The sequence below is a fragment of the Aurantiacibacter luteus genome (assembly GCF_001010945.1).
In the GTDB taxonomy this organism is placed as follows: Bacteria; Pseudomonadota; Alphaproteobacteria; order Sphingomonadales; family Sphingomonadaceae; genus Alteraurantiacibacter; species Alteraurantiacibacter luteus.
Map to the genome: position 1 here is coordinate 1 of NZ_LBHB01000004.1, position 111034 is coordinate 111034.

The following is a 111034-nucleotide window of genomic DNA, read 5'->3' on the forward strand; positions in this document are numbered from 1 at the left end:
TTCGCCTGGAACTCGTCGGTGTCGTAGCCACCCGGATTGGCGTTAACCATGCCGCGGATGTCATTCTTGGCGACTTCGACGGCATTGTTGGTGTTGCAGCCCGCGGTCAGCGTCTGGACGGTGGCATTGGCCGGACCGGCCATCTCGAACGCGGCGTTCACGTTTTCGTTGTTGCCGGTGCGAACGCCGATGGTGCCGAAGTCGATCGTGCGCGCGGCAGCCGTGTTGCCGGCGTAGAACGAGCAGTCGCGGCTCACGGTGCCGGTCAGCGTGAAGCTATTGGTCACGGTCGGCGTGGCAGCTTCCGTGTTGTCGGCCGCCGAACCGGAGATCGTGAACGAGGTCTGCACGACGTCCGTCGTAGTGGTCGTTTCCACGTTCACAGTGCGGAAAGAGCAACCTTGACCGCTGTTGGGCGCGCAGGGCGTCAGGGAACCCGAATTCGAATTGGCACTTCCGCGATACCATCCCTGGACCTGCGTGGTGGTGGTCGTGGTGACCGGAATGGTGACGCTTTCGTTCACCGGATTGACGATGCTGTGCGTTTGCGCGTGGGCGATACCCCCCGTCGAAACGATTGCCGTGGTGGCCAAAGCGACCCTCAAGACTAACTTCATAAATTCCGTCCTTGCCTATGTCGCCGGCGCCGCCGAGGGCGCTCGCGATCGGTTAATGGTGCACCGCGTGAACATTTGCGCCTGGCAACGGTGCCAACCGGGCGGGCGGGACGGCTAGCGCGATGCTGACAGCATCCACGGCCTTCGGCGCCAGAACGAGTAAACGTGCGCTACATCGGCGAAACCGTGATGGTTATCGTCTCTGCATAGTGACCGGCGAGCAGTCCCGCCTCTCCCGATGGCGTGCCAAGTTCGATGGACAGGGTCATGCCATCGGTTGCGATACCGCCGTTGCTGGAAAACGAGCCTCCGCCTCGCAGCGAGCGACTATCGAAGACTCGGTTGACCGTTTCGAGAGAAGGATGGCGAACTGCCATGGCGATCCCCAAAGCGTAAGGCAGCGCACCGGAATAAGGGCCTTGCCCCAATGGCATGGACGTATGCGTCAGCGCCCCGGTCGACCCGGAAATCTTCATCGTGAACGGCACGTTGCAATCCAGCGCAACCCGCGCACGCATTGTCTGGCCGCCCCGGTTGAGTTCGCCGAAATCGATATTGGGAACATTGCCCATAGCGCAGCGCTGGCTAATCGTGCCGTCCACAGCAATCTGTACGGTGCGCGCGTTCTCGATCTCGTCCGCAGCGGCAGGTGACGCAATAAACGCGCCGATCATCAATCCGAAAAGCAGACGCATCTGTTCCCCCCAAAGCCGGCCATCTTACGACCGAACCAACGCGACAGGTGCGAATCGCTAACCGTCTGCGGATTGGTTAACGCATCAGTAACTATGGAAAGTTTTGCTGTCGAGAGAACACTTTAAATCGTTCCATATCGACACGGCGCGCACGATCCTGCAGTGCAAAGCCAGCCCCACAGTCGTGCCGGTCTTCTTCACGTAGGAAATTCATCCGAGAGCTTGTCTGTGCGCGATCCCCACATCGCCGCGAAGACGTTGTTCTACCGATCCGACATGGTCGTCAAAGCACTGCGCCAGCAGCTTCAGCGTGAACCCGACACGTTGTTCAAACGAAGGGTTGGAAGTTTCGCAAAATCGATTGCGATCTCGATTTTGCCGGTGACCAGCACACACCGCTCGGCATGCCTCCGCATATTCGTCTCCGAAGTGCCGGTGAGCGATCAGGGCATGTAGATTTGCGTTGCGTAATCAGTGCTGGAGCGCAGGTTGGCAAACAAGCTCCCCAGATTGGAGAGGAGTGTTCCCATCTTCGGTCAGAAGTGGTGCCCCATAGACGATAAAGATGGGCACTCAGATCATTGGACAATCTCTCGCGATCACCCATGAGAAAGGCGCTTTGGCGTTCGTAATGAAAATCTGGCAGGCGTCAAACGTATGGTCGATGGACCTTTGCATTCGAAGGCATATCAATTGCACGCTCCGCCATTGGAATTTTTATCGGCTGCTATTGGCTCCGATCGCGGTTGCGTTGCCTTCCGTCATTTCGATCACGCCTGCGATCCCGGTCCCGTTCTCCACGCTCGGGCCGGTTGCCCCGCTGGAACTGCGCGGCCACCGCGTCGATCTCGGTCATCCAAGCCTCGATGCGCGCGCATGGCGCTGGCACGTTGGAGCTCCCGTTCGGCGAGATTGGTCGTCTCGTAAGGATCGGCGGCCAGGTTGAACAGTTCGTCGGCCTCTTGCGGGTCAAAGCGGCGGATGAACTTCCAGTGCCGTCGCGCAGGGCAAGCCCGGCGGTGTCGCCCGTCTGGCTTGGGCGCGGGTGCGAGCTGTACTAGTAGATCGGCCGCTGCGGGGCAAAGGCCTCGCCGCGCATGGCCGGAACATAGCTGAGCGAATCCACGGCCCCGGCGTATTGGCCCGCCCCGGCCAACTCGAGCAGCGTGGCGAAGTGATCCGTACCGTTGACCAGTGCATTGACCTGGCTGCCGGGAGCGGTGTGGCCGGGCCAGTAGGCTATCATCGGCACGCGGATGCCGCCTTCGTAGAGGTGACCTTTGCCCGCGCGAAGCGGCAGGTTGGAGGTCGCCAGCTCGCGCCCGCGACCCGCGCCACTGTTCGACAGCCCACCATGGTCGGAGGTAAAGATGATGATCGTGTTGTCGGCGATACCCATCCGCTCGAGCGCGGCGCGCAGATTACCGAGACTGCGGTCCATGCTCGCAACCATGCCGGCGTAGGTGGGGTTGTCCTGCACCAGCTTGGTCTGACCGTCGCGCTCCACGGTTTCCGGGCCTTCGGGCAGATTAATGCCGCGCAGGCGCTGACGGAAATGACGCAGGTCGTCCTCCTCCGCTTCGAGCGGCGTGTGGACAGCATAATGCGCGAGGACGGCGAGGAACGGCTGGTCGGCATCCGTGCGCTCGTGGGGGGTGGGTAGCGGGACCGCCGCTGACGGCGATCCTAGTTGGCGCAAATGAGCGCGGTCTATGGTCGGGGGGGTTGAGGGGAGGAGCCTAGACCGCCCCTCCCACTCTCGCCGCCGGGGGGGGGGAGGCAGGAGTCTGAAAACCTGACCCGGGTTCTAGTCGTCGACGTCCTCGATTTCATCGGGCTTGTTGTGAAGGAAAATGACCTTTGCGCCCCTTTCCTTCACCTCAAAGTGCCACTGATGGACCTTCGGATCGCGACCCGTATAACGGTCGAATACTTCGATGACGGTTTGGCGACTGGCGCCCACCTTCTCGCTGACATGTTTGACGAGTGTCATCTTCTTTGCAGTACCCCGCCGAACAGTAGATCTGATTGCCTCGATGATCGGACCATCTTGCCGATACTGCTCGTAGGTCACCTGGTCTCGCAATTCGGCGGCGTGGAGTAACCTTACGGAAGACAGTCGGTCCTCGTATGAAAGGTCCGGCTGATCGTCGAAGGCAAAGGTTTGCTCGTTGTTAGCACCCCGCCGCTTGAGGAATTGGAATCGCACCAATTTTTCGCCGTTCGCTCCTCGTTCTGCCAGCGGAACCAACATGCAAGCAGCGTCGAAATCCTCGACGATGTCGGTGGTGCCAGTATAGACGAGGTTACCATCGGCGCCCTCGTGCTTGCGGGTATGGGCAAGGGCAAAGAAGGTGCCACCGGCTAGGGCAAATTGGCGAACCAAGTTGCCGAAGCCCGAAGCGTTCCGCTTATCCATGAGATTAGCGAACTTCTTTAAGGTGTCGACAACGATCATAACGTCTCGACATTGATCGAGAGCGATCATCCGCCGCATAATGTTTACGAGCCTGCCGCTATCGAAGTTCATCTTCCCTGGAACGAGCATGTGGACCTTCCGCTCGGCCAACAGCGCTCGCTTAGAATGAACGCCCTCGAGACTGTCGTCGGCGTTGATTACATATGTTCGAGAGTGATTTAGCGTCCCTTCGCTTACAGCTTCACCCACCAGATGGAGCATGAGCAGGGTCTTGCCTCTGTTTGGGGGTGCATAGACCACTGTGGCTTGGCCAGAGAGGACGACGTGTCCAAGAAGCGGCATGCAAAAAACCTCTTAGCCTAAATCGGCATCTCGCAAGCTGAACTGGTCCAAAAGAGTGCTTTCGCCAATTTGCTGGGGCTGATCACCTCAATCGCTTTCTGCTGGTGGTGGCAAAGAGATTGAAAGTTCGTCTTGGCTCTTTGGTAGATCCGTTATCACCAGTTCGTGGCTTGTCGGCAACCGGACCTTGTCGCCTCCTGTCATAATCTCACCTGCTGCCTTGAAGTGGTTAAGAACCTCATCGAGGCTTTGCTCGTCGTCTAATCGGTAGAGCGCAGTCCTCCTTTCAGGCTCCAGCTCAAACGTTATTTCTGGAGGGATGCCAATCTCTTTTAAGAGCTCCCACTGCGCGCCAACCTGTTGTTTACCGGTCGCGCAAAACGCGACAAGACCCACAGGAACAATCCCCACAAGCTTGCCGGTTTCGTCATCGATGTGAGGATTAAATCCGAGCGAGTTCCAATAGCGCTCAGCATCGCCCAAGGGCGGATTACTCGTACTTTTCATGGGAATCCATTTCTAACTTTTCGTCCCTCAGGACGGTTGAACTGTTTTTCGCACGCCGTGCGGTTCAAAAAGTCGAAACGGTAAGTTTTAACATCACGGTATCTTGACCGGGTGACCGAGATGGGACCTCTCTCGTGATATGTCAATCCTGCTGCCCCGTCAGGATTTCAGGTTCCTGCAACGCCGGGATCCGAGGCTATGCTGCTTACGAACCACTTGGGCCCGCTCAGCTTATTTGCCACGATGATGTGTGCGAAACCAGCGTTGGCAACCGCAAAATTCAGTTCGATGCAGTGGTGATCAATTGCCATCCAATCCCAAGCGGGTATGAAGCCGAGATCGCCGATCCGCTTCTCGGTCAACGGATTTTGCAAGGGTGAAAAGCCAAGCTCGGCAACAATCGCTGTCGACCGGTTCGATGACGGCAATCACCGTCAGGTCTTCCAGCCCATTCTTCTTTGCCAAGTCGAGGTGCTTTCGCACCAGCCGCTGCAGCTCCGGGTCCATCAGTTGCCGGGCGTCGAGTTCGTTGTAGATCGTGATTATCTTCGTTTCCTTCAAGTATAAAAAAATGCGCCCGAGGCGGAATGCCTAGACGCTCGTCGGTTTAGTTGTGGTGGTGTGTTAGGCAGTCAGGTGACGGCAGTGCTCCAGGATGGCGGGGTCAGTGTCCGGCCGGGATTCAACAAGGACGACGTAGCCGAAGCCATCGTCGCCTGTGATCAGCACGAGTTCGTACCAGCCGCCCGATCGGTCGACGTACTCCTAGGGCGGTGGGTCGAGTGATCGCCCCAGCTTGGCTTGAAGATCGGCGAAGCGATCGGCAGGTTCTAGGATTACAAACTCGCAAAGCTCCGCGAGCGGCTGGTCGTCGAACTCTTCCAGTCTCGACAGGTGGGCGGACAGGATCGCTCTGACCTCGTGGCAATCGATGGCGGCCCTCAGCTCGGGCCACGTGGTGATGGTGATCATGCGTGTTCTCCATACGAGAAAAGCGCCCGAGGATTTCACCCCGAGCGCTTCGTTAATGTGCTTTGTATTGTCGTCAGTCGAAAGTGGCGACCACCCTAACGTCGGGATGCCCCGCTATGCGCAGGGGTATCTCGAATAGGCTTTGGACACGGTCCCGTGCGCTTGCCTTCGCTTGATCGACCATCAGTCTTTGCTGAGTCTGCGCGGTGATTGCCCGTCTGGCTGTGCGGTATGCCCTCCGGTTGAATGCCTGGACCTTGTTGTCGCTAAAGGTCAGCTCCCCGCCGTTGATGGTCGTCGCCTGTTCGGGATGAAATGCCATGTCCGACAATCTCAGTCTCGGCAATGTGATCGTCACCAGCTTCGCCGCCTCGTTGTACGCGACATCGGCAAGCGTGAGGTTGAGCCGGTAGTCGATGCTGGCGGGGACGATGAGGCGTTGCTCGCTCACGAGAACCCACCAGTCGGTGTCCTGCGCTCGCACTGTGGCGGTGCCCTGATACGACCACACCACCAGCAAACCTTCGGCTTTCAGGCTCTCGACGTTGGCGCGCAGGACCTCGTCTTCCGTGACCCGAAAGAAGGCGTCTCCTGCACTTCAAGTGCCAGCTGTTCCTTCGGCGCCGCCCAGTAGCCGAGACCGAAGGTGGCGAGCGGTATGGTTAGGTAAAACGTATTCATGACCTCACCTTCGCGAGACGAGCTTTTAGCTTGCGCATTTTGCATTTCCTTCCGAGCATAAACAAAGCCCCCGGAGGTGATCCGAGGGCTTGGTTGGTGGAGGGGCGGCAAGTTTGCCTTTCCTCATATAAGATGCTCGGTTTCCCGCGTTCTCACTTGGTGCACTTTCTGCCGCTTTCGCTTACTATTGGATGATGCCTCCGCTGCCCGACCAACCCCGCGCCATGCGAGACCCTGCAGTTGAAACTGGACGCAGGGCCGCACTCGATCAGCCTCACATCGCGCCACTGACCGAATTTGTGCACTCACTCAGAGCGAGAGATTACAACGAGTACCCGTTCTTCGAGCCGGCGGACGGCGGCGCGGAGGCCTCGATACTGTTCGTGCTTGAGAAGCCTGGGCCGATGACAGTTGCGAAGGGCAGGGGGTTCAGGGAGGGATCGGGTTTCATAAGCCGGGACAACGACGACTCCACCGCGGAGGCTTCGTATCGTTTGTATCGCGAGGGCGGAGTGGACCGCCGGCAGTCGGTGTTGTGGAACGTGATCCCGGGCTGGAACGGCACCATCAAGGTCACTGCTTCTAAGCTAAAGGCTGGCGTTGACGACCTTGAGAGGCTGATCGCTCTGCTGCCTAGACTGCAAAGTATCGTGCTGGTCGGAAAACGGGCAGCACGGGCAAAGCCGCGTCTCGAAGGGCTGGGGCGTTTCTCGATTTTTCAATCGGCTCACCCGTCGGGACAGGTTCGCGCCATCAATCCGCACCCTTTGGGGTGAGATACCGCGTATCTGGACCGTCGCCTGGAGCGAAACCCTTCGTCGCCAAGGCAGCGTGACTTATGCGATTTGGTGCCAGAGGTTCCGCTGGGTCCCGCGCTCTTGCAATGGAAACGACCTCGTCAGTTGCTAGCTAGCACCGACGCAGGTGGATGAAGCTACCAAAGATAGCGCGCCCCGCGCACAATCTAACCCGAGGCTTCATTTTTTAAGGCGCAGCGCGCCGAGGGGGATGAGTGCTTGTTCGATCAGCTGACTAATTCTAACGAGACGGACATGCCGATAGAACCCGATAATTTTCAAAATATATTGCCCGCTCTGTCTGACGCACTCATTGGTCACTCGGGCTTCGTTGGCGCGATCCTCTCTGGCCAGCACGTCTTTCCGGCCAAATTTAACTCACGGAACGTCGAGGAGATTCGTCAGAAGAGGTTCGACACTGTAGTTTGCGCTGCGGCTCCAGGTTCGATGGTGGAGGCCAATCTCGCGCCCAAGCGCGACCTCGACGCGATTGAAATTTTGATAGAGCATCTGCGCGACGTCGAAGCTCGGCGTTTTGTGCTAATCTCGTCGATTGCCGTGCTCGCGGATTTTTCTGGCGGTTGCGATGAAAGCACCCAAGCATTTGAGGAGGTGCTGGCCTATGGCCGTCACCGTCGGATGCTAGAGGCGTTTTGCGAGGACCATTTCGAAAGCTGCCTCGTGGTACGGCTGCCCGCGCTATTTGGGCCAGGGTTGCGTAAGAACTTCATCTTCGATCTGTTAAACCCGGTGCCAAGCCTGCTAACCGAGGTCAGGCTCGAACTCTTACTGGAGCGGCTGCAGCCGGAACTGCGTGCCGTGCTCGCCACCCTTTATTCACCGGACGCAGCGACAGGATTGCTGAGGCTCGACCGCACCGCGCTTGACGCCGACCAGCGCAGGCAAAAATTGGACGTAGCGGTTCGTTCGGTCGGGATGGCAGCGACACAGTTCCACAATGCCGACACCACTTATCAATTTTATAGCATGTCGCGGCTCTGGAGCGATATCGAGACTGCTCTTGGGGCAGGTCTGAGTCGTCTGCACTTGGCCGTTGCGCCGCTGCGTGCCGCCGATATCCATGCTCGCTTGCTAGGTGTGCCGATGCCAAAAACCAATGCAAAGCTCCACGGAGAGGACATGCGAACCTGCTATGCCGCCCTTTGGGATCGTGAGGGCCCTTATCTGGAGGATCGCGACACCGTAATGAACAAACTTGACGTATTTTTCGCCAGGCATCGGGCAGCGGCATGATATTGTCGGCCTCCAACATCGCCTGGGCACCGGAAGAGCGACTTGCTGCCTATGACCTGATGGCGGAGGCGGGTCTGCAAGGTCTGGAGATTGCTCCGGGGCTGCTCTTCGACGCGGCGGAGGACCCCTTCCTTCCGGATGCGGCAACCGCCCGCGTCGCGCTTGATGAGATTGCCTCGCGCGGGCTGTCACTGGTATCGATGCAATCACTGTTGTTTGGCGTGCAAGGAGCCGCGCTTTTTGGAGATGCGGTTGCCCGAGCTGCTTTCACACGAGGCATGACGCGGGCCATCACGCTCGCCGGACGCTTCAGCATCCCCAATTTGGTTTTCGGCTCGCCCTATCAGCGGCGCATTCCCGAGGGTATGTCCGAGCGGGAAGCGCGGGCTCAAGCCATCACGATCTTCCACCATATCGGCGATCTTGCGGCCGCTGCAGGGACCGTGATTTCAATTGAAACAATCCCGGTTGTTTACGGGGCCAACTTTCTGACCACGCTGGAGGAAACCGAGGCATTCGTAGCTCAGGTCGATCACCCGGCAGTGACGCTTATCCTCGACCTTGGCGCGATGCATCTGAACGGGGACTTCGATGCGCTACCCGCCCGGGTGGGAGCGCTAACGCCGCAACTTACCCATGTCCATGTTAGCGAGCCTTATTTGGCTCCTGCTCCAGACGACGCTACTGACCTTACCCCGGTGGTTTCGGCTCTGCGACTAGCCGGCTACCGTCGCGCCGTGTCGATCGAAATGAAGCGCCCTGAGGGCGGGCTCGAGGTATTGCGCGGGCGTCTCGCAGCACTAGCCGATGCTGTGGCTGCATGACTGCGCTACAGCCTGAATTTTCGCACCGAGCGTCGGATTATTCCTCGGTCGCCGTCCGTCGCGAGGACGTATTAGTATCGGTTTGCTTCGGCGACCCGCATATCGACGCTGACACCTTCGATTGCATTGCGGCGCTAGCCCAGCAACTTGATGCGCATTTCCGTTTCAGAGAAATCATAGTTGTGGTTGAAGAGTCGCGGAAGAACGCTCTGCTCGCGCTGCTCCCACGGGTCACAAATCTCCGCCTGTTCACGGTGCGCGATGGCACGCCCTTCTACCATCGCCGGGTGATCGCCGCGGATGAGGCCATTGGTGACGTCGTCATGGTGGCGAATGCCCCTGAGCTGGCTTATCTCGACCCGATCGCGATGATCGTGCAGGCTGCGGACGAACAGCGTATGGTCCTTGCGGCACGCGCTGCAAGTTTGGTCGAACGCACACTTTCCGGCCCGCTCGTAGCGATGGGGCGCGTCGCCGGCTTTAAGGTCGGCTTGAGCGACTTGCAGACAATGGCAGTGCCGCGCACACTTTTGAATCAACTGTTGGTTCATCCTGACCCAGACCTCGCCTTGCGTTTCCCGCCGCGGGACATTCGACTTCCGCTGGCTTTCTCTGCAGCCCTCGATATGCCAGCTCCGCGCCAAGTCGGCCAGCAGGGGAGGCGCCTGGCGCTGCTGCAGAAGCTTTTCGTCTATGTCGCGCCCATTGTGTTGATGGCGGTGACGCTGGCGTCGGCGTTGCTAACGGTCATTGGCTTTTTCTATGCGTTCTACGTGGTAGGGGCTTGGATCGTGGTGAAGAACCTCGCCCCTGGTTGGCTGACACTATCCGCGATGTTGAGCCTGACCGCCTTGTTCCTAGGCGTCTCGATCATGGGGATGAGTCTGGGCCTTCAGCAGCTTTTGGCTCGCTCCGGGCGCGACAGCTTCGAAGGCTCTGCCTCTGAGATAAATCGCATCGATCTGTTTGGCCAGGTCGCCGCGGATTTGAATGTCGATCTTGAGCGAGAAAGCGACGTGGCTCCTGAACGGGCGCCGCGATGACCGCGAAGGTCGACTACCTTATCATCGGCGGTGGCTTCTACGGCTGCTGCCTGGCGCTTTACCTAAGCTCGATTTCAGACCATGTGCTGCTTGTGGAGGCTGGCGACACGCTATTAGGTCGCGCCTCGAAGGTGAACCAGGCACGGGTGCATACTGGTTTCCACTACCCGCGTTCGGCGCTAACGGCGGTGAGGTCGACCCTTCTGCATAAACGATTCATGGCCGATTTTTCTGAAGCGGTGGTCGATGATTTTCAAATGGTCTACGCAATCGCACGAAGTCGTTCAAAGGTATCGGCGAAACGGTTTTTCCGGATGTTCCGTGACATGGGTGCGCCGATCCGCCCGGCGACGGCGCCCCAGATCGCGTTGTTCAATCCTAACATGATTGAGGGCGTATTCGCATGTTCCGAGGCGGCCTTCGATTATTCGGTCTTGCGCCAGAATTTGGCTACACGGCTTGATAGCGCTGGCGTAGAGGTTCGCATGCAAACGGCGCTCGTAGCCCTGCAGGATGGCTTGGAGGGCATCCACGCCACTTTTTCTGACGGTTCCGAAATAGCGGCGCGCTATGCCTTTAACATTACCTACGCCCAGATCAACGACGTGCTAAATCGCGCCGGTCTGCCGCAGGCTGGATTGAAGCACGAGTTGGCGGAGATTGCGTTGGTTGAGCCACCTGAGGAGCTAGCTGGGCTCGGCGTAACCGTGATGGACGGACCGTTCTTTTCCTGCATGCCCTACCCAGCCAGCGGTCTTCATTCGCTGACCCATGTTCGCTACACTCCACATGACAGTTGGACTGATGGGAAGGGGGTTGGTTCTGCCTATGGACGGCTAGCGGCCGCGACCCCCGAAAGCATGGTGCAGCATATGATCCGCGACGGGCAGCGTTATCTACCGTGCTTGGCGGAGGCGGTGCCGCGCCGGTCTCTCTACGACGTTAAAACGGTGCTGGCGCGCAACGAACGCGACGACGGGCGGCCAATCCTTTATCGGCAGCAGCCAGCAGGCAGTCGCGTAATCTCAATCCTTGGCGGCAAGATCGACAACATTTACGACCTGTTTGACCTCATTCGACAGACCGGCCCTGAGTTCGTCAGGGCAAATGAGCGGGTGCTTTTAGGTGGGGCCAGATGATTGAAGCGGCACGCTTTTTCGTAGTGGCTTCAATTGGGCTAACGTTGGATCTCGCGGTGGCGTGGTGTGCTGCGCGTCTACTTGGCACGCCGCTGTGGCTGGCGGCGGTTGCCGGCTTCGCGATAGCGGCTACGATGAACTACGCTGCGCATGAACTCTGGACCTTCCGGAAAGGGGCTAGGCGGCTATCACGCGGGCGAGCGCTGCGCTACGCTGCGTCACTGATGGTGACGTTGAGTGCTCGGGTGGTAACGGTCGCGACGCTGGCCGCGCTAGTGAGTAATAAGCATGCCCTGCCCGTACTGCTGGCGGGAGCTGGAGTGTCGTTTTTCGTCAACTATGCAACCAGCAAGCGGTTCGTTTTTCGACTCGACGACAACACCAAGAAAGCCGTTCGATGAGCCGAGAATGTGATGTTTCCGAAGATGCTGATGTTTGGGAGTTGCCTACGTTTGAGGCCGCCGTTTTTGCGCCTCGCAGCGTCGACTACGTATTGGTAATCCCGGTCATCAACGAGGGGGAGCGCATTCGTAGCCAACTTGAGCGGATAAGCGACGCGTGCTTGCCGATCGACGTCGTTGTGGCTGACGGCGGCTCAACCGACGGATCGCTGGACATCGAATTCGTGTCTCGCATAGGCGTCCGAGCAGTGCTTACAAAGACTGGCCCAGGCAAGCTGAGCGCGCAGCTACGCATGGCATACGCTTGGTGCCTCCGAGAGGGCTATGGAGGGATCGTTACCATCGATGGCAACGGCAAGGACGGGATTGAGGCGGTGGCCGACATGGTTGCGAAGCTTCAGGCGGGCTACGACTATGTACAGGGCTCGCGCTACCTACCCGGCGGTGCGGCTGAAAATACCCCGCTCGAGCGTACGATCGCCAATCGCCTTATCCACGCGCCGCTGCTGAGCCTCGCTGGTCGGCACTGGTTCACAGACACAACCAACGGGTTCAGGGCCTATTCTGCGCGCTATCTGCGTGACCCGCGCGTGCAACCCTTCCGGGACGTATTCCAGCGCTACGAACTTTTGTTCTTCCTCACCGTAAGAGCGGGCCAGATCGGTATGAATGTAACCAATATACCGGTGCGAAGAAGTTACCCAAATAATGCCGCAGTTCCGACCAAGATTTCGGGATTTTCCTCAAAAATTTCACTATTTTGGCAGACTTTTGGTGCAGCTATTGGAAGATATGCACCTCAAAACTCGTAGTGTCTTATTAAAAGATTTTCCCGCGTGCGTCGAAATTTAATAATAAATGTTGACAAAGCAAATGGGAATTAAATCGGCTTGACTTGAAAGGTTGTCAAGTTTTAGCATAAAATGCAGGCAAGTAATTCTTTTGATCAGGCGTTGCGATATGATTTTATTTCTGAAAAGTCCAATGCCTTTCAAACGATGGCAGAACTCGTCGATCATCGCTTGGGTAGTGTTGATCGCAATGTGCGCGGTCGCTGCTGCAGGCAACTGGGGCGCAGGCGCGTTCTCACCAGATAGCTGGGCGTATTTTGAACTTTCACAAACGATTGGAAAAGACTTTTACCGGATCGAGCACCTGCGCTCTTTCTGGACTAATGAATACAGCGCCGCCTTTCCTCCACTATGGCCCTTTCTTATTTTTGTGGCGAATACCCTCATTAATTTGGGTCCGGATACTGCAATAGCGCTCAATTTGGTCATTCTGATTTTAATCGCAATCGTGGCAGATTCGATTTCGAAATCAGCATTCAAAGTGCACGGCCCAGGCGTTCTCATGGCCATAATCCTCTTATTTCATTTCGGCTTTTTTTCTGAGATTGTGGCTGGACGGTCTATTCCGCTTTTCGTGCTACTTGGCCTGACATCTTTGAGGCTTATGATCGTGGAGGAAAGCGCCCCCACAATTGGTAGATTTGCTGCACTGGGAGCTACTCTAGCGGCTATGTTCATGACCCGATTCGACGGCGCACTGTGGGTTATCGTTCTTCTTCCTTTCATACTAATGCTCAAGCCCAAAGCGCGCGATTTACTGGCGTTTGGAACCACCTATGCAGCGGGCATTTCGCCTTGGGTCGTATATTCTCTTATTCACTTTGCTGTACCATTTGTGTCCGACAACAGTTGGGTGGCCAGCGCGCTAGATCCGAAGGCAGATGTCACGGATTTTCCGCCCGCGCAGGGTCCGACCATTACGGATAACCCGGCCTTCGCGATCGAGACTACACTCGGACGTATACCTGATCTGCTTGTCGCAGTTGCAAAGTCTCCCGGGCAGATTGGGCTAGCGGTTTTTGCGACTCTATTGGTGATTTTCCTTTTTTCCTCGCCTTGGCGCCGCTTCTACTTCGCAGATCTTTATCGTCGCCGCACCTTACCTTTCATTGGTGTTGGCCTCGCGATAGCTTCTGCAATACCGAGCTATCTACTTACAGGGTATTTCGATTCACGATACTTTTCTTTTGGATTCGCATTTGTCGTATTTCTGATTTTGGTAGGTATCTGGACTAATAATTACTTTCCAAAGTTCGGAAACACGCTTGCACTTATTGCCTCAATTGTAGGCGCCGCAATTGCATTGTTTGCCGCACCCGGAAGAATCTCTAAAGCCCAAATCGATTTGCCACTAGAGAGTCAACTTGCCTCGTGCCTGGGCATCGATCCCGATCATTCGCCATTAGTGGCGGCTGACGCCACCCAAGGTGCCAGACTAACAGCGCTTTATGACGTACGCACAGCTTTTCTTCCCTCAAACTTCGTCCGCGGTGCTTCTGATTCCGCAATGCAAGAAGCCTATCTTAACGCTTATCAGGTCGAGTATGCTATTGACCCATCCGGAGAGGTCGCGAGAATCTTTGGCGATCAACGGCTTTCTCCGGTCCAAGGTTGTGGCCCCGACATATTCCGCATACTCCCCTTGGAGCAGCTGGCAGCGAGGGGGTAGCAATGCGGTCGATCCAGGCCGATTAAATGCGCCCGCTGGCCGACCGATCTGAACAGGCGGACCGCGGCCTGATGTCAGGACCTCGCAAACCAGTCAGCCCGTTCCGCACTTCGACTCGTCATCTGATGTGACCTGCCTGGCGGTGATGATGTATATCCACTTCCCGCTGTCTCTTCGGTACGTAGGAGACCTGCTGTTCGGACGAGGGATCGACATCAGTGACGAGACCGTGCGCCAGTAGTGGAACGCGTGCGAACCGATGTTCGCAGCCGATATTTGACGGTAACGGGTTAATTGGATGAAAGGCTTCCGGAATTGGAAAAGACACCTTGACGAGGTCTACGTGAAGATCAACGGCGACATCCAATACCTGTGGCGAGCGGTGGATGAGCAGGGTGAGGTCGTTGGGAGCTACGTCACAAAAACCCGCGACAAGAAGGCGGCCCTCCGGTTCATTAAGAGGGCTCTGAAGAGCCACGGTTCACCGGCGGAGATCACGACCGATGGCCTGTGCTCGAACAGGGCGGCGATGACCGAGCTAGGCAACGCTGAGAAGCAGGAGGTGAGACGCTGGGCCAACAACCGAGTCGAGAACAGCCCCCTGCCGTTCCGATGACGAGAGCGGGCGATGTTGAGGTTTCGACGGATGAATAGCTTACAGAAGTTCGCTTCGATGCACGCCAACGTTCACAGTCATTTCAACCTCGAGCGCCACCTGATCCACAGACAGACTTGCAAAACCTGCCGCTCGGCCACACTGGCCAGGTAGCAGAACCTCATAGCCTGAGTTGAAAGCGGGGAACGGGAAGCGACGTCAATCGGAGACGAGTTGCGGATTGACTGGCAGCACCGTGCTGACCGCGCTCGAATCGACTACGGCGATTTGCTATCGGGACGACGGAAGACTTATTTCTGTCAGGAGCTTCAATAATCCGAATGCCGAAAGCAGACTATCTACTAACGGCCCATTTGCGGTCGTTTGACAGGTTATGAGGTTAAGTGGCTGTCTAGAAGCCTCCCAAGCAGGACCCAAAAGCGCAACCCTCCGAACGGCCTTTCCGCTCTAGTCTAATTTAAATCTGCTGGAAGTGGTGGTGCCGCTTACAGGACTCGAACCTGTGACCCCATCATTACGAATGATGTGCTCTACCAACTGAGCTAAAGCGGCATCCCGGTGGAGGCCCGAGCCGGAATCGAACCGGCGTGCAAGGATTTGCAGTCCTCTGCGTAACCACTCCGCCATCGGGCCTCGCGAAGGCGCGCCACCTAGCGTGCCTTGCGCTGGTGCGCAATGCCCTTCGATTGCGGCTGGAATGTCGCCGAGCTGTAGCTGGGCGGTAAGCACATGTTTGCATTTCAACCGCTAGGAAAGCCGGCATGCATACCGCCGAACCACGGGAACTGCGCATCAAGTGCCGCTCGCGCCGCGGATCGTCCGCCGACCTCGAGGTGCTCGATATCTCGATCGGCGGCGCCATGGTTGAATCACGAGGCTGGACCGCCGAGGTGGGCGAGCGGGTTCTTGTCACGCTTCCCGGTCTTTCCGCCCAGCCAGCCGAACTAGTCTGGAAGGAGGACGGGCGCGCGGGCATTGCCTTCGAGCAGCCGCTGCACGAAACCGTGTTCGACCGTTTCGAAGCGCTGATATTCGACCGGTAGACCGGGGAAATATCGACTTCTCAGAGGGTTTGATGGCGCGACGAGAGCTTTGGTTTTCGCCTCGCCAATCGTTTATGCAAGGTGACTCCTGCTGCGGCTACTTAACCGAGATGGATCCGACATCCTTTCCGTAGACCTGAGAAGGCTGTACGAATCTTCCGCGCCAGAAAATGGCTGCTGAAGCGCCGCTTTTCCCGGACTTAAATACTTTGATTGTGTCTGTATTTTAGCGAGCTCGCCCACCGATCCATGCCGCTCCGAACATCACGCCGCCGAGGCGTTGACCCCCATGCTCTGGAGGTAGCGCTTCACGTTGCGCGCGGCCTGTCGCAGGCGCTGCTCGTTTTCGACCAGGCCGATGCGCACATAGCCCTCGCCGTCCTCGCCGTAGCCCACGCCCGGTGCCACCGCGACCTGCGCGTGGGTGAGCAGCTGCTTGGCGAACTCCATGCTGCCCATTTCCTTCAGCGCCGGCGGCAGCGGGGCCCAGGCGAACATGGATGCGGGCGGGGCGGGGATATCCCACCCGGCGCGGCCGAAGGCATCGATCATCACGTCACGGCGGCGGTGATACATCTGCCGCGTCTGCTCGACGCAGTCCTGCGGTCCGTTGAGCGCGGCGCAGGCTGCAGCCTGGATGGGCGTAAAGGCGCCGTAGTCGATGTAGCTCTTCACCCGCGTCAGCGCGGCGATCAGCGTGGTGTTGCCGACCGCGAAACCGATGCGCCAGCCGGCCATGCCGTAGGTCTTGGACAGGCTGGTGAACTCGATCGCCACCTCCTTCGCGCCCGGCACCTGCAGGATCGAGGGGGTCGGCTTGCCGTCGTAGTAGAGCTCTGAATAGGCGAGGTCCGACAGCACCCAGATCTTGTGGAAGCGTGCCCAGTCCACCAGCCGTTCGTAGAAGGCCAGGTCGACCGTCTCCGCGGTCGGATTGCTGGGGAAGTTGACCACCAGCACCGTCGGGCGCGGCACGGTGAAGGCGACGGCATTGTCGAGTGCGCGCCAGTAATTCTCGTCCGGAGTGGTCGGCACGCTGCGGATGCTGGCACCCGCGATGATGAAGCCGAAAGTGTGGATCGGGTAGCTGGGGTTGGGCGCGAGGATGGTGTCGCCGGGCGCGGTGATGGCGCTGGCGAGGCTGGCGAGACCTTCCTTGCTGCCCAGTGTCACCACCACCTCGCGCTCCGGGTCGAGGTCGACGCCGAAGCGGCGGGCGTAGTAGTTCGCCTGCGCCTTCCGCAGGCCCGGGATGCCCTTGGACTGCGAATAGCCGTGCGCGTCGGGCTTGGCCGCCACCTCGCACAACTTGTCGATCACGTGCTGCGGCGGGGGCTGGTCGGGGTTGCCCATGCCGAGGTCGATGATATCGCGCCCTTCCGCCCGCGCGGCCGCTCGCATCGCGTTGACTTCGGCGATGACGTAGGGCGGCAGGCGCTTGATGCGGTAGAAATCGGTGTCCATCGGTTCCTTCTTTGCGCGGACGGGCGGGAGAGGCGTGATAGGGCCAAGGTGGGCCCTCGCGCAATTCTCTTGGCGCTCACCGCGCTTTCGCTTGGCACACGTTGCGCTTAAGAGACGGTGCATGGCCGAAAAAGACACCGACAAGCCCTCCGACGATCCCGCACGCGACGCCGCCGACCTCTTCACCCGTATGCTCCGCATCCAGAGCGAGAGCGCCGAGGCGATGATGGCATCGTTCGCGCCGAACGCGGCGACAAATCCGCTCGCTGCCATGAGCGAGACCATTCAGGCGTTCCAGGCGAACTGGATGAAGCTCGCCGCTCCGCCCGCCGATGCCAGTGCGCCGATGATGGCCGATCCGTCCGCGTGGATGGAGGCGATGCGGACATGGACCGCGTCCATGCCACTGGCCGACCCCGCCGCGCAGGCGCAACTGTGGGCCGAGGGCTTCCAGCTTTGGCAAGACGTGATCGCGCAATATTCGGGCGAGAGCGAGGCCGACCCGCAGCTTCCCCGCCGCGACCGCCGCTTCGCCGATCCGGCATGGCGCGAGCAGCCGGTGTTCGCCCTGATTCACCAGACCTACCTGCTGTTCGCCGAGCGCTTGAACGAAGGCGTCGATGCCGCCGCGGGCCTTACCGAGCGCGAGCGCGCCGACCTGAGATTCGCCACGCAGAACGTGCTCGATGCGATGAGCCCGGCGAACTTTCCGCTGATCAACCCGGTCGTGCTCGAACGCACGATGGAGACGGGCGGCGAGAACCTGGTGAAGGGACTGGAGCGGCTGACCGGCGATCTCGAGCGCGGGCAGCTGACCCATACCGACACCAGCGCCTTTGTGCTGGGCGAGAACGTGGCGGCGACACCGGGCAAGGTGATCTACGAGACCGAGCTGTTCCAGCTGATCCAGTACGCCCCCACCACCAGGGAGGTGTTCGAGATCCCGCTGCTGATCTTCCCGCCGTGGATCAACCGTTTCTACATCCTCGACCTGAACCCGAAGAAGAGCTTCGTGCGCTGGGCCGTGGACCAAGGGCTGACCGTGGTGATGACGAGCTGGAAGAGCGCGGACGAAAGCCTCGCGCATATCGGCTGGGACGATTATTTCCGCGCGCAGATGGAGGCGATCAACGTGGTGCGCGAACGGCTCGCCGTGCCCGCGGTCCACACGATCGGCTACTGCGTGGCGGGCACCACGCTGGCGGGCACGCTGGCGGTGCTCGCCAGGCGAGACGAGGCGGACAAGGTGGCGAGCGCGACCTTTTTCACCGCGCAGGTGGATTTCGAACACGCGGGCGACCTCTCGCGCTTCGTCGACGACCAGAAGCTGGAGATGGTGCGGCAGGCTTCGAAGGGCGGCTACCTCGACGGGCGCTACCTCGCGGCGACATTCAACCTGTTGCGCGGCGGCGACCTCATCTGGAACTACGTGGTCAACCACTACCTGCTGGGCGAGGACTATCCGGCTTTCGACCTGCTGTACTGGAACGGCGATGTGACCAACCTGCCCGCCGAGTGGCACGGCGCATACCTGCGCGATCTCTATCGCGACAACCTGCTGGTCGAGCCCGATGCGCTGAGCGCCGACGGCACGCCGATCGACCTGAAGCTGGTGGAAACGCCGACCTACATTCAGGCGGGGCGCGAGGATCACATCGCCCCGGCCGCGAGCGTGTTCAAACTGCTCGACCACTTCGGCGGGCCCAACCGGTTCGTGCTGGCGGGCAGCGGCCACATCGCGGGCGTGGTCAATCCGCCCGATGCGGGCAAGTACCAGTACTGGACCAACGACGGCGATTTTTCCTCGCTGGACGAATTCATCGATGGCGCGACCGAGCACCCGGGAAGCTGGTGGCCGGACTGGATCGAATGGATCGCCGCGCAGGCGCCAAAGAAGGTCAAGGCGAGCGGCAAGCGCAAGCCCGGAGCAAAGGGCGACAAGGTCTTCGAGAACGCACCGGGGCGCTACGTGGCGATGCGCTAAGACGCTGAAAGATCGTCACTAATTCGATTATTGTGCACTGCACAATAACCCTTGACTTCGCACCTGCACAACTCTATATTGCATTGCAGCAAAAGGTGGCATTGGGTCACCTTCGCGAGTGTGAGGTCCTTATGGCAGACAATGCCGAAACCAAGGCCGAAAAGGCCTACGCCGAAGCGTCCGCCGCCAAGCCTGCCAAGGCGAAGCCGCTGGTCGAATCGCTGAAGGCCGACGCCGCCAAGGCGGATGAGGCCAAGGTCGAGGCGCCGAAGGCAGAGGCTGTAAAGGCCGAAGCCCCGAAGGCTCCCGTCGCCAAGCCGATTGCCCCGAAGGCGAAGACCAAGGCCAAGAAGCCGGTCGCGCGCAAGGCGGCTGCCCGTAAGCCTACTGCCAGGAAGGCCGCCGCAGCCAAGACCGCACCCGTGAAGAGCGCCCCCAAGCCTCGCGTGGCCAAGGCGCCGATCGCCCAGTCCACTCCGTCTCCCACTATTAAGAAGCTCAAGGAAACCATCATGGCCAGCAAGACCCCCGAGTTCACCAACGACTACACCAATGCCTTCGGTGGCGCGATGACCGACACCCTGTCGGGCGCCGTGACCGAAATGCAGACCCGTGCCCAGGCCGCCTACGAGAAGGCGACCGCCGGCATGACCGAGATGACCGACTTTGCCAAGGGCAATGTCGAGGCCATGATCGAGAGCGGCAAGACGATGGCCGAAGGTATGCAGGCGATGGGCAGGACCTACGCCGACGAGGCCAAGAGCGCCTACGAGACCATGACCGCCGACCTCAAGGAAATGGCTGCCGTCAAGAGCCCGACCGAGCTGTTCCAGTTGCAGGGCAAGATCATGCGTCGCAACTTCGATGCCATGGTCGCCGTCGGTACCAAGAACACCGATGCCGCGCTGAAGCTGGCGAACGATGTCGCCGCCCCGATCTCGGGCCGCGTGACGCTCGCCGCCGAGAAGATGTCGAAGGTCGCCTAAGCGCCTTCCGCACGAAAAGGGCCGCTACCTCTCCTCTCCCGGCGGCCTGACGGGCCGGACAGCTCCGCGCTGTCCGGCCTGTTTCGTTTTGCGCCCGCGTTAACCCGCCCGGCGATAACGCCGAATCTGCGCCGCACCCCTTGCAGCGCGCCATCGGGATACGATATTCGCCCTTCGCCATGCTCGATATCCGCCATCCCTCAGCCCGCGACCGGGCCGCCATCGTCGCCGCCGAAGACGACGAGGATGAGGGCGTGGGGGGCGGCGGGCGCGAGCAGCTCGGCGTCGCCACCAAGACCCGAGCGAAATCCAAGAAGCCGAGCCAGTACAAGGTGCTGATGCTGAACGACGACTACACGCCGATGGAATTCGTCGTGCTCGTCCTCAAGCGCTTCTTCCGCATGGATCTGGAGGAGGCGACGCGGGTGATGCTGCACGTCCACCAGCGCGGCGTGGGCGTGTGCGGCATCTTCCCCTACGAGGTTGCCGAGACCAAGGTGAACCAGGTGATGGATTTCGCCCGCGAGAACCAGCACCCGCTCCAGTGCACGCTGGAAAAGGCGTGAGGCCTTCCGCTTAGCGGCCCGGCGGCGGCGGCGGCATCTCTTCGCCCACGTAGTCCCACCCGTTGTATTGCGTGATGCAGGCATCGCGCGCCTCGAACCCCGTGCGCCCGCGCCGTTCCTGCCGCTTGTAACAGGCCATCACCTCGTCCCACGCGGCATCGTAGGTAAGTCCCCGCGAATAGGCGTAGTCGAACACCCATAGCGGATAGGGCAGGGCGAACAGCCGTTCCGAGCCGGGGTAGCGCACGTTCATGATCTCTCCGGGGCCGCAGGCGGCGCGCAGCGCGCGGACCTCGGCATCGTTCTCGTCGAACCCGTTGGGCCCGCCCCAGAAGCCCGCCTCGCCGATGCGATAGCCCGCCGCCTCGTCGGGCTCGCGGGCGTTGGCGCGGCGCACGATGAGGTAACCTTCCTCGTCCTGTGCTAGCTGCGCATCGCGGCCGAACATGACGAGAGTGCGCTCGCTTCCACGCCCGCCGTCCAGCACGAAGCAGCCGTCCTCCAGCACCACGCGGCCGCTAAAGCCGCCTGTCAGCTGGATGCCGGGCTCCATGCTCTCGCGCGCAAAGCTGCGGACGAGCCGGGCGAGCGACGGATCGGCAAAGGCCCGGGCCTGCTCGGCGGCAAAGGTGAAGCGCACCGGCTCGCCTAACGGGTCGGGCCAGCCATTGCGCGCGGCGAGCGCGTTGAATTCGGCGCGGGTGATGCCGGTGTTGATCTCCACCGCGCCGCCGATGGTGTCGAGCGAGCCGCCGCCCGCCGGCCTGCCCGCCGCTTCCAGCCGGTCCCACCAGAGCCGCATGACCGGCTCCAGCTCGGCCTGCGTGCGCCCCCCGGTCCGTGCCACGACCAGCGGGTCGGAGGTGTAACGCGCCAGCGTCGCCTCCGCATCGCGGGTGAAGAACACCTCCAGCACCTTGGCCCCCGGCTCGCCCGCGATGCGCGACTGGACATAGGTCGGCTCGGCCTCGAGGCGGGGCATGACCTCCTCCATCGCCGCGCGCAGGGCCGGCGTGCTGCCGGCGTTTTCCCACGCCCGCGCGCGTTCTTCGGGCGTGCCGAGCGAGGTCTGCCGCGCCATGACATCGAGCTGGGTCGGCATCGGCGGCGGGTCGGCGGGGAAGGGGGAAGGCGGCACCTCGCCGATGGTCGCATGGCCCGCGCGCGAAAGCGTCGCTCCGGTGGGCGCATCGCCCGCCGCCCTCGGCGCGTCGACCTGCGCCGTGGCGCAGCCCCCCAGCAGCAGCACAATCGCCAGTGTTCTTCGCATGATGCGCTCCCTTCGCGCCACCTAACGCACGAGCGGCGGCGATGGGGCATGACCGCGCGGTAATTTGCGGGTAAGGCGCGCGGGAACCCGCGCCCGCTCCTCCGGCTTAACGAACCACGTGTCCCGCTTCATCACCTCCGCCGACCGCTACATCTTCCGCCTGACGGTGGTGCCCATGCTCGGCATCTTCGTGCTGGCGGCGAGCCTGCTGATGCTGGAGAAGATGCTGCGACTGTTCGAATTCGTCAGTACCGAGGGCGGGCCCATCGGTGTCGTGTTCTCCATGCTCGCCAACCTCGTGCCCGAATACGCCGGGCTCGCCATTCCGCTCGGCCTGATGCTCGGCGTGCTGTTCGCCTTCCGCAAGCTCGCCATGTCGAGCGAGCTCGACGTGATGCGCGCGGTCGGCTGGTCCTACACCCGGCTGCTGAGGGTGCCCTATCTCATCACCTTCGTGCTGGTGGCGCTCAACTTCGCCATCGTCGGCTACATCCAGCCCAACGCCCGTTTCGCCTACGAGGAGATGGAGTTCGAACTGCAGTCGGGCGCGCTCGGCGCATCGATCAAGGTGGGCGAATTCAACACCATCGACCGGCGCCTGGCCTTGCGGATCGAGGGAAGCCGCGACGACGGGCGCCAGCTCGACGGCATCTTCGCCCGGCTGGAGGACAGCCGCGGGCAGGTGCTCTCGATCACCGCGCGCGAGGGGCGTTTCCTCGCCAACCGCGAGGATCGCAACACGCTGGTGCTGCGCCTGCTCGACGGCACGATCGTACACGACGTGGTCGGCGGTTCGCCGCGCGTGCTCAGCTTCAGCCAGCACGACCTGCCGATCGACCTGCCCGCGCTGGAGGAATTTCGCGCCCGCGGCGACGACGAACGCGAATACGTGCTGCCTCAGCTGCTCGAGATCGGCTGGAGCCCCGAGAGCACGAGCATGGAGCGGGCGGCGAGCCAGGCCGCCTTCAACTATCGCATGGTGGAGGTCGTCATGATGCTACTGCTGCCGCTGCTGGCAGTGGCGCTGGCGATCCCGCCCAAGCGTTCGACCAGTTCGCTCGGCGTGTTCCTGTCGATCGTGATCGTCGTCGCCTATCACAAGATCAACCAGTACGGATCGGATGTCGCCGCGCTCGGCCAGGTCGATCCCTTCCTGGCGCTGTGGGGACCCTTCGCGCTGATGGCCGCGGCGATCCTGTGGATGTTCTACCAGGTTGCCTTCGTGCCCGGCGGGCAGGCCATCGGCTTCCTCGAGAGTTTCTGGAAGAAGATCCGCCGGCGCCTGCGCAAGATCCTCGGCCGCGACAAGCTGAAGGGCTTCGTGCCCGACGACGAGTTCGACGACGAGGATGATGCGGGCGCGTCCTCCCATCAGCGCGAGGGGCTGGCCGGTGCTGCTTGATTTCTTCCCCTCGCGCGTTCTGACGATTTATCTGGCGAAGATGTTCGTCACCCGCATCGTGGCCGTGCTGGCCATGCTGGTGCTGGTGCTGATGATGCTCGACCTGCTCGGCAAGACGGGCGACATCCTCGCGGTGCCGGGCAACGGGCAGGGCGAGCTGCTGGCCTACGCCAGCCTGCGCGTGCCGCAGCTCGTGTCGCGCTTCCTGCCCTACTCCGTGCTGCTGGCGACGATCATCACACTGGCCGGGCTGAACCAGAATTCCGAGGTCATCGCGATGAAGGCGGCGGGGCTTTCGGCCCACCAGATCCTCGCCCCGCTGTTGCTGGTCGGGGTGCTGGTGGCAGGGCTGTCGTTCGCGTTCAATGAGCGCGTCGTCACCCGCGCCAACGCCACGCTGAAGGCGTGGGAGGCGGTCGACTATGCCGCGATTCCCGCCGATCCGGCGACGCGCAGCAACGTCTATTTCAACGACGGCAACGACATACTGATGGCGGCGACCGCAGCCGGGCGCGGGGCGGACACGGTGCTGACTGACGTCTCGTTCTATGAGCGTGACGACAACGGGATGATCGTGCGTCAGGTGGATGCCGCGCACGCCACCTATGCCGGGGCGGACCGGGGATGGGCACTGACGGACGCTTCGGTATTCGATGTCGGCACCGCGCAGACCCGCAACGAGGCGCAACTGACCGTCGCGCCCGGCCTGACGCTGGACCAGGTGGAGCTGCGCCGGGTGGATGCCGATGCCGAGACGCTGCCCGAACTGTCGCGCTCGATCGCGGCGCTGCAATCGGCGGATCGGCGCACCAGCGAGCTGGAGGCAAAGTGGTGGCACAAGCTCTCCGGCCCGCTGTCGGCCGTGCTGATGCCGCTGCTCGGCGCGGTGGCGGGTTTCGGCCTCGCGCGGTCGGGCAACCTGTTCATCCGCGCGGTGATCGGCATGGCGCTGGGCTTCGCCTACTTCGTGGTCGACAATGCCGCGCTGGCGATGGGCAGCTTCGGCGGCTACCCGCCGCTGATCGCCGCTTGGGCGCCGTTCTTCCTGTTCCTGTTCGTGGGCGAGACCGTGCTCGTCCGTACCGAGGAGTGATGACCATGACGCGATTTGCCTTGCTGGCAGCCCTGCCGCTGATCGCGCTCGCCGGCTGCGGCGAGAGCGGCGGCGACGAAAGCGACGACATAGTCGTTTCCGCCGAGGAGCCTGCCATGGTCGAACAGGCCCCAGTTGTCGATCCGATGCCCGCCGATGCGGTGTCCACCGACGATGCGTCGGCGAACGGCGAGCCGGGCGCGGCATCCGCGCCGAGCGACGAGGAGCCGGTCGATGCCGTTACGGGTGAGCCGGAGCGCCTGCCCCAGCCGGACGGGCTCTGACCGGGCCTAGCCGCGACGCCCCATCGTCGAGCGGGCGATGCGCCCGACCAGCGGCCACATTCCGGCATGGCTGGACTCGTTAAAGGTCGATTCTGGCCCGAGGTGCGCGGAAATGCGGCGATGCGCCTCGTGCAGCGAGTGGTAGGGCATCGACGGGATGAGGTGATGCACGGCGTGATAGCGCAGGCCGACCGGCGCCCAGGCCCCGGCGATGAAGCGCGGTACGTTGACGCTGTCGAGGTACTGCGCGGTCACGGTCATCGCCTCGCCCTCGTTCTCCCACAGGTGAGCCACCAGCGTGCGCAGTTGGTTGAACACGGCGACGGCCGCGGCCACCGCCATGGCGATCAGCAGCGGCCGCCAGCCGAGCCAGAACGGGGTGGAGATGAGGAACAGAGCCCAGAGACTCGCTCCCGTTTCCTGAAACAGGAACCAGCGGCGCATCTTTTCGTCGGCCGGCTTGCGGCGGAACTGCGGATTGATCGACAGCGCGGAGAACCGCTCCCACGCCAGGCGGCGCAGCGGCGGGATGACGAGGCCGAGCGGGGTCAGCACGCCCCAGCGGAAGAGCAGCGCGACGGGCGCCAGCGCGGCGACGAACACGAACAGCGGCAAACTCCACGGCTTCATCAGCGCCAGTGGCATGTATTCGGGATCCTCCAGCGTGCCGTACTTGGTGCGCGCGTGGTGGAGGGTGTGGACGGCCTCGTACATCAGGCTGGGAGTCAGCATGGGAATGCCGACGAGCAGGTTCCACGCGGTGCGGAAGCCGGGCAGGGCATCGCGGTGCAGGTGGCTGATTTCGTGAATGAACAACAGTGCGCGGTAGAGCGCGAGGACGGCCACGACGGCGCAGGCCCAGGCCACCCAAGTGGTTTCGGCCAGGATAGTGCCCGCCAGTGCGCCGTACCCCACCAGCGCGGAGCCCACCATGTCGGGCCAGTAGATCGCGGGCTTCGCCTCGTTGATGTCGCGCGTCAGCTCGACCGCGGCGCGCAGCATGGCCTTGTCGTCCGGAATGTCGGCATGGACGCGGCGGCGCGCAGGCGCTGCGCCCGGCACGGTCTGGTCCCCAAGGGGCGTCGCATTGTTCACTCTGGCGGATTCCCGAACTGTCTCGCTTGACACGCTGCCCATGGCGCAACCAGTGCTGCGCCAGGCTGAACGAAAGGCGCGCGGCGTGGCTGACGAGATAAGGATCGACCCGGTTTCGGGCAAGGGTGACCTCGATGCGTTCATCGAACTCACCTACAGGCTGAATGCGGATGACCCCAACTGGGTGCCGCCGCTGCGCGCCGACGTCAGGGAACTGCTGACGCCGGGCAAGAACCCCTTTCACGAGCACGCCAAGGTGCAGCTGTTCCTCGCCCGCCGGGGCGGCGAGGTTGTCGGGCGCATTTCCGCGCACTACGACGAGCTGGCACTCGAACAGCCGCCCGAGCAGGGCATGGGTCCGGGCACCGGCAACTGGGGTATGTTCGAGGCCGCCGACGAGGCCGTCGCCGCCGCGCTCATCGCCCGCGCCGAGGAATGGCTGCGCGAACAGGGCATGACCCGCGTGCTCGCGCCCATCAGCCTGTCCGTCTGGGAGGAGCCGGGCCTGCTGGTCCAAGGCTTCGACCACCCGCCGATGCTGCTGATGGGGCACAACAAGGCCGAGTACCAGGGATGGGTCGAGCACCAGGGCTACGCCAAGGCCAAGAGCCTCTATACTTACGAGCTGAATACCCTGCCCGACGGCTTTCCCGACCTCATCGACCGCATCGTCGCCTTGGGCGAGCGGTCGAGCCGGATCGTGGTGCGCGAGGTCGATCTCTCGCGGTTCGACGAGGAGGCGGCGATCTGCATCGACATCCTGAATCAGGCCTGGTCGAAGAACTGGGGCTTCGTACCCTTTACCGAGACCGAAAAGGCCTATGGCGCGAAGAAGCTGAAACCGCTGATCCTCAAGGGCGCGAACATGATAGCCTATGTCGACGGCGAGCCGGCGGCCTTCATGCTGGCTTGGCCGGACATGAACAAGAAGCTGATCAAGTACGGCGGCAAGCTATTCCCGTTCAACTGGGCCAAGCTGCTTTGGTGGCTGCGCAATCCGAAGCAGGCCGACTTCCGCGTGCCGCTGATGGGCGTGCTGCCCAAGTACCAGAACTCGCGGATGGCGAGCCAGCTGGCTTTCATGATGATCGAGTATATCCGCCGCTATGCCGTGGGCAGCCACGGGGCGCAGCGCGGCGAGATGGGCTGGATCCTCGAAGACAACCAGGGGATGGTCGCCATCGCCGAGGCCATCGATGCCACCATCAACCGCGAGTACCGCATTTACGAGAAAGCGCTTTAGACCAGCTTGCACAAAAGCCCGGGGAACTTGCGCGCCGCGCACGGCGTTGGGGTGACTGGATGCGGCAAGCGCATCCGAAAGGCTCGCAAACCATGCCATCGAATGCCCCCGCTCCAGAGAACGCCCCGTCGCCCGCGAAGCGCGGCAAGCCGCTCGGGCGCGTGCTGCTGGTGGAGGACGATCCCGTCCTGGCAATGACGCTGGAAGATGCCTTCCTGCGCGCCGGTACCAAGGAAGTGGTGATCTGCCCGACGATGGCGGCAACCAAGCTGGAACTGGAGAAGGACGAGCGCACCGATGCCATCGTCCTCGATGTGCACTTGGGCGATCGCAACGACGGCTGGGCCATCGCCGAACTCGTCACCATGCTGGGCGCGCGTCCGCCGCGCATCGCGTTTTCCACCGGATCGCCCGAGGCCATTCCGCCCGAAGTTGCCGAACTGGGCCCGGTGTTCGAAAAGCCCTACGATCCCGACCTGCTGGTGAGCGAACTGGCAGCAGGGCAGAAGAAGGGCCTGTTCGCACGCCTGCTGGGCTGAATACCCAGTCCATCATCGACCGAAACGAGTGGCCTGCGCGGCCCCTTTTTCATGCCCTCGGTTATCTTCTCAAGTGCCGGGCAAGAAAAAAAGGCCTCCGTTCGTTTTGAACGGAGGCCTTTCGGGATCGTATCACCAGCCGCTTGGACGGGAGGGGGGTCTCGGCGGTGACATAGACTAAATGACGCGCCCGAATTTGCGTTCCCGGGGTCAACGAAAAAAATGAAAAAAAATTGGTCGACTGGCGGGGCGGCCGATTTTAGGGCGTTTCCCGAGCCCAGCCACCGCGCCGGAACCCTCCGCGCGCGCAGGCGTTCTTGGGCGACGAACTTGTTCGGGAAGGGTATTTATGTCGATCGGCGCCGAAGTCGCAGCTCATCTTCCGTTTCTCCGCCGTTACGCCCGCGCGCTGACCGGCTCCCAGTCCACCGGCGATGCCTTCGTGCAAGCCACCCTCGAAGCGGCACTGGCCGACGAGGAGCTGGCCGAGAGCCTTCGCGGCGGCCGCGTTCCCCTCTACCGCGCCTTCAACAAGCTGTGGTCCAGCGCCTACATGGAAGTGGGCGAGGAGCAAACCGCGGGCTCGGTGCACGAGATGGGCGCGCAGGATCAGCTGCGACGCATTACGCCCACCAACCGCCAGGCCCTGCTGCTGACCACGGTGGAGGATTTCTCTCCCGCCGAGGCCGCCGAGATCATGGGCGTGAGCGAGGCCGACGTCGAATCGCTGGTGCGCGAGGCCGTGGGCGAGATCGAGCGCGAGACCACCACCAGCGTTCTCATCATCGAGGACGAGCCGCTCATTTCGATGCAGCTGGAAGACCTCGTGCGCTCGCTGGGCCACGACATCTGCGGCACCGCGGCCACCCGCACGCAGGCGCAGGAAGTCGTCGCCAAGGCGACCCCGGGCCTGGTGCTGGCGGATATCCAGCTGGCCGACGGCTCCTCGGGCCTCGACGCGGTGGACGATATCCTCGCCATCGACAGCGTGCCGGTGATCTTCATCACCGCCTATCCGGAGCGGCTGCTGACGGGCGACCGGCCCGAGCCGACCTACCTCATCACCAAGCCGTTCCAGGAAGACACCGTGCGTGCCGCGATCAGCCAGGCGCTGTTCTTCGGCAGCTCGCGCCCGCTGGACTGATACCTTTCCGCCGGCCGGGGCCGCCTGTCAGGTGGCGGCCTCGGCCCGGCGCTTCATGCCGAACAACCCCACCGCCATCGCACAGACCAGCAGGCTCGCCGCGGCGCCTGCAAGGTTGCTCGCCAGTTCCGCGGCGTAGATCGCGTCCGCGCCCCAGCTCCCGCGCAACACCCAAGCGAACGGCACCATCACCAGCAGTACCCGCGCGACCGACAGCGCCAGCGCCACGCCCGCGCGGTCGATGGCGTTGAACACGCCGTTCGCCACGATCAGCAGCCCGTAGGCCGCATAGCCCCAGACAGCGATCTGCAAGTAGCGCACCGAGGCTTGGACCGCGGCGGCATCGTCGCTGAAGCGGCTGGAGAACCAGTCGCGCCCCACGAACAGCACGGCGGCGGCGGCAAGGCCGTAGACCACGCAGAACCCGAAGCTGATCATCAGCGCGCGGCGCACGCGCCCCATCTCCTCCGCGCCCCAGTTCTGTCCGACGATCGCGCCGATCGAGCTCGACAGCGCGAGCAGCGGCACCACGGCAAAGGTCTGCAACCGCCCCCCGATGCCGAAGCCCGCCACGGCCGACGCGCCCTCGGCCGCGATCATGGCGGTAAGGACGGACAGGCCGATGGGGTTGATGGCGTTGGAAAAGGAAGCCGGGCCCGCCACCCGTGCCAGCGCGGTCACGCTTGCGCGCCAGTCGCACCGGGCGAGGTGGCGTGGGTGGAACGGCAGCTGGCCCGTCTGCATCAGCCAGAACCCGACCGCGCAGCCCAGCGCCCAGCCCGCCACCGTGGCATAGCTCGCGCCGACGATGCCCAGCCCCTCGAAGCCGAAGGCACCGTTGATGAGGATCGGATCGAGCACCCAGTTGGCTGCCGCAAAGCTGATGAGGATCGCCGTGCTGCGCTTGGCCGCGCCCTGTCCGCGCAGCACGCCGTTGAAGCCCATGACCAGCAGCAGCAACGGGAACGCGAGGGCGAAGGGCACCATGTAGGCGTCGATCAGGCCGAGCTGCGCTTCTTCGGCCTGCATCAGCTCGAACAGCTGCGTGCGGCCGAAGTAGAGCGCAGCGGCGATGGCGACGCCGATCACGAAGGACAGCAGCACGGCGACATTCGCCGCCTCCGCCGCGGCCTCGTCATCCCCCTTGCCCAGCGCGCGGCTGACCACCGAGCTGGTGCCCGCGATCACGCCCACGCCGAGGCTGGAGAGCGCCGTGGTGACGGGGAAGATGAAGCTGATCGCGGCGAGGTTGTCCGGCCCCAGGTTACCGACGAAATAGGCATCGATGATGCCGATCGACATGATCGCCGCTACGCCGAAGACGACCGGGTAGGTCTGCCGGAAGATGTGCCCAGCGATGGAGCCGTGGACGAGTTTCGCGGAATCGCTGTCCGGCTTGGACTGGTCGTGGTGGGTTTCGGCCATGCGGCGCCTTAGGGGAGGGGGCGCTAAAGGCAAATGCTTGCTTGCAGGCAGGTCGGCCCCTGTCGCGCCCCGAAGCCGGCCCGCGCTGCGCTACTCGGGCGAGATGCGCAGCACCGGCTTCACCACCTCGCCGCTCTCGCTAGCCTCGATCCCGGCGTTGATGTCGTCGAAGTCGAAATATTCGATAAGGCGGTCAAAGGGGAACTTGCCGTCCTGGTGATAGGCGATGAGCTCGCAGATGAAGCCGGCGATGTCGCTGTCGCCGCCGAGAATGCCGATCACCCGCTTGCCCCCGCCCATCAGCGATGCCTCGTTGAGCTTGAGCATGTCCTCAGGCGGGCTGGCGCCGACGAGGCCAAGGATGCCTTTTGGGGCGATCTGCTCGAATACGCTCTCGATCACCTTTTTCACGCCAGTCGTGTCAAAAGCATAGGCGAGGCCATCGGGCGCGGCTTCCTTGAGCCTGTCCATCGCATCGTCCCCGGCCTTGACAGTGTGCGTGGCGCCCAGTTCCTTCGCCAGTTCCAGGCGGCTTTCGTGCATGTCGACCGCGATGATCGGGTCCGCCCCGGCGATCTTTGCCGCCATCACCGCGGCAAGGCCCACCGTGCCGGTGCCGAAGACGGCGATGGGCAGGCCCTCGCGCACCTCCATGCTCCTGAGTACCGCGCCCGCGCCCGTCATCAGCCCGCAGCCCAGCGGCGCGAGGCGTTCGAGCGGCAGGTCCGCCGCGCTGTCGGGCACGCGCACCACGTTGCGCTCGTGCGCGATGGCGTGGGTGGCGAAACTCGACTGGCCGAAGAAATTGCCGCCGATCTCCTCCCCGTCGCGGGTGATCGTGGCCGAGCCGTCGGGCCGGCGGCCGGCGAAGTTGTTGGGGCCGAATTCGTAGCAGTAGGTCGGCGCGTCGACCTCGCAGCTCGGGCAGTGGCCGCAGGAGTTGAAGCTCATGATGACGCGGTCGCCGACCCCGGCGGCGGAAACCTTGCTGCCCACCGCCTCGACAATGCCGGCGCCCTCGTGCCCCAGCACGGCGGGAAGCGGGGTGGGCAACTGCTGGTCGCGCACCGCCATGTCGGTGTGGCAGATGTCGGTGGCGACGACGCGGACGAGCAGTTCGTCCTCGCGCAGGTCGTCGAGCGTCACCTCGGCCATGTTGAATTCCTTGCCCTCGCCGGGGCAGATGGCGACGCGTGCTGTCGTGGTCATCGTCTCTCCTTGCAGGACTTCGGCGTCCCCTCGTCCTTCTACGGACGGTCCCCCTCTCGCGTTCCGCAGGGAAGGACGATCGACCGCGGCTCGGCGGGACTTGCGACAAGGCCGGTGGCTCGTGCTAGGAGAGGCGCGCATGAAGGAGAGGACGGTCATGGCCACCCAGCTCAAGTCCCGCATGGAATGCAGCGCGGAGGAATGGGCCGCGCGGCTCGATCTCGCCGCCGCCTACCGCATCTTCGCCCACCTCGGCTGGTGCGAGAGCATCTACAACCACATCACCCTGCGCGTGCCGGGGACGGACGATCATTTCCTGATCAACCCCTTCGGCCTCTTGTGGGACGAGGTGACCGCCAGCAACCTCGTCAAGATCGACGGCGAGGGCAACAAGCTCGGCGACAATCCCTACCCGGTGAACCTTGCCGGCTTCGTGCAGCATTCGGTGTTTCACAAGCGCCTGCCGCACGCCCATGCCATCGTCCACACGCACACGCCCGACACCATGGCCGTCTGCGCCACCGAGGGCGGACTGCAGGCGTCGAACTTCTATTCGTGCTTCTTCGCAGGCGGCATCGGCTATCACGACTTCGAGGGCATCACCGTGCGCGCGGAGGAGGGCGAGCGGCTGATCGCCAACGTAGGCGAGCATAGCGTGCTGATGCTGAAGAACCACGGCCCGGTGGTGATGGGGCGCACCATCCACGAGATGTTCCTCAAGTACTACATGCTCCAGCGCGCCTGCGAGATCCAGGTCAAGACCGCGGCCATGGGCGCGCCCATCCTCGTTTCGGACGAGGTCATCGCCACCCACCAGCGCGACGGGAACAAGACGCTGACGGACGCCTTCGGCAAGCTCGACTTCGAGGCCTGGACGCGCAAGATAGACACGCTCGATCCGAGCTGGCGCAACTGAGCGAGTAAGACCCCTTTCATGACCGCAATGACCGTCAACGAGCGGCCCGTGGACTTCGCCCTCGACCCGGCAACGCCGTTGCTGTGGGCGCTGCGCGACGCGGCCAACCTCACCGGCACCAAGTACGGCTGCGGCGTGGGCGATTGCAGCGCGTGCATGGTGCTGGTGGACGGCGAGGCGCTGCGTTCCTGCCTCATCACGCTGGCCGACGCCGAGGGGCGGACCATCACAACCATCGAGGGCCTGTCGCGCGACCGCAGCCACCCGGTGCAGCAGGCGCTGGTGGCCGAGCAGGCGATCCAGTGCGGGTTCTGCACGCCGGGCATCGCGATTGCCGCCGCCGCTCTGGTGCGCCGCAACCCGGACCCGAGCGAAGAGGACATCCGCGCCGCCATCCCCAACCTGTGCCGATGCGGCGTCTATCCTCGGCTGGTGCGGGCGATCCAGCGCGCGGGCCGCGTCACCCGCCGCGCCGAAACCATCAGCGCCGCGCCCGCACCGGGCATAGACCCGGCGGACGCGGCGCGCGCCGTCCCCGCGATGGGAGGGGGGAGTGCGGGGACGGAAGGGAGTTCGGGCGGAAGCTCAGAACCGTAGGCGCGCCCCGATACTGGCGTTCAGCGGCGTGCCCGGCTGGATGTTATTGTCGCCGTGGGCGCTGGCGTAATAGGTCTCGTCCAGCAGGTTCTCGACGTTGAGCTGGAGCGAGAGCGTGTCCGTCGCCTCGAAATACACCGCCGCGTCGACACGGGTGTAGGCGGGCAGGACCACGGCGTTGGAGTTACTGGCGAACTGGTCCGACTGGTGGATCACGCCGCCGCCGAAGCCCAGCCGGTCGGTCACGTCGTAGCGCGCCCAGGCGGCGATGGAGTGCTCGGGCACCTGCTGCAACGTGCGCCCGGCGGGGCCGGCACTGCTGCTCTCGGTGATCTCGCCGTCGAGGTAGGTGTAGCCAAGGTTGAGCGAGAGGCCGTCCACCGGCTCGCCCGCCAGCCCCAGCTCGAAACCGCGCACCCGGCTCTCGCCGTCGAGCACGGTCAGGCCGGTCGCCGCGTCGATCGAGGTGGTGTTGCTGCGCGTCAGCTGGAACACCGCGCCCGTCAGCAGCAGTTCGCGATGCGGCGCCCACTTCACGCCCAGCTCGAGGTTCTCGAACTGCTCGGGATCGAGCGACTCTCCAATGGAATCGAGCGTCGTGAACTGGTCGCCCGACTGCGGCAGGAAGCTCTCGGCATAGCTGGCGTAGAGCGACAGGTTCTCCTGCGGCTTCACGATCACGCCGAAGCGGGGGCTGACCTCCTCGTCAACCCGCGCGCCGGTGAAGCCGGTGACGAGGTCGGTGCTTTCGAGGTCGAAGCGGTCGAACCGCAGCCCCGCGACCAGTTGCACCACGCCGAGATCGAGCTGCTCCTGCACGTAGGCCGAAAAGGTCGTCAGGTCCGAGGTGCTGGCCCGCTGCGGCACGAGGGTGAAGGCGGGCACGGCGATCTGCTCGGCCAGCGGCACGGTGAAGCTGGTCGCGCCGTTCGCGCCGAAGCGCGCCTGGTTGCGGGTGGCATCGGTGTCGGACGTGGTGAACTCCGCGCCCAGCAGCAAGGTGTGGCCGATGCCGCCGGTCTCGAACTCGCCGACTAGGTTCGCCTGCCCGATCAGGTTCTGCCGGTCGGTCGTGCTCTCGTAGCCCGACAGCGTGACGGTGGTGCCGTTGGTGCTGCTGGGGACCACGTTGCCGTAATACTTGTCGTAGTCGGCGAACTGCACACTGGCATTGGCGCTCCACGCATCGGAGAAGCGGTGCTCGATGCGGGTGCGGGCGATGTGCGCCTGGACCGTGGCGTCATTGAAGTCGGCATCGCCGAAAAAGGTCTCGTCGAAGCCCATCAGCGGCAGGCCGTTCAGCGAGGGCACGCCGCGGTCGGTGACGCGGCGATCGTCGTCGTAGGTGTAGGTGGCGTAGAGCACGGTGTCCGGCCCGAGCCGGGCGCTGAGGGTCGGCGTGAGGCCGAAGAAGCGGCCTTCATAGACATCGCGGTGGTTGTCGAAGGTCTCGTAGGTTCCGTTCAAACGCAGCGCGAGGCCATCGGCGGCGGCCACGTTGACGTCGCCGGTGAAGGCGAGAGCGCCGAAGCTGTCGACCTGCGCGCTCGCGCCGATCATCGGCATGTCGAACTCGGCGACCTTGGACACGCGGTTGATCGCCCCGCCGCCCGCGCCGCGCCCGAAGATCAGCGCGTTGGCGCCCTTCAGCACCTCGACCCGTTCCACGTTGTAAAGGGAGCGGAAGTACTGGGCATCGTCGCGCAGCCCGTCGAGATAGAAGTCGGCCGTGGTCTCCTGCCCGCGAATGAACACCTCGTCGCGCTGGCCTTCGCCCGATTCCATGCTGATGCCGGGCACGAAGCGCAGCGCATCGCCGAGCTGGGTGACGGCCTGGTCCTCGATCTGGTCGGAGGTGATGATGGTGACCGCCTGCGGCACGTCGATCAGCGGGGTGGGCGTGCGCATCGCGGTGGAGCCGTCCGATTCGACGTAGGTCTCGCGCTCGCCGGTGACGACGATGGTTTCGCCGAGGTAATCGCGCTGCGGCACGGGGGCCGGAGTCGCCTCATCGGCGGCGTGGGCGGCGGCGGGCAGGACGATGGCGATACCGGCAAGCAGGACGAAACGGGCACGGGCAGGCGACAAATGAAATTCCCTCACGGCAACTATTGCGATTGATTTGCAAGAGCGCCTCTATTGCGAGTGATTATCAATGACAACACCCAATCTGAGCTTGGCGCGAAATTTCTGCGTGGCTAGGCGGCTGGCAGAGGAGACGAGACGATGAAGGCAACCATCTGGCACAACCCAAACTGCGGCACCTCGCGCAAGACGCTCGCGATCCTGGAGGAGCGCGACGGGGTGGAGGTTGAGGTCGTGGAGTATCTCAAGCATCCGCCCACTGCCGACAGGCTAGCGCAGCTCTATGCCGATGCGGGGATGACGCCTGCCGAGGGTCTGCGCCTGCGCGGCACCGATGCCGAGGAACGCGGCCTGCCGGATGCCGACGACGCCACCGTTCTCGCCGCGATGGCCGCCGAGCCGATCCTGATCGAGCGCCCGCTGGTCGAGACGGACAAGGGCGTGCGGCTGTGCCGTCCGCAGGAAAAGGTCGAGGAAATCCTCTGACACTTCAAGGAGGAGGCACGCCCGGGCAACCCCGCCGCCCGTCGCGATACGCTTGCAAAGCACGTGGCCGGCGGGCAAGGCATTGGCCTTGATGAAGAGGTATTCCACGAAATGAACGGCCACGATGTTGCGGAGAAGCGCCGCGAGGGTTTCTCCAGCCGCGTGATGCGCGCGCTCGGCCCGGCAGGCGTCTTCTTCAAGGGCTTCCTCGAAGAACCGCGCATGGTGGGATCGGTCATCCCCTCCAGCCGCTTCACCATCGATGCCGTGCTGGGGCCTGTCGACTGGCAGCGCTGCAAGCTGTTCGTCGAATACGGCCCGGGCGTCGGCACCTTCTGCCGCCCCGTGCTAGACCGGCTGCCGCGCGGCGGCGAGATGCTGGTGATCGACACCAACCCGCTGTTCATCGACTATCTCAAGCGCACCATTTCCGACAGCCGGTTCCACGCCGTGCTCGGCAGCGCCGAGGACGTGGAGGACATCGTGCGGATGATCGGCCACGACAAGGCCGACTACGTCCTGTCAGGCCTGCCGTTCTCGACCCTGCCAGATGGCGTGGGCCCGCGCATCGTGGAGGCGACGGCACGGGTGATCCGGGCGGGCGGTGCCTTCATGACCTATCAGTTCAAGCCCGCGGCGCGCGACCTGACGGCGCGCTTCTTCCCGCGTGTGACCACCGGGTTCGAATGGCGCAACATCCCGCCCTGCGTGCTCGCCTGGGGCTGGCAGGATGCGGCCGCGCTGGAAGAGGCGGCCGAGTAGCCTAGTCGAAAGTCTCGCGCACTGCCGGGGCCGATCCGCCGGCCAGCTGGCGATGCACCGCGGCAAGCACGCCGATGAAGGCGATCAGCACGCCCATCTGCACCAGCGATCCGCCCACGGCAGACGCGAACAGCCCGGCCTCGTCCCCCGCCAGCGCGAAGATCGAGAAGACCATGCTCGCCACGATGAAGATCACCACGGCGACCAGCACCAGCAGGAAGTAGAAGAAGAACAGTCGCAGCGAGTTGCCCTTGGTCAGCTGCCAGCTGCGCATGATGGCGCGCAGCGGGTTCATCACCTTCTCGATGGCGATGACCGGCGAGACGAGCGAGAACTTGACCCACAGGTAGACCGCCAGCACCAGAGCGACGAGGCCCAGCACCACGGCCAAGGCAACGTTGATCGCCGCGCCGACTGCCACCAGCAGCACGACGACCATCACCATGATCAGCGAGGCGAGCAACTGCGCCACGATATAGGGCACCAGCGCCCTTGCCCCGAAGGCCAGCGCCTGGCCCACGGTGGGGCGCGAGGCGTCGGTCAGCAGGGCGAGCAGGCCGAGCATTCCCACCGCCTGCAGCAGCGCGATCAGCGCGAAGACCCACCAGATGCTCTGGTAGTAGGCCGTCAGCATTTCCATGAAGGCGTCCATGTTCTCGGCAAGGTCGGGGGAAGAGGCCATGGCTTCCAGCTCGGCGGGCTGGGGCATGGCGACGGCGGCGACGACATTGGGCAGGAAGAAGAATACCCCCGCCACGACCAGCACGACCCGCAGGTTCGCGCGCAGCAGGGCGACCGCATCGTTCCATGCCAACCCCAGATCCAGTTTCGTCATGTCGTGCCTCGTGCCCCCAGAATTTCGTCCTGCCTCTTGATAAGCGGCGCGGCCCTCGCCACGCAAGGAGGCACGGTCATGGACACCCCCGATTTCTCCGCATTGCCGCCGGGCATCGAATGGCGTCGCTCCCGCGGGCTCGTCGATTACCGCGCGGCGATGGCCGAGCAGGAGGCGCGCAACCGTGCGATCTCCGCCGGCGAGGCGGAAGAACTGGTGTGGCTGCTCGAGCACCCGCCGGTCTATACCGCGGGCACAAGCGCCGACCCCGCCGAGCTGGTCGATCCGCGCTTCGAGGTGGTCGAGGCCGGGCGCGGCGGGCGCTACACCTACCACGGGCCGGGCCAGCGGGTGACCTACGTGCTGCTCGATCTCGCCAGCCGCAACCGCGACGTGCGCCGCTTCGTCCACGCGATGGAGAACTGGGTCATCGCCACGCTCGCCGACTTCGGGGTGGAGGCCTTTGCCGTGTGCGAGCGCATCGGCATCTGGACCCGCGACGCGACCGGGGCGGAAGCCAAGATCGGCGCCATCGGCGTGCGCGTGCGGCGGTGGGTGACGATGCACGGCTTCTCGGTCAACCTCGCCCCCGACCTTGCGCATTTCGGCGGCATCGTGCCCTGCGGCATCGCCGACTACGGCGTCACCAGCCTCGCCGCGCTGGGATTGGAGGTTGCGCCGGACGATTGGGATAGGGCATTGCTCGCCCGCGCCGGGGATTTCCTCGCCGCGCTCCACGATCCCGAAAGGCCACCCGCATGATTGCCCGCAACCTCGCCCCCCTTTTCGCTTTGCTGCTGCTGGCGGGCTGCGGCGACGATGCGCCCGCCGTCGACGAGGACGGGCGCGAGGCGAGCGGCGAAGTGCTCGAAGGCTCGATCAGCGACGCCATGCTGCCGCTCGGCGAGGTCCGCTCGCAGGCCCCGCAGGCCGATGGCGAGGAGGAGAGCGAGGGTGACGAGGGAGACAAGGACGCGCCCGCCGCTGCCGCCCGTCCCGCTGCGGCAGGGCAGGACGCACCCGCCGAGGAGCCTGACGAGCCCGCGCCCGACGAGCCTGCGCCCGACGAGCCCGCCGCCGAAGAATAGGGCCTAGCTCGCCTGCGCGAGCAGCTTCTGCGCCTGCACGAGGTGCGGCTGGTCCACCATTCGCCCGTCGAGTTGCAGCGCGCCTGCACCCGGGTTCGCGGCGAACAGGTCGACTATGGCGCGCGCCTCCGCCAGCTCTGTCTCACTCGGGGTGAAGGCGGCGTTGATGTGCTCGACCTGCGAGGGGTGGATGGCGAGCATCCCGGCAAACCCGTCCTGATAGGCATCGCGCGCCACGCGCCGCAGACCCGCGACGTCGCGGAAATCGGCGTGCAGCGTGTCGATGGCGGCGACCCCGGCGGCGTGCGCGGTCAGCAGGACCGTGGCGCGCACCATTCGAAAGGCATCGGTCCAGCGCCCGTGGGCATCGCGCTTGCGGCCGGCCCCGATGGCGGCCGAGAGATCTTCCGCGCCCCAGGTCAGCCCGGCGAGGCGCGGCATCTCGACCTCGCCCATGCCGTAGGCGGGGATGGAGATGGCGGCGCGCGGCGTTTCGCTGACCAGCGGCAGCAACCGCGTGGAGCCGGGCGCGATGCCGTTGCGCGGCTCGATCTCGTAGAGCATCTCCACCAGTCGCCGCAGCTGTTCGGGGCCGCCCGCCTTGGGCACCATCAGCCCGGCAGGTTTGCCGGCGATTACCGCCTCCACGTCCTGGTGCCACAGCGGCGTGTCGAGCGGGTTGATGCGGACCCAGTATTGCGGCGCACCCTCCACCGCTTCGGCGGCGCGCACGTCCTCGAGCCAGCGGCGCGTCGTCCCCCGCGCCTCGGCCTTGGCACCGGGCGCGACCGCGTCCTCCAGATCGATGATGACGACATCCGCGCCCAGGCCCGGCGCCTTGGCAAGCTTCCTCTCGCTGTCGCCGGGCACGAACATCCACGACCTGATCGGCAAGGCATTCTCTCCCATCGGATTATTTCGAGCGGCTATAGCCTTCGCGCGCGATGTGGCTAGAGGCTTGCGCCGTGAGCACCCAGCGCCTTGCCTTTCGCGACCGGATCCTGCCGATGGCGGCCCTGCTGGGCGGCAACGTGGCGCTGGCGCTGGGGCCGTGGCTGGTGCGCCTGTCGGATACCGGGCCGGTGGCGGCGGGCTTCTGGCGGGTGGCGCTGGCGCTGCCTTTCCTCGCCTTGCTCGCGTTGGCGAACAGCCAGAGGCTGGCGGGCGTGAGCAGGCGCACCACGCTCGCGGTATTGCTGGGCGGTGCACTGTTCGGCTTCGACATCGCCAGCTGGCACATCGGCATCGGCCAGACGCGGCTCGCCAACTCCGTGCTGTTCGGCAACTCGGGCAGCCTCATCCTGATGGTCTGGGGCTTCGTCGCATTGCGGACCCTGCCGGGGGGACGCGAATGGCCCGCCATCCTCGCCGCGCTCGGCGGCAGCGCGATCCTGCTCGGCCGCTCGCTGGAGATCGACCAGTCCAACTTCGTCGGCGACCTGTTCTGCCTGCTCGCAGGTGTGCTCTATGCCGGATACCTGCTGATCCTGCAGGATGCGCGGCAGGGGCTCGGCAGCTGGAGCCTGCTGGCACTGTCCGGGCTTTCGAGCGCCGCCGTGCTGCTCGTCACCGCGCTGGCGCTGGGCGAGCGCATCGTGCCGGGCGACTGGACGCCGCTCATCCTGCTGGCACTGGGCAGCCAGATCGTGGGGCAGGGGCTGCTGGTCTATGCGCTGCGGCATTTCCCCGCACTGGTCATCGGCATCGCCCTGCTGACCCAGCCCGCAGTGGCGGCGCTGGTCGGCTGGTGGGCCTTTGGCGAAACGCTGGTACCGCTCGACTATCTCGGCATCGCGATGGTCGGCAGCGCGCTGGTGCTGGCCCGTGTGGTTGCCCCGCCGCCTAGGCCACGCGCACGCCCCTGACCGGCATGGCCTCGTCGAAGGCGGAATAGCGCGCTTCGACCGTCTCCAGATCGGGCCCCGAGAGGACGAGGCGCGCCTGCTCGATCAGCTTTTCCGCCTCTTGGCGCAGCATCGTCACGCGGCCCGGATGCTGGATGGGCCGCGCGGCGTTCTCGATTGTTTCCAGCATCACCACGGCGGCATTGGGGCTGGTCGCCACCCCGCTGCGAAGCGAACCGAAACCGCGTTCGATGAAGTGCGAGAAATCGTCGGGACAGGGGATCACCGGGCAATCCTCGGCGCCGTTGCCGCACAGGTCCTTCCTCAGATCGCGGCGTCCGATCTCGGCGGTCGCCGCGCCCAGCCAGTGCAGCGCGGTGATGGCGGTGAAGGGATCGTTGATGCCGGGCGAGAGGGCGCGCAGGCCGATCTCCACCAGCTCGTCGATCAGGAACTGCGGGTCCTGTTCGGGCGTGCGCGTGGGGCCCAGCGTGTAGCAGCGGCGCACCTCGTCCTCGATGTCCTTCGGATCGACACCCGACACCCGCATCAGCGGCAGGTCGCGGTGGACGAAATCGCCGGTTCGCACAGTCAGCGAAAAGGTAGCGTCGTGCTCTCGTGCGAGTTTTTCGAGGTCGTCGAAATCGATCAGCTGGACATAGCCTGTGCCCCAGCTTCCCAGGTCCTTGCCTTCGCAATGCGGCCGCACCGCGTCGCGCAGCGAATCCTCGACCGGATAGGTATCGCGCACCGCTTCCAGCAATCGCTCCCCGATGCCTTCGAGCACCTTGTTGATGCGGATCGAGGAGGGGATGTGGTTGAGGAAGTAGACCAGCACCGCGACGCACAGCGCCATCAGCACGTAGGCGACCAGCAGCGACAGTTGCGGGGTGAAGCCGGGCAGGGTGGTGGCAGCGGCATCGGCCACGCTCGAGGCCGTCTCGTTCTCCGTCCGCACGCTGCGCATGACGACCAGGGCGTAGACGAAGCTGCCGATGAAGGTGGCAAGGCTCAGCTGGTTGCCGCGGTCCTCCATGAAGTTCGTCAGCAGCCGCGGGCCGTAATTGCCGCTGGCATAGGCGACCGCGGCGATGGTGATGGAGAACACGGTGGAGGCGACCCCGATCATGCTCGCGGCCATGACGCCGAGCATGTTCGAAGCGCCGCTCGGTCGGGCGGGCACCAGCCAGCCGATGTCGTTCAGGAACTCGGCAAAACCGTTGCGGTCGAGCCAGATCATCCCGAAGGCAAGCAGCGCGCCCGTGACAGAGAAGAGCGCCGGCCAGAACCAGTAGTTGGCGTTCAGCCGCGCCCAGAAGTACTTGATCTCGGTTGGCATTGCGCTCGCGTCCTCCGCCGCCCCAACGTGCGAAGGGTGGCGCGGTTTCCGAAAGATCGTCAGGCCGGGGGGAAGCCCCGCGTGAAGGCAGCGCGAATGTCCTCGCGATCCCCGGCGAAGGTGGCCTGCAACGCGGCATGATCGGCCAGCGAACCGGCGTGATCGCGCAGGAAGGCGTGCAGTTCGCCGGACAACCCCTCGGCCCGCACTATCCGTGCGGCGCGGGCGTAGTTGTCGATCATGCGGATGGCGACCGAGGGGTACTTGCAGGCCGACTGGCGAAAGGCGCTGAGCGGGTCGTCGAACAGGCCGCGCAGGTCCTGACCGGGCAATTCAAACTCCGGGTCGTCCGCGTTGAGCGGCATTTCGCCGCAATCGATCCATGTCGAACGCTGGCCGACCAGCGCGGCGGTCAGGCGATCGGCGCAGGCGATGGCGGTGTAGAAATCGTTGATCGCAGGCGAGAGCGCCCGGGCGGCAATCTCGACCAGCAGCCGCACGCGAAACACCGCGCCCTGACCGTCGCTGCGGAAGCCGCCGATGGGCACGGCGTTGCACAATTTCCCGTGGTCGCCGACCTTCCCTGTATCGTGCTCGATCAGCAGGATCGGCTCGCCTTTCAGAACGTGCTGGCCCGGCGCGGCGCAGATCCGCACGCGGCCCGCATCGGGGCCGAGGCAGCGGCGCAGCGCAGCAAGATCGTTGCCTTCGATATAACCTTCGCGCGGCGCCGCCACGGTGAGCGCGAAGTCCCGGTCCTCGTCCGGGCCGGCAACGATGTGGTGCGACGGTTCGGACAGGTCTGCGCCGAGCTGCTTGATCGCGCGATCGACGAAGATCGTGCGGCCGAGGTCGTGCAGCGCGACGGTCAGCATGATGACGTTGACCGCCTGCAGGGCGATCACCGCCGCGACGAGCGAAACCGGCAGGTCGGGCTTGTCGGCCTCCGCATCGATGGCGGCCAGCGCGGCCAGCGAGAAGATCAGCGTGAAGCTGAGCCCGGCAAGCGAAACGCGCACCAGCCGCTTGTCCAGCCAGCGGTCGACCAGCCGCACGCCCAGGTTGCTGCTGGCCACCGTCAGCACCAGCAGCGTGAGCGAGAAATAGAGCGTGATGAAGGCGGCGTTCACCCCCACGGCGACCGCGATCAGATCTTTCGCCGTATCGGCCGTGGCGACCGGGTCGAGTTCGTGCGCGAGCATCCATGCGCCCAGGCCCGCGCGGTCGATTGCGAGAAGCCCCACCGCCGCCGGGATCGCCGCCAGCACGCCGAGCAAGGGCAGCGACCAGTAGCTCGCGATTACGCGATGAGAGAGCCAGCCGAGGTGACCCAGGAAAGGCCCGCGCGCTGCGGTGGCGGAACTCACGAGGACAATGTCGAATGGTTGGTCATCACGCCACAACATCGGCGCGGGCGAGGCGGTTCCGGGCCTGCGCTTCGGTCCGTATGCAAGAGCGTTCGCCACTACGGACTTTGTACCGTGCACCGGTTTTGCGGGAACGCATCGAGCGCGAAGCGGATTTACCGACTCGCTCTTCCCTTGCGGTCACGACACGGCGGTGGAGATGCAGTCATGAAAGGAAACAGGGCATGGCTCCCTCCAATACCGTAACCGATGTGGCGGCCTCGATGGTCGGCAACATCGAGAACCTCGTGCCGCTTACCAGCGGCCAGTACACCATGGGATCGCTGATCCTGATGGTCAGCTACGGCGCGTGCTTCGCGTTCATCATCTACTTCGTGCTCTCGAGCTTCCAGCTGGCTCCGCGCTATCGCGTGGTGCCGGTGATGTCGGCCATCGTCATGGCGAGCGCGGGCCTCAACCTGATGCGCGAGTTCAGCCTGTGGGAGGCGAGCTTCGCCTTCGACGGCGCGATGTTCCAGCCGCTTGCCGAAGGCAACGTGTTCACCAACGCCTTCCGCTACGGCAACTGGACGATCACCGTGCCGATCCTGCTGACGCAGTTGCCCATCGCCTTCGCGCTGTCGCGGCCCGACCTGCACAAGCGCGCCTTCCGCATGTCGATCCCCGCCGTGCTTATGATCTGGACCGGCCTTTACGGCCAGTTCGGCGAGACGGGCGACTTCACCCGGCTGAACATCTGGGGCGTGATCTCGACGATCTTCTTCGTCTGGATGCTGATCGAGGTGCGCGGCGTGATCTCCGCCGCGGTCAAGAACTCGCCGCCGCAGCTCGTCGCCTGGCCGAAGAACATCTGGTGGTACTTCCTCGCCACCTGGGGCATCTACCCCATCGCCTACGCCCTGCCGCAGCTGGGCCAGACGGGCGACCTCGTGGTCGTGCGCCAGCTGCTCTATTCGATCGCCGACATCACGACCAAGCTGGTCTACGGCATCATCCTGAGCCGCTACGTCCTGCGTCGCAGCGCGCTGGAAGGCTACGTCCCCGCCGCCGAGGCGCTGGAGACCTCGCCGCTCGGCAGCCAGGTGGCCTCAGCCCGCGGCGACTAGAGCCCATGACGGCTGCATCGCCAGCCATCGCGAGACGGCCCGTCCCCGTGGGGCGGGCCGTCTTGCCGTTTATCCTGCTCGCCGCCGTGGCCGCGCAGCTGGCGGGCGGGGGCGCGGCCATCGCGCTTGGCCTCGCATTCTTCCTTGCCGGAACCGCCCATGGCGCGGGCGACGAGCAGGGCGGTACGATCCGGCCGTGGAACGTCATCGGCGCGGCGGGCTACGTGGTTGCGGGCCTCGCCGTGGCAGCCCTCTTCGTCGCCGCGCCGCTTGCCGGATTGACGCTGTTCCTGTTGCTATCGGCGTGGCACTTCGCCCGCTCCACCGGCGGCACGCGCGCGCGGCAAGTGGCCTTTGCGCTGAGCGCGGTCGGCGGCTCGGCACTGTGGCAGACGGGGCGGACCGAAGCGATCTTCGCCGCCGTTCTCGGCATGCCGATACCCGGCGTCTGGATGACCGGCCTCGCGATACTGGGCGGCGCGGGCCTGCTGCTCGCCGCCTGGGCGCTCGGCAAGCGCTGGCGCGATCCGCTGCTGTGGTCCGTCCTCGCCGCAACGGCGTTGCTGCACCCCGTCCTCGCCGTCGGCTTCGCCTTCCTCGCCGGTCACGCCTTGCCGATGCAACAGGCGCAGGTCCGCCGCCACGGCTGGCGCGCGGTGCTGGCAGCGCAAGGCCCGACCACCGCGCTCGCCGTGCTGGGCGCTGCCGCAATCGCCGCGCTCGTGCTGACCGGCCATCTCGCATTGCCGCTCGCCGCCGCGCTCGCGTTCGGCATGGCTACTCCGCACATGCTGAGCGAGCGGCTGGAACGCTAGCAGCTAGACCCGCCCGAGGTCGCCCTTGCCGATGGTGCCCGCCGCCATTTCCAGCATCCGGTCGAGGCTGGCGCGGGCCTTCAGGCGCAGGCCTTCCTCGATCTCGATGCGCGGTTCCAGGTCGCGCAGACACAGGTATAGCTTCTCCAGGTTGTTGAGCGCCATGTAGGGGCAGATGTTGCAGTTGCAGTTGCCGTCCGCGCCGGGCGCGCCGAGGAAGATCTTTTCCGGCAGGGCCTTTTCCATCTGGTGGATGATGTGCGGCTCGGTCGCGACGATCAGGGTATCACCGGGAAAGGTCTTGGCGAAATTCAGGATACCGCTCGTCGAGCCGACGTAATCGGCGTGGTCGATGATGTGCGGCGGACATTCAGGGTGCGCGGCGATGGGCGCTTCGGGATGTTCGGCCTTGAGCTTGAGCAGTTCGCGCTCGCTGAAGGCTTCATGCACGATGCACACGCCCGGCCACAGCAGCATGTCGCGCCCGAACTTGCGGTTGAGATAGCCGCCGAGGTGCCGGTCCGGCCCGAAGATGATCTTCTGGTCCTCCGGGATCTGCGACAGGATCGTCTCCGCGCTGGAGCTGGTGACGATGACATCGCTCAGCGCCTTCACCTCGGTCGAGCAGTTGATGTACGTCAGCGCGATGTGATCAGGATGGCGCTCGCGAAAGGCGGCGAACTTTTCGGGCGGGCAGGAGTCCTCCAGCGAACAGCCGGCCTCCATGTCCGGCAGCACGACGATTTTCTCCGGCGAGAGGATCTTGGCGGTATCGGCCATGAACTTGACGCCGCAGAAGGCGATGACGTCGGCATCGGTCTCCGCCGCCTTCTTCGACAGCTCCAGCGAGTCGCCGACGAAATCGGCAAGGTCCTGCAACTCAGGCTTCTGGTAGTAGTGCGCCAGGATCACCGCGTTGCGCTCCATGCGCAGGCGGTCGATCTCCTCGCGCAGGTCGAGGCCTGCAAGGCTGGTGGGCTGGTCGGTCATTCGCGAAGTCCTGTCTGCTGATCGGCGAAGCGGGATCGGGTGTAGTCTATGCCAAGGCGCGCCATGTGTCCCCCGAACGAGCGACGAGGCCGCGGCGTTCCAGATCGATGAGGTGGGCGAGCACGCTCATCTGCGCGGCAGGCCACAGGCGCTTGTCGACGCCCGCGTACATCGCCGGGATCAGCGCCTCCAGCGCGCGCGGCTCCTCGCCCAGCAGGCGCTGGACCTGTCCCTCGCGTGCGCGGCGATGGCCGATAGTGCCGCGCACCAGCTGGTGCGGATTGGTGACCGCGGGGCCGTGCGCGGGGTAGTAGATGCGGTCCTGCTCGCGGGCGTAGAGCCTTTGCAGGCTGGCCACGTAGTCGCCCATGTCGCCGTCGGGCGGCACGATGACGCTGGTGGACCAGCCCATCACGTGGTCGCCGGTGAAGACCGCGCCCGTCTCCTCCAGCGCGAAGCACAGGTGGTTGGAGATGTGGCCGGGCGTGGAGATCGCCGTCAGGGTCCAGCCGGTGCCGGTCATGGCCTCGCCGTCGAGCAGCACGCGGTCGGGCTCGTAGTCCTGGTCGAAGGCCGCCTCCACGCCGGAATTATCACCCGGGAAGCGCAGCGGCGCGCAGCCGACCACCGGTGCACCCGTCATGGCGGCGAGCGGCGCGGCGGCGGGCGAGTGGTCGCGGTGGGTATGCGTGCACATGATGGCGGCGACCCTGCGACCGGCGATGGCCGCCTCCAGCGCGGCGAGGTGCGCGGCATCGTCCGGGCCGGGGTCGATCACCGCCAGATCGTCCGTTCCCACGAGATAGGTCTGCGTGCCGGTATAGGTGAAGGGCGAGGCGTTGGGTGCCAGCACGCGCACCACCAGCGGCTCGAGCTGCTCGGCCGTACCGGTGGGCCAGGGTCTTGGTGGAACCGCCATCATCGCGCATATGGCGGTGCGAGAGGGGATTGCCAATGACCGAGGGCCTGTTGCTGGTGCTGGACGAGGGGACGACCTCGACCCGCGCGATGCTGTTCGATGCACGCGGGGCCCTGCACGGCACGGCGCAGGAAGAACTGGCCCAGCACTATTCACACAGCGGCTGGGTCGAGCACGACGCGGGCGAGATCTGGGAGCGCACGCTCGCCTGCGCGCAGGCGATGGTGGCGCAGGCCGGCGGGCCGGAGCGGATCGCCGCCATCGGCATCACCAACCAGCGCGAGACGGTGGTGGCCTGGGACAAGGCGACCGGCGAGCCGCTGTGCCGCGCCATCGTTTGGCAGGACCGGCGCACGGCGGATTTCTGCGCCGAGCTGAAGGAGCAGGGCCACGAGGATGCGGTGCGCGCAAAGACCGGGCTGCTGCTCGACCCCTATTTCTCCGCCACCAAGATGTGCTGGATGCTGGACAACGTCGCCGAAGTGCGCGTGGCGGCGCAGGCGGGCACGCTGGCCTTCGGCACCGTCGAGAGCTGGCTCGCGTGGAAGCTGACCGGCGGCAGGAGCCACGTGAGCGATGCCAGTAACGCCAGCCGCACCTTGCTCATGGCGCTGGAGGGCGGGGACTGGGACGAGGACATGCTCGCCCTGTTCGGCGTTCCGCGCGCCGCGCTGCCGACCATCGTGGATTGCGCCGGTACGCTCGGCTGCGCCGACTTGCTGGGTGCGCCCATTCCCATCTGCGGCATGGCAGGGGACCAGCAGGCGGCGACGATAGGGCAGGGCTGCCTCGCGGCCGGCGACACCAAGGCGACATACGGCACCGGGGCCTTCGTGCTGGCGAACACCGGCACGCGCCCGCCGCGCTCGGAGCACCGGCTGCTCGGCACAGTGCTGTGCCAGGTGGCGGGGACGCGGACCTTTGCACTGGAAGGATCCGTCTTCGTCGCCGGCAGCCTCATCAAGTATTTGCGCGACACTCTGGGCTTGCTCGACGATGCAGCGCAGTCCGAAGTGCTTGCCCGCAGCGTGCCGGACAGCGGCGGGGTGACGATCGTGCCCGCGCTGTCGGGCCTCGGCGCGCCGTGGTGGCAGCCGGAGGCACGCGGGATCATCGCCGGGCTCGGCTTCGACAGCACCCGCGCCCACATCGCCCGCGCCGCGCTCGAGGCGATGGCGCACCAGACCCGCGATCTTGCCACCGCCTTTGCCGACGACGGCACGGCCTGGACCGCGCTGCGGATCGATGGCGGCATGGCGGCCAACGACTGGATGGCGCAGGATGTCGCTGACATTCTCGGCATAGCGGTGACGCGCCCCGACTTCGTGGAAACGACGGCGCTCGGCGCGGCGATGCTGGCGGCGGTGGGCTGCGGGATGCACCCGGCGCTGGCGGATGCGGCGACCGCTATGCTCGGCTCCGGGCGGACGTTCGAACCGGCGATGGACGAGAGCCTTCGCGCCCGAAGGCTGGCGCGGTGGGACGCGGCGCTGGGGATGGTCAGGCAGTAGGCAGTAGGCAGTAGGCAGTAGGCAGGAGGCAGGAGGCAGTGGGGGTGAGTGAGCCCGTGGCCAACTTCCCCTGATGCCTAATGCCTCATCACCCGAACGCCGCCCCCAGCCTCTCTCTCAGCCTGTGCACCGCGGCTGGTTGCATCGCGAAATGCGCGCGCCAGGCGCTGTCGAGGCGGGCGACGCGGGCGTAGAAGCGGCGCGAGCGGTCGACCACGTCGCGGGCCCGTGTATCGAGCAGCAGCAGGTCCGCCGGGTCGCTTTCGGGTTGTGGCGGCGGCAGGCGGCCGAAGCGGCGCAGCTGGAACTCGCTCATCTCGCCCGCGAAATAGGCCCGGTGATTGAGCAACCAGGCGAGCGCGTGCATCATGCGGGTGGTGGTGCGCAGCGCTTCCGTGCCCAGCACCACGCGCCGATCGGCTTCTGCGGGCGTGGCGCGCAGAGCAAGGCGGCTATCGCGTCCATCGCGCTCGTCGTCAAACACGAGGCGCGCTTCCTCGGCAAGGCACAGGGCCTGTTCGTAAAGTGCTTCGACGATCGCGGGAGTGATGGTGGCAGTGGCGGACATGATTGCAGACCGGGCTAGCCCGCTACCGTCCGGTGCGCCAGTGGCGCACTTGCGAAAGTCCGCAACTAAATGCGGCTGTCCCACGCTCGCACGAAAAAGGACCCGATGCGCCGAGCCTGCTCAGGCAATGATGTCTGGCGTCAGGTGATCCTCGAAGAAGGCGATCTGGTCCTTCAGCAGCAGCTTGCGCTTCTTCAGCCGGGCGACCTGCAACTGGTCCGGCCCACCGCTCTCGACCAGCGCGGCGATGGCGGTGTCGAGATCGCGGTGCTCGCTCCTCAGCGCGGCGAGCCGCTTTGCCATGTCCTCTTCGTTCACTCCGGCTCTTTCCCGCCCCGTTTCGTCGTTGTCGCAAGCGGCGCGTCGCATCCCTTGGTGCGCTTCGTCGCATGGCTGTTTGGACAATTAGGATTGTTGTGGTTTGATGACAATCGCGCGGCAACTCGCCGCTCATGCGAGTCGCCGCCGGGTCGCCAGACCGGCCGGACCATCCGGCCAACCGAGAAGGAGACGAGCATATGGTAACCTCGCACGTCAGCGCCCTCCATCAGAAGCATGAAGGGCTCGACAGAAGGCTCAGGGACGAGATGAACCGGCCTTCGCCCGACAGTGCGATCATCCAGCTCCTCAAGAAGCAGAAGCTGCGGATCAAGGAAGAGCTGGCGCATATCTGACGCCGTTTTGAAATCGGGCCTTCGTGCTATAGGCGGTGGTCCATGACCGCCGCCTCCTCCGCCCGCACCATCCTCACCGGCCTGCACGAGATCATGGCCTCGCGCACCAATGCGCAGGCCAAGCTCAACCAGGTGGTGGAAACGATCGGCGAATCGCTTTCGAGCGAGGTGTGCTCGATCTACCTGCTGCGCGACGGGATGCTGGAACTGTTCGCCACGCGCGGGCTGAACCAGGAAGCGGTCCATGTCACCCGCCTTGGCGTGGGCGAGGGGCTGACGGGCACCATCGCCCAGAACATCGAGACGCTGAACCTCGACGAGGCGGCGGCGCACCCAGAATTCCAGTATCGCCCCGAAACGGGCGAGGAGAAGTTCCACTCCTTCGCCGGCGTGCCCATCGTCCGGCGCGAGCGGGCGATCGGCGTGCTCAACGTCCAGCACATCGAGCCGCGCCGCTACGAGGACGTGGAGATCGAGGCGCTGCAGACCGTGGCGATGGTGCTGGCCGAACTGATCCACAACGCCGGGCTGGTGGACGAGGAAAGCGCGGGCCTCGCCGCCGCGCGCACCGAGCAGGACGTGCTCGAGGGCCTCAAGCTGGTCAGCGGTCTCGCCATCGGGGAGGCGGTGTTCCATCAGCCGCGCGTGCAGATCGAGCAGACCGTGGCCGAGGACACCGAGGCCGAGCGCCAACGCGTCTACCTAGCCTTCGACCGGATGCGCGAGCAGATCGACGCGATGATGGGCCAGGCCGAGTTCGGGGTTGGCGGCGAGCACGAGCAGGTGCTCGAGACCTACAAGATGTTCGCCTACGACGAGGGGTGGAGCCGCCGGATCAACGAGGCGATCGATTCCGGCCTGACCGCGGAGGCCGCCATCGAGCGCGTGCAGCAGCGCACGCGGATGCGGATGCGGCAGATTTCGGACCCGCTGCTGGCGGACCGGATGCACGACCTGGAGGACCTCGCCAACCGCCTGATCCGCATCGTTTCCGGTCAGCTGGGCACCGCGGCCCAGAAGGGGCTGACGAAGGACACGGTCCTCATCGCCAAGAACCTCGGCCCCGCGGAACTGCTCGAATACGACAAGCGGCGGCTGAAGGGGGTGGTGCTGGAGGAAGGCGCGCTGACGGCCCACGTGGTGATCGTGGCACGGGCGATGGGTGTGCCGCTGGTCGGCCGCCTGCGCAACCTGCGCGGCCTCGTGCGCGAAGGCGACCAGGTGCTGGTCGACGGCGATGCGGGCAAGGTCACGCTGCGTCCGGGGCAGGGCGTGCTTTCAGCCTTCGAGACCCGGTTCGCCCGCAAGCGCGAACAGCAGGCCGCCTACGCCAAGCTGCGCGACGTGGAGCCCTTCACCCGCGACGGCGAGCGGATCGAGGTTATGATGAACGCCGGCCTGCGCGACGATGTCGCCATGCTGGCCATGACCGGGGCCGACGGCATCGGCCTCTACCGCACGGAATTCCAGTTCCTCGTCTCCGCCGCCCTGCCGCAGCGCGAGCGCCAGACGCGGCTCTACCGCGACGTGATCGACGCCGCGCGGGGCAGGAAGGTCATCTTCCGCACGGTCGACATCGGTGGCGACAAGTCGCTGCCCTACCTTTCCAACGAGACCGCGCGAGAGGACGAGAACCCGGCGATGGGTTGGCGCGCGCTACGCCTGGCGCTGCAGCGCGAGGGGCTGATGAAGGTGCAGGCGCGCGCGCTGCTCGAAGGCGCGGCCGGGCGCGAGCTCAACGTGATGTTTCCGATGGTGTCCGAACCGTGGGAATTCCACGCCGCCAAGGACGTGTTCGACCAGCAGCTCGCCTGGCTGAAGAAGCAGAAGCACCAGATCCCCACGGCCATCAACTACGGCGTCATGCTGGAAGTGCCCTCGCTGGCCGAGACGCTCGACCTGCTGTTGCCGCACGTGCGCTTCATCTCCATCGGCACCAACGACCTGACGCAGTTCCTGTTCGCCGCCGACCGGGCCAATCCGGCGCTGGCGGAGCGGTACGACTGGCTCAGCCCGTCGATCCTGCGCTTCCTCGCCCGCGTGGTCCACGCCTGCGTCGGCCACCCCGTGAGCCTGGGCGTCTGCGGCGAGATGGGCGGGCGGCGGCTGGAGGCGCTGGCGCTGATCGGGCTCGGCATCCGCCGTTTGTCGATCACGCCCACCGCGGTCGGCCAGATCAAGGAACTGGTGCGCCGGGTGGACACGCGCGAGATTGCCGAGGCCATGCGCGATTGGCTGGCCCATCCGCCTGAAAACCTGCGCGAAACCATGCTGGCCTGGGCTGCCGAGCGCGACATCGAGGTGGAATAGCCGCCTTTTTGCCTGCGCAATCGCTTGACTTGGCCCCGGCCTGCTTTTCATTAAGGCGCCAAGAGGGTTGCGCAACCGATCCCAGCTGCCCCCACCGCTGGAGCCACGATGTCCGACGAAACCGAAGTGCCTGCCGAAGACACGGCGCCCGCCGCGCCCGTGGGCGTTGGCCCGCAGCTGCGCGCCGCGCGCGAGGGCAAGGGGCTGACGCTCGACCAGGTCGCCGCCGAAACGCGCATCTCGCGCCGCCATCTCGAACACCTCGAGGCGGGCGAGTTCGAGGCGCTGGCAGGCAAGACCTACGCCATCGGCTTTGCCAAGACCTATGCCCGCACCGTCGGTCTCAACCAGAGCGATGTCGCCGCGATGGTCCGCGCCGAGATGGGGGCGGAGCGCACGTGGGACGGGCAGGCACTGAAGGCGCAGCAGGGCAGCTTCGAGCCCGGCGACCCCGCGCGCACGCCCGGCGGCAAGCTCGTGTGGTTCTCGCTGTTCGCGGTGGTGCTGCTGCTCGTCGGCATCTTCTTCGCCGCGCGCGTGCTGTTCTCGCCCGCCGCCGAGGTGCCCTCGCTGACCGAGCAGCAGGCGCGCGAGGAGCGTGAGCAGCGCGAGGCGGCGGAGGCGGCCCGGCAGCGGGCGCTGGCGCAGGGGCAGCAGGGCGCAGGGCAGGCGGCAGGCGCCGCGAGCGGTCCGGTCGTCTTCACCGCCGAGCAGGAGGCCTGGGTGCGTTTCTACGACGCGCAGGGCCGGGTGCTGAGCGAGACGGTGCTGCAACCGGGCGACACCTACCAGGTGCCTGCCGACGCCGACAACCCGATGGTCATAACCGGCCGCCCGCAGGTGCTGGCGATCACCGTGGGCGGAGAGCCCGTGGCCAAGCTCAGTTACGAGCAGGAAACGGTGACCGACGTGCCGGTCAACGCGGCCGCGCTGCTGGCCCGCCAGCCCACGCGAACCACCCGCGGCTTCAGCGTGGGCAGTCCCGCCAGCGCGCCCGCTCCCGCGCCTGCGACAGCTACGCCCGCCGCCAGCGCGCCGCAGCCCGCCGCGCGCGCGCCGGCAGCCCCGCGCCCTGCGCCCCCGCGCGCCGTTCCCGCCCCGGCTCCCGTGGCGACGGTCCAGCCTGCGCCGGAGCCCGCACCCGAGCCCGCGACCGCGCCGGAGCCGGCGGCGGTCGAGCCCGACGCGCAATAGGCGGGGGATTACCGCTTAGCGCGCGCTTACGGCGCGCCGTTAATGTCCTATCTTGGCACGCCGTGGCACGTGCGGGCCCGCAATGAATTCTGGATCGGAGGACGAGTGGCAATGAAGGCGATGCGCAAGAGGCTGGCGGCGAGCACGGGTGCGGTGCTGGTCATGGTCCTGCCGTTGATGGCGATACCTGCCGCGGCGCAGGCGGACCAGCGGCTGCAACGGCTGGAACAGCAGGTGACGGCCCTCCAGCGCGCGGTCTTCCCCGGCGGGGACGAGCGCTATTTCGAGCCCGAGATTACCCCGCAGCAGCGCCCGCAGAACGTCGACAATTCGCCCAGCACCTCGGCGCTGACCGGCGTGCTCGACCGGCTCGAGGCGATCGAGCAGCAGGTCGCCCGCCTGACCGCCGCCACCGAGGTCAACGAGAACGCGCTCGCGGCGATAGAGGAACGGCTGCTGCGGCTGGAAGGCGGCTCCGGAGCCACGGTGACCACGCCGAGCGGCATCATCGCCAATCCGGGCCCGGCGGGCACTGCTACCACGCTGCCTGCACCGCCGCCGCAGCCGGCCGCCAACCGGCCGACGCCCGCGCCCACTCCGGCTCCCGCCGCCGCGCAGCCGAGCCCGGCGCGCGTCGCCGCGGTCGCCGCCATCGCCAAGCCCGCCACGGGCGACGCGGGCGAGGACGAGTACACCTATGGCTTCCGCCTGTGGGACGCGGGCTTCTACCCCGAAGCGCAGCAGCAGCTGGCGCTCTACCTCGACCGCTACCCCGGCCACCGGATGACGAGCTATGGCCGCAACCTGCTGGGCCGCGCCTTCCTCGACGCGGGCGACGCGCGCGGGGCGGCGACGCATTTCTTCGAGAACTACCAGACCGACCCGCAAGGCGCGCGCGCCGGAGACAGCCTGTTGTACCTCGCCGAAAGCATGATCGCGCTCGGCGATACCCGCCGCGCCTGCATCGCGCTGGCCGAGTTCGGCGACACCTACCAGGCGCTGGCGACGGGCCGCCTGTCGACGCAGTACACGGGCCTCAATGGCCGGGTCGACTGCGATTGATCCTGCCCTGGTCGAGCGCTTCCACACGGCGCTCGGCCGGCTGAACCCCGGCGGCGGACGGATCGGCCTCGCGGTGAGCGGCGGGCCGGATTCGATGGCCATGCTGCTGCTGGCGCACGAGGCGATCCCCGGTCATTTCGAGGTCGCCACAGTCGACCACGGCCTGCGCCCCGAGGCCGGGGGCGAGTGCGCGCTGGTGGCGAAGACCTGCGAGACACGCGGGGTGACGTGCGAGGTGCTGGCCATCGAGGTGCCCGAAGGCAACGTCCAGGCGATGGCGCGCCTTGCCCGGTACGAGGCGCTCAGCGCTTGGGCCGAGCGGCGGCGGCTCGCGGCCGTGGCGACGGCGCACCATGTCGACGACCAGGCGGAAACGCTGGTCATGCGCCTCAATCGCGGCAGCGGCGTGCGTGGTCTCGCCGGGGTGCGCGCGTCGAACTATCCCTTCGAGGCGCGCTTCGAAGCGCCGGTCATCCGCCCGCTGCTGGGCTTCCGGCGGGCCGAGCTGCGCAGCGTCGTCAAGAGCGCCCGGGTCGCCTTTGCGACCGATCCCGGCAACAGCGACGACCGCTTCGAGCGGGTCACGGTCCGCCGCGAACTGGCCGCCGCCGACTGGCTCGACCCCAGGGCGCTGGCGCGCTCGGCAGCGCACTTGGCGGAAGCGGAACGCGCGCTCGAATACCTGACCGACAGGGTCTATCCCGAATTCGTCGAGCATTTTGCCAGCCACGCCGCCATCCAGCCGCCGCCGGACCGTGAACTCGCCCGTCGGCTGGTCGAGCGGGTCATCGCCAGCCTGAACGGATCGGCGAGGGGGAGCGACGTGGCGCGGCTGGTCGACGGCCTCGCGCGGGGCGAGGACGGCAATGTCGGCGGTGTCCTGGCGCGGAACGAGAACGGGGTCTGGGTGCTCCGCCCTGAGCCCGCGCGGCGAAGGAACTGACGCACTCGGCCCCGCCCCCGCTCATGCTGAGCTTGTCGAAGCATCGCTTTTTCTTCTAGCGACGGAGTTCAAGAAAGGACGCCCCTTCGACAAGCTCAGGGTGAGCGGAAGGGGGGCTACCTGGCGTGATCTTACCCCTCGCCGTGCTCCAGCGAACCGCCTACGCCCGTCTGCACGCCGTCGGTGATGATCACCACGTCGCCCACCTTGGCGATCTCGTAGATCTTGCTGACGAAGGCATCGGGCGTGCCGATGCAGCCGTGGCTGGCATAGCCGCGCTCGACGGTGGAGCCGCCGTGGATGGCCACGCCGTCCCAGGTCAGCCGCATCGTCCAGGGCATGGGCGCGTTGTTGTACTGCTCGGAAACGTTGTGCCGTTCCTTGGTCAGGATCGGGAAGACGCCGGTGGGCGTGGGATGGTCGGGAGAGCCGATCAGCACGGCCGCCGCGCCGATTTCGTAGCCGCCGCGAAAGACGCTGAGCACGCGGGCCTGCAGGTCCACCGTCATCACCAGCGGGCCGGGGGGCACGTTCTCGTCGTCCCAGTGCCACTCGCCATAGCGGATGGGCCCGTCGATGGGCAGCACGCGGCGGATGACGAAAGGATCTTCGGGATCGTAGGCGGGCTGCGGCTGGACAACTTCGCGCGAGATCATGTCCGGTTCGCCGGCGGGTTCGGCCAGCACGTCCTGCGCCGCGATGGTGACGGGCGCGCTCTCCTGCGCTTCCAGCGGGTTGCCGACAAACGTGGCCCCGCCGACGAGCGCCGCTATCGCCAGGGTCAGGCCGCCGATCCACTTGATGCCGCTGTTCATCCGCCCGTGATAGGCGAAAACGATGGGTTTTCCCACCATTGTGTCGCCCCAGTCCCGCAGCGGGACGAGGGCCGCGGGGCGATTACGGCGTATTAACCATGCGCGCCGAACACGTTGGCGATGGCCGTGGTGATCCTCAGCGACAGCGCATGGGCGCGCTCGATGGGGTCGATGAAGTCACGGTGGATCGCCTCGTATCCCTCGTCCGAGCCGTCGGGCCAGTCGGCGGGCTCGTCGAGGTCGAAGCGGTCGAGGCGCGGAAAGGCGACCGGGTAGGCGCGGCGCAACTGCGCCAGCGCATCGTCCACGCGCAGGGTGAAGACCATCTCCAGCACGTCGTCGCGGCTGACGTCGTTGGCGCGGCTGAAGGCGGGGACACTGACGGCGCGGATGAACATGGCTTGCAGCAACGTAATGCGCAGCGCCTGGAGCACGCCGATCATGCGCCGCTTCTCCTCGCGATGCGGGGTCGCCTCCTCTTCCGGCACATGGTCGAGCAGGCGGTAGAGCTTCATCGCGTCCACCCGCAGGCGGCTGGCGAGGCGGCGGAACACGCCCACGCGGTCGTCCTTCACGAGATATTCGCTCAGGGCCTCGCAGGCTGCGGTCAACTGGGTCTCCGTGCCGCGATAGGGGCGGCTGGCCCAGTAGGCGGAGTTGAACAGTTCGCCGTAGGCCGCCACGGTCTTCACGCTGGCGAGCGCGTTGGCGGCGCGCACCAAGCGCACCAGCTCGCGCCCGCGCGCGCTCTCCGCCAATAGCGCGCCCAGCTCCTCGTAATTGTTCTGCGCCGCCTGCCCCACGCCCGCGATCACGTTCACCGGATAGCCGAGCTGTTGCAGGATGGCGTTGTGCGGGATCGCGCGGATTTGCCTGAGGCTCATGTCGCGATCGGCGGAGAGGTCGCCCTGCCGGCGGCTGACGCGGCTGCCGGTGGGGTTGAGCAGGCCCAGACCGAACGCAGTGATGGCGCGGCTGTATGTCCTACTGGCGAGGTGATCCTGCTGGTGCTCCTTCACCGCGCGGTAGAAATCGAGCGAAAGGTCGGTGCGGCGGTAGAACGGGTCGGTCGGCGCCTCGGCGTCGGTTTCCGCCGGGCGCAGGCAGGCGATGCGCGTCAGCGTGGCGCGGGCGAGCTCGGGCGTGGCGAACCACAGGTAGCCGTCGCCGCCCTGGAAGCTGACCTCGGGCTCCAGCGCGATGCCGGCGCGGGCGAAGCGGCGCTTGGCCCATGGGCTGAGTGCCCAGTCGAGCCGGTCGGCCATCTTGGTCGGATGCGCGCCGCGGCCCATGCTCTCGCCGTGGGTGTTGAAGATAAGCGCCGCGACATCGGTGAGGCCGTTGGCGGCCATGGCTTCGGACAGGCGACCCTGCAGCCGCTCGATGGCGAGGCTGGCGGGGATCTGCCCGACGAAGCGCCCGGCGTCGGAGAACCCGGTCTGGATCGCCACCCGCCCCCGGGCACGGGCGTAATCGCGGTAGACCTCCTCGGCCAGCAGCTCGTCGAGGAAGCGGCCGCCGTGCTCCAGCGCGGTTTCGGTCTCGAACAGCGGCGAGACGTCGACCTTGTCCTCGATCCCGAACAGCCGGGCGAAGTAGAGCGCGGCGAGGACCGTGGCAGGCTCCTCGCACTCCGCGATCAACATCCGGATCGGCGCGTCGGCGTCCACGTGGTGGAGGATCTGCGCCATGGCGAGGAATTGGCGGATCGCGGTCGAGGCCTCGATGGCGAGCGCGCCGAAGTTGGTGCGGTGGGGGCGGACCTTGGCGATGGCTTCGCGCAGGTGCTTGACCGCGCCCTTGCTGGCGAGATCGAGCGTGCCCTCGGGGTCGATGCGGCGGCGGATCGCGTTGTGCAGCTGGCTGGCGTTCACGCGGAAATGGATCCACCCCATGCCCAGGCCATCGGCGCGCATGGCGGCGGCCAGCGTCAGCAGGCGCACGGCATAGTCGGTGTCCGCCGCCATCTTCGCCTCGCGCTCGATATGCGTGATGATGGGCGTGAGGCTGGTCAGGCGGTGCTCGCTCTGCGCGGTCAGGCGGTTGGCCGCTTCCGACAGGCGCGCAGGATCGGTGAGGTCGCCGGCAAAGGCCTCGGCCATCGCCTGCGCTTCCTCAAGCGCCGGACGCAGCACGCCGAGCAGCATGTGGCCTGCGTCGATGGCCTCCAGCGAGGCGACGTAGCGGGCCAGGCGCTCGGCCTTTTCCGCGAGGCGGAAGGCGATGGAGGTGGCCCAGCCGATATCGGTGCGCCCGTCCATGTCGTAGCCGACCCAGCTGGCAAAGCGGAACGGCACCGGCGCCAGCTCGCGCCATTCCTCCGGCCATTGCTCGCGGGCGTGGTCAAGCAGCTGGGCGACGATGGCATCGCGCGCGTCCTGCGCGTGGGCGATCGCGCGCATGGCCCGCTCGTGCTCGTAGGCGAGGGTGACCTGCGGCCGTTCGCCGCCGACCACGCCTGCGTCGATGGGGCCGTCCTCGGCGGCCGCCTTTGCGACGGCGGCGTATTGCCCGGGGGTGAGCAGGAAGGTCGGATGCGCGGTGAAGACGGCGTGGAGCTGCGGCACCTCCCAGCTCGCCTTGAACGCGGCAAAGCTGGGCGCGGTGAGGGTGTCCGCCAGCGCCTTTTCGTTCGCCGCCTCGCCGATTGGGGCGACCATGCAGCGCGTGCGGCGGGCGCGTTCCTCCAGTGCGGCGACCTCCAGCTCGGCCACCATGGCCTCGATGTCGTCGAAGCTCATGGCCCCGGCCTCGAGATCGCGCGACATCTCGTGCGCGAGCTGGAATACGGGGTTGAAGAGCGGGGTTTCCTCGGTGCGCCGGTGGATGTGCTGCAGGCGCTCGGTCAGTTCGCCGACGCGGCTCACAGCGCGGCGGCCTCGCGCGCAAGCTTGGCGATTTCCTCGGGCGATGCGCCCTTTGGCGCGACCCAGCTGCCGCCCACGCACAGGACGGGGTCCAGCGCCAGCCAGTCGGGCGCGTTCTGCAGGCTGACGCCGCCGGTAGGGCAGAATTTGCATTGGTAGAACGGCGCGGCGAGCGCCTTCAGCGCAGGAATGCCGCCGTTGGCCATGGCGGGGAAGAACTTGAAGTGCGTCAGCCCCATGTCCATCCCGCGCATGATATCGCCGGAGTTGGCAATGCCGGGCAGAAACGGCACGCCCGCCTTGATGGCCGCTTCGCCGAGGCGCTGGGTCAGGCCGGGGGAGACGATGAACTCGCTGCCGGCATCCATCGCCGCCTTCAGCTGGTCGGGATTGGTCACCGTGCCCGCGCCGACGATGGCGCCGGGGACGAGATTCATCCGCTTGATCGCATCGAGCGCCTGCGGCGTGCGCAGCGTCACTTCCAGCACCTTGAGCCCGCCCTCGACCAGCGCTTCGGCCGTCTCGCGTGCGTGGCCGAGATCGTCGATCACCAGCACCGGGATGACGGGGGCCACGCGCATAACGCGGTCGATTTCCTGCGAGTCGTAGTGGGCAGGGTCGCTCACGCGGCGTCTCCGTGTTGCTGGAAGAAGGCGGCCGCGGCGCCGAACAGGCCGGGCTGCGGATGGGTGATGAGCTTGACCGGGATGGCCGACATCAGCCCCTCGAACCGGCCCTTGGCGCGGAAGCGTTCGGCAAAGCCGGAGCGCGGCAGGTGGTCGCGCAGCCGGTAGCCGAGCCCGCCGGCGATCACGACACCCGCAAATCCGCCCTGCGCCAGCGCGGTATCGCCCGCCACCGCGCCCAGCGAAAGGCAGAAGCGGTCGATGGCGGCAGCGGCGAGGCTGTCCGACCCGTCCATGCCCGCGGTCCAGATGGCCACGTCGTCCTGATCCTTCACCGCGCGGCCTTCGAGCGCGGCCAAGGTTTCGTAGATGTCGACGATGGCGGGGCCGGCGACCACGCGCTCCACCGAAACGCGGGTGTGGCGCTTGCGCAGGCGGGCGAGGATGGCGTCTTCGATGGGGTCGAGCGGGGCGAAATCCACGTGCCCGCCCTCGGTGGCGGAGACGCGATAGGTGCCGTCGGGCTCGCGGTAGAGGTGCGCGACGCCGAGCCCGGTGCCGGGGCCGAGTACGCTGAGGCGCCCGGTCCTGCCCAGCGGCTGGTCCGGTCCGGTCAGGTGGATGAACTCGTCCTCGCCCGCGCGCGCGACGGCGTGGGCCACGGCCTCGAAATCGTTGACGATGGTCTGGCGCGAGACGCCGAGCTTTTCCTCCACCAGCGCCGGGCGGATGATCCACGGGTTGTTGGTGAAGCGGATGACCTCGCCGCCCACCGGGCCGGCGATTGCCATGGAGACGGCATCGGGCAGGCTGCCGCCCTTGCGCTCGCGGTAATCCTCCCACGCGGTCTGGAAGCTGGCGTGATCCTCGGTATGCAACGTGATCGGCTCGTCGAGCGTGATCGTGCCGTCGTCGGCGCGGGTGGCCACGGCGAAGCGGGCGTGGGTTCCGCCGATGTCGACGGCAACGATCTGGGTCATGCAATCCTCCCCGGCACGGGGAGGGGGACCATCCGCAGGATGGTGGAGGGGCTCCCGTGCGTTATCTGGTTATAGGTTCGAGCGGAGCGGCGAGCGTGCCCCTCCACCACGCTGCGCGTGGTCCCCCTCCCCGTGCCGGGGAGGACCATCATAGCCCCGCGCTCGCGAGCATGGCGCTGCCGCCCTTTTCCGCCTCGTCGGCCAATGCACGGAACATGGCGAAGAGCTCGCGTCCCGTGCCGTCCTCGGCCTGCGGGTCGGGGGCGGGGGTGCGCTGCGAAAGCTCGGCGCTGGTCGAGAGCGTGCCGGTCTCGGCGCAGACGCGCACGATATCGCCGTCGCGCAGCAGGCTGAGCGGGCCGCCGCCCAGTGCCTCGGGCGAGACGTGAATGGCGGCGGGCACCTTCCCGCTCGCGCCCGACATGCGCCCGTCGGTGACCAGCGCCACGCGGTAGCCGCGGTCCTGCAAGACGCCCAGCGGCGGGGTCAGCTTGTGCAGTTCGGGCATGCCGTTGGCGCGCGGGCCCTGGAAGCGCACGACGACGACGATGTCGCGGTCGAGCTCGCCCGCGGCAAAGGCCTCGGCCACCTCGTGCTGGGTCTGGAACACGCGGCAGGGCGCCTCCACGGTCCAGCGCGCCTTTTCGACGGCGGAGGACTTGAAACAGGCGCGCCCCAAGTTGCCCTCGAGCAGGCGCATCCCGCCATCGGGCTGGAACGGATCACCGGCGGGGCGCAGCATTTCGGCATCGCCGCTCTCGCCGACATCGCGCCATGCGAGGCCGTCGCCGTCCAGCCCCGGCTCGCGCGCGTAGTCGGCCATGCCGCGTTCCTCGGCGACGCCGATGACATCGGCGTGCGCCAGCCCTGCGCCTAGCAGTTCACCGATGACGTAGCCCATGCCGCCCGCCTCGTGGAAATGGTTCACGTCGCCCGAGCCGTTGGGATAGACGCGCGCCACCAACGGCACGGCGGACGAGAGTTCGGAAAGGTCCGTCCAGTCGACCTGGATCCCCGCCGCGCGCGCCATGGCGGGGATGTGGATGGCGTGGTTGGTGCTGCCGCCCGTCGCCAGCAGGCCGACCATGGCGTTGACGATCGCCTTTTCGTCCACGCAGTGGCCGAGAGGGCGGTAGTCGTTGCCGTGATGGCCCAGCGCTGCGACGCGGTGGACCGCGGCACGGTCGAGAGCCTGGCGCAGTTTCGTACCCGGCTGCACGAAGGCCGCGCCTGGCACGTGCAGGCCCATCAGCTCCATCATCATCTGGTTGGAATTGGCGGTGCCGTAGAAGGTGCAGGTGCCGGGCGAGTGATAGCTGCCGAGCTCGCTGTCGAGCAGTTCGGCGCGCGTCGCCTTGCCCTCGGCATAGAGCTGGCGCACGGCCTGCTTCTGCTTGTTGGAGACGCCCGATGGCATGGGGCCGCTCGGCACGAAAATCGCGGGCAGGTGGCCGAACCTGAGCGCGCCGATAAGTAATCCCGGCACGATCTTGTCGCAGATGCCGAGCAGCAGCATCCCGTCGTACATCGCGTGGCTCAAGGCGATGCCGGTCGCCATGGCAATGGCGTCGCGGCTGAAGAGCGAAAGCTCCATGCCCGTCTCGCCCTGCGTCACCCCGTCGCACATGGCCGGCGTGCCGCCCGCCACCTGCACCGTCGCGCCGACTTCGCGCGCGTAGATCTTCAGCCGTTCGGGATAGCGGTAATAGGGCGCGTGGGCGCTCAGCATGTCGTTGTAGCTGGTGACGACACCGATGTTGGGCCCGCGGTGGTTCTTGAGCGCCTCCTGGTCCTCCTCGGCCCCGGCAAAGGCGTGGGCGAGGTTGGAGCAGCTCTGCATCGCGCGGTCGGGCCGGTTCTCGTGCTCGCGGTCGATCAGGTCGAGATAGCGCCGGCGGCTGTCCTTCGACTTCTCGGTTATCCGCTCGGTGACGCGGGCGACGACGGGGTTCAGATCACTCATGCCAGCTTACTCCGTCGCGTTCGGCGAGCGCGATGGCGGCGCTCGGACCCCAGCTTCCCGCGCTGTAGGTCTTGGGCTTCTGCCCTTCCTCGGCCCAAGTCTTGCGGATCGCGTCGATCCAGCGCCACTGCGCCTCCACCTCGTCGCGCCGCACGAACAGCGTCTGCGCGCCGTGGACGAGGTCGAGCAGCAGCCGTTCGTAGGCGATGCGCTTGACCTTGCCGGTAAAAGCGTCGGGCATGGTGATGTCGAGCGGCACCTCGCGCAGGACCATGCCCTCCTGCTCGATGCCGGGCACCTTGGCCATCAGACGCAGGTGGATGTTCTCGGTCGGCTGGATGCCGATGACGAGGCGGTTCTGCTTGAGTTTCGCGCCGGGAAAGATGGAGTGCGGCACGCAGCGGAACTGGACCACGATCTCGGTCACGCGCTCCGGCATCCGCTTGCCGGTGCGAAGGTAGAACGGCACGCCCTGCCAGCGCCAGTTGTCGATGTGGGCTTTCAGCGCAACGAAGGTCTCGGTGTCGCTATCGCGGCCCAGTTCCTCGTCGTAGCCGGGCACGATCTTCCCGTCCGCCGCGCCGCCACGGTACTGCCCGGTCACGCTCTCGTCGGCGGCGATGGGCCTCAGCGCGCGCAGCACCTTGACCTTTTCATCGCGTACCGCGCCCGCCTCGAAGCTGCCGGGCGGCTCCATGGCGACCAGCGCGAGCAGCTGGAGCATGTGGTTCTGCACCATGTCGCGCAGAGCGCCCGCGTGTTCGTAGAAATCGGCGCGGCCTTCGAGGCCCACGGTCTCGCCGACGGTAATCTGCACGTGCTCGATGTGCTGGGCGTTCCACAGCGGCTCGAACATGATGTTGGCAAAGCGCAGCGCGATGAGGTTCTGCACCGTCTCCTTGCCGAGGTAATGGTCGATGCGAAAGATGCGGTCTTCGCTAAAGGCGCTGGCGACTGCATCGTTGATGGCGCAGCTGGAGGCGAGATCGGTGCCGAGCGGCTTTTCGAGGCAGATGCGCGAGTTCGCGTCCGCGAGGCCGTGCGCGGCAAGGCCCTCAATCGTCGGCTTGAACAGGCTGGGCGCGGTGGAGAGGAAGATCGCCACCTCGCGCCCCTCACCCACCTTGCCGGCCAGCTCGGCGTAGCCTTCGGGCGTGGTCACATCCAGCGTCTGGTAGGACAGGCGCGGCAGGAAAGTGGCAAGGTCGCCGCGCCGCTGTTCGGGCAGGTAGGTCTCGATGGCCTTGCGCGCGAACTCGCGGAAGTCCTCGTCCGACAGATCGGAACGGGCCGTGCCGATGATCCGCAGCTCCTCGTGCAGCAGCCCCTCACCGGCCAGCGCGCAAAGCGAGGGCAGGAGCATCCGCTGCGACAGGTCGCCGGTCGCCCCGAACAGGATCAGCGTGTCGGCGGTCGTGGTCATTGCGTCTTCAGTTCCTGTAAGGCCGCCCGCGTTGCGCGCGCGGTTGTTGCGGCGCAACATATTTGCGGGGCGAGCGCAACCCCTCTTGCCCGCTCCGCATACGAATAGCCAATCCTGTGAACGTTCTCAACCGCTCTCGGTGACCTCGATGGTCTTGTCGCCGAACTGGTTCATGCCGAAAGTGGTGAGGAAGCTGACGTCGGCGGCATCGCGGCCGATGCCGATCTTCACGGTCTTCGCCGGGTCCGCCATGCCGGTCGCATCGACGATGTACCATGCCCCGCCGCCGGGCGTGGTCGGATCGCACAGGAACACCTCGGCCACGGCGTGAAAGTCCTGCGGGGTGACGCCGGGCGCGAAGCAGCTGACGTAGCGCGCGGGAATGGTGCTCGCCCGGGCAAAGGTGATCATCACGTGGGCATAGTCGCGGCAGACCCCGCGCCGTTCCACGAAGGTGTCGAGCGCGGTGGTCGTCGCGTCGGAGGCGCCGGGGGTGTAGTGGAAGTGGTCGGCGATCCAGTCGCGCATGGCGACGATCTTCTCGCCGCCCGACAGCGTGCCGAACTCGTCCTCGACGAAGCTCTGCATCCGGTCGGCCTGGCAGTATCGCGAATCGAAAAGGTATTCGACCGCTTCGCCCGGCAGGTCGTGCGGGTCGAGCGCGGCGAGCTTGCCGAGATCGGGCGATAGCCGCTTCACGTCCACCCGGGCGCGGTAGTCGACCGCATACGTCCCCTCGGCCCGCACCCAGATCCGCTCCCCGATGTCGTCCTGCGCCGGCACGCTGGCGGTATGGATCGCGTCGGACAGCTTCTTCTCGCTGGAGAGAACGATCTGTTCGGGAATCGACGCCGCCTCGAACTGCAAGAGCAGGTCGGTGGGGCGCTCGAGCGTGAAGTCGAACTTCGCGGTTATGTCTATGGGCATGGTGGGCGAACGGATGGGGCGGGGGAGGTTTCCGTCATTCGCCGATTAAATGCAGCACGACCTCGCGGGTGTGCGGAACGCGGCGATGTTCGGCGAGGAACAGGCCCTGCCAAGTGCCTAGCACCATGCGTCCGTCCGCAACTGGAACCGATAGGGTTACGCCGGTCAGCAGACTGCGGATGTGCGCGGGCATATCGTCCGGGCCTTCGTCGTCGTGCGCGTATCCGGCACCCTCGGGCGCCACGCGGGCCAGCCAAGCGAGGATGTCGCGCTGCACCGCGGGCGCGGCGTTCTCGTTGATGAATATGCCGCAGCTGGTGTGGCGGCAGAACAGCGTGAGCAGACCCGTGGCGATGCCGGTTCCGGCAATCCAGCGCGCGGCCTCGTCGGTGAACTCGTAGAGCGCCTGTCCGCGCGTGGAGATGGCGATGCGGGTCTGGGCTTGCTGCATGACGGTCCCCATATTGCAGGGATGGGCACGCAGGGCGACCTTTTCGGCGACATCGGGCCGCGCGCGCCCGCGATCCCCGGCCTGACTCGGGTGGAGCGCGCCGTCGACGCTGCCTATGAGGCGCGCCTCATCGCCCACATCGACACGAGCCCGCTCGCGCCCTTCCGGTTCGGCCAGTGGGAGGGCAAGCGGCTGACGGCGAACTACGGCAGCGCCTACGACTACCAGCGCGGCGCGGTGACCGGAGCCCCGCCATTGCCGGGCTGGCTGCTGGCCCTGCGCGACACGGTGGCGCCGCTCGCCGGGCTGGAGGCCGAGGCGCTGCAACAGGCCCTCGTCATCCGCTACGACCCCGGCGCCACCATCGGCTGGCACCGCGACCGCCCGCAGTACGGTGAGATCGTCGGACTATCGCTGGGCGCACCCGCCACCATGCGCCTGCGCCGCCGCCTTGCGGGCGGGGGATTCGAGCGCGCGAGTTTTCCGCTGTTCCCTTGCGCGCTTTATCGCCTGAGCGGCGAGGCGAGGGACGGGTGGGAGCACTCAATCGCCGCGCTGGAGGAACCGCGCTGGTCGGTGACGTTCAGGACGCTCAGATAGAGCTTTCTCGGAACCCGCCGAATCGCGATTCGTAGATTCCCTAAAGGAATCAAGGAGACAGGCGAAATGGCGAAGAACACGGGCGAGGGCTACCGCGAAGGCTCGGTCGACGACCGCACGCAGGTGAAGAACCCGGTCACCGGCCTCTATGCGAAACGCAACCGCGAGGACGGCAGCGAAGGCAACGGCCGCTTCATGGACGTGAAGCTGGACGGCGAACCCTTCAAGGGCGTGGCCGAGGAACCGGACGGACGGCGGCGATAGGCGGCGCCGACGCTGCGCGCTTTCCTACAGCGGGAACAGGCGACTATCGCTGCCAACAAATTCGGCTTCGCCTAGCCGATCTACCGTCAGAGCAATGCGCCGCGTGCGAGCGGACTTCCGCGCAATATCGATGAAGTGTCAACCACGAAAGGTCGGTAACTTACTGAAAAGGCGAAACCAATTTCAAAACCGAAATTGACAGTGTCAACTTCGCCGATGCCTCAGCTCCCGGCGATCACCCCGAACAGGTCGTGCGCGTCGGCGTCCTCGACCTCGACTTCGACCACGTCACCCTGCGCCAGGGTCTCCGGCACGTTGCGCAGGAATACCTGGCCGTCGATCTCCGGGGCATCGGCCTGGCTGCGACCGGTGGCTCCAACGTCGCCGTCCTCGTCGGCTTCGCCCACCTCGTCGATGATTACGGGGAGCGTGCGGCCGACCTTGGCGGCGAGTTTCTCGGCGCTGATGCGTTCGGTCAGTTCCATCAGGCGGGCGAAGCGTTCTTCCTTCACCGCCTCGGGCACCGGGTCCGGCAGGGCATTGGCCGCCGCACCCTCGACCGGCTCGAAGCGAAAGGCGCCCACGCGGTCGAGCCGGGCTTCCTCCAGCCAGCGGAGGAGGTATTGGAAGTCTTCCTCGGTCTCGCCCGGGAAGCCGACGACGAAGCTGGAGCGGACGGTGAGGTCGGGGCAGATCGCGCGCCAGTTGGCGAGGCGCTCGAGCACCTTGGCCTCGTTCGCCGGGCGGCGCATGGCCTTCAGCACCTTGGGGCTGGCGTGCTGGAACGGGATGTCGAGGTAGGGGGTAATTAGCCCTTCGGCCATCAGCGGGATCACCGCGTCGACGTGCGGGTAGGGGTAGACGTAGTGCAGGCGGACCCATGGCGGAGTGCCGTCGGCGGTACGAAGCTGGCCCAGTTCGCGGGCGAGATCGGTCATGTGGGCGCGGACGGGATGACCCTTCCAGTCGCGCTCCTCGTGCCGGATGTCGACCCCGTAGGCCGAGGTGTCCTGGCTGATGACGAGCAGTTCCTTCGTGCCCGCCGCGACCAGCTTTTCCGCCTCGCGCAGCACGGCATCGACCCGGCGGCTGGCCAGCTTTCCGCGCAGTTGCGGGATGATGCAGAATGCGCAGGAGTGATTGCAGCCCTCGGAAATCTTGAGGTAGCTGTAGTGGCGCGGGGTGAGCTTGACATCCGGCTGGGGGACGAGATCGATGTAGGGGCCCTGGCTGGGGGGCGCGGCCTGGTGGACCGCCTCGACCACGTCCTCGTACTGGTGCGCGCCGGTGATGGCGAGGACCTTGGGATGGCGGGCGCGGATGAGGTCTGCCTCGTCGCCCATGCAGCCGGTCACGATCACCCGGCCGTTCTCGGCGATGGCCTCGCCGATGGCCTCCAGGCTCTCCTCCTTGGCGGAATCGAGGAAGCCGCAGGTGTTGACGAGGACCACGTCGGCGCCGGCGTAGTCCGGGCTCATGGCATAGCCGTCCGCCCGCAGGCGGGTAAGGATGCGTTCGGAATCGACCAGCGCCTTGGGGCAGCCGAGCGAGACCATGCCGACCTTCTTCTGGTCCGGGATCTGGGTAGCCATGATGGCCGCGCCCCTACACCCGCAAGGGGCGATGCGCTAGGGGGCGGGGATGGGACCTGTAAACTGGATCGCCGTGCTCGCCGCATGGCTCGTCGCCGCCGCGGTGGGAGTGGCCTTCTACGGCCGCGCCGCAACGCCCCTGAAGAGCCGCCTGCGCCACGCCGTCGCCGCTCTGCTCCTGCTGCTGACGGCGGCGATGATGGGGCATATGTTCGCCCGCGTCGGCGCGGCGACGCTGGAGGCGAAGCCGTGGCTCTACCCGATGATGAGCGGCGGGCTGGCGCTGGCCTTCGTCGGCCCGGCGCTGTTCATCGCCTACGCCCGGCGCGATTTCGACCAGCGCGCGGCCTGGAAAGATTACGGCGTCTGGGTGCTGACCTACCTGGCGATGGGCGCGGTGTTCTGGATGCTGGGCTGAGGCCGGGCCTACAACCGCACCCCCGCCTCCGTCACATCGGTGGGCATGATCTCGACCACGATGTCGCCCGCCTGCAGGCACGCGGCCTCGTGCTCCCAGAACCCGCAGGCGCCGCCGTTGCGGTAGATGCGCAGGCCCCGCCCACCGCTGGCGAGGTCCGACAGGGGGCGGCCGATCTCCTCGGGCATCACCGGCCGCTCGACCAGCTGCACCCGGCCCGTGACCGAGGCGAGGTCGCCCAGGTAATCAGCGATGTGCGCCCCTTGCGCGCTGCCCGCCAGCAGCAGGCCGGTGAAGCGCACCGGGTTGATGACGTTGTCCGCGCCGGCCTGCCGGGCGAGCTGTTCGTTGTCCGCCGCGCGCACCACCACGCTGATCGGCACGTTGGGCGCGAGGTGGCGCACTGTCAGCACGATGAGGATCGAGCTGTCGTCGCGCCCGGCGGAGACGAGCACGGTCTTGGCCTGCTCGATCCGCACCGCCTTCAGGTCCTCGTCGCGGGTGGCGTCGGCCTCGATCACGTTGCAGCCGAGCAGTTCGGCCTGCTCCAGCCGTTCGGGGCTGGTGTCCATGACCACGATGCACGAGGGATCGGTGCCGCGCTCGATGAGTTCGCCAACCGCCTCCGAGCCGGAAACGCCGAATCCCAGCACGACGACGTGGTCGTGCAGCTGCTGCTGGATCTGGCCCATGCGAAACTTCTCCCAGCTTCTCTTGATGATGAAATTGTAGGCGGTGCCCACGAAAATGAAGAGCACGGCAAAGCGCACCGGGGTGACAATGATCGCCTCCACCAGCCGCGCCCGGTCGCTGATCGGGGCGATGTCGCCGAAGCCGGTGGTGGTGATCGAGATCATGGTGAAATAGATCACGTCGAGGAAGCTGACGTGGCCGTCGAGGTTGTCGACCAGCCCCTCGCGGTCCCACCAGTGGATCATGATGACGAGGAAGATCAGCGCCAGCGCAATGGACAGCCGGATCGTCAGGTCGCCCCAAACGGGGATCCTGACCGCGCGCTTGAGCGGGGTGAACCGGCGCTTGGCGACCGGGCGGCGGCGCGGCGTCTCGTGGTTCCTGGCCATGCCTCAGCGCCCCCGCGTCATGCGCCGAACTGCTCCGCCAGGCGGCCGAGCGCGGCGTGGTCGGTCAGGTCGAGCTGGAGCGGGGTGACGGCAATGTAGCCGTCCTCCACCGCCTCGAGGTCGGTATCGTGGCCCAAGGTGTGCTCGGCATCCTGCAGGCCGAACCAGAAGTAGGGCCGCCCGCGCGGATCGGTCGCTTCAACCAGCGAGCCGCGGTCGTAGTCGTGGAAGCCCTGCCGCACCACGCGAATGCCCTTGACGGCGGCGGCGGGCAGGGCGGGGAAGTTGACGTTGACGAGCGTGCGCTTGGCCATTGCCATTCTCACCAGCGGTTCGAGAACGCGCAGGCCCCACTGCTCGGCAGCCTCGAAACTCGGCCCGTTGTCGCGAAAGGCCTGGCTCATGGCGATGGCGGGGATACCGGCGAGGGCGGCTTCCATCGCTGCGTTGATGGTGCCCGAATAGGTCACGTCGTCGGCGAGGTTCTCGCCCGCGTTGACGCCGGAAATGACGAGATCGGGGAGCTTGTCGGCGAACAGCTTACGCAGGCCCAGGTTCACGCTGTCGGTCGGTGTTCCGGTGACGGCGTAGCGCCGCTCGCCATGCTCGCGCAGACGGACGGGCATATGCAACGTGAGCGAATGTCCCGCGCCCGACTGCTCCTCCGCCGGGGCGCAGACCCAGACCTGGTCCGACAACTGGCGAGCCAATGTTTCGAGAACCGCGAGGCCGGGGGCGTGGATGCCGTCGTCGTTGGTGAGGAGGATCTTCATTGGCGCCTACCCCTAGCCGCTCGCCCTGAGCTTGTCGAAGGGTCGTCCTTCATTTCATCCGTGGTCGCAAGAAACAGACAAGACAATCCTTCGACAAGCTCAGGATGAGCTGGGTGAAAGGGGCTCGGGACGAATGGGGCTCAGGGCCGCAACTCCGCGACACCGCCCATGTAGGGCGCCAGCACCTCGGGCACGCGGACCGAGCCGTCGGCCTGCTGGTAATTCTCCAGCACCGCCACCAGCGTACGGCCCACGGCGAGGCCGGAGCCGTTGAGGGTGTGGACGAACTCCGGCTTGCCGCCGCCCGCGGGGCGGTAGCGTGCGTTCATGCGGCGGGCCTGGAAGTCGCCGGTGTTGGAGCACGAGCTGATCTCGCGGTAGGCGCCCTGTCCCGGCAGCCAGACCTCGAGGTCGTAGGTCTTGCGCGCGCCGAAGCCCATGTCACCAGTGCACAGCAGCACCTTGCGATAGGGGAGGCCCAGCGCCTTCAGGATGCCCTCGGCACAGCCGGTCATCCGCTCGTGCTCGGCCTCGGAATCTTCCGGGCGGCAGATCGAGACGAGCTCCACTTTCTCGAACTGGTGCTGGCGGATGAACCCGCGCGTATCCTTGCCCGCCGCGCCGGCCTCGCTGCGGAAGCACAAGGTGTGCGCTGTGAGGCGCATGGGCTCGGCAAGGTCGGGCAGGATTTCGCCGGCGACCGATGCGGTGAGGCTGACCTCGCTGGTGGGGATGAGCCAGCGCCCGTCGGTGGTCTTGAAACTGTCCTCGGCGAACTTGGGCAGCTTGTCGGTGCCGTACATGGCCGCATCGTTGACCAGCACCGGCGGGTTGCACTCGGTATAGCCGTTCTCGCGCGTCTGGGTGTCGAGCATGAACTGCGCGATGGCGCGGTGGAGGCGGGCCATGTCTCCGCGCAGGAAGGTGAACCTGGCGCCCGACAGCTTCGCGCCGGTTTCGAAGTCGAGGCCGAGCGCGGGGCCGAGGTCGGCGTGTTCCTTCGGCGTGAAGTCGAAGGTGCGCTTTTCGCCCCACGTCAGCACCTCCACGTTGTCCGTCTCGTCCGCGCCTTCGGGCACGTCGGCGGCGGGGAGGTTGGGCACGGTGGCGAGCAGGCCGTCGAGTTCCTCGCCCAGCGCGCGCTCGCGCTCTTCCAGCGCGGGCATGGTGGACTTGAGTTCGGCGACTTCGGCCTTCAGCGCCTCGGCCCGCTCCTTGTCGCCCTGGCCCATCGCCTGCCCGATGGCCTTGGAGGCCTCGTTGCGCCGGCTCTGCGCGGCCTGGACCTGCGTCGTCAGCGCGCGGCGTTCCTCGTCGAGCGCGACGATGCGCTCCGCCACGGGATCGAGGCCGCGGCGGGCGAGGGCGGCATCGAAAGCGGCGGGGTTTTCGCGGATGGATCGTAGGTCGTGCATGGGCCGCGCCTATGCCCGCTTGCCGCCGCGCTTGTCCAGCGCCCGCTAGAGCCCCAGCTTCGCCTTTGCCCGCCCGAAGGCCTCGATCGCGAAGTCCACGTCCGCATCGCTCAGCGCCGCCGACATCTGCGTGCGGATGCGCGCCTTGCCCTTGGGCACGACCGGGAAGCTGAAGGCGGTGACGTAGACGCCTTCCTCCATCATCGCCGCGGCGAACTTCTGCGCCTTGTCCGCCTCGTAGAACATGATGGGGATGATCGGGTGTTCGCCGGGGATGAGGTCGAAGCCCAGCTTCTCCAGCCCCTCGCGGAAGCGCGCCGTGTTGCGGCGAAGCTGATCGAGTGCCTTGCCTTCGCGCACCACCTGCATCGCCGCCATGCTGCCCGCGACCACCGGCGGCGCGACGGTGTTGGAGAACAGGTAGGGCCGCGAGCGCTGGCGCAGTAGGGCGACCACTTCCTTCCTCGCCGAGGTATAGCCGCCGCTCGCTCCGCCCAGCGCCTTGCCGAGCGTGCCGGTGGTGATGTCCACCCGCCCCATGCAACCGCGATATTCGTGGGTTCCGCGCCCGGTCTCGCCGAGGAAGCCGGTGGCGTGGCAATCGTCGAAATGAACTAGCGCGCCGTACTGTTCGGCAAGGTCGCAGATCCTGTCCAGCTGGGCGATGTGGCCGTCCATCGAGAACACGCCGTCGGTGGTGATCAGCTTGAAGCGCGCACCCGCCGCGTCGGCGGCCTGCAACTGCGCCTCGAGGTCGGCCATGTCGTTGTTCTTGTAGCGGTAGCGCTGGGCCTTGCACAGGCGCACGCCGTCGATGATGCTGGCGTGGTTGAGCTCGTCGGAGATGACCGCGTCCTCCGCGCCCAGCAGCACCTCGAACAGGCCGCCGTTGGCATCGAAGCAGCTGGGATAGAGGATGGTGTCCTCCATCCCGAGGAAGTCCGACAGCTCGGCCTCCAGCGCCTTGTGGATGTCCTGCGTGCCGCAGATGAAGCGCACGCTCGCCATGCCGAAGCCGCGCTCGTCCAGCCCCTCGCGCGCCGCGGCCATCACCTGCGGGTGGTTGGCGAGGCCGAGGTAGTTGTTGGCGCACATGTTGAGCAGGTCCTGCCCGTTCACCTCGACCCGCGCGTCCTGCTGCGAGGCGATGGGCCGCTCGTTCTTGGTCAGGCCGTCCGCCGCGATGGCGTCGAGCTCGCTCTGCAGGTGCTGCTGGAAATCGCCGTACATCACAGGTTCTCCCAGTTCAGCACGACCTTGCTCGCCTCGCCCGAGAGCATGACGCGGAAGCCTTCCTCGAAGTCGTTCGCGCTCATGCGGTGGGAGATGATGGGCGTGAGGTCGAGGCCGGACTGGATGAAGACCTGCATCTTGTACCAGGTCTCGAAGATCTCGCGCCCGTATACGCCCTTCAGCGTCAGCATGTTGAAGATGACCTTGTGCCAGTCGATCCGCACGTCGCCGGCGGGAAGGCCGAGGATGGCGATCTTGCCGCCGTGGGCCATGTTGTCGACCATGGAGGCAAAGCCCGCCTCGCTGCCCGACATCTCGAGCCCGACGTCAAAGCCCTCGGTCATGCCGAGATCGGCCTGCACTTCGGCCAGCGATTCCTTGGAGACATTGACGGTGCGCGTCGCGCCCATCTTTTTCGCGAGGGCGAGGCGCTGGTCGTTGAGGTCGCTCACCACCACGTGGCGCGCGCCTGCGTGGCGGCAGACGGCGGCGGCCATGATGCCGATGGGGCCGGCGCCCACCACCAGCACGTCCTCCCCCAGCACGTCGAACTGCAGCGCGGTGTGGACGGCGTTGCCGTAGGGGTCGAACAGCGAGGCGACGTCGAGGTCGATCTTCGGATCGTGGACCCATACGTTTGCCGCGGGGATGGCGATGTACTCGGCAAAGGCGCCGGGACGGTTGACGCCGATGCCTTCCGCATTGGCGCACATGTGGCGGCGGCCCGCCATGCAGTTGCGGCAGCGCCCGCAGACCACGTGCCCTTCGCCCGAAACGATCTGTCCGGCGTGGAAATCCTCGACGTTCGAGCCGACCTCGACGATCTCGCCGACGAATTCGTGGCCCACGACCATGGGCACGGGAATGGTCTTTTGCGCCCACTCGTCCCACTTCCAGATATGGATGTCGGTGCCGCAGATGGCGGTGCGGCGCACCTTGATCAGCACGTCGTTGATGCCGACCTCGGGCATCGGCACGTCCTGCATTTCCAGCCCCTCGCCGGGGGCCGCCTTGACCAGCGCTTTCATGCGTCGTCTCCAGTTTTCGATTGCGGCTGCACTTGGCGCATTCGCCGGGACAATCAAGCCCATGCTCGCCTTGCGTCGGGTTTCTTTTGGCAACCGGGGAAAGATGCGGGGCGCTCGTGCATTGGGGTGGCAGACGAGGACCTTGCATGACCATCGAAATCAACGGCGAAAGCCATGAATTGCCGCGCGACCCGCGTGTGACCCTGCTCGACTTCGTGCGCGAGCATCTCAAGATGACCGGCGCGAAGAAGGGCTGCGACCACGGCCAATGCGGTGCCTGCACGATGCTGGTGAACGGCCAGCGCATCAATTCCTGCCTGACGCTTGCCGTGATGCACGACGGCGACAGCGTGACCACGATCGAGGGCATCGGCAGCCCCGCCGCCATGGCGCCGCTGCAGGAAGCCTTCGTGAAGCACGACGGCTACCAGTGCGGCTATTGTACGCCGGGCCAGATCTGCTCCGCCACTGCCATGCTGCAGGAAATCGCCGCCGGCTGGCCGAGCGATGCCACCGCCGATCCCACCGACACGCCGAAGCTGACGCGCGAGGAGGTGCAGGAGCGCATGAGCGGCAACCTGTGCCGCTGCGGTGCCTATGCCAACATCGTCGATGCCATCATGGAAGTCGCCGAGGGAGAAGCTGCATGAGGCCCTTCGACTATAAGCGGGCCGAGCGGCTGGAGCACGCCGGGCAGCTGGCCGCTGCCGAGGACACCCTCGCCATCGCCGGGGGCACGAACCTCATCGACCTGATGAAGCTGCAGGTGGAAACGCCCGCAACGCTCGTCGACCTCAACCACCTGCCGCTGGCGGGCATTGAGGAACATGAGGATGGCCTGCGCATCGGCGCGCTCGCCACCAACACCGCCACCGCCGTCCATCCCCGGGTGCGCGCCGACTATCCGCTGCTCGCCCGCGCCATCCTGGCAGGCGCGACGCAGCAGTTGCGCAACAAGGCCACCACCGGCGGCAATCTGTGCCAGCGAACGCGTTGCTGGTATTTCACCAACACCGACCAGCCCTGCAACAAGCGCGAGCCCGGCAGCGGCTGCGGCGCGCTGATGGGCCGGGCGGACCTCCACGCCGTGCTGGGCACGAGCGAGGCTTGCATCGCCACCTATCCGGGCGACATGGCCGTGGCCATGGCGGCGCTCGATGCCACGGTCGAGATTGCGGGAGAGAAGGGCAGCCGCAGCGTGCCGTTGCGCGAGTTTCACCTGTTGCCGGGCGATACACCGCACATCGAGAACGTGCTGGAGCCGGGCGAGATCATCACCGCCGTCACCCTGCCCACGCCAGTGGGCGGCAAGCAGATCTACCGCAAGGTGCGCGAGCGTTCGTCCTACGCCTTTGCGCTTGTCTCCGTCGCGGCGGCGTTGCGGATGGAAGGTGAGAGCATCGCTCACGCCGCGCTCGCCTTTGGGGGCCTCGCACACAAGCCCTGGCACGATCCGCGCATCGATGACCTGCTGACCGGCGAAAAGCCCTCGATGGCGCTGTTCGACAAGGCCGCCGACCTGCTGCTGGAAGACGCGCAGGGCTATGGCGAGAACGATGCCAAGATACCGCTGGCCCGCCGGGCGCTTACCGCAACACTGATCGACGCGACGGGAGTGAGCGCATGAAGAGCCTGACGATGGACAAGCCCGACGAGCGCAACCGCCTCGACGCGATGAAGCAGGGTGTGATCGGCAAGCCGCTCGACCGGCCCGACGGTCCGATTAAGGTGTCGGGCGTGGCGCCCTATGCCGCGGAATACGACATCGCGAATGCCGCCTACGGCGTCTTCGTCACCGCGCCCATCGCGCGTGGCAAGGTGGCAAAGATCCACGAGGACTCCGTCACCGGCATGGACGGCGTCATCGCCGTGGTGGCCGACGAGCGCTTCACCACCCGCGCGGCGCAGGGCACGGCGGGCGAGGCGCCCGAGCAGGGGCCGGGCGAGGTCGACTACTGGGGCCAGCCGATCGCGCTGGTCGTCGCCGAGAGCTACGAGGCCGCGCGCGACGCGGCACAGCGGCTGAAGGTGGATTTCCACGCCGACGACCTGGCCGACATTCCCTTCGATCCCGACGCGGTCGAACCCGAAAAGGACGAGGGCCAGCGACAGGGCGATCTCGCGCACGCCATGGCCGAGGCCGTGCACAGCGTCGATCGCACCTACACCACCCACGGCCACGCCAGCGCCGCGATGGAGCCGCACGCCAGTATCGCCGAATGGCAGGATGGCAAGCTGACGGTCCACGCCTCGCTGCAGATGCTGAACTTCAACATCGCCGAACTGGCCGATGCGCTGGATCTGGAGGAGGACGACGTGCGCCTCGTCTCGCGCTTCGTGGGCGGCGGGTTCGGTTCCAAGCTCGGCGTGTCGCAGGACGTGGTCGCCGCGGCCATTGCGGCCAAGCAGGTGGGCCGCCCGGTCAAGGTCGCCATGACCCGCCAGCACGTGTTCCAGGCCATCATGCGCCGCTCCGAGAGCACGCAGCGCCTGAGGTTGGCCGCCGATGCCGAAGGCCGGCTGACGGGCTTCGGACACGAGGCGCTGGTGAGCAATCTTCCGGGCGAGGACTTCGCCGAACCGGTCACGCAGTCATCGAAATTCCTTTACGGCGGCGAGAACCGCCTGCTGCGGATCGATGTCGCGCGCATCCACCGGATGTGCGCTGGCAGCGTGCGCGCACCCGGCGAAGCGGTCGGCATGACCGCGCTCGAGGCGGCGATGGACGAGTTGGCCGAACAGGTCGGGATCGATCCGGTCGAACTGCGCCTGCGCAACATTCCCGACAAGCACCCGACAAAGGACATTCCTTATTCCTCGCGCAAGCTGGCCGAGTGCCTGAAGGAAGGCGCGGCGGCATTCGGCTGGCAGGGCGAGGACCGCAAGCCGCGCCAGCGCCGCGAGGGCGAATGGTGGATCGGCACCGGAGTGGCCAGCGGCTCGCGCGTCCACAACGTGGAAGAGGCCAAGGCCCGCGTCACCCTGCGCCCCGGCGGCACCGCGCTGGTCGAGACCGACATGACCGACATCGGCACCGGCACCTACGCCATCCTCGGACAGATTGCCGGCGAGATGCTGGGGCTCGATCCCAAGGACGTCGAGGTGGGGCTGGGCGATACCGACTTTCCGCGCGGACCGGGTTCGGGCGGCAGCTGGGGCGCGCCATCATCGGGCTCGGCCGTGTTCCTCGCTTGCGAGGCGCTGCGCGAGGAGATCGCCTCATTGCTGAAGGGCGAGGAGGGCAACCTTACCATGAAGGACGGCACGGCGGTAGTCGGCAACACCAGCCGCACCATCGACGAGCTGCTCGGCGGCAAGGAGTTGCAGCGCACCGGCCACTTCCAGCCCGGCAAGACCGAAAAGGAGTTCGCCGCCGCCAGCTACGGTGCCTTCTTCGCCGAGGTCGCGGTCAACGACTGGACCGGCGAGACGCGGGTGCGCCGCTTGACGGGTGCCTTCGGCATCGGCCGCGTGCTGAACGAAAAGACCGCGCGCTCGCAGTGCCTCGGCGGCATGACCTGGGCCATCGGCGCGGCCCTGACCGAGCAGCTGCTGTTCGATCCGCGCGACGGCCACCTCGTCAACTGCGACCTTGCCGAATACCACGTTCCCGTCCACCGCGACGTGCCCGAGTGCGAGGTGCTGCTGGTGGAGGAGCGCGATCCGGCGGCCAGCCCGATCCAGGCCAAGGGCGTAGGCGAGCTCAGCATGTGCGGCGCGGCAGGCGCGATTGCCAACGCTGTCTACAACGCCTGCGGCGTGCGTGCCTACAGCTTCCCGATGACCCCGGCGGTGCTGCTGGAGGGCCTAGTCGAGCAGGCAAAGGCCTAGGGCATGTCCTCGAACCGCGCCGGCGCGCCTGTTGGCTGCCACCAGTGCGCGCCGGTGGCGTGGGTCTGCCGCATCCGCGCCACGTTGCGCGCTGCAAGGTCGGTATCGGGAAAAGGCCAGGCGGACGGATCTTCCGCATAGCGTTCGAGGAAGGTGCGCGCCGTCTGCAGGCTGCGCCCATCGGCGAGTTGTGCATCCCACAGGTCCAGCCCAACGCATTCGCCCAGCGTTGCCAGCCGCGCCGCGCCCTCGACCACGAAATGCGAATAGTGCCAGCTGCGCGTGCGGCCCAGTTCCTCGATGAAGCGGCCCTGCCGGTCCATCTGCGCCGCGAGGCGGTAGTCGGGAAAGGCCTGCAAGAGATTGCGAACCGGCCCCTCCGCCCCGGCGACCAGTGCGAAGTGGGCGAGGAAGGCGTCGTAGAACACGCCGTGGTTGTTGCGCTTGGCCATCTCCTCCTCGCCGATGGGGCTGGTGGACATCCAGACGGCAAACTGCCCGTACCACTGGCGGATCGCCGCCTGTTCCGCGGCGCTTAATGCGCCCGAGGGGGCGAGCAGACCGAGCGCCTCCGCCGTAGTGGCGAGGTCGAGTGATTCGATAATCCCCTCGCCCCGCCCGGTGACGCGCCCGGGAATCCCTTGCGCGAAATTGAAGTGCGGGTTCATCCGCGTGGCGGGGTCGAGGAACCAGGTGCGCGCCAGCAGGGCAGCGTGTTCGGCATAGCGGTCATCCCGTGTCGCATGCCAGGCGAGCGCGAGCGCCTTCATGTCCTCGCCCAGTGCGCGGAGCCGTGCCCGGTCGAACTCCGGCCCGTCGCGCTCCGGGTTCACCTCGCCGTCGCGCCGTACGTAGGGGAGGCCGCCCGCAGCCGAGCGGTCGGGCCACCAGTAAGGGCCGATGGAGGCGTAGTCGTTTGCCGCGGCGCCGGGGATGGGGCGGGGCTTGTCGGTCACCGAATAGGGCCCGCGCTCCAGCGCCTCGTCCGCCGCGCGCACGATGGCGGCGCGCTGTTCCCCGCCGGTGAGGCCCTCGACCCAGGCCGGTCGCCAGAGAAAGGTTCGCGCCCCTCCGAAATCGGCGGCATAGCCCTCGGCCCCGCGGCACTGCGGCTGGCCTTCGGCAGGGGCGAAGGCGGGAACGACGGTGCGATCCTGCGCCGCGAGGCTCGCGGGCAGCAACAGGGCGAGAGCGGCGAGAACGGTCCTAACGCGCAACATCGGCAGCTCCTTGCATGGCCGCGGCCACCTCGGCGGCGCTGGTGCGGGTGAAATCGCCCTCGGCGTAATGCTTCAGCTGTGCCAGCGTTACCCCGCGTTCGGCGGCTTCGGGCAAGTCGGCGGGCGCGGCGAGCCAGCCCGAGAGCACCCCGGCGGCAAAGGCGTCTCCGGTACCGATGCGGTCGACGATATTCGTCAGCACGCGCGGCGCGGCCTCGGCAAAGGTTTCCCGGCCATCGACCCGTGCGACGATGGTGTGCGACCCGTCGGGCTCGACGTGGCGAGCGGTGGAGGCGATGGCCGAGAGGTTGGTGAAACGGTCGAACAAGGCTTGCGCGGCCAAACGCCGGCGGGCGCTGCCCTCGCCGTCAAAATCGCGGTCAAGCAGCAGCGCGGCGTCGCGGTGGTTGCCGAAGAACAGGTCGGCCTGCTCGACCAGATCGGCGATGGCGGGCCGCGCATCGCGCCCGGCGCGCTGCCATAGCGAGGCGCGGTAGTTGGCATCGACCGATACCGTCATCCCGCGCGCGCGGGCGGCGCGGGCCATGGCGATGGTCGCTTGCGCGGCCGCCTCGCTGACGGCGAGTGAAATGCCGGAGAGGTGCAGATGCGTCGCACCGTCGAGCGCGCTCTCGTCGTAGTTCCGCGTCAGGGCAAAGGCGCTGCCCTCGCGGTCGTAGAGAACGCTACCCGCCTGCGGTCCGGCGGCGGGGGTCAGAAAGTAGCTGCCCATCCTGCCCGGACCGCGAGCGAGGCGCGAGCAATCCACGCGCTCCGCCCGCAGCGCTTTCATCGCCAGCGTACCGAGATCGCTCTCGGGCAGGGTCGAGATCATGCGCGTGGCAAGGCCGAGGTTGGAAAGCGCCACGGCCACGTTCGCCTCCGCCCCGCCGACATGGACAGCCAGCTCTCGCGCGTCGCGCAAGGCCGTGCCGCCGGGCGGCGAGAAGCGCAGCAGCACCTCGCCGAAGCAGGCGACCACCGCAGCGCCCGCGTCCACGCTCAGCGCGCCAGCCATCCGCCGTCGACCGCGAGGATGTGTCCTTGCACGTAATCCGCCGCGCGGCTGGCGAGGAAGACCGCCGCCCCGCCGATGTCCGCCGGATCGCCCCAGCGCCCTTCCGGGATGCGCTCGAGGATCTGCCGGTTGCGCGTTTCGTCCGCCTGCAGCGCCGCAGTGTTGTTGGTTGCGATGTAGCCCGGCGCGATGGCGTTGACGTTGATGCCGTTGGCGGCCCACTCGTTCGCCATCAGCTTGGTGAGGCCGCCCACCCCGCTCTTGCTGGCGGTGTAGCTCGGCACGCGGATGCCGCCCTGGAAGGTGAGCATCGAGGCGATGTTGACGATCTTGCCGCGCGCGCCCGACTGGCTGGCCCAGCCCGTCATGTGCCGGGCGGCGGCCTGGCTGAGGAAGAACAGCACCTTGAGGTTCACGTCCATCACCGCGTCCCAGTCGGCCTCGCTAAAGTCGAGCGCGTCGTCGCGGCGGATGATCCCGGCGTTGTTGACGAGCACGTCGAGCCGGCCGAGCGTCCCCACGGTCTCGGCCACGATCCCTTCGCACGGCTCGATGCTGGAAAGGTCGGCCATCACAACGTGCGCGCGCACCCCCTCGGCTTCCACCAAGGCGCGCGTTTCCGCCGGGTCGCGGCGGGCGACCAGCGCCACGTCGGCGCCCGAACGGGCCAGCGCCACGGCGATACCTTGGCCGATGCCGGTGTTGGCGCCCGTCACCATGGCCACGCGGCCGGTGAGGTCGAAGGGACTGCCTGCCAAGGTCACAGCGCCCGCAGGATGTCGACGATCTCACCGTCGTCGGCATTGGCGAAAAAGTACTCCTGGAAGCGCTCGCCGGCGACGGCCGCGCGCAACAGGTCCTGGTCCACGGTGCGGAGCACGGTCGGCATGTCGTGGCAGGTCGCCTTCTTGAGATCGCCGAGGATGCCGCGGTTGGTCGCCATGATCTGCGCGCGCTCCTTGGGATAACCCGCCCCCGGCTCGCCTTCGAACAGCTTGCGATAGCAGTCCTGCAGATTCAGCTCCGCCGCCCAGCCGAAGCCCTTTGCGTAGGGCATGGAAACCGCGTTGCCGGCATTGATCTGGCTGAACAGGAAGGCATCGGTCGGGTCGATCACCAGCCCGCAGAAGACGCCCGGCATGGCATTGCAGGCCAGCATCGAGCCCGTGCCCGTGCCGCAGCCCGTCACGACGAAATCCGCCGCTCCGGAATTCAGCAGGATCCCGGTGAGCAGGCCGTTCATCACGTAGGTGAGCTGTGCGGTGTCTTCGGCGGTGTACATGCCGTAGTTGAACACCTGGTGCCCCAAGGGCTCGGCCACTGACGTCAGCGCCTCGTGGATGATGCCGTTCTTCGCCGCCTGGCTGTTCTCGCTGATGAGCGCGATCTTCATTGCTGTCCTCTCTCGGTCGCTTTGCGTCTCCGCTTAGGTAACCGGTGTCATACAGTGATGCAAGTGCGCATTGGCATGGCCGCGGCGATAGGCGGGGGCGATCAGGCGGGGGCGACGACCGAGCCGCGTTCGACGAGGGTGGAGGGAAACATCCACGGCAGCTCCCCAGCCGCGTCCTCGGAACCCATCAATTTCTGCGCTGCGGTGCGCGCCATGTCCACGATGGGCCAGTGCACGGTGGTCAGCGTGGGCCACACGTGGCTGGAGAGCGGGGTGTCGTCGAACCCGACGATGGATATGTCCTCCGGAATCCGCACGCCGGCGCGGCGGCACGCGATCATCGCGCCGATGGCCATTTCGTCGTTGCTGGCGAAAATGGCGGTGGGCGGGGCGGCGAGCGCCAGCAGGCATTCCGCCGCCGCCACGCCGCTTTCGAAGGTATAGCTGCCGGGGCGGACCAGTGCCGGATCGACCGCCAGACCTGCCTGCGCCATCGCTTCCTCGAACCCCGCGCGGCGCTCCTGCGGAGAGGTGAAGCCCTCGGGCCCCTCGATCAGTGCGATCCTGCGGTGACCCTTGCCGATAAGATGGGTGACCGCGTCGCGCACCGCCTCCCGGTCGTTCGAGCTGACGACGTGTGCCGCCTCGTCCATCTTGATCGACCCCATGCGCACGTAGCGCGTGCCCGTTTCGCGGCAGAGGGCGACGATGGCCTCGTCGCTGGAGATCGGCGGCAGCAGCACTACGCCGAAGGGACGTTGGCGCTCGAGAAACGCGCGCACCTCGCTTTCGAAGGCAGGATCGCTGCGATCGAAGGGCTGCACCATCAGCCCGAACTCGCTGCCCGCGATGCCTTGCTGGATGCCCTGCTGCACGTTGACGAGGAATTGCGCGTTGGGATTGTCGTGGATAGCGGCGATGATGAAGTTGCGCCTCAACGCCAGGGCGCGTGCCTGCAGGTTGGGCACGAAGCCCAGGTCCCTGATGACCCCCTCGACCTTCTCGCGCGTCGAGGCGGAGAGCAGCGGCGATTTGTTGATGACGCGGCTGACCGTCTTCTTGGAAACGCCAGCGGCGGCTGCCACGTCGTTAATTGTCGGTTTGCCCGCCCCGTTCATGCCGCCGGTCTTATGGCCAAGCCGCCCGGCGGCCAAGCCCGCGCGTCAAAAATTCGCTGGCAACCACAGCGACAGGATCGGCACGTAGGTCACCAGCACCAGCGCCGCGAGCAGCGTCAGGTAGAACGGCCAGATCGTGCGAACCATGTCGGCGATCGGCAGCTTGCCCACGGCCGATCCTACGAACAGCACCGATCCCACCGGCGGGGTGACGAGGCCGATGCCGAGATTGAGCATCAGAATGATGCCGAAGTGGACGGGGTCCACGCCGCTCGCCATCGCCACGGGCAGGAAGATCGGCGTGCAGATCACGATCAGCGGCGCCATGTCCATGAAAGTGCCAAGCAGCAGCAGCATGATGTTGATGACGAGCAGCGTCATGAGCGGGTTGTCGGTCATCACGCCGATCAGCCCCGCGAGCGCGGCGGGCACTTCCAGCAGCGCCAGCGCGAATCCGAAGGCGGTCGCCGCGGCGATGATGAACAGCACCATGGCCGCCGTGCGGACGGATTGCTGCGCCGCCTCCCAGGTGCCGCGCCAGCCGAGATTGCGGTAGACCAGCGTACCGACCAGCATGGTGTAGATGACCGCCACCGCGCTACTCTCCGTCGGGGTGAACACGCCCGAAAGGATGCCGCCCATGATGATGACACCGGTCATCAGGCCGGGGATCGCGTAGAGAAAGGCGCGGGTAAAGGCGCGCCAACCGGGAAAATGGCCGCGCGGCAGGTTGCGCTTGCGGGCGACCAGCCAGGCGGTCGCCATCAGCATGAAGCCGGTCATCAGCCCCGGCACCACGCCCGCCAAGAACAGGTCGCCGATGGACACGCCGATGCCCGAGGCGGCGGCGTAGATGATCATGTTGTGGCTGGGCGGAATGAGCAGGCCGACGATGGCCGCGGTGACGGTGACGTTGACCGAGTAGTCGCGGTCATAGCCCTTCTCGTCCATCAGCGGCACCATGGTGGAACCGATGGCGCTGGCGCTGGCGATGGCACTGCCCGAGACCGCGCCGAACATCATGCTGGCTCCCACATCGACGAGGCCGAGCCCGCCGCGCACCCGGCCGAAGGCGGCATCGGCCACGCGCACCAGCCGCTCGGCTATGCCGGCCCGGTACATGAGATCGCCGGCAAAGATGAAGAAGGGGATCGCCATCAGCGTGAAGACGCTGATCCCCGCCGCCATGCGCTGCACCGCGACGATCAGCGGGATGTCGGCAACGGCGAATGTCGCCAGCGCTGCGCCGAACAGGGCAAAGGCCACCGGTACGCCCAGCGCGAGCAGGACTAAGAGGACGACGAAGAGGACGAGCACTTCCATCAGCGCGGCTCCTTCGCCTCGTTCAGCCGGACCCTGATGCGTCCGAGCGAGAACAGCGCGATCAGCACGCCCGCGAAGGGAATCACGACATAGGCCCAGGCACGGCTGATGCCGAGCGACGGGATCACGTGCTCGCGCACGTCCAGCGCCAGCGCCGTGCCGTATACCAGGAAAACGAGGCCCATCGCCGCAATCAGCAGGTGGATGGTGATGCGCAGGCGTCGCCGGGACGTGGGGGAGAAGGTCAGCTCCAGCAGCTCGATACGGATGTGGAAGCGCTCCCACACACCCGCGGCGGAAGCGAGGAAGACGTACCAGATCATCAGCAGCAAGGCCGCCTGTTCGGACCACGACGGCGAGGATTGGAGCACGTAGCGGCCGAACACCTGCCAGCCGATGATCGCCGTCATCGCCAGCAGGCCCAGCGCCCCTGCCTTGACGAGCAAGCCGGCCATGCGGTCCGCGAGCGTCATTGTCTTGCCCCCCGCTGCGAAAGAATGCGCTCGACCAGATCGCGCTGGGCGGGCGTGGTGATGTTCGCGTCCCACATTCCCGTCATGGCCTCGGCAAACGGCGCCGGGTCGACCTCGTTGACGGCGACGCCCGCCGCCAGCACGATGGCGCGGCTGGCCTCGACCTGTGCGTCCCAGAGCTGGCGCATGTAGGGGACCGAATCCCTGGCGCACTGGCGGACCGTGGCCTGGTCGGCGGCACTCAGGCCGTCCCACGTCGGCTTCGCCATCACAAAAACTTCGGGCGCGAGCAGGTGGCCGGTAAGGCTGTAATAGCGCGCGACCTCGAAGTGATGGCCGCTCTCGAAACTGGGCCAGTTGTTCTCGGCCCCGTCGATCACGCCCTGTGCCAGCGCCTGGTAAACCTCGTCGAGCGGCATCGGCACCGCGTCCGCGCCGAGCGAGCGGACCATGTCGATGTAGAGGTCCGATCCCGGCACGCGCAGCTTCAGCCCGCGCATGTCGGCGGGCGTGCGGATGGGCCGCCGGGTGTTGTAGAAGTGCCGCGAACCGGAATCGTAGAAGCACAGGCCGACAAGGCCGTGCGGGGAGAGCGAGGCGAGGATTTCCTCGCCCACGTCGCCGTCCACAACGCGGCGCAGGTGCGCGGTGTCGGAAAAGATGAAGGGCAGGGCGGCGACGATGGTCAGCGGCTCGATGGAGTTGAGCGGGGCGAGGTTGACGCGGTTGAAGTCGAGCCCGCCGAAGGTGGTGATCTCGAGCGTGTCGCGCTCGTTGCCGAGCTGGCCGCCGGCATATATCCTCAGGTCCAGCCGACCATCCGTTCGCGCGCGCAGGAGGTCGCCGAAGCGGCGCACGCCCTCGACCGTGGGATATCCTACCGGATGGGTGTCGACCGAAGTCAGCAGGCCAGGCCCGAGCTGGCGCGCGCAGCCACCCAGTCCGCCGCCGCCCAGCATTCCGGCGGCGAGCGTGCCGCCGATCATGGCCCGGCGCGACAGGCGCATCAGCCGGTCATCCCCACGAGTTCGAGCGCCACGCTGCCGAGATCGCCGAAATCGAGCACGGCACCGGCCCCCACCCCGGCCTCGTGCACGCCGGTGATGGCGCCGGAGGAGACGAAGGTGCCCGATGGCAGTGCATGACCACGCTCGTCCGCGAGCCGCCGCAGGAATGCAAGCGAGGCGAGCGCGTCGCGCGGGAAATCCTCGACCTCGCGTTCGCCCGCCAGTTCGCCGTCGATCACCGCACGCACGTGCACCGGCCGGGCGCGTGTCCGCCAGTCGATGACTTCCGGGCCGACCAGCAGGCCGTTGTTGTTGCCGAAGTCGCTGATGACCGCGACGGGGCCGTATGCGTTGATGTCGGGTATGGGGCTGGAGGCGATTTCCGCGCCGATGAACATCCGGTCCTCCTCCGGCCTCGTGCCGAGGCGGAAGACGAATTCGGGCTCGATGGCGGCGAAACCCTCGGCGAAGACCGGCATGGCGACCGGGGCCGCAGCGTCCGCTCGGCGGACGGTCATCTCGAAGATGGGCCCGGCAAGGTAGCGCTCGGCGAAACGATCGAGATAATCGGCGGGCACTCCGCCCACTTTCCAGCCGGCCACGCGGTCGTCCCAGCGGGCGATGGAATGGTCCTGCAGGCGATAGGCATCGGCCAGCGTCGAGGGCAGGCCCGAGGGTGGCCCGGGCAGGGCGCGACCTGCCGCCCTCGCCCGGACCAGTTGTGCCGAGACCGCGCGGTACCCGGCAGGGAGGTTGTCCTGCGCCATGTCGTCGGGCGAGCCAGCCGCGCTCAGAATTTCGCGCGCAGGCCGAGGAAGTAGCGCGTGCCCGAAAAGCTGGCTTCGGCCAGGCTGTCGCGGACGGGGCGATACATCAGGTTCGGCTCGTCGAGGATGTTGAGCAGCGAGAAGCGGACCTCCACGTTGTCGGCAAGATCGTAGCTGGCCGAGAAATCGAGGAAGCCCTGGTCTTCGGTGAAGCGGTTGGAGGTGGAGCGGAACGGCTTGAAGTAATCAGAGCGCCACTTGTAGGCGATGCGCGCGTTGAACGGGCCGGTTTCGTAGAACAGCGTCGCGTTGGCGCTGTGGCGCGAATAGCCGGGGATGTTCGCGGGCGTGGTGAAATCGGCCAGCGATTCGCCATTCGCGCCGATCGATGGATCGGGGAATTCGAAATTGCTGTCGGCGAAGTTGTAGCTCGCCTGGAAGCCCAGCCCGAAGTCGAACTGGTGCTGCGCGGTGATCTCGAAGCCGTAGATGCGGCTGGAGTCGTCGGAATTGACCGTGCGCGCGATCTGCACGTCGGTCGGCGTGCCGTCGACGATCAGCTGGAGGGTGCTGACCTGTGTGTCGAAACCGGTCTGCAGGCTCTTGTAATATCCCGCCAGCGACAGCGAGGTGGTGGGCCCGGCGTACCATTCGAGCGAGACGTCGCCGTTCCAGCTCTGCAACGGCTCGAGGAAGGGGTTGCCCGAGGCGGAGACCGCCTCGCCCACGCTGAAGGCATCGGATTCACTCGAGATCGCGAGCGCCGCACTGTAGCCTTCGGGATCGGGCCGGGCGATGGCGCGATAGGCGGCGAGGCGCAGCAGCAGCTCGGGGTTCAGCTCCAGCGACAGGTTGGCGCTCGGCAGCACGTTCCAGAAGGTGTTGCGCTCGGTGTTGACCGTGGGCGTGCCGACGGGCGTGATATTGATGGTGGCGGGGTCGGAGCCGGGCGAGGTCGCCAGCGCGCTGCTGACGCCGAGCGAGGTGATCTCGGTGCGGATCACGCGCACGCCGAAGTCTCCCTGCGCGGGCAGGCCGAACAGCTCGGTCTCCAGGTTGCCCTGCAGGTAACCGGCCCAGGTCTGCTCGGTCACGTCGGTATCGTCGCTCGACAGGGTGGAGCCGATCGGCAGGCCGGCATCGGGATCGCCGGTCAGCGCCAGGAACAGCCGCGTCGGGTCCCACGCGGCGAAGGTGAGGCCCTGCATTGGCGTGTTCGCGCCCTGGTAGAAATTCTCGATCGGGAAGACCTGCCGGGCGTCGACCGCGTCGGCGCTGAAGATGTTGCCGACGAGCTGGATCGGATTGCTGGCATCGTCGCTGCTGCGGTCGATGCCGTCGTCGCGCACCCGGTGCCGGTCGGCATAGCGCACGCCCATCTGGATGGAGCTGAGCGCGCCGTCGAGTTCGTAGCGCCCGTCGAGGCGGAACGACAAGATATCGTCGTCGACGTTCTCTTGCCGCCGCCGCACGCGCAGGCCCTCGGTGTACTGGTCGTAGTTGTTGAGATCGAAGGGCTGCTTCGTGCGGTTTTCCACCGCGCTGACGTTGGTGAAGGTCAGCTCGGGCACCTCGAATCCGCGGAAATCGAGCTGGAAGTCGACGCGGTCCTGCGTGCGGATGCGCATGTCGAGCTCGTCGCGGCGGCGCTGGGTCTGCGAATAGCCCGCGTCGAACGCAAGTGTCAGCCGGTCGCTCATCTGCCATTCGATGTTCCCGCCAAGGCCGATGTATTCCTCGGTCTGATCCTGCCGGAAGGGATTGAGCTCCACGCGGGTGTTGCCGGTGTAGGCCAGCAGCGCGCCCATCTCGCTCACCTCGATGGGGGCGATGTTGCGGCGCCCGTCGGAGATGATGAGGTTCTGCCGATCCTCGGAATCGTCGCGGTACGAATATTGCCCGTCGATGTTGATATCGATGTCGGGCGTGGGCTGCCACTGGATCGCACCGATCACGGCGTCACGGTCGGTCTGGGTTTCCAGCGCCCGGTAGATGTACTGGTTGGACACGAAATAGGTATCCGACAGTGGGCTGCCCTGGGTGGGCGCATAGTTGGCGCAGTTGCCGGTGAAGGCCCGCCGGTTGTCGCTGCGGATGGTGACGTTGTTGATGGTGTTGCAGACCGAGTAGGTCGAGCTGGTGGTAAAGAAATCCTCGGGCGAGGTGTCGCGGCGGATCTGTGCGCCGATGGCCACGCCGAGCTCGCCATCGCCGAGCTGGAACTGGTCGATCCACGATCCCGTGAGCCGGTAGCTGAGCGGATCGCCCTGGCGCACGCGGTCCTCGTAGTCGCTGTAGCCGACCTGGCCCTGCACCTGGATGCGGCTGCGGCCGTAATCGAGCGGGCGCAGCGTCTGCAGTTCGATGATGCCGGAAACGCCGCCTTCGATGAAGCTTGCCTGCTGCGACTTGTAGACGATGGCGCCGTTGATCAGCTCGCTGGGGAACTGGCCGTAGTTGACGTCGCGTCCGTCGCTGCCCGAGGTCACCTCGCGCCCGTTGAGCACGCTGGAGCCGAGGAAGGCGCCCAGACCGCGGACGGACAGCTCCGACGCGCCGCCCTTGAAGCGGTCGGAGGTGACGCCGACGATGCGCTCCAGCGTCTCCGCCACCGAAAGGTCGGGAAGGTCGCCGATGTCCTCGCCCACGATGGCATCGCCGATCACGCCGAGCTCGCGCTTGGTGTCGAGCGAGTTCTCGATGGTGCGGGCGATGTCGCCGGTGACGATGATGGCGTTCTCTTCCTGCAGCACGTCCTCGACGACGGTCTCGTCCTCGGCCGGCGGAGCGACCTGCGCCTGCGCGGCGACCGGCAGACACAAGGCGGCCGAGGCCAGCATGGCGCCGCGCAAGGCGGCCAAGGGCCTGCGGGCACACGTGGCATCGTTGATCGAAAGGTACGACATATTCTCTCCCTCCAGATACGTTTCCCGGGCACGATGGCCAATCGGGCGGGTCTTTTGACACCGGTTACCTAATTATTTGACACCGGTGACAATCGAGGTCAATACCCTTTGCAAACAAAGCTTGGAGAGATGTTGCGATGAGGCACGTGATGCGGCGAACGGGCAGGATGGTCGCGGGCCTGGCGGTGGTGATGGGAACGCCGGCTGCACAGGCGCAGGATACCGCTGCCGAGGTTCCGGCCATTCTCGGAACCGGTGATATCGGGCGCGACGATTACCTGCCCGACTTCTCCTACGCCGGTTACGAGTACGGCGTCGCACCCATACCCCACGTTGCGCGCGAGATTGCCGTTGCCGAATACGGCGCGGTGCCGGACGACGGCATCGACGACAGCGCCGCCATCCAGCGCGCCCTCGCCGCCGCCCACGCCCTGACCGGCCCGGTGCGCGTGCAGTTCGCACCCGGTCGCTACATCCTTTCGGACATCCTGTGGATCGAGCGCAGCGGGATCGTGGTTGCCGGCATGGGCAGCGGGGAGGGCGGAACCGAGCTCTACATGCCGCGCCCGCTCAACCAGATGGACGACGACGGCACGCTCGACGAACTGCGCCAGTACCTGGTGCAATACGACAAGCGCGAGCGCCAGCGCGACGCCAACCTCGACGTGCTGTTCTCCGAATGGAGCTGGAGCGGGGGCTTCATCTGGACTCGCTTTCCCGGCGGGAGGCACGCCACCTACCTCGACGAGTACGACCCGCCGATCGAGACCGTCGCGACGATCCGCTCCGGCGCGCGCGGCACGCGCGAGATCGAGGTGGTCGACCCTGCCGCACTCGCGGTCGGCGACGTGCTGCAGATTCACTGGCACAACCGGGCGGGTGAGAACGGGCCGCTTATCGCCTCCATCTATGGCGAGGATCGCGAGGGCTTCCCCGTCGGTGATCGCCACTGGATGCTGCCAGACCGTCCGCTCGTGCGCCAGGCGACGCGGATCGAGGCGATTGCCGGCACCCGCGTGACCATCGCCGACCCGCTGCTGCACGATGTCTCGGACGCACTGCCCGCCTATTTCGCGAAGTGGGACCACATCAGCGATGTCGGCATCCAGGATCTCGCCTTCGTCTTCCCGCCCAGCCCCTACTTCGGGCACCACAACGAAGCAGGCTTCAACGCCATCTACTTCACCGGCGTGCACAACGGCTGGATCAGCAACCTCAGGATCGAGAACGCCGACAGCGGCGTCTTGACCGACGACCTCGCCGCCGTGACGATTGCCGACGTCGTCACCGAGGGCGATCACCCGGCGCATTACGCCGTGCACATGGGCAACGTGCACAACGTACTCGTCACCGGCAACGAGGTGTTCAACCCGACGGTGCACACTTTCAGCTTCAATACCCAGGCGACGCGCTCGGTCTACCATCGCTCGACCGGGTGGGAGCAGCCAACGCTCGATCAGCACGCCGGGGCGAACCACCAGAACCTCTACGACGACATGACCGTACACGTGCGCGCGGCAGCGGGGGACGACGGCGAGGGTTCGTCCTACGAACTCTTCAAGGCCGGCGGTGCAGGCTACTGGGTGCCGGGGCACGGGCGGTACAACACCGTGTGGAACCTCAGCGTCGTGGTCGAGAGCGGCGCGGCGCCGGGCGAGACGGTGACGCTGGTGGAAAACAGCGGCGGCCCGGACGCGCGGCTGGTGGGCACCCATGGCAATCGCCCGCTGGCGATCGACTACGAGCCCGCTCCCTACATCGAGGGTCTGAACCAGCGACAGCTGGCGGTGCCCTCGCTACTCGATTTCCAGCTCCGCCGCCGCTGAGGGCCGTCACAAGAAGAGAGCGCCCGTTGGCCGATCACTGGTAAAATGGTGGGCGCGGCAGGGATTGAACCTGCGACCCCACCCGTGTGAAGGGTGAAGATCTGTACTTCTGCGAACGTGCACGCACTCGTAATCTTCGTGAAACCAGTACCTTGCGGTTCGCCCGAATTCGCCTATGTTTTTCATGTTTTTTTCATGGATTGGCGGGTGGACTTTCTGCGTGGTGGATTTGAGCAAAATCGGCAACCGTGAAAAGTTGAAACCGAGGGCGGGGGACGAGCCACACTGGCAGCGACTGAGGGCAGGGGCCTACCTCGGATATCGGCCCTCTAAACGGCAGGGTCCCGGTAAGTGGTTTGCTCGTGCCTATGATCCGGATACGGAAAAGTACCGTCGAAAGGCGCTTGGCGATTACGGTACTCTCACGGGGCACGATGTGTTCGGTACCGCCCGAAGAGATGCAGAAGCCTGGGCCGAACAGATCGAAAGCGGCGGCATTCGTGCCGAGAAAATTGAGACAGTTGCTGATGCCTGCCGGTCCTACCTTCAACAAAGGCCGGGCTCGATAGCGGAGGGGGTTTTCAGGCGACATGTTTTCGACGATCCGATCGCGGGCGTGAAGCTCGACAAATTGCGTCGCCATCACCTGCGCGAGTGGCGCAATCGACTTAAGGATGCTCCGGCTCTAGTAAGCCGAAGCACTAAGGGGCCGAAGCGAACCAAGGTTCGGTCCTCATCGACGATCAACAGAGACATGGTTCCGCTGCGGGCTGCCCTAGGGCGGCTTCTTACGCCCGGCGCACCCAACACCGACGCTGCATGGCAGGAAGCACTGAGACCGATAAAAGGCGCAGACAAGCGCCGCGAATTATATCTCGACCGAAACGAACGAATGAGGCTGTTGCAGGCTGCTGACGAGGCGGTGGTGCCCTTCATGCGAGCGCTTTGCATACTTCCGTTGCGCCCAGGAGCGTTGGCCAGCTTGAAGGCCAGCCATTTCGACGCGCGGACTCGCACTTTGACAATTGGGAAAGATAAGACCGGCCGCCCGAGGCAAATCTCCGTACCTGAAACCGTTGCTAAATTCTTGGAGCAACAATGCCTGGGCAGGCTTCCAAAGGCGCCCATGTTCTCGCGCGCTGATGGAAGAGAATGGACCAAGGATTCTTGGAAAGGGCCGATCAAGGATGCCGCTGCTGGAGCCAAGTTGCCCCAAGCCGTGGCGGCTTATACATTGCGCCATAGCGTACTCACAGACCTTATAAGGGACGGTTTACCTGTTTTGACAGTGGCGCAGCTATCCGGAACTAGTGTGGCGATGATTGAACGTCATTATGGGCATCTCGTTCGCAGGGATGCAGAAGATGCCTTGGCTCGACTGGCGCTTTAGCATCCATCAGGTGAGGGTCAGCTATTGGGCCGATAGCTGACCATCCGCTTGCGATGAGCTTTCATTCAAGTTGGCCGGTTCGATCAGGGCACGGGCGGATAGCGAACAGACCTCTCGACAATGGCTGCCTCAAAGCAAATCATGCGGTCGGACCGGCCTGGCCTTCGATGACATACTCGGCGCCGGTGATCGTGGTCGCGCGACTGTACGCGAGAAATTACGACCAAGCTGACAACCTCTTCGGGTGTTGAGGGCTGTCCAATCGGCACGCGGCCGATGTACCCCATCATCATCTCCCTTCCCGCGGCAATGTCACCACTGTGCTTGATTGCTCTGCGCGTCACCAAGTTGATCGAAGCCTTGCTTCGTACTCCCGTTCGATACGGTCGAATTGAGCGGTCTGGAATTCAACGTCGGCTTAACGGTCATCGCCCGACCTGATGTCAGGCGCGCATTTCGCAATGCCGGGACCGTGACGATGAGGCTGGTTAGCGTCGCTGGCGCCGCCACCACACTTTCTTTAAAGCTGTTGAAGAGGCGGACCGGGAGCAGCCGTTCTTGGCGATAGTTCCGCAAGATGCCGGCGAACAGGTCGGCCGCATCGGCGCGGTAACCGACAGCCGGTTCGATCCACCCACCGCTTGACGCATATCGAGTGGGCGGCTGGCACGAACTGCTAGAACGGGGGCTTCACTTCGTTTGGCCGGTAGTGCCTGAGCTTTTTTTACGGCCGTGGGAATAAACCGGGGCCGGCGGGTGTCTGACCTTTCGAACCGCCGATCAGAAAGTCACACCATATGAAGCTGCGTCATCTCATTCTAGCCGCCGGATGCCTTCTGCTAGGAGCAGCGGCCGGCAATGCGGCCCCGCCCGCCACTTCGTTCGCCGAAGCGATGAACGCCGCGATGATGCGCATGATGACCGACATGCACGTCGCGCCGACCGGCGATGTCGACCGTGATTTTGTCAACATGATGATTCCCCATCACCAGGGCGCGATCGACATGGCAATTGGCGAACTGCAGTACGGGAAGAACCCGGTGCTGCAGCGGATCGCAAGGGAAATTATCGTCAATCAGCAGCAGGAGATCGCCGCGATGCGTATGGCGGTCGGCGATCCGCTGCCGCCTTCGGCTCCTGTCCCCACCCAGCAATGACCCCGCTATCGACTGCAAGGAATTTGATATGAAGACAGCCCACCTTCTGGCCCCGCTGGCCATGCTGATCGCCGCACCCGCGCTTGCTGGCGATCCGGAGCAGGCACCTTACGACACCCATGTCCCCGCCAGCCATCGCGATCGCGTCTATGCCGCCGAACAGTTCTCGAACACCGTTTCGGTCAGCGATCCCGTCGATGGCACGATGCTAGGCGTCATCCGCCTGGGCGATCCGCAGCCGCAGAATTTCAGTCCGCTCTACAGGGGGCAAGTACTGGTCCACGGGATTGGTTTTGCGCCTGATGGCCAGACGCTGGCGGTGGTCTCGATCGGGTCGAATTCGGTAACGTTCATCGATACTGCTACGAATACGGTAAAGCATACGACCTATATTGGGCGCTCCCCGCACGAGGCGTTTTATACCCCTGATGGCAGGGAGGTGTGGGTAACAGTGCGCGGCGAAGACTACATCTCTGTCCTCGACCCCGTCAGCTATCTTGAAACCGCCCGCCTGCCGACACCCGGCGGGCCGGGCATGATGATGTTCTCGCCCGATGGGAAGTACGGTTACGTCTGCTCGTCATTCAATCCCGAGCTGGTCGTTTACGACGTGGCAAGCCACGAGCAGATTGGCTCGGTCGAGCAGCCCAGCCCGTTCTGTCCCAACATCGCCGTGACGCCCGATGGCAGGCAGGTCTGGTACACGCTGAAAGATATTGGCAAGACCGTCGTGATCGACGCCCTGCCGCCCTTCGACACGATCACGGTGCTCGATACCGGTCCGATCACGAACCACGTCAACATTGCCAATACCCGCGAAGGCATGATGGCATATGTCACCGTCGGGGGTCTGAACGAGGTCAAGGTCTTCCGCACCGACGATTTCTCTCAGGTCGCAACCATCCCGGTTGGCCATCTGCCGCACGGGGTATGGCCTTCGGGTGACGGTAGGTCTGTCTTCGTCGGCTTGGAAAACGACGACCAGCTAGTGAAGATCGACACTGACACCAACCAGGTCGTGGCAACCATACCCATCGGCCAGGCCCCACAGGCCGTAGTCTATGTGCCCAATGCCGTGCCTGAGGGCATAAGCGGCACCGACAATCTCGCTCCGCTGGGTGTTGCGGGAAATTCGACGAGCTTGATTCTCGCTCACGGCGACGATGATATCTCGACCGTCGCGCTATTCGACCAGGGACTGGTGCAAGTCCTTCAAGGCTCCGTCACTGGTCTGATGCCGGGCCAGATGTACGAGCTGGTCTTGGTCGAAAACGCCGACGGGAGCGGCGCGGCAGAGCCGATCGCCAGCTTCAAGGCCAACCCCGCCGGCGGTGCGATCGTCAATGCGACCGGTCCGATACGTCAGATCGTGCAGGGTGATGGGGGAACAGTTCGCCGATATCTGGCCATCCGGGATGCCACCGGGACTATCGTCCAGCTCCAGAGATAACGGCGCCCGGGTCGCACCGCTGAGGAAGAGGGGCTCTCAGTCCCAAAAAACCCGAGGGGCCCTCTTCCACGTTTCTGTTTCCCTCTCTGCTACACCTGCTGGCGAGCGACCGCAGCAATATTGATGAGATGGTCGGAGGCCAGCGGCCCCACCACGCTGTAGCCGAGCCCGTCGCGCGACCAGCTCGCGGCGTTGAGCCCGCGCTTGCTATCGCGGCGCATGGGAGCGTTCTTGTCGATTGCCATGTTCCGGCTCAGCATGACGATGCGCGTCCCGCTGCCATTATCGAACATGTAGAGCGCCGCGGGTCCGTGGGGAGTTGCGACGAGCCTTCCGCCAATGAAGGTGAAACCGGCGCTGCTGAGGTCCGGAATGGCAACAGGCCGGTCTAGGCGCTGTGACGCCCAGCTGACGAGCTGCCTGCTATCGCTTGCGGCGATTTCGGTGGGCCTCCCCCGGTCGGCGGCAAACACCGCGAAGCTGTCGGCCGCCTCCGCCGCGAGCGAGGCAATTCCGGCCGTCGGCCGGGACGTATAGTCGTTGAGCAGCCATCCACCTGCACCGCCCGAAACCATCAGCAGGACGGCCGCTGCAACCGCTCGCCACTGCATTTGCGCCGGGGCACGATTGCCTTCGATCATCCCTGCAACCGACAATCGAGCAGGAATGGGTTCCTGGGCTATCGGAGCCAACGCACTGCGCAACCATTCTCGCTGACGCATGTCCTCTTCTACGCGATCCTTCACGTCTGAATGCTGTTCAAGATAAGCCTGCACGTCTTTATGACGCCGGGCGTCCAGCGCCCGGTCAACATACGCAGTCAGGTCGTCCTCGGAGATCGGGCGCATCGTCACTTCACACGTCGCAATCGGACGGCGGTGTCCGCTGGTGGCACTGTCTCGCTTGCGGCAAGCTCGCTTCGCAAACGGCTGCGCGCTCGCGACAGTCGCGACATCACGGTGCCGAGCGGAATATCGAGCACCTCCGCGGCCTCGGCGTAACTAAGGTCCTCCACCGATACGAGGAGAAGGACAGCGCGCTGCTCTGCCGGCAAGGCGTTCATCGCTTTCACGACATCCAGACAATGTATGGCCTGATCTTGCGCTGCCTCATGGGAGAAAGCCATTTCGGGCGCCTCCTCGATCGACAGGTGCGGGCCGCGGCTAGCGGTCTCGCGCAGGCGGTTGACTGCAAGGTTGTGGCATATCGTAAACAGCCATGCCCGCGGCTCCCTGTCGTCACGGCGCTGGTGCCATCGTGAGATCGCGCGCTCCAAGCAATCCTGAACCAGGTCGTCGGCTGCGGCGCGGTCACGCAGCATGGATCGGGCATAGCGTCGCAGACCCGGTATTGTCGGATCGATGAGTGTAATCATCTCGTTGCGACGTTTGATAACCGTTCCTTTTCGCCAAGAGGCAGACTTAGAAGATGACAGCCGCTGGGCCGGAAAAATTCGGTTGCACGCGGAAAGACTAGGGCCCGGGGGGCGAAAGTTCGAATTGATGCCCTCCCTTGATCGGGAAGTCGATAGACTGATACCACAAGGCAGCTTTCAGGAAACTTGGTCGTGACTCTGATCGGCCGGAATGAGGGCGCGTGACTGCCGTCCGCTCCAAACTGAACGAACGGCAGCTTTCGGGTCGCGTCGGCGGCGTCTCGGATGGCCGATATGAGGGCGCGAAGCTGCCGTTGCCGTCCCGCTGACAGCTTGGTGCGCTGACCGCCATGTGGGATTTGTCATGAACTATACTCATGCCGCCTAGAGCCACAGAGAGCACCAACGTCGCACCCTGAGCGAACCTCCTTTTAACGGTGCCTGGCCGGGTCGCCGCCATGCGTTCCACAACAGCCTATTTGCCCTCAGACGTTAAGCTCAAGGTTGTTCGATCCGATAGATGTTCGTCGCCACGGTCGCCCGGTTCACGACTGTAAACAGCACGCGCCAGCACGGTGGCGAGAAGAAAGAAGAAGCTTCGTGGAACTCAAATCGACCGCCGCCGCCGCCGCGAGGATCGAAAGGCCCAGCGGCGATATCGACAGATGTTGGGCTCGGAGCCCGGCGAAACCGACCGGCGTGCTAAAAGAGCGCTGGAAGCAGTCGAGCGATACGGCGAGGTCGCCGGAGCAGATATCAACGTCGCACTGCCCGAGATGCTGTCCGACATCATGCACTTGTGCGACCGAACAACGATGTGGAATGAATTTGGCGCCGCGCTGGAACGGGCGAGGCTGCATTATAACGAGGAGATCCTCACCGATTTGTCCGAGGAGGCCAATCGCTTTCAGAATGCCTGCCCGGCGGTACCCAGAGAGGGTAAGGCGAAGCTCATCAGCACATCAGGAGTACCGCGCAGTAGCGCGGCGCAAAGGAATGAGGGGAGGCTGATCGTGCCGCCCGATCCCGAGGGACTCAACGACCAGTGGGCTACATTCTCGCTGGAAGCGACACGGGCGTTTCAAAGGTGCAGCCGCACCGATCGGGGGGCTGCACTTGGCGACCTGCTGGCCGCCTTGATGCATTTATGTGACCGAGACCCCCGGTATGGGGACTTCGACGCGGAGCTCGCCTTGGCGCACTGGCACTATCAAGAATCCACGGCAGCCGATTAGCCATCAAAAGCGACGCGTCTTTCCACGTATGCATGGATGCTGGACAGCAAGATCAGGCGACGCCTACCACAACGGAACGTATCAAGTTCATTCGCGCGCATTAGGTCGAAGACGGTTGTGCGACTTACCGACAACAGCCGTTGTGCCTCGGCAACTCCTACTGCGATTGGCGGCCCGCCAGGCGTTTTTTCCAAGGGCCCAAGCTGGTCGCGCTGTCGCTTATTCGGCAAAAGAACGGTTGGACCATAGGGATGGTACAACGAGAGCCCACGAAAAGCAGCTTCAGAAAGATAATACGACACATTTACCTCGCACACCAAGATTCCAACCATTGGTGCGCAGACCTATACCTCGCAACGCGGGGATGGGTGTCGCTGAACAACAACTCTAGGGCATCAGACACGCTGACGAAAGGGTGAAAGGGCCGGAAAAATCACTTTTCGTCTCATCTGAATTATAGCACCGCCTGCCGCAAAAAGTCCAAATTCCGTCTCATTGGAAAAAACCGACTGTAATTATCTCCGCATCCACGTTTTCGCCTGGTCAAGGGAGCGCTCGTCGGTCCCTGCGGATGCTTCTGATCGATGCCTCGCGCGCATTATGCGCGCGTGCGCGTTGTTCAACCACTTTCCCAGCACGACCGTGAGACCACCATGCAAAAGCCTATCGATCGCAGAGGCGCACGCGATACCGCATATGCCGTCCGCCACACCGTCAAACTTATTCGCACCTCGCAGGAGTACGCCAGTCTCTCAACACCACTGCAAAGCTTTCTTGATGCTCAACTTGACGGTCCGGCCCGAATTGACGGGACAACCCCTTCCTCAGCGCTGCCCGCACGGTTGGTCTCGACCCAGGTTCTCCAGGCAGTTGCCCAGCTTCACTTCAACGATTTGCTAGGACGGAATCGTGAACCCTTTTTGGGGACTTTCAGCTTTCTGAACGGAGAGACCGGCATCGGTGACTGCTTGCGCAATGTTCAAACTACGTTTTCAAGAGTTGAAGCCGCGCTAGAGCATTTCGGGCTCGAAGGGGTCCTAATTCCCGACATCGATATCCTACTGCCTGCGCCGAGCGAGCAGCCCATTGTGGCGTTCCATTTGCATGGCATTCTTACAGGAACCGAAGGCCGCAAGGTCAGGTTGAGGAGAACCGCTGAAAGGATTGAAAAACAGATCGGGTGGGACTCTCGGCTACCCGACGCCATAAGGCTGCGCGGTAAGTTGCCTGGCGATCTGCGCCTTCATGCCGAGAATATCGCCACCTATGCAGGTAAGTTCGTAGCAGCGCCAAAGGTGCCCTACGAAAAGGGGGGGAATGTGTGTTGGAGGCGTGACAGAGGTTCGAATTCAGCATTTCTTGCCATCGGCGCTCTGTGCGCTTGGTCGCAGATTCCTCTACTCCGAATGGTTAAGCCCATTGGGACATTTGGAAAGAGCTTTCAGTCAAGCTGGTTGCGAAAGATGCGCGTTGCTCGGCGAGTGGGACAGGAGGTTCCGGAATACGCACCCAACGATGAATTTTGCAATTGGAACGAGATACTGTGTCGGTTTCGACAGTCCTCCTAGGAGGAATGTGGCGCGTGTGACGCGATTTTCGGGTTCATGGTTTAATAGACCGTCTTCTTAAACATCAAAGTCATGTCTCAGCTGTCAGCTTAGAGTGCCTGATCACAGATCTCACGACATCGATAAAATGTTATAGATTATTACAATTTACACGATGGAAGGCCTGTCCTACGCTCTAATCTCGGCAATTCGACTTCAGAATGCCGCGCCTTTACGAGCGCCGAAAAACGCAGAACAGCGCGCGTCATCTCCCTGTCGTCTAGAGTCCACCGACATGCGAGCGATCATCGTTCAATACCGAAATGGCCGCGCAAAGCAGCGCGATCACCGTTTAAAGGCAGTCACTGGCAGGAGCGAGCCCACTGCTTTTTATCCACGATGTGCCCGGCTATGCGGAAGAGAGCGGAGATAAAATGATGATCGAGCGTTTCCAACTTCTACGCAACGTAGGGCAATTCAACTCTGTTTCCGAAGGCGCGCATCTTCCACTGACCAGGCTGAACCTAATCTATGCCGAAAACGGTCGTGGAAAGACAACGCTCGCCACGATCCTCAAATCTCTAAGCACTGGCGACTCCGCAGCCGTGATGGAGCGGCGGCGTCTCGGTTCCAACAACCCTCCACATATAATCATAGCCTTAGCTGGTCAAAGCGACGCCATTTTTCAGAATGGGTCTTGGTCATTCACCGAACCCGATGTCGTCGTGTTCGATGACGCCTTCGTCGCCGCCAACGTCTGCTCGGGCATGGCCATTGAAACGGCGCACAAGCAAAACCTTCACGAGTTGATCCTGGGCGCCCAGGGCGTCCTTCTCAACGCCGCGCTGCAAAAGCATGTTGTCGCCGTTGAAGAACACAACCGGGCCTTGCGGCAAAAGAGCGACGCCATACCCGCTGGTGCTCGTGGTCCGCTCACGGTCGATAGGTTTTGCGGCCTAGCGCTCGATCCAGACATCGATGCCAAGCTAGAAACCGCGCGCAGAAACCTGGCTGCGGCGAAATCGGCTGATGCGGTTCGATCGCGGGCGGAGTTCCTAGCGCTCTCGCTTCCAGCGTTCGATATGGATGCCATCGATACCCTATTGGCTCGAACATTGCCGGATCTCGAAGCCGATGCCGCCGCGCGGGTGCGCGACCATCTGCGGCGGTTGGGGAAGGGCGGCGAGGCGTGGGTTGGCGAAGGCATGGGCCGCGTCGCCAGCGTATCCGCGGATCGGACCGGGGAAGTATGCCCTTTTTGCGCGCAAGACCTAGCTGGCTCGCTTCTCATAGGTCATTACCAAGCCTATTTCAGCGAGGCCTACAACGCGCTCAAGCGAGCGATCACGCATGTAGGTCAAGGTATAAATACCACGCACGGCGGCGATGCTCCCGCCGCCTTCGAGCGTTCGGTCCGGGTCGCGAGTGAAAATCGCGAGTTCTGGAAGACCTTCACCGACATTCCTGCTGTCGAGGTCGACACCGCCGCAATCGCGCGGGACTGGAGCGCGGCCCGCGAAGCAGTCTTGACGGTCCTACGCGCTAAAGCCGCAGCTCCGCTCGAAGCAATGTCCCTTTCGACCGAGGCGCGCACGGCGATCGATAGGCACCATGAACACCGCGAGGCGATCAGCATGCTGTCGAACACGCTGCTCGCTCGCAACGACGCGATAGGGGTCGTAAGGGAAAAGGCCAGTGGCGCGAATGTCGCCACTCTGTCGAGCGATCTGGAGAAGCTTACCGCAGTAAAAGCTCGTCACGAAACCGCGACAGCCGTGCTTTGCGACGATTATCTCTCGGAAAAGGCGTCAAAGGCGAAAACCGAGAAACAGCGGACCGCAGCTCGAGCTGCCTTGGATCAGTATCGGAAGGATATCTTCCCGGCCTATGAAACTGCGATCAATGACTATCTCGCGCGCTTCAACGCTGGTTTTAGGCTCGGTTCGGTCACATCGGTGAACAATCGAGGCGGGTCGAGCGCGACCTACAATGTGCTCATCAACAATGTCGAAGTCGCCCTGACCGGGGATGGTGGTCCGTCGTTTAAGAACACGCTTAGCGCAGGAGATAGGAACACCTTGGCGCTGGCGTTCTTCTTCGCCTCCCTCAATCAGGACGCCCGATTGGCGAACAAGCTAGTAGTAATCGATGATCCCATGACGAGCCTGGACGAACACAGACGATTGACCACGATCCAGGAAATGCAGCGCCTGTATGATCGAGTTAGCCAAATGGTCGTGCTTTCGCACTCGAAGCCGTTCCTGTGCTCGATATGGGAGAGTGCCGACAAGGCGACGCGCTCCGCCATGCGGATCGCGAGGGATGGCCGTGGCTCGAAACTCGCCACTTGGGATATTCGACAGGATAGCGTTACCCAGCATGACCGACGGCACCAACTGGTGCGCCATTATATCCGCACCGGAGATGATGCCAACGAACGGGAAGTCGCCGCAGCGCTACGGCCGATCCTGGAGGCGTTCATGCGCGTCGCGCACCCCGAAAGATTTCCTCCAGGATCGCTGCTCGGCCCCTTCATAGATGTTTGTCGGCAACGACATGGACGGGCCGACGAAGTTCTTTCGCCGGGGGACACGGCCGAACTGCGCGCGCTCCTCGATTACGCGAACAGATTTCACCATGACTCCAATCCGGCTTGGGAAACCGCCGTCGTCAACGATCAAGAGTTATTGGATTTCGCCACGCGGACATTGAATTTCGCGCGCTAGAACCGGGGAGGCCGATCCCTAAGATCGCGCCAGCACGGTTGCCTGCGGATATTCGTCGTTCTTTTCCTTGTAGAGGATCAGCACCGCCGACAGGGCCGTGGCCTGCCAACCTGACGGAAGCTGCGGCACCAGCTCTTCGATGATGCTGCGCGCGGTCGTTCGATCGGGCGAAATCGTGACCGCGGTGTTGGCGAGGTCCGGATGCGGCTTGCGCGATCGGCCTGGTCCGGTGTCGAAGCGGAACGTGTAGGGTAGGGCGGTCTTTAGCTCGGAAACCACCTCCGCCGCAGTCTTTGTGCCAGCGAGGTCGGTCGCGATGTCGTGGTTGATGTCGATCGGGAAGTCCTGATCGAACGTGCCGGGCTTCGAATTGTCGCGATTGCGTCCTGGATCGTTCGCTCCGAAGCCGCTGCCATTCCACCGGGTTCCCGCCTCGGCAGTGTAATGCTTGATGAGCTGCGTCTCCAAGTCCATCGCGGTGAACACGAAGATGCGGATCGCCTTGAAGCGGACGCGCGCCGGATCGAGGTTCGCGCGATGCTGGGTCTTAGTCGAGTGGCGAACGAGCCTACGGAAAAGACCCGCCTCGGCGTCGGTTTTGCCGATGTAGACCAGCGCGCCGTCCAAGAAGAGTTGATAGACACCCTGCGCCTCGGGAACGATCGACAGCCCTTCCGGGTCGAGCGGGGCTGATTCCATCTCGTCGAGGGCGCGAACGAGATGGTCGAGCAGCGCGCCTGGGAGATCGAACTCGAACTCTCGGTATCCCGGCACTTCCGGACCGACGGCTGTTTCCTTCGTCATCCAGCCACCGTTTGCAGCTCGTGCGACACATTTCGTGCGACAACTTCGGCGAGCTGCACGGGCACGGCATTGCCAAGTTGACGCATACATTCCGTCCATGATCCGTGGAAGCGATAGTCGTCGGGAAAGGTCTGAAGACGAGCGCTCTCGCGCACGCTGAAATAGCGAACAGCGCCATCTGCGCGGCGGAGCATGTTCTCGCCACCGGGAACGCCGTGAACGCCCGCCTTCAAGGTCTTGGCCGGTTCATCCAGCGGACTACCCGTATGGCCGATATAGCTCCGCGCGCCAGGTTGAAACCGATGGTTAAGGCAAACGGTGGCCTGCTTGAGAGCGGTCTCCGGATCAGGAAGGTCGCCGATCGCATCCCGGACCGTGCGCCAAGGCGCGGGCGCGGGTTTCTCGATCAGCTTCTCGGCGCGCGCCACGAGGCGCGGATCGAGCGCGCGGTCGCGCGAGGCCACCTTGTGGCGGTCCCAATACTCATCCGATCGCACCTGCTCCCATAGCAGCGCGTCGATCGAATGCGTTTCATCGGGGAAATTCCATTCAATGCCCAGATCAGCCCGGAAGCCGACGAACACAACGCGCTCACGCCTTTGGGGAACGCCGTAATTCGCGGCATTCAACACCCGGTAAACGACGTTGTAGCGAAGCCCGTCTCGACCGCCACCGGCCGTGTGATGGCGCTCGAGCCGCGCCATGTGATCGATCCAGGGCTCGTCCGGGAGGTGGGTTAGCTCGGGATAGGTGAGCTGGTGGACGATATGGGCCAGATAGGTGGCAAAGCTCGCGCGGGTTAGGCCTTTCACGTTCTCAAACACGAAGGCCTTGGGACGTGTCTCTCGCACCACGCGCACCGCCTCGGGCCACATGTCGCGCGTGTCCGCATGCGCGCGATGCTTGCCGCCAAGCGAGAAAGGCTGGCAGGGCGGGCCGCCGCTCACTAGGTCGATCTTGCCCTCGTCTACGCGGAAATCGACCTCGCGAATGTCGCCCTCGATCGGTTCGGGCCAGCGACCGATCCCGCCCGCCTTGGCGCGGCGATTCTCGCGGATGGTGTCGCAGCACCACCGATCCCATTCAACGATCCGCGCCGGGCGAAACCCCGCCTTGCTGATGCCCATGCCCAAGCCGCCTGCACCGGCGAATAGCTCAATCGCGCGCATGGTCGGCATCATCGTTCTCCAAAAAATCTCGCAAGGTGTTCCTCAATTGTTCTTCATGGCGACATTCGCATTCCCAGACAACCATTTGTCGCCACCCCTCGCGATCAAGCATCGCGCTGCTACGCTCGTCCCGCTTGCGATTGCCTTCCAGCTTTGGTCCCCAAAAATCTTGCCGCGACTTCGGCATGCGCACCAGCTTGCAAGACGGGTCTGGATGCTGATGCCAAAAACAACCGTGCACGAAAATGACCTTCTGGCGACTACGGAACACAAGGTCCGGGCTGCCTGGAAGGCGACGGTCGTGCAGGCGATAGCGATAGCCCATGCCATGCACCAAGCGTCGGACGATCATTTCGGGCTTCGTATCCTTTTGGCGAATGCGGCCCATGCGTTCGGATCTCGCTTCGGCGGTAAGAGTGTCCACCATCAATTCGCCACCTTCTTTCGAGGCTCACGCATCACCCGCTGCACTTTCGATCCCGGAAGGGGGATGACGAAGTGAGTTGGGCGGCGGACCTTTCAACGCTCTCGACCTGCTCGATGATCTCGGCGCGGAACTGCTGGTCCAGGTCCTGAACGTCGCCCCGGGTTACACGGGCATAGCCTTTTGCATGGCTTCATCTTTGGCCCGAGGTTCGAGCACCCTCAACTGCCTGGAAACGCGTTCTTGTGGATTAGGTCCCAAAACCCTTTTTAGGTCGATATATTCCTCATTTTTGGACTCTGCGCTCCGAGCTCCCATCGGGTCGAGATTATCGAATTATCACGCCTAGCTGACATCCTGACCGATAGCGGTTCCCAAAGATTGTGACGCAGCGACAAAACGAACCTAAAATATTGATATTAAAGTATAAGTTGACAGCCATGCTGACGTGCATTATACGTCGCAATAGCGACGCCTGATGCGCTGCTTTTTCCCCGAACCAGGACGAGAACATGACAAGGCAACCAGCTCGTGTGCTGGAACCTAGCGATTTGCAGCGCTTACTAGTGCACGCGAGCGAGCTGACACATGGCACACGAAACAGAGTAATCGTGCTTGCAAGCTTCAAGGCCGGGCTACGAGCATGTGAGATTTCGGGCCTCACCTGGCCGATGGCTCTGAAGTCGAGCGGCCAAATCGCGGAGCAGCTGACCATCGCTCGCGGGATTGCCAAGTATGGCAGCGGTCGGATTATCCCCCTCCATAACGATTTGAGACGTGCGCTGCGCGACCTGCACCGGGAGTGCGCGCGTCCCGCCGATGGACCGATCATCTGTTCGGCCAAAGGCGGAGCGATGGCACCGCAGAGCTTGGTCAACTGGTTCAGGGCTCGGTACGCCGAGCTTGGCATCACTGGTGCATCGTCGCACTCGGGGCGCCGCACCTTCATCACGCAATCGGCTCGAGCCATCACGAAGGTCGGCGGCTCGCTGCGTGACGTTCAAGAGCTCGCGGGGCACCGGGCGCTCACCACGACCGAGCGGTACATTCAAGGTGATCGCGATGCGCAGCGGAAGCTGATCAAGCTGATCTGAACGGCGGCAGCACGTTTGCTGCCAATCCCATCAACACAGCAAGGAGACACTGGCCATGCAAAGCCGGAACGAAGACGCGTGCCTGCCTTCCAACAACGACCGTTCTGCACGGATCCGCCAACTGAATGATGCGCTTCGCACCGGGAACGGGGAAGGGCAGCTTTTGGTAACGCCAGGCGTACTCAACCTAGCCAACGGGACGCTGCCGGTCGTGATAGCGCTGCTACATGGCTTCGACGACTTCTCCGATGACAACGATCCCCATGGAGAGCACGACTTTGGCGCTTTCAACTACCGCGGCGAGAAGCTGTTCTGGAAGATCAATTATTATGATCGATCGCTGCGCTTTGGGTCGGACGACCCAGCTAACCCGGCGATTACAACCCGCGTGCTCACCCTCTTGCTGGCTCGAGAGTACTGATGACGGCACAGGATTTGCCGCGCTCCTTCCGCCTATCTGCTTCGCGCCAGCTCAAGCCGTACCTTCAAGGCGACCTCGATGGGCTTTGTGGCGTGTACTCGCTAATCAACGCGATCCGCCTCGTGCAGTTTGCGACCGGAGCGACCCGACACGGCGAGTACAGCGCGCTCTTTTCGTTTGCGATGCACCGACTCGCAGAGGGGGGCGACTTGCGCGAGCGGCTATCGGTTGGCGTTCCTTGGGTGGAGCTGAAGCGGGTAGGACGCCTCATGGTGAAGGTTGCGCATCACAGTGGGCGAGAACCGCGCCTTTTTCCCGTCAAACGCGGATCTCCCGACCGCATCGATATCCTGAAACAGCACCTCATGGCGGGAAGACCGCTTATTGCCAGCGTTCACCGCGACGAGCACTACACCGTGTTGGTCGGTTGGACCCCGACCAGGGCACTTACGTTCGATAGCAGCGCCGGGCACTGGGTGCAGCTGAGTTCCGTGAGGCGTGCTCTCTGCTTGGCGGTGAGTGCAAGCTAGCCGACCAAATTCGCCAAGTCACAATCTAACGCAGCCGCGATTTTGGCTAGGTTCAATATCGTCACGTTGCGCTCTCCACGCTCAATCTTACCCATGTGCGAGCGATCGATCCCTGCAGCGTCAGCCAGCGCTTCCTGCGATAGCTCAAGCTCATGCCGCCGCGCGCGGACACGCGTGCCGATGCGCTCCAACAAGCGAGTATCGTCGCTTTTTCCAGACACGCGAGACATTCCCGCATCTGAACGGCCAACGGCTTAAACAACCACGGCATTTACGACCCATTATTGCAACGCTATCGAAGCGGAAAAGGAGAACTTCGAATGTACATCACTTTCAAGCAGTCCAGCACCGGCAAGACCCGCAACCTCAAGGTTGGCTTCAGCTTGTCCTTCCTGCTCGCTACCCCGTTCTACGGCATCCCGCAGTTCGTGAAGGGTATCTGGAAACATGGGCTGGCGGTCGCCGCCATCGGCATCCTGGCGGTGATGACCATGGGTTCTCCGCTCTCGAGCCTTGTCGGTCTCGGTCTGCTTGCCGCCGCCGTCTTCTATGGCATCAACGGCAACAAGATCGTCGCGAAGGCGCTGTTGGCCAAGGGCTGGACGCTGGAAGGTAATGATCATGCGGTGAACCAGGCCAGGATCCGCTGGGGTATTCCCGCGTGAGCGTCAAACTTCAAAAATGTCGTCTCGTCTTGGGTCTTGCCGTTTTAGCTCTTGCCGGGTGCGATGCCGAACCGCTGACCGCCGAACAGGCATCGCGCCTGGAACGCGTGTATGGTGATCTGGACGACAATCGTGCGCTCGGCGTCGTCCAGAACCTGCGATACGGCGGACTCTATCAGGGGCCGACGACGCGCATCTGGAACCCTCAGCTGGCTCAGGCGATCAACCAAGCCCACTTCGATCTCGACTTCATCGACGAGGCCTACAACTTCGAAACGGAAGCCGGAATGGCTGGGTTCGTGCGCAGTCTCTCCTATGCCAATATCAGACCAAGGCTTGCCAGCGAGCTATCAGCCGCACCGCCAGAATTTCAGCTACTGGCTAGCCCTGCACAGGCCGCAAGCGTTGTGGACGGCCAATGCGAGATCGATGGAGGGAGTTACGGACGCGCCGGCGAACAGATGCAGGTGACTTTCTGGGCGCGAGGAAGAAACGCTGGCATCCGAGTGCAATGGGATGGCTGGCCAGGCGGTCCTTTGTCACCCATTACCGTGTTCGGGCATGGCGAGAATGCGGTGCCGATCTCGACGGAGTCCGTCATTCACGATGGCATCACCAAACTCGAGATGTTTCAGCAGAATGGCTGGTGGGTGACCAACATGATGCAGGAGAGTGACCGCATCGATCTTAACCTGGGCGATGACGCTGGTGAGATCATACTGCCCTCAGGCGACCTCTATCGGACAGGGATGGCATTGGAAGAGTGCGCAAGATCATAATGAGCCGGATTTATAAGCGGTACGAGGCGCGTGAATTTATACAGGAAGTTTTCATGGATTTTTCATGGAAACCCGGACCATCTCTTCTAAGTCACTGAAAAGATGGTGGGCGCGGCAGGGATTGAACCTGCGACCCCACCCGTGTGAAGGGTGTGCTCTACCACTGAGCTACGCGCCCGCCGGAGCTGTCGCCCGATACGGGCGATTCACGGCAGGGGCGGGCCTTTGCCACGAGGCCTGAGGAAAGACAAGTGCCGTGTGCGGGCGCGACCTAGTCGGCCAAAAGTGTGCGCAGCCAGCGCAGCATACTGCCTTGCGCCGGGCGTTCGCCGCGTACCGCTGCGCCTGGCATCATCGCGCATTCGAGGCAGCGCGCCTGCACGCCCTCGACCTGCATAAGCCCCTCGAGTTCGCCGACGGCCTGCGCCAATTGCCCCTGTTGCGCGCGGGCGAAGGCGGCGAAGACATCGTTTCCGCGCGCCGCGCCCGTCTCGGCATCGGATGCCATCATGCGGGCGAACAGCGAGCCGTAGGGATCCGCGTCGTCGCCGAGGTAGTCGACCTCGAAATCGTCGCCCAGGTCGGCGCGCCGGGCGGCCCAGGCGATGGCGGCATCGAGGTCGCCGAACTGGTCGACGAGGCCGAGCTGCCGCGCCGCTCCGCCGTCCCACACCCGGCCCTGGCCGAGCTCGTCGGCACGGGCGACGGTAATGCCGCGGCTTTCCGCCACCAGCGAGAGGAAGCGCGCGTAGCTGCCCTCGACGCCCGACTGCAGCAGGCTGCGCACTTCCGGCGTCAGCCCGCCGAGCAGGTCCGGCTGGCCGGCCAGCGGCGTGGCGCGCACGCCGTCCGAGGTGACGCCGTAATCGGCGAGCAGTCCTTCGAAGCTGGGGAACACGCCGAAGACGCCGATGGAGCCGGTGAGCGTCTCGGGCTCCGCAAAGATACGTTCGGCAGGTGTTGCGACCCAGTACCCGCCGCTCGCCGCGTAGTTACCCATCGAGACGACGACGGGAATGCCGGCGTCCTTGTGGCGCAGGATGGCGCGGCGGATGGTCTCGGAACCGGTGACGGTGCCGCCCGGCGAGTCCACCCGGACCACCAGCGCCTTCAGGTCGTCGTCGAGGGCATCGTCGAGCAGGCCGGCAATGCGCTCCGCCCCGGCGCTACCGGGCCCGGCCTCGCCGTCGCTGATGGTGCCCGCGATGGTCACGACGCCGATCTTGCCGCCGTCGCCCAGATCCAGCCCGGCATCGAGATCGGCGATCCACGGGTCGAAATCGGTGGAGGCGAAGGTGCCCGGATCCTTGGTCCAGGTGTCCTCGCCCACGACGGTGGCGATCGCCTCGCCCCATTCGATGCGGGTGCCGATGCGGTCGACCAGCCCGGCGGCGAGGGCGGCGCGGGCAAGGTCGTTCTCCGAACCGGCCAGCCAGCCCTCGACATCGTTGGTGACGAGTTCGATGTTCGCATCGGGCCGTGCACGGCGAAGGTTGGCACGCCATTCCTGCCACAGCGTGGACACGAGCTGGCTGGCGTTCTCGCGCGCGGGCTCGGACATCCCGCTCTCGGTGTAGGGCTCCACCGCGCTCTTGTAGGTGCCCACGCGGAAGACGTTGGCCGTCACGTTGTAGCGATCGAGCAGGCCGCCGAAATAAAGGCTGTGGCCGCCCGGCCCGGTGACCACCGCGCCGCCCAACGGGTCGACCCAGGCCTCGCTGGCGTGCGCAGCCAGCAGCAGCGAATCGTCGGTATAGGCTACGGCGTAGGTGTAGATCGGCTTGCCCGCTGTCTTGAACCTCTCGAGCGCGCTGGCGACCTCGTCCATGTGCACCGCGCCCCCGCCGAGGAAGCCCGAGAGGTCGAGCGCCAGAGCCTCGATCCGCTCGTCGCCGGCGGCCGCATCGATGGCGCGCACCAGGTCGCGCGAGGCGTATTCGCGGGTCGGCAGGCTGGAGGCTAGGAGGGCGGAGATCGGGTCGATCGGCGCGACCTCCTCCACGATCGTGCCATCGAGGTCGAGCAGCAGCGCCCCCTCGCGCACGACGCCGGGATTGGGCCGCGCGCTGAGGATGGAGAAGAGCGCGAAGAAGAACAGCAGCAGGAAGACGAGCGCCAGTCCGTCCTTGATACCGACCAGCAGGCGCCAGACCTTGCGCGCGAAACCCATGTGATGACCCCGTTGCTTTGATTTGCCGCCTCGACCTTAAGGGTCGCGGCGGAAATGCGCCAGACCTATCGCGGGGGCGATTGGGCTTGAGGTGGCGGCGGCTTGCCTCTAACGGCTCGGCTTTAATGACAGCGCCCGAACCCAGACCAGCCAGCGACTGCTTCCCGGCGGGCGGGCGGGCCTTTCCGCACCGCGACCTGATCGCCATCGGCGCGCTGGAAAGGCACGAGATCCTCTACCTGCTGGCCGAGGCCGAGCAGTATGTGGCCTTCAACCGCCAGGCGACCAAGCATTCGGACCGGCTGGCAGGCCTGACGATCATCAACGCCTTCTTCGAGAATTCCACGCGCACGCTGCTGAGCTTCGAGATCGCGGGCAAGCGGCTGGGGGCCGACGTCGTCAACATGCACGCCGCGCAGTCCAGCGTGAAGAAGGGCGAGACGCTGATCGATACCGCGGTCACCCTCAACGCCATGCGCGCCGATGCCATCGTCATCCGCCACGGATCCAGCGGGGCGGTGGGGCTGATTGCCGACAAGGTGGACTGCCCGGTACTGAACGCGGGCGACGGCCAGCACGAACATCCGACGCAGGCCCTGCTCGATGCGCTGGCGTTGCGCCACAAGCTGGCCGAGCGGGGGCACACGGCGGAGGACTTCACCGGGCTGGTGGTCACCATCTGCGGCGACATCCTGCACAGCCGGGTCGCCCGCTCCAACATCCTGTGCCTGCAGGCGCTGGGCGCCACCGTGCGCGTCTGCGCGCCGCCTGCGCTGCTGCCCGAAGGGGTGGAGCGCATGGGCGTGGAGACCTATCACCGCTTCGACGACGCGCTGGCGGGCGCGGACGTCGTGATGATGCTGCGCCTGCAGAACGAGCGGATGGACGGCCAGTTCATCCCGTCTCCGCGCGAATATCGCCACCTCTACGGCCTCACCGCGGAACGGCTGGCGCTGGCGGGGGAGGAGGCCATCGTCATGCATCCCGGCCCGATGAACCGCGGGGTGGAGATCGACAGCGGCGTGGCCGACCTCGCGGGCCGCTCCATCATCACCAGCCAGGTGGAGATGGGCGTCGCCATCCGCATGGCCTGCCTCGACGTGCTGACCCGGCGCGCGCGCGGAATGGCCGGTTGGGCGGAGCCGGAGGCGAACTGGGTATGAAACAGGCGATGCCGCTCACCATCACCAGCGGCCGGGTCGTAACGCCCGGCGGCGTGGAGGAGCGCGATCTGCTCTGCGACGAAGGCCTCGTCTCCGAAATGCAGACGGTGGAGGACGACACCGTGTTCGACGCGGCGGGCAGGATCGTGGCGCCCGGCATCGTCGACCTCGGCGTGTTCGCGGTGGACAAGCCCGCGTTCCATTTCGGCGGGATCACTCGCGCCGCGCTGATGCCCGATGCCAGTCCCCCGCTCGACCACCCGGCGCGCATCCGTTTCACCGCGCAGAGCGGCAAGCCGGACCTGTGGGTCCACCCCCTCGCCGCGGCCACCGCAGGGCTGGAGGGGCGGCAGCTGGCGGAAATCGCGCTGATGGCCGAGGCCGGGGCACGGGCGATCGCGACCGGGCGCAGGTGGATCGGCGATTCCGGCGTGATGCTGCGGCTGCTGCAATACGCCGCCATGCTGGACCTCGTCGTGGTGACCCATGCCGAGGACGCGGGTCTGGCGGGCAATGCCGCGGCGACCGCGGGCGAGATGGCGACGCGGCTCGGCCTGCCGAGCGCCCCGGTGGAGGCCGAAACGCTGGCGCTGGCACGCGACATCGCGCTG

General features: G+C 65.2%; 108 protein-coding genes, 4 tRNA genes and 2 pseudogenes (1 of these 114 cut by a window edge). 56 read left to right on the top strand and 58 right to left on the bottom strand.

What is annotated here, in order from left to right; translation table 11 throughout:
• Together AAW00_RS14350 and AAW00_RS12760 are read right to left on the bottom strand one after the other, a co-directional pair.
• Nucleotides 1–617: pseudogene (locus AAW00_RS14350) on the bottom strand (hypothetical protein); the annotation flags it as partial.
• 170 nt (nt 618–787) lie between these two features.
• Complete coding sequence (locus tag AAW00_RS12760; protein WP_047004843.1) at nt 788–1312, bottom strand: hypothetical protein; 525 nt, start codon at nt 1310–1312, stop codon at nt 788–790.
• 228 nt (nt 1313–1540) lie between these two features.
• On the opposite strand from AAW00_RS12760, the gene AAW00_RS12765 reads away from it, so the two are divergent.
• Nucleotides 1541–1768 carry a hypothetical protein gene (locus AAW00_RS12765; RefSeq protein ID WP_047004844.1) on the top strand — a complete coding sequence of 76 codons (228 nt, stop codon included), beginning with the start codon at nt 1541–1543 and terminating at the stop codon, nt 1766–1768.
• Between the two features lie 109 nt (nt 1769–1877).
• Entirely contained in the window at nt 1878–2258 is a 381-nt protein-coding gene (locus tag AAW00_RS15060) for a hypothetical protein (RefSeq protein ID WP_156170073.1), read from the top strand.
• A gap of 111 nt (nt 2259–2369) precedes the next feature.
• Here AAW00_RS15060 and AAW00_RS14700 read toward each other — a convergent pair whose 3' ends face one another.
• The 6 genes from AAW00_RS14700 to AAW00_RS12795 form a co-directional block, all read right to left on the bottom strand.
• Nucleotides 2370–3011, bottom strand: coding sequence for a sulfatase-like hydrolase/transferase (locus tag AAW00_RS14700; protein WP_162199433.1), 642 nt, complete (start codon nt 3009–3011; stop codon nt 2370–2372).
• Nucleotides 3012–3119: 108 nt separating this feature from the next.
• Nucleotides 3120–4073, bottom strand: coding sequence for an AAA family ATPase (locus tag AAW00_RS12780; protein WP_052761945.1), 954 nt, complete (start codon nt 4071–4073; stop codon nt 3120–3122).
• Between the two features lie 87 nt (nt 4074–4160).
• The gene (locus AAW00_RS15065) at nt 4161–4580 is read right to left on the bottom strand and encodes a hypothetical protein (protein WP_156170074.1); all 420 of its coding nucleotides are present in this window, start codon (nt 4578–4580) and stop codon (nt 4161–4163) included.
• A gap of 300 nt (nt 4581–4880) precedes the next feature.
• Nucleotides 4881–5141: a hypothetical protein gene (locus AAW00_RS15070; protein ID WP_156170075.1), complete on the bottom strand. Its 261-nt coding sequence runs from the start codon at nt 5139–5141 to the stop codon at nt 4881–4883.
• Between the two features lie 204 nt (nt 5142–5345).
• Nucleotides 5346–5552 carry a hypothetical protein gene (locus AAW00_RS12790; RefSeq protein WP_047004847.1) on the bottom strand — a complete coding sequence of 69 codons (207 nt, stop codon included), beginning with the start codon at nt 5550–5552 and terminating at the stop codon, nt 5346–5348.
• A gap of 73 nt (nt 5553–5625) precedes the next feature.
• Nucleotides 5626–6108, bottom strand: a complete 483-nt coding sequence (locus AAW00_RS12795) for a DUF4230 domain-containing protein (RefSeq protein WP_082125079.1) — start codon at nt 6106–6108, stop codon at nt 5626–5628.
• A 316-nt stretch (nt 6109–6424) separates the two neighbouring features.
• Between AAW00_RS12795 and AAW00_RS12800 the strand changes: the two genes are divergently transcribed.
• From AAW00_RS12800 to AAW00_RS15545, 9 genes and pseudogenes are all read left to right on the top strand, one after another.
• Nucleotides 6425–7009, top strand: a complete 585-nt coding sequence (locus AAW00_RS12800) for a uracil-DNA glycosylase (RefSeq protein WP_052761946.1) — start codon at nt 6425–6427, stop codon at nt 7007–7009.
• A 240-nt stretch (nt 7010–7249) separates the two neighbouring features.
• Nucleotides 7250–8284, top strand: coding sequence for an NAD-dependent epimerase/dehydratase family protein (locus tag AAW00_RS12805; RefSeq protein WP_241461739.1), 1035 nt, complete (start codon nt 7250–7252; stop codon nt 8282–8284).
• The gene (locus AAW00_RS12810) at nt 8281–9108 is read left to right on the top strand and encodes a sugar phosphate isomerase/epimerase family protein (protein ID WP_047004849.1); all 828 of its coding nucleotides are present in this window, start codon (nt 8281–8283) and stop codon (nt 9106–9108) included. Before AAW00_RS12805 ends, AAW00_RS12810 begins: the two co-directional genes overlap by 4 nt.
• On the top strand, nt 9105–10151 hold the full coding sequence (locus tag AAW00_RS12815; RefSeq protein ID WP_047004850.1) for a hypothetical protein: 1047 nt from the start codon (nt 9105–9107) through the stop codon (nt 10149–10151). The genes AAW00_RS12810 and AAW00_RS12815 overlap by 4 nt, the downstream gene beginning before the upstream one ends.
• Nucleotides 10148–11290, top strand: coding sequence for an FAD-dependent oxidoreductase (locus tag AAW00_RS12820; protein ID WP_047004851.1), 1143 nt, complete (start codon nt 10148–10150; stop codon nt 11288–11290). Before AAW00_RS12815 ends, AAW00_RS12820 begins: the two co-directional genes overlap by 4 nt.
• Complete coding sequence (locus AAW00_RS12825; protein ID WP_047004852.1) at nt 11287–11691, top strand: GtrA family protein; 405 nt, start codon at nt 11287–11289, stop codon at nt 11689–11691. Before AAW00_RS12820 ends, AAW00_RS12825 begins: the two co-directional genes overlap by 4 nt.
• On the top strand, nt 11688–12503 hold the full coding sequence (locus tag AAW00_RS12830; protein ID WP_047004853.1) for a glycosyltransferase family 2 protein: 816 nt from the start codon (nt 11688–11690) through the stop codon (nt 12501–12503). Before AAW00_RS12825 ends, AAW00_RS12830 begins: the two co-directional genes overlap by 4 nt.
• Nucleotides 12504–12651: 148 nt before the next feature.
• Complete coding sequence (locus tag AAW00_RS15075) at nt 12652–14211, top strand: hypothetical protein (protein ID WP_156170076.1); 1560 nt, start codon at nt 12652–12654, stop codon at nt 14209–14211.
• Nucleotides 14212–14338: 127 nt separating this feature from the next.
• Nucleotides 14339–14980: pseudogene (locus tag AAW00_RS15545) on the top strand (IS6 family transposase).
• A 323-nt stretch (nt 14981–15303) separates the two neighbouring features.
• Here the strand turns inward: AAW00_RS15545 and AAW00_RS12840 are convergent.
• Together AAW00_RS12840 and AAW00_RS12845 are read right to left on the bottom strand one after the other, a co-directional pair.
• Nucleotides 15304–15379, bottom strand: a tRNA-Thr gene (locus AAW00_RS12840).
• Between the two features lie 7 nt (nt 15380–15386).
• Nucleotides 15387–15460, bottom strand: a tRNA-Cys gene (locus AAW00_RS12845).
• 128 nt (nt 15461–15588) lie between these two features.
• Here AAW00_RS12845 and AAW00_RS12850 point away from each other — a divergent pair.
• Entirely contained in the window at nt 15589–15870 is a 282-nt protein-coding gene (locus AAW00_RS12850) for a PilZ domain-containing protein (protein WP_047004854.1), read from the top strand.
• 264 nt (nt 15871–16134) lie between these two features.
• On the opposite strand, the gene AAW00_RS12855 is transcribed toward AAW00_RS12850, so the two are convergent.
• A complete protein-coding gene (locus AAW00_RS12855) occupies nt 16135–17334 on the bottom strand; it encodes an LL-diaminopimelate aminotransferase (RefSeq protein WP_047004855.1) in 1200 nt (399 codons plus the stop codon).
• Between the two features lie 121 nt (nt 17335–17455).
• Between AAW00_RS12855 and AAW00_RS12860 the strand changes: the two genes are divergently transcribed.
• The 3 genes from AAW00_RS12860 (at nt 17456) to clpS (ending at nt 20870) form a co-directional block, all read left to right on the top strand.
• Nucleotides 17456–19318: a PHA/PHB synthase family protein gene (locus tag AAW00_RS12860; protein WP_047004856.1), complete on the top strand. Its 1863-nt coding sequence runs from the start codon at nt 17456–17458 to the stop codon at nt 19316–19318.
• 131 nt (nt 19319–19449) lie between these two features.
• The gene (locus AAW00_RS12865; protein WP_047004857.1) at nt 19450–20304 is read left to right on the top strand and encodes a phasin family protein; all 855 of its coding nucleotides are present in this window, start codon (nt 19450–19452) and stop codon (nt 20302–20304) included.
• A 179-nt stretch (nt 20305–20483) separates the two neighbouring features.
• Nucleotides 20484–20870 (top strand): ATP-dependent Clp protease adapter ClpS, encoded by a 387-nt coding sequence (clpS, locus tag AAW00_RS12870; protein WP_047004858.1) that lies wholly within the window; start codon nt 20484–20486, stop codon nt 20868–20870.
• Nucleotides 20871–20880: 10 nt separating this feature from the next.
• Here clpS and AAW00_RS12875 read toward each other — a convergent pair whose 3' ends face one another.
• Nucleotides 20881–22140: a hypothetical protein gene (locus tag AAW00_RS12875; RefSeq protein WP_156170077.1), complete on the bottom strand. Its 1260-nt coding sequence runs from the start codon at nt 22138–22140 to the stop codon at nt 20881–20883.
• A gap of 118 nt (nt 22141–22258) precedes the next feature.
• Here AAW00_RS12875 and AAW00_RS12880 point away from each other — a divergent pair, with 118 nt between their 5' ends.
• From AAW00_RS12880 to AAW00_RS12890, 3 genes are read left to right on the top strand one after another with little or no spacing between them, the layout of a single operon-like run.
• Nucleotides 22259–23542 carry an LptF/LptG family permease gene (locus AAW00_RS12880; protein WP_063359826.1) on the top strand — a complete coding sequence of 428 codons (1284 nt, stop codon included), beginning with the start codon at nt 22259–22261 and terminating at the stop codon, nt 23540–23542.
• Nucleotides 23532–24635, top strand: a complete 1104-nt coding sequence (gene lptG / locus AAW00_RS12885) for an LPS export ABC transporter permease LptG (RefSeq protein WP_047004997.1) — start codon at nt 23532–23534, stop codon at nt 24633–24635. Before AAW00_RS12880 ends, lptG begins: the two co-directional genes overlap by 11 nt.
• A 5-nt stretch (nt 24636–24640) precedes the next feature.
• Nucleotides 24641–24919 carry a hypothetical protein gene (locus tag AAW00_RS12890; protein ID WP_047004998.1) on the top strand — a complete coding sequence of 93 codons (279 nt, stop codon included), beginning with the start codon at nt 24641–24643 and terminating at the stop codon, nt 24917–24919.
• A 6-nt stretch (nt 24920–24925) separates the two neighbouring features.
• Here the strand turns inward: AAW00_RS12890 and AAW00_RS12895 are convergent, their stop codons facing one another.
• Nucleotides 24926–26014, bottom strand: coding sequence for a fatty acid desaturase family protein (locus AAW00_RS12895; RefSeq protein ID WP_420911637.1), 1089 nt, complete (start codon nt 26012–26014; stop codon nt 24926–24928).
• 40 nt (nt 26015–26054) lie between these two features.
• Here AAW00_RS12895 and AAW00_RS12900 point away from each other — a divergent pair, with 40 nt between their 5' ends.
• From AAW00_RS12900 to AAW00_RS12910, 3 genes are all read left to right on the top strand, one after another.
• Entirely contained in the window at nt 26055–27257 is a 1203-nt protein-coding gene (locus tag AAW00_RS12900) for a hypothetical protein (protein ID WP_047004860.1), read from the top strand.
• 92 nt (nt 27258–27349) lie between these two features.
• Nucleotides 27350–27796: a response regulator gene (locus tag AAW00_RS12905; RefSeq protein ID WP_047005000.1), complete on the top strand. Its 447-nt coding sequence runs from the start codon at nt 27350–27352 to the stop codon at nt 27794–27796.
• Nucleotides 27797–28145: 349 nt separating this feature from the next.
• Nucleotides 28146–28940, top strand: coding sequence for a response regulator (locus AAW00_RS12910; RefSeq protein ID WP_047004861.1), 795 nt, complete (start codon nt 28146–28148; stop codon nt 28938–28940).
• A gap of 27 nt (nt 28941–28967) precedes the next feature.
• Here the strand turns inward: AAW00_RS12910 and AAW00_RS12915 are convergent, their stop codons facing one another.
• Nucleotides 28968–30365, bottom strand: coding sequence for an MATE family efflux transporter (locus AAW00_RS12915; protein WP_047004862.1), 1398 nt, complete (start codon nt 30363–30365; stop codon nt 28968–28970).
• A gap of 90 nt (nt 30366–30455) precedes the next feature.
• Nucleotides 30456–31574, bottom strand: coding sequence for an NAD(P)-dependent alcohol dehydrogenase (locus tag AAW00_RS12920; protein WP_047004863.1), 1119 nt, complete (start codon nt 31572–31574; stop codon nt 30456–30458).
• A gap of 157 nt (nt 31575–31731) precedes the next feature.
• Here AAW00_RS12920 and AAW00_RS12925 point away from each other — a divergent pair, with 157 nt between their 5' ends.
• The gene (locus AAW00_RS12925) at nt 31732–32490 is read left to right on the top strand and encodes a class II aldolase/adducin family protein (protein WP_047005001.1); all 759 of its coding nucleotides are present in this window, start codon (nt 31732–31734) and stop codon (nt 32488–32490) included.
• 18 nt (nt 32491–32508) lie between these two features.
• The gene (locus AAW00_RS12930; RefSeq protein WP_047004864.1) at nt 32509–33087 is read left to right on the top strand and encodes a (2Fe-2S)-binding protein; all 579 of its coding nucleotides are present in this window, start codon (nt 32509–32511) and stop codon (nt 33085–33087) included.
• Here AAW00_RS12930 and AAW00_RS12935 read toward each other — a convergent pair.
• Complete coding sequence (locus AAW00_RS12935; RefSeq protein ID WP_052761948.1) at nt 33076–35175, bottom strand: TonB-dependent receptor; 2100 nt, start codon at nt 35173–35175, stop codon at nt 33076–33078. The two genes, AAW00_RS12930 and AAW00_RS12935, sit on opposite strands and share 12 nt — an antisense overlap.
• A gap of 138 nt (nt 35176–35313) precedes the next feature.
• Here AAW00_RS12935 and arsC point away from each other — a divergent pair, with 138 nt between their 5' ends.
• Nucleotides 35314–35658, top strand: a complete 345-nt coding sequence (arsC, locus tag AAW00_RS12940; RefSeq protein WP_047004865.1) for an arsenate reductase (glutaredoxin) — start codon at nt 35314–35316, stop codon at nt 35656–35658.
• Nucleotides 35659–35769: 111 nt separating this feature from the next.
• Nucleotides 35770–36420 (top strand): class I SAM-dependent methyltransferase, encoded by a 651-nt coding sequence (locus AAW00_RS12945; RefSeq protein ID WP_047004866.1) that lies wholly within the window; start codon nt 35770–35772, stop codon nt 36418–36420.
• A gap of 1 nt (nt 36421) precedes the next feature.
• Here the strand turns inward: AAW00_RS12945 and AAW00_RS12950 are convergent, their stop codons facing one another.
• The gene (locus AAW00_RS12950; RefSeq protein WP_047004867.1) at nt 36422–37255 is read right to left on the bottom strand and encodes a glycerophosphoryl diester phosphodiesterase membrane domain-containing protein; all 834 of its coding nucleotides are present in this window, start codon (nt 37253–37255) and stop codon (nt 36422–36424) included.
• Between the two features lie 78 nt (nt 37256–37333).
• Between AAW00_RS12950 and lipB the strand changes: the two genes are divergently transcribed.
• The gene (gene lipB / locus AAW00_RS12955; RefSeq protein ID WP_047005003.1) at nt 37334–38017 is read left to right on the top strand and encodes a lipoyl(octanoyl) transferase LipB; all 684 of its coding nucleotides are present in this window, start codon (nt 37334–37336) and stop codon (nt 38015–38017) included.
• Nucleotides 38014–38343: a hypothetical protein gene (locus AAW00_RS12960; protein WP_047004868.1), complete on the top strand. Its 330-nt coding sequence runs from the start codon at nt 38014–38016 to the stop codon at nt 38341–38343. The genes lipB and AAW00_RS12960 overlap by 4 nt, the downstream gene beginning before the upstream one ends.
• 3 nt (nt 38344–38346) lie before the next feature.
• On the opposite strand, the gene AAW00_RS12965 is transcribed toward AAW00_RS12960, so the two are convergent.
• Nucleotides 38347–39252 carry an HpcH/HpaI aldolase/citrate lyase family protein gene (locus AAW00_RS12965; protein ID WP_047004869.1) on the bottom strand — a complete coding sequence of 302 codons (906 nt, stop codon included), beginning with the start codon at nt 39250–39252 and terminating at the stop codon, nt 38347–38349.
• Nucleotides 39253–39308: 56 nt separating this feature from the next.
• Here AAW00_RS12965 and AAW00_RS12970 point away from each other — a divergent pair, with 56 nt between their 5' ends.
• The gene (locus AAW00_RS12970; protein WP_241461741.1) at nt 39309–40208 is read left to right on the top strand and encodes a DMT family transporter; all 900 of its coding nucleotides are present in this window, start codon (nt 39309–39311) and stop codon (nt 40206–40208) included.
• On the opposite strand, the gene AAW00_RS12975 is transcribed toward AAW00_RS12970, so the two are convergent.
• The gene (locus tag AAW00_RS12975) at nt 40186–41526 is read right to left on the bottom strand and encodes a DUF2254 domain-containing protein (RefSeq protein ID WP_047004871.1); all 1341 of its coding nucleotides are present in this window, start codon (nt 41524–41526) and stop codon (nt 40186–40188) included. The two genes, AAW00_RS12970 and AAW00_RS12975, sit on opposite strands and share 23 nt — an antisense overlap.
• A gap of 59 nt (nt 41527–41585) precedes the next feature.
• Complete coding sequence (locus AAW00_RS12980) at nt 41586–42893, bottom strand: DUF2254 family protein (protein WP_162199435.1); 1308 nt, start codon at nt 42891–42893, stop codon at nt 41586–41588.
• A 224-nt stretch (nt 42894–43117) separates the two neighbouring features.
• Here AAW00_RS12980 and AAW00_RS12985 point away from each other — a divergent pair, with 224 nt between their 5' ends.
• Both AAW00_RS12985 and AAW00_RS12990 read left to right on the top strand, forming a co-directional pair.
• The gene (locus AAW00_RS12985) at nt 43118–43999 is read left to right on the top strand and encodes a bacteriorhodopsin (protein ID WP_047004873.1); all 882 of its coding nucleotides are present in this window, start codon (nt 43118–43120) and stop codon (nt 43997–43999) included.
• A gap of 47 nt (nt 44000–44046) precedes the next feature.
• Nucleotides 44047–44814: a Brp/Blh family beta-carotene 15,15'-dioxygenase gene (locus AAW00_RS12990; protein WP_162199436.1), complete on the top strand. Its 768-nt coding sequence runs from the start codon at nt 44047–44049 to the stop codon at nt 44812–44814.
• A gap of 3 nt (nt 44815–44817) precedes the next feature.
• Here the strand turns inward: AAW00_RS12990 and nadA are convergent, their stop codons facing one another.
• Together nadA and AAW00_RS13000 are read right to left on the bottom strand one after the other, a co-directional pair.
• Nucleotides 44818–45804 carry a quinolinate synthase NadA gene (gene nadA, locus AAW00_RS12995; RefSeq protein WP_047004875.1) on the bottom strand — a complete coding sequence of 329 codons (987 nt, stop codon included), beginning with the start codon at nt 45802–45804 and terminating at the stop codon, nt 44818–44820.
• A 46-nt stretch (nt 45805–45850) separates the two neighbouring features.
• Nucleotides 45851–46726 carry an MBL fold metallo-hydrolase gene (locus tag AAW00_RS13000; RefSeq protein ID WP_047004876.1) on the bottom strand — a complete coding sequence of 292 codons (876 nt, stop codon included), beginning with the start codon at nt 46724–46726 and terminating at the stop codon, nt 45851–45853.
• Between the two features lie 32 nt (nt 46727–46758).
• On the opposite strand from AAW00_RS13000, the gene glpK reads away from it, so the two are divergent.
• Nucleotides 46759–48234, top strand: a complete 1476-nt coding sequence (glpK, locus tag AAW00_RS13005) for a glycerol kinase GlpK (RefSeq protein WP_047004877.1) — start codon at nt 46759–46761, stop codon at nt 48232–48234.
• Nucleotides 48235–48322: 88 nt separating this feature from the next.
• Here glpK and AAW00_RS13010 read toward each other — a convergent pair whose 3' ends face one another.
• Together AAW00_RS13010 and AAW00_RS13015 are read right to left on the bottom strand one after the other, a co-directional pair.
• Nucleotides 48323–48802 (bottom strand): DUF1465 family protein, encoded by a 480-nt coding sequence (locus tag AAW00_RS13010; protein WP_047004878.1) that lies wholly within the window; start codon nt 48800–48802, stop codon nt 48323–48325.
• A gap of 120 nt (nt 48803–48922) precedes the next feature.
• Entirely contained in the window at nt 48923–49120 is a 198-nt protein-coding gene (locus AAW00_RS13015; RefSeq protein WP_047004879.1) for a YdcH family protein, read from the bottom strand.
• A gap of 200 nt (nt 49121–49320) precedes the next feature.
• On the opposite strand from AAW00_RS13015, the gene AAW00_RS13020 reads away from it, so the two are divergent.
• The 5 genes from AAW00_RS13020 (at nt 49321) to tilS (ending at nt 54985) form a co-directional block, all read left to right on the top strand.
• Entirely contained in the window at nt 49321–49476 is a 156-nt protein-coding gene (locus AAW00_RS13020) for a YdcH family protein (protein WP_082125103.1), read from the top strand.
• A 42-nt stretch (nt 49477–49518) separates the two neighbouring features.
• Nucleotides 49519–51786 (top strand): phosphoenolpyruvate--protein phosphotransferase, encoded by a 2268-nt coding sequence (ptsP, locus tag AAW00_RS13025; protein ID WP_047004881.1) that lies wholly within the window; start codon nt 49519–49521, stop codon nt 51784–51786.
• Nucleotides 51787–51894: 108 nt separating this feature from the next.
• Complete coding sequence (locus AAW00_RS13030; protein WP_052761949.1) at nt 51895–52980, top strand: helix-turn-helix domain-containing protein; 1086 nt, start codon at nt 51895–51897, stop codon at nt 52978–52980.
• A 111-nt stretch (nt 52981–53091) separates the two neighbouring features.
• Entirely contained in the window at nt 53092–54042 is a 951-nt protein-coding gene (locus tag AAW00_RS13035; RefSeq protein WP_047004882.1) for a tetratricopeptide repeat protein, read from the top strand.
• Nucleotides 54020–54985: a tRNA lysidine(34) synthetase TilS gene (gene tilS, locus AAW00_RS13040; protein ID WP_047004883.1), complete on the top strand. Its 966-nt coding sequence runs from the start codon at nt 54020–54022 to the stop codon at nt 54983–54985. Before AAW00_RS13035 ends, tilS begins: the two co-directional genes overlap by 23 nt.
• Nucleotides 54986–55116: 131 nt before the next feature.
• Here the strand turns inward: tilS and AAW00_RS13045 are convergent, their stop codons facing one another.
• The 8 genes from AAW00_RS13045 to AAW00_RS13080 form a co-directional block, all read right to left on the bottom strand.
• Nucleotides 55117–55839 carry a L,D-transpeptidase family protein gene (locus AAW00_RS13045; protein WP_241461742.1) on the bottom strand — a complete coding sequence of 241 codons (723 nt, stop codon included), beginning with the start codon at nt 55837–55839 and terminating at the stop codon, nt 55117–55119.
• A 53-nt stretch (nt 55840–55892) separates the two neighbouring features.
• The gene (locus tag AAW00_RS13050) at nt 55893–58667 is read right to left on the bottom strand and encodes a phosphoenolpyruvate carboxylase (RefSeq protein ID WP_241461743.1); all 2775 of its coding nucleotides are present in this window, start codon (nt 58665–58667) and stop codon (nt 55893–55895) included.
• A complete protein-coding gene (gene eda, locus AAW00_RS13055; RefSeq protein WP_047005006.1) occupies nt 58664–59248 on the bottom strand; it encodes a bifunctional 4-hydroxy-2-oxoglutarate aldolase/2-dehydro-3-deoxy-phosphogluconate aldolase in 585 nt (194 codons plus the stop codon). The genes AAW00_RS13050 and eda overlap by 4 nt, the downstream gene beginning before the upstream one ends.
• 41 nt (nt 59249–59289) lie before the next feature.
• On the bottom strand, nt 59290–60273 hold the full coding sequence (gene glk / locus AAW00_RS13060; protein WP_047004885.1) for a glucokinase: 984 nt from the start codon (nt 60271–60273) through the stop codon (nt 59290–59292).
• 148 nt (nt 60274–60421) lie between these two features.
• Nucleotides 60422–62236 carry a phosphogluconate dehydratase gene (edd, locus tag AAW00_RS13065; protein ID WP_047004886.1) on the bottom strand — a complete coding sequence of 605 codons (1815 nt, stop codon included), beginning with the start codon at nt 62234–62236 and terminating at the stop codon, nt 60422–60424.
• Nucleotides 62229–63659, bottom strand: a complete 1431-nt coding sequence (gene zwf / locus AAW00_RS13070) for a glucose-6-phosphate dehydrogenase (RefSeq protein ID WP_047005007.1) — start codon at nt 63657–63659, stop codon at nt 62229–62231. The genes edd and zwf overlap by 8 nt, the downstream gene beginning before the upstream one ends.
• 126 nt (nt 63660–63785) lie before the next feature.
• On the bottom strand, nt 63786–64586 hold the full coding sequence (locus AAW00_RS13075) for a transglutaminase-like domain-containing protein (RefSeq protein WP_047004887.1): 801 nt from the start codon (nt 64584–64586) through the stop codon (nt 63786–63788).
• Nucleotides 64587–64620: 34 nt separating this feature from the next.
• Nucleotides 64621–65037, bottom strand: coding sequence for a secondary thiamine-phosphate synthase enzyme YjbQ (locus AAW00_RS13080; RefSeq protein WP_047005008.1), 417 nt, complete (start codon nt 65035–65037; stop codon nt 64621–64623).
• Nucleotides 65038–65058: 21 nt separating this feature from the next.
• On the opposite strand from AAW00_RS13080, the gene AAW00_RS13085 reads away from it, so the two are divergent.
• Nucleotides 65059–65637: an alpha-ketoglutarate-dependent dioxygenase AlkB gene (locus AAW00_RS13085; RefSeq protein WP_047004888.1), complete on the top strand. Its 579-nt coding sequence runs from the start codon at nt 65059–65061 to the stop codon at nt 65635–65637.
• Between the two features lie 66 nt (nt 65638–65703).
• Nucleotides 65704–65901 carry a hypothetical protein gene (locus AAW00_RS13090; protein ID WP_047004889.1) on the top strand — a complete coding sequence of 66 codons (198 nt, stop codon included), beginning with the start codon at nt 65704–65706 and terminating at the stop codon, nt 65899–65901.
• Between the two features lie 221 nt (nt 65902–66122).
• Here the strand turns inward: AAW00_RS13090 and rimO are convergent, their stop codons facing one another.
• Nucleotides 66123–67493, bottom strand: coding sequence for a 30S ribosomal protein S12 methylthiotransferase RimO (gene rimO / locus AAW00_RS13095; protein ID WP_047004890.1), 1371 nt, complete (start codon nt 67491–67493; stop codon nt 66123–66125).
• A 49-nt stretch (nt 67494–67542) separates the two neighbouring features.
• On the opposite strand from rimO, the gene AAW00_RS13100 reads away from it, so the two are divergent.
• Complete coding sequence (locus AAW00_RS13100) at nt 67543–67911, top strand: hypothetical protein (RefSeq protein ID WP_047004891.1); 369 nt, start codon at nt 67543–67545, stop codon at nt 67909–67911.
• An 8-nt stretch (nt 67912–67919) separates the two neighbouring features.
• Here the strand turns inward: AAW00_RS13100 and AAW00_RS13105 are convergent, their stop codons facing one another.
• From AAW00_RS13105 to tdh, 5 genes are all read right to left on the bottom strand, one after another.
• A complete protein-coding gene (locus AAW00_RS13105; RefSeq protein ID WP_047004892.1) occupies nt 67920–68993 on the bottom strand; it encodes a potassium channel family protein in 1074 nt (357 codons plus the stop codon).
• A gap of 17 nt (nt 68994–69010) precedes the next feature.
• On the bottom strand, nt 69011–69766 hold the full coding sequence (gene surE, locus AAW00_RS13110; protein ID WP_047004893.1) for a 5'/3'-nucleotidase SurE: 756 nt from the start codon (nt 69764–69766) through the stop codon (nt 69011–69013).
• Nucleotides 69767–69906: 140 nt separating this feature from the next.
• On the bottom strand, nt 69907–71181 hold the full coding sequence (serS, locus tag AAW00_RS13115) for a serine--tRNA ligase (RefSeq protein ID WP_047004894.1): 1275 nt from the start codon (nt 71179–71181) through the stop codon (nt 69907–69909).
• A gap of 45 nt (nt 71182–71226) precedes the next feature.
• On the bottom strand, nt 71227–72411 hold the full coding sequence (kbl, locus tag AAW00_RS13120; RefSeq protein ID WP_047004895.1) for a glycine C-acetyltransferase: 1185 nt from the start codon (nt 72409–72411) through the stop codon (nt 71227–71229).
• Nucleotides 72411–73442 carry an L-threonine 3-dehydrogenase gene (gene tdh / locus AAW00_RS13125; RefSeq protein ID WP_047004896.1) on the bottom strand — a complete coding sequence of 344 codons (1032 nt, stop codon included), beginning with the start codon at nt 73440–73442 and terminating at the stop codon, nt 72411–72413. The genes kbl and tdh overlap by 1 nt, the downstream gene beginning before the upstream one ends.
• A gap of 146 nt (nt 73443–73588) precedes the next feature.
• Between tdh and AAW00_RS13130 the strand changes: the two genes are divergently transcribed.
• Genes AAW00_RS13130 through AAW00_RS13140 form a run of 3 tightly spaced genes read left to right on the top strand, consistent with a single transcriptional unit; the run spans nt 73589 to nt 77273 of the window.
• Nucleotides 73589–74092 (top strand): 2Fe-2S iron-sulfur cluster-binding protein, encoded by a 504-nt coding sequence (locus AAW00_RS13130; protein ID WP_082125083.1) that lies wholly within the window; start codon nt 73589–73591, stop codon nt 74090–74092.
• On the top strand, nt 74089–75069 hold the full coding sequence (locus tag AAW00_RS13135; RefSeq protein WP_047004898.1) for an FAD binding domain-containing protein: 981 nt from the start codon (nt 74089–74091) through the stop codon (nt 75067–75069). The genes AAW00_RS13130 and AAW00_RS13135 overlap by 4 nt, the downstream gene beginning before the upstream one ends.
• Nucleotides 75066–77273 (top strand): xanthine dehydrogenase family protein molybdopterin-binding subunit, encoded by a 2208-nt coding sequence (locus AAW00_RS13140; protein WP_047004899.1) that lies wholly within the window; start codon nt 75066–75068, stop codon nt 77271–77273. Before AAW00_RS13135 ends, AAW00_RS13140 begins: the two co-directional genes overlap by 4 nt.
• On the opposite strand, the gene AAW00_RS13145 is transcribed toward AAW00_RS13140, so the two are convergent.
• From AAW00_RS13145 to AAW00_RS13190, 10 genes are all read right to left on the bottom strand, one after another.
• Nucleotides 77270–78493 (bottom strand): alginate lyase family protein, encoded by a 1224-nt coding sequence (locus AAW00_RS13145; protein ID WP_082125084.1) that lies wholly within the window; start codon nt 78491–78493, stop codon nt 77270–77272. The two genes, AAW00_RS13140 and AAW00_RS13145, sit on opposite strands and share 4 nt — an antisense overlap.
• A complete protein-coding gene (locus AAW00_RS13150; protein WP_047004900.1) occupies nt 78480–79511 on the bottom strand; it encodes a sugar kinase in 1032 nt (343 codons plus the stop codon). The genes AAW00_RS13145 and AAW00_RS13150 overlap by 14 nt, the downstream gene beginning before the upstream one ends.
• Nucleotides 79496–80230, bottom strand: a complete 735-nt coding sequence (gene kduD, locus AAW00_RS13155; RefSeq protein WP_047005010.1) for a 2-dehydro-3-deoxy-D-gluconate 5-dehydrogenase KduD — start codon at nt 80228–80230, stop codon at nt 79496–79498. Before kduD ends, AAW00_RS13150 begins: the two co-directional genes overlap by 16 nt.
• Nucleotides 80231–80271: 41 nt before the next feature.
• Nucleotides 80272–80904 carry an RpiB/LacA/LacB family sugar-phosphate isomerase gene (locus AAW00_RS13160; RefSeq protein ID WP_047004901.1) on the bottom strand — a complete coding sequence of 211 codons (633 nt, stop codon included), beginning with the start codon at nt 80902–80904 and terminating at the stop codon, nt 80272–80274.
• A 101-nt stretch (nt 80905–81005) separates the two neighbouring features.
• A complete protein-coding gene (locus tag AAW00_RS13165; protein WP_047004902.1) occupies nt 81006–82022 on the bottom strand; it encodes a LacI family DNA-binding transcriptional regulator in 1017 nt (338 codons plus the stop codon).
• A gap of 45 nt (nt 82023–82067) precedes the next feature.
• Nucleotides 82068–83345 carry a TRAP transporter large permease gene (locus AAW00_RS13170; protein WP_047004903.1) on the bottom strand — a complete coding sequence of 426 codons (1278 nt, stop codon included), beginning with the start codon at nt 83343–83345 and terminating at the stop codon, nt 82068–82070.
• On the bottom strand, nt 83345–83818 hold the full coding sequence (locus tag AAW00_RS13175) for a TRAP transporter small permease (RefSeq protein ID WP_047004904.1): 474 nt from the start codon (nt 83816–83818) through the stop codon (nt 83345–83347). Before AAW00_RS13175 ends, AAW00_RS13170 begins: the two co-directional genes overlap by 1 nt.
• Nucleotides 83815–84825 (bottom strand): TRAP transporter substrate-binding protein, encoded by a 1011-nt coding sequence (locus AAW00_RS13180; RefSeq protein WP_047004905.1) that lies wholly within the window; start codon nt 84823–84825, stop codon nt 83815–83817. The genes AAW00_RS13175 and AAW00_RS13180 overlap by 4 nt, the downstream gene beginning before the upstream one ends.
• The gene (locus AAW00_RS13185) at nt 84825–85592 is read right to left on the bottom strand and encodes a 2-keto-4-pentenoate hydratase (RefSeq protein ID WP_052761952.1); all 768 of its coding nucleotides are present in this window, start codon (nt 85590–85592) and stop codon (nt 84825–84827) included. Before AAW00_RS13185 ends, AAW00_RS13180 begins: the two co-directional genes overlap by 1 nt.
• Before the next feature lie 23 nt (nt 85593–85615).
• On the bottom strand, nt 85616–88453 hold the full coding sequence (locus tag AAW00_RS13190) for a TonB-dependent receptor (RefSeq protein WP_047004906.1): 2838 nt from the start codon (nt 88451–88453) through the stop codon (nt 85616–85618).
• Between the two features lie 212 nt (nt 88454–88665).
• Here AAW00_RS13190 and AAW00_RS13195 point away from each other — a divergent pair, with 212 nt between their 5' ends.
• Nucleotides 88666–90324, top strand: coding sequence for a glycosyl hydrolase family 28-related protein (locus AAW00_RS13195; RefSeq protein ID WP_052761953.1), 1659 nt, complete (start codon nt 88666–88668; stop codon nt 90322–90324).
• Nucleotides 90325–90370: 46 nt separating this feature from the next.
• Here the strand turns inward: AAW00_RS13195 and AAW00_RS13200 are convergent.
• Nucleotides 90371–90453: transfer RNA gene (locus AAW00_RS13200), tRNA-Leu, on the bottom strand.
• Nucleotides 90454–90499: 46 nt separating this feature from the next.
• On the opposite strand from AAW00_RS13200, the gene AAW00_RS14705 reads away from it, so the two are divergent.
• The 3 genes from AAW00_RS14705 (at nt 90500) to AAW00_RS13210 (ending at nt 94321) form a co-directional block, all read left to right on the top strand.
• The gene (locus AAW00_RS14705; protein ID WP_241461744.1) at nt 90500–91714 is read left to right on the top strand and encodes a tyrosine-type recombinase/integrase; all 1215 of its coding nucleotides are present in this window, start codon (nt 90500–90502) and stop codon (nt 91712–91714) included.
• A 797-nt stretch (nt 91715–92511) separates the two neighbouring features.
• Complete coding sequence (locus tag AAW00_RS13205) at nt 92512–92871, top strand: DUF305 domain-containing protein (RefSeq protein ID WP_082125088.1); 360 nt, start codon at nt 92512–92514, stop codon at nt 92869–92871.
• A gap of 28 nt (nt 92872–92899) precedes the next feature.
• Complete coding sequence (locus AAW00_RS13210; protein WP_047004907.1) at nt 92900–94321, top strand: YncE family protein; 1422 nt, start codon at nt 92900–92902, stop codon at nt 94319–94321.
• Nucleotides 94322–94410: 89 nt separating this feature from the next.
• Here the strand turns inward: AAW00_RS13210 and AAW00_RS13215 are convergent, their stop codons facing one another.
• Together AAW00_RS13215 and AAW00_RS13220 are read right to left on the bottom strand one after the other, a co-directional pair.
• Nucleotides 94411–95169: an anti-sigma factor family protein gene (locus AAW00_RS13215; protein ID WP_047004908.1), complete on the bottom strand. Its 759-nt coding sequence runs from the start codon at nt 95167–95169 to the stop codon at nt 94411–94413.
• 2 nt (nt 95170–95171) lie between these two features.
• Nucleotides 95172–95696: an RNA polymerase sigma factor gene (locus tag AAW00_RS13220; protein ID WP_047004909.1), complete on the bottom strand. Its 525-nt coding sequence runs from the start codon at nt 95694–95696 to the stop codon at nt 95172–95174.
• A 575-nt stretch (nt 95697–96271) separates the two neighbouring features.
• On the opposite strand from AAW00_RS13220, the gene AAW00_RS13225 reads away from it, so the two are divergent.
• On the top strand, nt 96272–96931 hold the full coding sequence (locus AAW00_RS13225; RefSeq protein WP_156170079.1) for a hypothetical protein: 660 nt from the start codon (nt 96272–96274) through the stop codon (nt 96929–96931).
• Here the strand turns inward: AAW00_RS13225 and AAW00_RS15550 are convergent.
• Complete coding sequence (locus AAW00_RS15550) at nt 96928–97263, bottom strand: helix-turn-helix domain-containing protein (RefSeq protein WP_082125089.1); 336 nt, start codon at nt 97261–97263, stop codon at nt 96928–96930. The two genes, AAW00_RS13225 and AAW00_RS15550, sit on opposite strands and share 4 nt — an antisense overlap.
• Nucleotides 97264–97584: 321 nt before the next feature.
• On the opposite strand from AAW00_RS15550, the gene AAW00_RS15080 reads away from it, so the two are divergent.
• Together AAW00_RS15080 and AAW00_RS13230 are read left to right on the top strand one after the other, a co-directional pair.
• On the top strand, nt 97585–98499 hold the full coding sequence (locus AAW00_RS15080) for a hypothetical protein (RefSeq protein ID WP_156170080.1): 915 nt from the start codon (nt 97585–97587) through the stop codon (nt 98497–98499).
• A 413-nt stretch (nt 98500–98912) separates the two neighbouring features.
• Entirely contained in the window at nt 98913–101204 is a 2292-nt protein-coding gene (locus AAW00_RS13230; protein WP_241461745.1) for an AAA family ATPase, read from the top strand.
• A gap of 18 nt (nt 101205–101222) precedes the next feature.
• Here AAW00_RS13230 and AAW00_RS13235 read toward each other — a convergent pair whose 3' ends face one another.
• The 3 genes from AAW00_RS13235 to AAW00_RS14715 are packed head-to-tail and all read right to left on the bottom strand — an operon-like array spanning nt 101223 to nt 103604.
• Nucleotides 101223–102008, bottom strand: coding sequence for a GIY-YIG nuclease family protein (locus tag AAW00_RS13235; RefSeq protein ID WP_082125090.1), 786 nt, complete (start codon nt 102006–102008; stop codon nt 101223–101225).
• Nucleotides 102005–103189, bottom strand: a complete 1185-nt coding sequence (locus tag AAW00_RS13240) for a DNA cytosine methyltransferase (RefSeq protein ID WP_241461746.1) — start codon at nt 103187–103189, stop codon at nt 102005–102007. The genes AAW00_RS13235 and AAW00_RS13240 overlap by 4 nt, the downstream gene beginning before the upstream one ends.
• Nucleotides 103164–103604, bottom strand: coding sequence for a very short patch repair endonuclease (locus tag AAW00_RS14715; protein ID WP_082125091.1), 441 nt, complete (start codon nt 103602–103604; stop codon nt 103164–103166). Before AAW00_RS14715 ends, AAW00_RS13240 begins: the two co-directional genes overlap by 26 nt.
• 509 nt (nt 103605–104113) lie before the next feature.
• Here AAW00_RS14715 and AAW00_RS13250 point away from each other — a divergent pair.
• From AAW00_RS13250 to AAW00_RS13260, 3 genes are read left to right on the top strand one after another with little or no spacing between them, the layout of a single operon-like run.
• On the top strand, nt 104114–104695 hold the full coding sequence (locus tag AAW00_RS13250) for a tyrosine-type recombinase/integrase (protein WP_047004912.1): 582 nt from the start codon (nt 104114–104116) through the stop codon (nt 104693–104695).
• Nucleotides 104696–104750: 55 nt separating this feature from the next.
• Nucleotides 104751–105116, top strand: coding sequence for a DUF3768 domain-containing protein (locus AAW00_RS13255; protein ID WP_047004913.1), 366 nt, complete (start codon nt 104751–104753; stop codon nt 105114–105116).
• Entirely contained in the window at nt 105116–105646 is a 531-nt protein-coding gene (locus tag AAW00_RS13260; RefSeq protein WP_047004914.1) for a hypothetical protein, read from the top strand. The genes AAW00_RS13255 and AAW00_RS13260 overlap by 1 nt, the downstream gene beginning before the upstream one ends.
• On the opposite strand, the gene AAW00_RS13265 is transcribed toward AAW00_RS13260, so the two are convergent.
• Nucleotides 105643–105876 carry a helix-turn-helix domain-containing protein gene (locus tag AAW00_RS13265; protein ID WP_047004915.1) on the bottom strand — a complete coding sequence of 78 codons (234 nt, stop codon included), beginning with the start codon at nt 105874–105876 and terminating at the stop codon, nt 105643–105645. The genes AAW00_RS13260 and AAW00_RS13265 overlap by 4 nt on opposite strands.
• Before the next feature lie 90 nt (nt 105877–105966).
• Here AAW00_RS13265 and AAW00_RS13270 point away from each other — a divergent pair, with 90 nt between their 5' ends.
• Nucleotides 105967–106311, top strand: a complete 345-nt coding sequence (locus AAW00_RS13270) for a hypothetical protein (protein ID WP_047004916.1) — start codon at nt 105967–105969, stop codon at nt 106309–106311.
• Nucleotides 106308–107090: a hypothetical protein gene (locus tag AAW00_RS13275; RefSeq protein WP_156170081.1), complete on the top strand. Its 783-nt coding sequence runs from the start codon at nt 106308–106310 to the stop codon at nt 107088–107090. Before AAW00_RS13270 ends, AAW00_RS13275 begins: the two co-directional genes overlap by 4 nt.
• Before the next feature lie 103 nt (nt 107091–107193).
• Here the strand turns inward: AAW00_RS13275 and AAW00_RS13280 are convergent.
• Nucleotides 107194–107268, bottom strand: a tRNA-Val gene (locus AAW00_RS13280).
• Nucleotides 107269–107361: 93 nt separating this feature from the next.
• Nucleotides 107362–109260, bottom strand: coding sequence for a signal peptide peptidase SppA (gene sppA, locus AAW00_RS13285; protein ID WP_047004918.1), 1899 nt, complete (start codon nt 109258–109260; stop codon nt 107362–107364).
• A 125-nt stretch (nt 109261–109385) separates the two neighbouring features.
• Here sppA and AAW00_RS13290 point away from each other — a divergent pair, with 125 nt between their 5' ends.
• Both AAW00_RS13290 and AAW00_RS13295 read left to right on the top strand, forming a co-directional pair.
• On the top strand, nt 109386–110423 hold the full coding sequence (locus AAW00_RS13290; protein WP_047004919.1) for an aspartate carbamoyltransferase catalytic subunit: 1038 nt from the start codon (nt 109386–109388) through the stop codon (nt 110421–110423).
• Nucleotides 110420–111034: the 5' portion of a dihydroorotase gene (locus tag AAW00_RS13295; protein ID WP_047004920.1), read on the top strand. It continues 609 nt past the right edge of the window; only the first 615 of its 1224 coding nucleotides appear in the window; its start codon is at nt 110420–110422; the stop codon falls past the right edge of the window. Before AAW00_RS13290 ends, AAW00_RS13295 begins: the two co-directional genes overlap by 4 nt.

Bases quoted from the DNA above. Each gene is read 5' to 3' on its own strand.
- AAW00_RS12930 (WP_047004864.1), top strand. From the start codon at position 32,509: ATGACCGCAATGACCGTCAACGAGCGGCCCGTGGACTTCGCCCTCGAC.
- arsC (WP_047004865.1), top strand. From the start codon at position 35,314: ATGAAGGCAACCATCTGGCACAACCCAAACTGCGGCACCTCGCGCAAG.
- AAW00_RS13175 (WP_047004904.1), bottom strand. From the start codon at position 83,818: ATGACGCTCGCGGACCGCATGGCCGGCTTGCTCGTCAAGGCAGGGGCG.
- AAW00_RS13255 (WP_047004913.1), top strand. From the start codon at position 104,751: ATGCAAAGCCGGAACGAAGACGCGTGCCTGCCTTCCAACAACGACCGT.
- AAW00_RS13290 (WP_047004919.1), top strand. From the start codon at position 109,386: ATGACAGCGCCCGAACCCAGACCAGCCAGCGACTGCTTCCCGGCGGGC.
- AAW00_RS13180 (WP_047004905.1), bottom strand. From the start codon at position 84,825: ATGCGCCTGTCGCGCCGGGCCATGATCGGCGGCACGCTCGCCGCCGGA.
- AAW00_RS13105 (WP_047004892.1), bottom strand. From the start codon at position 68,993: ATGGCCAGGAACCACGAGACGCCGCGCCGCCGCCCGGTCGCCAAGCGC.
- AAW00_RS13010 (WP_047004878.1), bottom strand. From the start codon at position 48,802: ATGTCCGCCACTGCCACCATCACTCCCGCGATCGTCGAAGCACTTTAC.
- AAW00_RS14705 (WP_241461744.1), top strand. From the start codon at position 90,500: ATGTTTTTCATGTTTTTTTCATGGATTGGCGGGTGGACTTTCTGCGTG.
- AAW00_RS13130 (WP_082125083.1), top strand. From the start codon at position 73,589: ATGACCATCGAAATCAACGGCGAAAGCCATGAATTGCCGCGCGACCCG.
- AAW00_RS13195 (WP_052761953.1), top strand. From the start codon at position 88,666: ATGGTCGCGGGCCTGGCGGTGGTGATGGGAACGCCGGCTGCACAGGCG.
- zwf (WP_047005007.1), bottom strand. From the start codon at position 63,659: ATGACCACGACCGCCGACACGCTGATCCTGTTCGGGGCGACCGGCGAC.
- AAW00_RS13265 (WP_047004915.1), bottom strand. From the start codon at position 105,876: ATGTCTCGCGTGTCTGGAAAAAGCGACGATACTCGCTTGTTGGAGCGC.
- AAW00_RS15060 (WP_156170073.1), top strand. From the start codon at position 1,878: ATGGGCACTCAGATCATTGGACAATCTCTCGCGATCACCCATGAGAAA.
- AAW00_RS13170 (WP_047004903.1), bottom strand. From the start codon at position 83,345: ATGGAAGTGCTCGTCCTCTTCGTCGTCCTCTTAGTCCTGCTCGCGCTG.
- AAW00_RS13160 (WP_047004901.1), bottom strand. From the start codon at position 80,904: ATGAAGATCGCGCTCATCAGCGAGAACAGCCAGGCGGCGAAGAACGGC.
- AAW00_RS12900 (WP_047004860.1), top strand. From the start codon at position 26,055: ATGGCGCAACCAGTGCTGCGCCAGGCTGAACGAAAGGCGCGCGGCGTG.
- AAW00_RS13045 (WP_241461742.1), bottom strand. From the start codon at position 55,839: ATGGTGGGAAAACCCATCGTTTTCGCCTATCACGGGCGGATGAACAGC.
- nadA (WP_047004875.1), bottom strand. From the start codon at position 45,804: ATGACCGACCAGCCCACCAGCCTTGCAGGCCTCGACCTGCGCGAGGAG.
- clpS (WP_047004858.1), top strand. From the start codon at position 20,484: ATGCTCGATATCCGCCATCCCTCAGCCCGCGACCGGGCCGCCATCGTC.
- AAW00_RS12800 (WP_052761946.1), top strand. From the start codon at position 6,425: ATGATGCCTCCGCTGCCCGACCAACCCCGCGCCATGCGAGACCCTGCA.
- AAW00_RS12855 (WP_047004855.1), bottom strand. From the start codon at position 17,334: ATGGACACCGATTTCTACCGCATCAAGCGCCTGCCGCCCTACGTCATC.
- AAW00_RS12815 (WP_047004850.1), top strand. From the start codon at position 9,105: ATGACTGCGCTACAGCCTGAATTTTCGCACCGAGCGTCGGATTATTCC.
- AAW00_RS13240 (WP_241461746.1), bottom strand. From the start codon at position 103,189: ATGATGCCGACCATGCGCGCGATTGAGCTATTCGCCGGTGCAGGCGGC.
- AAW00_RS13080 (WP_047005008.1), bottom strand. From the start codon at position 65,037: ATGCAGCAAGCCCAGACCCGCATCGCCATCTCCACGCGCGGACAGGCG.
- AAW00_RS12790 (WP_047004847.1), bottom strand. From the start codon at position 5,552: ATGATCACCATCACCACGTGGCCCGAGCTGAGGGCCGCCATCGATTGC.
- AAW00_RS12825 (WP_047004852.1), top strand. From the start codon at position 11,287: ATGATTGAAGCGGCACGCTTTTTCGTAGTGGCTTCAATTGGGCTAACG.
- AAW00_RS12945 (WP_047004866.1), top strand. From the start codon at position 35,770: ATGAACGGCCACGATGTTGCGGAGAAGCGCCGCGAGGGTTTCTCCAGC.
- AAW00_RS15075 (WP_156170076.1), top strand. From the start codon at position 12,652: ATGATTTTATTTCTGAAAAGTCCAATGCCTTTCAAACGATGGCAGAAC.
- AAW00_RS13090 (WP_047004889.1), top strand. From the start codon at position 65,704: ATGGCGAAGAACACGGGCGAGGGCTACCGCGAAGGCTCGGTCGACGAC.
- AAW00_RS12975 (WP_047004871.1), bottom strand. From the start codon at position 41,526: ATGCCAACCGAGATCAAGTACTTCTGGGCGCGGCTGAACGCCAACTAC.
- AAW00_RS13145 (WP_082125084.1), bottom strand. From the start codon at position 78,493: ATGTTGCGCGTTAGGACCGTTCTCGCCGCTCTCGCCCTGTTGCTGCCC.
- AAW00_RS13030 (WP_052761949.1), top strand. From the start codon at position 51,895: ATGTCCGACGAAACCGAAGTGCCTGCCGAAGACACGGCGCCCGCCGCG.
- AAW00_RS12890 (WP_047004998.1), top strand. From the start codon at position 24,641: ATGACGCGATTTGCCTTGCTGGCAGCCCTGCCGCTGATCGCGCTCGCC.
- tilS (WP_047004883.1), top strand. From the start codon at position 54,020: ATGGCCGGGTCGACTGCGATTGATCCTGCCCTGGTCGAGCGCTTCCAC.
- AAW00_RS13135 (WP_047004898.1), top strand. From the start codon at position 74,089: ATGAGGCCCTTCGACTATAAGCGGGCCGAGCGGCTGGAGCACGCCGGG.
- edd (WP_047004886.1), bottom strand. From the start codon at position 62,236: ATGAGTGATCTGAACCCCGTCGTCGCCCGCGTCACCGAGCGGATAACC.
- AAW00_RS12985 (WP_047004873.1), top strand. From the start codon at position 43,118: ATGGCTCCCTCCAATACCGTAACCGATGTGGCGGCCTCGATGGTCGGC.
- AAW00_RS12830 (WP_047004853.1), top strand. From the start codon at position 11,688: ATGAGCCGAGAATGTGATGTTTCCGAAGATGCTGATGTTTGGGAGTTG.
- AAW00_RS12920 (WP_047004863.1), bottom strand. From the start codon at position 31,574: ATGACCACGACAGCACGCGTCGCCATCTGCCCCGGCGAGGGCAAGGAA.
- AAW00_RS15065 (WP_156170074.1), bottom strand. From the start codon at position 4,580: ATGAAAAGTACGAGTAATCCGCCCTTGGGCGATGCTGAGCGCTATTGG.
- glpK (WP_047004877.1), top strand. From the start codon at position 46,759: ATGACCGAGGGCCTGTTGCTGGTGCTGGACGAGGGGACGACCTCGACC.
- AAW00_RS13140 (WP_047004899.1), top strand. From the start codon at position 75,066: ATGAAGAGCCTGACGATGGACAAGCCCGACGAGCGCAACCGCCTCGAC.
- AAW00_RS12760 (WP_047004843.1), bottom strand. From the start codon at position 1,312: ATGCGTCTGCTTTTCGGATTGATGATCGGCGCGTTTATTGCGTCACCT.
- AAW00_RS13230 (WP_241461745.1), top strand. From the start codon at position 98,913: ATGATGATCGAGCGTTTCCAACTTCTACGCAACGTAGGGCAATTCAAC.
- rimO (WP_047004890.1), bottom strand. From the start codon at position 67,493: ATGGCTACCCAGATCCCGGACCAGAAGAAGGTCGGCATGGTCTCGCTC.
- AAW00_RS13085 (WP_047004888.1), top strand. From the start codon at position 65,059: ATGGGCACGCAGGGCGACCTTTTCGGCGACATCGGGCCGCGCGCGCCC.
- AAW00_RS12810 (WP_047004849.1), top strand. From the start codon at position 8,281: ATGATATTGTCGGCCTCCAACATCGCCTGGGCACCGGAAGAGCGACTT.
- AAW00_RS12965 (WP_047004869.1), bottom strand. From the start codon at position 39,252: ATGGGAGAGAATGCCTTGCCGATCAGGTCGTGGATGTTCGTGCCCGGC.
- surE (WP_047004893.1), bottom strand. From the start codon at position 69,766: ATGAAGATCCTCCTCACCAACGACGACGGCATCCACGCCCCCGGCCTC.
- serS (WP_047004894.1), bottom strand. From the start codon at position 71,181: ATGCACGACCTACGATCCATCCGCGAAAACCCCGCCGCTTTCGATGCC.
- ptsP (WP_047004881.1), top strand. From the start codon at position 49,519: ATGACCGCCGCCTCCTCCGCCCGCACCATCCTCACCGGCCTGCACGAG.
- AAW00_RS13205 (WP_082125088.1), top strand. From the start codon at position 92,512: ATGAAGCTGCGTCATCTCATTCTAGCCGCCGGATGCCTTCTGCTAGGA.
- AAW00_RS13165 (WP_047004902.1), bottom strand. From the start codon at position 82,022: ATGAACGGGGCGGGCAAACCGACAATTAACGACGTGGCAGCCGCCGCT.
- AAW00_RS13260 (WP_047004914.1), top strand. From the start codon at position 105,116: ATGACGGCACAGGATTTGCCGCGCTCCTTCCGCCTATCTGCTTCGCGC.
- AAW00_RS12915 (WP_047004862.1), bottom strand. From the start codon at position 30,365: ATGGCCGAAACCCACCACGACCAGTCCAAGCCGGACAGCGATTCCGCG.
- kbl (WP_047004895.1), bottom strand. From the start codon at position 72,411: ATGTACGGCGATTTCCAGCAGCACCTGCAGAGCGAGCTCGACGCCATC.
- AAW00_RS13270 (WP_047004916.1), top strand. From the start codon at position 105,967: ATGTACATCACTTTCAAGCAGTCCAGCACCGGCAAGACCCGCAACCTC.
- AAW00_RS12860 (WP_047004856.1), top strand. From the start codon at position 17,456: ATGGCCGAAAAAGACACCGACAAGCCCTCCGACGATCCCGCACGCGAC.
- AAW00_RS13185 (WP_052761952.1), bottom strand. From the start codon at position 85,592: ATGGCGCAGGACAACCTCCCTGCCGGGTACCGCGCGGTCTCGGCACAA.
- kduD (WP_047005010.1), bottom strand. From the start codon at position 80,230: ATGGTGACGGGCGCCAACACCGGCATCGGCCAAGGTATCGCCGTGGCG.
- AAW00_RS12780 (WP_052761945.1), bottom strand. From the start codon at position 4,073: ATGCCGCTTCTTGGACACGTCGTCCTCTCTGGCCAAGCCACAGTGGTC.
- eda (WP_047005006.1), bottom strand. From the start codon at position 59,248: ATGCGCGTGGCCCCCGTCATCCCGGTGCTGGTGATCGACGATCTCGGC.
- AAW00_RS13100 (WP_047004891.1), top strand. From the start codon at position 67,543: ATGGGACCTGTAAACTGGATCGCCGTGCTCGCCGCATGGCTCGTCGCC.
- AAW00_RS14715 (WP_082125091.1), bottom strand. From the start codon at position 103,604: ATGGTGGACACTCTTACCGCCGAAGCGAGATCCGAACGCATGGGCCGC.
- AAW00_RS13000 (WP_047004876.1), bottom strand. From the start codon at position 46,726: ATGATGGCGGTTCCACCAAGACCCTGGCCCACCGGTACGGCCGAGCAG.
- AAW00_RS13250 (WP_047004912.1), top strand. From the start codon at position 104,114: ATGACAAGGCAACCAGCTCGTGTGCTGGAACCTAGCGATTTGCAGCGC.
- AAW00_RS12865 (WP_047004857.1), top strand. From the start codon at position 19,450: ATGGCAGACAATGCCGAAACCAAGGCCGAAAAGGCCTACGCCGAAGCG.
- AAW00_RS12910 (WP_047004861.1), top strand. From the start codon at position 28,146: ATGTCGATCGGCGCCGAAGTCGCAGCTCATCTTCCGTTTCTCCGCCGT.
- AAW00_RS13215 (WP_047004908.1), bottom strand. From the start codon at position 95,169: ATGCGCCCGATCTCCGAGGACGACCTGACTGCGTATGTTGACCGGGCG.
- AAW00_RS13150 (WP_047004900.1), bottom strand. From the start codon at position 79,511: ATGGCTGGCGCGCTGAGCGTGGACGCGGGCGCTGCGGTGGTCGCCTGC.
- AAW00_RS13020 (WP_082125103.1), top strand. From the start codon at position 49,321: ATGGTAACCTCGCACGTCAGCGCCCTCCATCAGAAGCATGAAGGGCTC.
- glk (WP_047004885.1), bottom strand. From the start codon at position 60,273: ATGACCCAGATCGTTGCCGTCGACATCGGCGGAACCCACGCCCGCTTC.
- AAW00_RS12820 (WP_047004851.1), top strand. From the start codon at position 10,148: ATGACCGCGAAGGTCGACTACCTTATCATCGGCGGTGGCTTCTACGGC.
- AAW00_RS12960 (WP_047004868.1), top strand. From the start codon at position 38,014: ATGATTGCCCGCAACCTCGCCCCCCTTTTCGCTTTGCTGCTGCTGGCG.
- AAW00_RS13035 (WP_047004882.1), top strand. From the start codon at position 53,092: ATGAAGGCGATGCGCAAGAGGCTGGCGGCGAGCACGGGTGCGGTGCTG.
- tdh (WP_047004896.1), bottom strand. From the start codon at position 73,442: ATGAAAGCGCTGGTCAAGGCGGCCCCCGGCGAGGGGCTGGAAATGCAG.
- AAW00_RS12875 (WP_156170077.1), bottom strand. From the start codon at position 22,140: ATGCGAAGAACACTGGCGATTGTGCTGCTGCTGGGGGGCTGCGCCACG.
- AAW00_RS12925 (WP_047005001.1), top strand. From the start codon at position 31,732: ATGGCCACCCAGCTCAAGTCCCGCATGGAATGCAGCGCGGAGGAATGG.
- lipB (WP_047005003.1), top strand. From the start codon at position 37,334: ATGGACACCCCCGATTTCTCCGCATTGCCGCCGGGCATCGAATGGCGT.
- AAW00_RS15080 (WP_156170080.1), top strand. From the start codon at position 97,585: ATGCAAAAGCCTATCGATCGCAGAGGCGCACGCGATACCGCATATGCC.
- AAW00_RS15550 (WP_082125089.1), bottom strand. From the start codon at position 97,263: ATGGTTGGAATCTTGGTGTGCGAGGTAAATGTGTCGTATTATCTTTCT.
- AAW00_RS12950 (WP_047004867.1), bottom strand. From the start codon at position 37,255: ATGACGAAACTGGATCTGGGGTTGGCATGGAACGATGCGGTCGCCCTG.
- AAW00_RS13210 (WP_047004907.1), top strand. From the start codon at position 92,900: ATGAAGACAGCCCACCTTCTGGCCCCGCTGGCCATGCTGATCGCCGCA.
- AAW00_RS12905 (WP_047005000.1), top strand. From the start codon at position 27,350: ATGCCATCGAATGCCCCCGCTCCAGAGAACGCCCCGTCGCCCGCGAAG.
- AAW00_RS12850 (WP_047004854.1), top strand. From the start codon at position 15,589: ATGCATACCGCCGAACCACGGGAACTGCGCATCAAGTGCCGCTCGCGC.
- AAW00_RS13075 (WP_047004887.1), bottom strand. From the start codon at position 64,586: ATGCCCATAGACATAACCGCGAAGTTCGACTTCACGCTCGAGCGCCCC.
- sppA (WP_047004918.1), bottom strand. From the start codon at position 109,260: ATGGGTTTCGCGCGCAAGGTCTGGCGCCTGCTGGTCGGTATCAAGGAC.
- AAW00_RS13235 (WP_082125090.1), bottom strand. From the start codon at position 102,008: ATGACGAAGGAAACAGCCGTCGGTCCGGAAGTGCCGGGATACCGAGAG.
- AAW00_RS13220 (WP_047004909.1), bottom strand. From the start codon at position 95,696: ATGATTACACTCATCGATCCGACAATACCGGGTCTGCGACGCTATGCC.